Below are 111,997 nucleotides of genomic sequence, written 5' to 3' on the forward strand. Positions count from 1 at the left end.
CGTCCTGAGCTGTCCTCTCCCGAACGGCGCCCTCGCTGCTCTCGAGCAGTTGGGGGCGCCGTTTCGTGTGTCGGGGTGGGGTACCGACCGCCGGCGAGCCAAGAGGTGCCGCAAAGATGCTTCGGAAATCGAAGCGTCGCTGGCAGGAGGAAGAGCTTGGAAGACTCGAGCGGGCTCTGGCAGATCGTCCTCGGCTGGGTACCGACGATCGTGTGGGCGGGCGTCGTGGTGACGGCTCTGGTCCTGTTGCGGAAGCCGCTCCGCCAGCTCCTCCCCCGCCTCGAGAAGGTGAACGTGGCAGGTGTCGACGTCTCGTTCGTCGCGGACGATCTGGGCGCGGCGGCGAGGGCGAAGAAGGTCGACCTACCGCCGAACGCGATCAGGAATGTCGCCCGTCGAGCTGCCGACCACGCCGACCTCCTTCGCGGAGCACGAGTGGTCTGGCTCGAGCCATCCCTCGACAACATCGAGCCCGAGCTCGACACCTTCCTCTCGCTGGGCCTGGGAATCGTCGTGCTCGACGACGTCGACGAAGCGGTGAGCGCAGCCGGTGCCCGAACCGATGTGGTCATCAGCAACTGGGGTCAAGCTGAGCAGGGCTCATCCAATGCGGTGCGCCTCGCGCAGGGGCTTCGCGACAAGGGTCTCCGTCTGCCCGTCATCATCTACACGAGGGACATCGACGAGGACTACCAAGCGAAGCCTGCCGGCATCTTCGCGGAGACCACTCGTCCCGACCGGCTCCTCCACTTCGTGATCGACGCCCTCGAGCACTCAGCTCACGACCCATACCGTCAGCCCTGACTGTCTCGTAGGCTCAGCCCCGCCACGACCGCGGCGAGAGGAGATCGGGCCCCATGGGTGTGCTGGACGGCGTCAAGGTCATCGAGGTGGCCGGGATCGGCCCCGGGCCGTTCGCGGCGATGATGCTCGCCGACATGGGCGCCGACGTCCTGCGCGTCGACCGGCCGGCCGGGGGCCGCGGGCTCTCGATCGGCAACGCGAGCAAGGACGTGCTGGCGCGCGGGCGACGCTCGGTGGCGCTGGACCTCAAGTCGCCCGAGGGCCTGGAGGTCCTGCTCGACCTCGTCGAGGGTGCCGACGTGCTGCTCGAGGGCTACCGACCGGGCGTCGCCGAGCGCCTCGGCTTCGGCCCGGACGAGTGCCACGCCCGCAACGAGCGCCTCGTCTACGGCCGGATGACCGGCTGGGGCCAGGACGGGCCGAACGCGTCGCGGGCGGGGCACGACCTGACCTACCTGTCGACGGCCGGCGTCGTCGCGCACATGGAGGGCCCCGACGGCGCCCCGGCGATCCCGATCAACCTCGTCGGCGACTTCGGCGGCGGCGGGATGCTGCTCGTCGTCGGCGTGCTCGGGGCGCTGGTGGAGCGTGCGACGTCGGGGCGCGGCCAGGTCGTCGACGCCGCGATCGTCGACGGCGCAGCCCTGCAGATGGCGATGGTCTACGGCATGCGGGCGGGCGGGATGTGGCCCAACCCGCGCGGCCAGAACCTCCTCGACGGCGGCGCGCCGTTCTACGAGCACTACCGCTGCAGCGACGGCGGCTGGGTCGCGGTCGGGGCCATCGAGCCGCAGTTCTACGCCGAGCTGATGACGCACCTCGGGCTCGAGGGCGAGGACATCGCGAGCAACCAGTGGGACATGGCCCGCTGGCCGGAGTTCCACGGGCGGCTCGCGGAGGTGTTCGCCACCCGCACCCGCGACGAGTGGGCCGCCGACCTCGAGCCGACCGACGCCGTCGTCGCCGCCGTGCTCGACATCGACGAGGCGCAGGAGCACCCCCACAACCAGGCCCGCGGGCTGTTCATCGACGCGTTCGGCGTCCGCCAGCCCGCGCCCGCACCGCGCTTCGACCGCACGCCCAGCGCCACACCGTCCGCGCCCGCGGCACCGGGGCAGCACTCCGCCGAAGCCCTGGCCGACTGGGGCATCGCCCCGGACCGCGTCGCGAAACTGCAGGAGGCCGGAGTCGTCCACCAGGCCTAGGGTCTGACCGTCGACGGTGTGCGTGCGTCTCCGCGCTCCGACACGGGTAAGCGCACACGAGCGCGGAACGCAGAGGAGGGGCCCGTGATCCTGACCCCGGCCGGGGCGTGGCGTGCCGTCGACAACGTGCGCGCCCGTGTGCTCGAGGGGCCGCTCGCGGACCTGCGTCGCATGCCCCGCTCGGCCTTCGACACCGGTCCGGGCGACCCGGGCGCCGGCGGTGTGGGCCGGGCACTCGGCCTCGCCCGCTCCGGGTCGGTGAGCACGTACCGCTACGCCGTGCACCCCACCGCGCGGCTGCGGGGCTCGCCGGTCCTCCTGGTGTCCCCGCTCGGCGCGTGCGGCGTCGCCTTCGACCTGCGGCGCGGCAACAGCCTCGTCGAGCACCTCGTCGGCGAGGGCCGATCGGTGCACCAGGTCGACGACGAGGACCTCGTCGGGTACGGCGGCGCGATCTCCCCGGGCCCGGCCGACCTCGAGCGGTGGGTCGACGAGATCCTCCCGCACGTCGTGCGCACGGTCAGCCGCCACCACGACGGCGCCCCGGTGCACCTGGTCGGCTGGTCGATCGGCGGCCTGCACAGCGTGCTCAGCGCTGCCGGTCACCCCGACCTCCCGCTGGCCTCGGTCACGGCGATCGCGACGCCGTTCGCGCTGGACGAGGTGCCGGCCGTGGTCCGGGCGCAGCCGCTGGCGGTCGCCGCCGGCGGGCCGGTCCTGGCGACGCTGCAGACGCTCCTGGCGATCATGCCGCTGCCGAGGTTGATCAAGGCTCTGGGCCTCGGCTCGCTCGACGAGCTCCTCACCGCGCCGTTGACGATGATCGCGCGGCTCGACGACCGCGACTTCCTCGCGCAGCTCGAGGCGGTCGACGACCTGCGGGCGATCATCGGCGAGCAGGCCCGCTACGTCGGCAGCTACTTCCGCGCGATGGTCGACCCGGCCGACCTCGCCGTCGGCCGCGTCCCCGTCGGGCACCGGGTGATCGACCTGGCGAACCTGCAGCGACCCACGCTGCTCGTCGCCGGGGAGAACGACCGCGTCGTCCCGCCCCGCGCCGTCCGTACCGGCGCGCGTCGTCTCACCGGCGCGCCGACGCGTCTGACGACGGCTCCCGGCGGGCACCTGGGCGTCCTCGCCGGGCGGGCCGCCAAGCACACGACGTGGGCCCGGCTGTGTGCGTTCCTGGACCACCACGACGCCCCGGCCGTCGTCGAGGGCGGGAGCCCCGGGAGCCGACGTGTGCTGCGCCCCGCCCGGTCCTCGCCGCGGCGTGCCGTGGAGCCCAGCCGCCCGTCGGTGACCGAGCTCCCGCCGCCGGTCGACGAGGCCGACGTGGCCGGCGACGAGGACCGCGACGACGCGCCCGCGGCCAAGCCGGCGGCCGCCCGGCCGGCACGCAGGTCGTCGCGGCTGCCCGCCCCCAAGCGGGCCTCGCGCTCCACCCGGCGGCGCTAGAAAGGCCTGCTGGCGTGGGCGTCGTCTACTGTGACGACGTGGTCTCGTTGCGTGATGCCCGGCGCGACCGGGGGTGGTCGCAGACGACGGCAGTGGCCCGACTACGGGAGCTCGCGGAGCAGGGCGAGGTCGACGTGGCGAGCGCCGCCAGCCTCAAGACGCAGCTCTCGCGCTGGGAGAACGGCACCATCCCGGACGAGCCCTACCGGACGCTGCTCGCGGAGCTCTACGAGCGCGAGCTCGGCGAGCTGGGCATCGACGTCACGCCCCACTGGGAGCGCACCCACGAGATCCCGGACCTGCTCACCGAGATCCGCGACGAGCTGCGCACCCTGAACGCGCTGCTGCGCGGGCCCCGCGACGAGCCGACCCCGCACTAGGGGCGGCTCAGACCTCCGGCGAGCGGCCCACGAGCTGCAGGCGCGACGCGTCCGAGGAGTCGGAGGTGCGCGCCAGCACGACCCCCAGGGCCGCCACCGAGACCGTGCCGACGGCGGCGACCGCCTCGGCCGTCAGATCGAGGACGTCGGCCAGAGGGCGCAGCGGCGCCAGCAACATGTTCACGTAACCCCTACGGAGAGCGGACGGTCGAGGACCCGAGGAGGTCCACACGACGGTCCGCAGCGGCTCTGCCGGGGACTCTTCGGGACCACCCTCGCGAGTTCGTGCCCCCATCGTGCCAGTCGTTCGCGACGGCGAAACCCGCTGTCGCGGCAATTCACACGTCGGTCATACCGAACTGCGTCGATCGGTCGATCTCGTGCGCCGATCGGACCTGAACTTCCGACCACTGGGAGTGTCGATCTCCGCACGGGCCGTGCCGACGACTCCGGCCTACGGTGACGGGGTGCGCCTTCGCCAGCTCGGTACGAGCGACCTGCAGGTCTCGGAGATCTCCCTCGGTTCGTGGCTGACCTACTCCGGAGGTGTCGAGGCGGACGCGACCGCGGCGTGCACCCGCGCCGCGTTCGACGCCGGCATCACGTTCTTCGACACCGCCAACGTCTACGGGCGCGGCGCCGCGGAGGAGGCCTGGGGTCGGATCCTCGCCGACTACCGGCGCGAGGACTACGTGCTAGCCACCAAGGTCTACTTCCCGATGTCCGACACCGATCGCGGGCTCTCCCCCGCCCAGATCGCGAAGCAGATCGACGCCTCACTGGCGCGCCTGCGCACCGACCACGTCGACCTCTACCAGTGCCACCGCTTCGACGCGCAGACGCCGATCGAGGACACGATGGAGGCGCTGGCGGAGGTCGTCCGCGCCGGCAAGGCCCGCTACCTGGGCTTCAGCGAGTGGACCCCGGACCAGATCCGCGCGGGCCTCGAGGCGTGTCCGGACGACGTGACGCTGGTGTCCTCGCAGCCCCAGTACTCGATGCTCTGGCGCGCGCCGGAGGCCGAGGTGTTCGGGGTGACCGCGGAGCACGGCATCTCGAACATCGTCTGGTCGCCGATGGCGGAGGGCGTGCTCACCGGCAAGTACCGCCCGGGCGAGCCGGTGCCCGTCGACTCACGGGCCGCCAGCGACGAGATGAACGGCTTCATCAAGCAGAAGCTCACCGACCGGACGCTCGAGGCCGTGCAGCGCCTGGTGCCGATCGCCGAGGGCGCCGGGCTCTCGATGGCGGAGATGGCGCTGGCCTGGGTCCTGCGCCGGCCCGAGCTGGCGTCGGCGATCGTCGGGGCGTCGCGTCCCGAGCAGGTGCACGCCAACGCCGCCGCGGCCGGGATCGAGCTCAGCGCCGACACCCTGACCGCCATCGACGACGCGCTCGGCGACGTCCCCGTCACCGGCCAGCAGCTCGCCCCCGGCGCCTCGGCGGGGATCACGAGGCGCTGACGCGCACGTGAGGGATCCGGGTCGCCCCGGCGACCCGCATCCCTCACGTGGGCGGAGCCCCTCACCGCGGCAGACGTCGCCAGGCCCACCGGGGCAGCAGGCGCAGGGCCGTGAACAGCACGCGCAGGGAGCCCGGCACCCAGACGACGTCGCGGCCCGTGGTCAGGGCGTCGGCGGTCGCGTCGGCCACCTGGCCCGGGGTGGACGACAACGGCGCGGGGTCGATCCCGCTGTCGGCGGTCATACGCCCGATCACGAACCCGGGGCGCACGAGCGTGAGGTGCACGCCGCTGCCGTGCAGGGCGTCCGCGAGGCCCGAGGCGAAGCCGTCGAGCCCGGCCTTCGCCGAGCCGTAGACGTAGTTGGCGCGCCGCACCCGCACGCCGGCCACCGACGAGAACACGACGATCTCGCCGCGGCCCCGGGCGCGCATGCGCGCGGCGACCTCGGTGAGCACCGCGACCTGCGCGGTGTAGTCGGTGTGCACGACGGCCGCAGCGTGCGCGGCGTCCCGCTCGGCGCGGGCCTGGTCGCCCAGCACGCCGAAGGCCAGCACGACGGTGTCGGGCAGCCCGTGCTCCGCCTCGACCGCGTCGAGCACGGCGGCCTGCGCTCCGAGGTCGTCGGCGTCGAACTCCACGGTCGCGACCTCGGCGCCGGCGCTGCGCACCGCGGCGGTCTCGGCGGCCAGGTCGTCCGCGCGCCGTGCGGCGAGCACGACGGTGCCGGCGCGGCCGGAGGCGGCGAGACGGCAGGCGAGCGCCACCCCGATCTCGCTGCGGCCGCCGAGGACGAGCACGACCGGCGCGGGCGATTCAGCGATCCGATCAGCCATCGCGGCAGCGTAGGCAGCGCACCCTCGCCCTGCGGCGCCCGGCCCCGTAGCGTCCGCGAGGACGAGGGAGGGCAGACGCGGTGAGGATGTTGCACGCGATGGTCCCCCCGCACGCCCTCGACGACGTGCGGCGCGCCCTCGAGCGCCACGCCGTGCTCGGGATGACCATCTCGGAGGTGCGCGGCCCCACCTCGGGCGGCCGGCGTGCGATCCACCGGGGACAGGTCGTCGTCGACGAGTTCGCGCCCTGCCTGCGCATCGAGACGATCCTGCACGACGAGATCGTCGAGCGGGTGCTCGGCGAGGTCGCGGGCGCGGTGCACCCGGACGGGCGTCTGTGGGTGGTCCCGGTGGACCTCGTCACCCGCGTCCGCACCGGCGAACGCGGTGCCGACGCGGTGTAGCTCGGGTGTAGGCGCTGTGACCCAGCGTGCCCAATGCACACGACCGTCCGTCGCATCGGCCGGTCCACTGGGCGGTATCGGGTGTCGTCGGCGTGCGCCCAGCGGCGAGGATCGGCGCCATCTGATGGACGCCGCCACGGAGCGGGGTGGTGCGAGGGTGACTGTGTCGGAGATCCGCGGGCGACATCGCCGCGACGTCGCGTCCCTCGAGCACGCAGCCCTCTTCTACGAGGGCGACGAGCAGTTCGTGCGGGGCGTGGTCGGTCACGTCCGTGCCGGCCTCGAGGTCGACGACGCGGTGGTCGTGGCGCTGCCCGACGCCCACCTGTCCCTCGTCCACGACGCGCTGGGCGACGACGCGCAGGCCGTGGTCCTCCAGGACGTGCGACGCCTGGGCCTCAACCCGGCGCGCCTGGTCCCCGCGCTGCAGAAGTTCGTCGAGGACCGTCCGGGGCGCCGTGTCCGCGCGGTCGGTGAGGCGCTGTGGCCCGACCGTCCGGCCGACGAGCGCGCCGCCTACCTGCAGCACGATGCGCTGACCAACCTCGCGTTCGCCGACCGTCCGGTGTCCGTGCTCTGCCCGTACGACACACGGCTCCTCGACGCGGACGGCCTCAGCGACGTCCGTGCGGCGCACCCGCTCGTCGTCGAGGACGGGACGCCCGTGGCCAACGCGGGCTTCGGCGACCCCCTGGTGCTCGCCGAGGCCGTCCTCGGCGTGCTGCCCGACGGGCCCGAGGAGAGCGAGACCCTCGTGTTCCGGCCGCCGCACGGCCCGCGCGCCGTGCGCCGGGCCGTCGCCGAGCACGCCACGGAGGCCGGGATGACGCCCGACCGCGTCACCGACTTCTGCCTGGCGGTGCACGAGGTCGCCCTCAACACGGTGGTGCACACGAACGGATCGGGCATCCTCTCGCTCTGGCACACCGACGACCGGGTGGTCGCCGAGATCCAGGACTCGGGGTACGTCGACGACCCGCTCGTCGGGCGTCACCCGCCCGGCCCGTCGGACGGCCGCGGCTACGGGCTGTACCTCACCCATCACCTCTGCGACCTCGTCCGGCTGCACAGCACGCGCGACGGCGGGACGACGGTCCGGATGACGATGTACCTCGACGGGCCGCACCGCTAGCGTTCGCTCCCCCGATCCCTGGAGCGCGCCGTGGACCGTGCCCACCTGCAGGCCGCCGTGGAGGCCGAACGTCGTGCGCTGGCCGACGTCCTCGACACCCTCACCCCCGAGGAGTGGCGCTCGCCGTCGCTCTGCGCGGGATGGACCGTCCAGGACGTCGTCGCGCACATGACGCTCACCTCGCGGCTCACGCGCTTCCAGGCGGTCAAGGCGATGCTGGCCGCGCGGGGCGACATCAACCGGATGATCGACAGGTCGGCCCGCGGGCGGGCGGCGGAGTACTCCCCCGGCGAGCTCGCCGCCCAGTACCGGGAGACGATCTCCTCCGCGCAGCGTCCGCTGGGCACCCAGCCCGCGGACCCGCTCGTGGACGTCATGGTCCACGGTCAGGACATCACCCGGCCGCTCGGCCGCACGCTGGCGATGCCGCCCGAGCACGCGGCCCTCGCCCTCCACCACGTGTGCGCGTCGTCGTTCTACGGCGCCAAGAAGCGGCTCGAGGGTCTGCGCCTCGTCCCCACCGACATCGACGCGTCGTTCGGTGACGGGGACCGCGAGGTGCACGGCCCGGCCGGTGAGCTGCTCCTGGTGGCGACGGGCCGCTCCGCCGGGCTCGCGGCCCTCTCCGGCCCCGGCGTGGAGGACGTGGCGGCGCGCGTCGGCTGACCCTCACGCGGGCCCCGACGTCGGAAGCGGACCGGACATGTCCGCTCCTCCTGGTTTCCTGTCCCGGACCCGAGGAGGCGCCATGTTGTCCCGATTCCCGCTCAACCCGGTCCTGCCCGCCCAGGACGGCGACCGTGCCCGGGCCTTCTACCGGGACGTCCTGGGCCTCACGCTCGTGTCGGGGCCGCACGACGACCCGATGATGTTCACCGCCGCCGAGGGCACACGCGTCCTCGTCACCGAGATCCCGGACCGGACCCCGTCCGACCACGCCGTCGTCGCGTTCCTCGTCGACGGTCTCGACGAGATCGTCGAGGAGCTCCTGCGCCGGGGCGTCTCGTTCCGCGACCCCGGCGCCGAGCGCGGGTCCTTCGCCGGGCAGGCCGGCCGCGCCGAGGGGGTGATCACGGACTACGGGCCGGTGCGCAGCACGTGGTTCCACGACTCCGAGGGCAACGTCCTGGCGCTCAACGAGATCGTCGGCTGAGCCCTTGCCCGCGGGTGGATGCTGACCCCGTGGACGGTCGGCTGATGGGGTTCGTCGGGGTCTCCGACCTCGACGCCGCACAGGAGTTCTACGGCGGCGTCCTGGGGCTCGACCTGGTCGACGAGCGACCGTTCGCACTGGTCGCCGACGTCGGCGGGACGATGCTGCGGATCACCGCCGTGGACGTCCCCGCCGCCGCGCCCTACACGGTGCTCGGCTGGGCCGTCGACGACATCGCCGCCGCCGTGGACGAGCTCGCCGGGCGCGGGGTGATCTTCACCCGCTACGAGGGCATGGGCCAGGACGAGCGAGGCGTCTGGTCGGCGCCGGGCGGCACGAAGATCGCGTGGTTCCTCGACCCGGACGGCAACAACCTCTCGCTGGCCGAGCTCACGGTCTGAGAATGGAGAAAGCCCCTGACCGTTCGTGCTGGTCAGGGGCTCGGTGGCGGGTGAAGGATTCGAACCTTCGAAGCTTTCGCGACGGATTTACAGTCCGCTCCCATTGGCCGCTCGGGCAACCCGCCAGGGTGTGCCACCCCGCAGGATGACGTCGGCAAGAATACAGATGCCGGCTCGCCGTCGATGCAGGCGGCCCCCCGGTGCGCACGCCCGGCCGACACGTCAGGAGGACGACGATGGCCAACCCCTCGTTCGACGTCGTGAGCAAGGTCGACCGCCAGGAGGTCGACAACGCGCTCAACCAGGCGAGCAAGGAACTCTCACAGCGATTCGACTTCCGCGGCACCGGCGCCGACGTCTCCTGGGCCGGCGAGGAGGCGATCACCGTCAGCGCCGAGACCGAGGAGCGCTGCAACGCCGCGATCGACGTCTTCAAGGAGAAGCTGATCAAGCGCGGCATCTCGTTGAAGGCCTTCGACATCGGTGAGCCCGGACTCTCGGGCAAGGCCTACAAGGTCACCGGGACCCTGGTGCAGGGCATCAGCAAGGACAAGGGCAAGGAGATCTCGAAGGCCATCCGGGACGAGGGTCCCAAGGGCATCCAGGCCCAGATGCAGGACGATCAGCTCCGGGTGACGGGCAAGAAGAAGGACGACCTCCAGGCCGTCATCTCCCTGCTCAAGGAGCGCGACTTCGAGATCGCGCTGCAGTTCACCAACTACCGCTGATCCTCGGCGGCCAGCACCTGGGCGGCGAGGCGGGCGATCAACCCGTCCTCGGCGGGCTCGACACCGAAGTCCGCGCAGGAACGCAGCTCACGCTCGACCAGCTCGCCGAGGGCTCCGGGATACAGCCGACGCGCGCGTAGCGCGGCCGCGGTGAAGCGTGCGCTCTGCTCGAAGGCCAGGGCGTCAGCATCTCCCTCGAGGTGTGTCCGTGGCAGGACCGACGCCGTCGCCCGGGTGCCGTGCACGAGCGACGTCGCCCACGTGGGCACGGTCACCGTGTGCTCCGTGCGTCTGCTCCACGCCGGATCTCCGCTGCGAGCCGCGGGAGGAGCCTGTCCGCGGCGAGACGGAAGCCGAACTCCGCGAAGGCCCGGAGCTCCCGGTGCACGAGCTCGCCGAGCGCCCCCGGGTACACCGCCAGCGCCCGCTCCGCTGCCTCGAGGTACTGCCTCCGCTCGAACGATGTGAGCGCCTCGTCGCGGGCACCGCGCCTGCCGCTGTCGAGAAGTGCCGTCATCTCCATCTCGCCCCCCGGTAGCTGATCTGACCGGACGCATTGTCACGTCGAGTAGCCGACCGCGGTCAATGCTCCTCCAGCGTCCGAATGCGACGGGGCGGGAAGTACGTAGCGTGATGACTGTCGGGGCAGCGCGACCCGAGCCAGCTAGGCCCGGCGGTGGCGGCCGCCGGCCAGGGCGTGGCGGGCACCGACCGCGCCGGCGACGGCCGCGGAGCCGAGCAGGCCGTAGGTCAGCAGGTCCGGGACACCCGCCGGGGCGCTGCCGTCGCCGGCCTCCACGCCGCCGACGGGGTAGGCCGGCGTGCTGTCGTGGGTCTCCGGGGCGCTCTCGTGCTCGGTCACCGCGGCGGGCACGGTCTCCACGTCGTCGGCGTAGCCGAACGACTCGCAGGCGATGCCGTCGTCGTCGGCGTCGAGCCGCTCGGGGTCGCTGGGGTCGTCGTCGAGGACGGCCTGCGCCTCGGCCTGTGAGTCGAAGTCGGCGCAGTCGCGGTCGCGGGTGCTGGTCGAGCTCTCGTCGGACGTGTCCGCGGCGGTCCAGGTGGTCCCGGACGAGTGGCGCGTCGACGGGGCCGGGTCGGCCGGCGCGTCGTCGTCCAGGGAGACGTCGTTGATCACCGGACGGTGGGGCAGGGTCTCGCACGCCTCGCCGTCGTCGTCGCGGTCCAGGCCGTTCGGGTCGGCGGAGTTGCCGTCGAGAACCTCCTGCGCGTCCTCCTGGTACTGGAAGTCGCTGCAGTTCTTGTCCCCGGGCCCGGCCGCGAACGCGGCGCCCGCACCGGGGCCGACGGCCGCCAGCAGCGTCAGCCCGCCGAGGGCGGCGACGTGGAGGCGACGGGTCCGGCGAGCGGCGCGGTGAGCAGGCACGATGATTCCCCCGAGGATGATGTGGCTGAGTGATGATCTGGTTCGAGTGCGACCGCACTCACCGCCACTGTCGCCGGGGGCCTCGAGGACGTTAGGGGATTCCCGGACAACCACTCGTCAGGGTCGTTGCGGCCCGTCGCAGGCAACCGGGACGGCTCCCGCACGTCGGGCGACGGTGACGGCGTGGAGAGGGAGGACGGCATGGGCGAACGCGTGGTCGTCGTCGGTGGGGGGTTCGCCGGCGCGAGCGTGGCGCGGCGGCTGGAGAAGCTCGCGCCGTCCGCCGACGTCCGTCTCGTCTGCCCCGACGACTACATGCTCTACCTCCCGCTGCTGCCCCAGGTGGCGGCCGGCGTGCTGCCGCCGCGGGCCGCGGTGGTGTCGCTGTCACGGCGACTGAGGCGCACGATGCTGCTGCCCGGACGGGCGACGGGCGTCGACCTCGACGCGCGCCGGGTGCTCGTCCACAGCATCACCGGCCGCGACCACGTGCTCGCCTACGACCGGCTCGTGCTCGCGCCGGGCAGCGTCACGAAGGTCATGGAGATCCCGGGGCTGCGGGAGTACGGGCGGGGGTGCAAGACCCTGGCCGAGGCCACGTTCCTGCGCGACCACGTCCTGACCCAGCTCGAGGTCGCCAACGCCTCCACCGACCCCGACGAACGCGCGCGGCGCTGCCGCTTCGTCGTCGTGGGCGGGGGCTACGCGGGGGTCGAGACCGCGGCGAACATGCAGCTGATGACCACCGCCCTCGCACGGCGGTTCCCCCGTCTCGACCCGTCGCTCATGCAGTGGCACGTCGTGCAGCACCACGACGGGCTCCTGCCCGGCATGGGCAACCGTCTCGGCGACGACACCCGTCGGGTGCTCGAGGCCCGCGGGGTCCACGTCGATCTCGTCACGAGCCTGACCGCCGCGGACGACGAGTCCGTGACGCTCTCCGACGGACGCCGTCTCGCCACCTCGACCCTGATCTGGACCGCCGGCGTCGCGCCCAGCCCGCTCGTGGGGAACCTCGACGCCGCGACCGAGCACGGCCGGCTGGTCGTCGGGGCCGACCTCGCGGTGCCCGGCCGCCCGGAGGTGGTCGCGCTCGGCGATGCCGCGGCCGTCCCGGACCTCGCCACCGGCGGTGGCGCGACCTGCCCGCCCACCGCGCAGCACGCCACGCGCCAGGCGCCGGTGGCCGCGGAGAACGTGGCGGCGAGCCTCGCCGGACGACCGACCCGCGACTACCGCCACCGCGACCTCGGGCTCGTCGTCGACCTCGGCGGCAGCGACGCCGTCGCCAAGCCCCTGGGATTCGACCTCGCCGGTCTGCCGGCCGCGGCCGTGACCAGCGCGTACCACCTGTGGGCGCTCCGGTCTCCGGCCGCCGTCGCCCGCGTCGCCACCAACTGGGCGCTGCGGGCGGTGGAGGGTCAGAACCCCGTGCGGCTCGGCTTCCTCACCGGCCGCAGCGGGCGCCTCGGGGAGTTCGAGCACACCGACGACTACCTCGACCAGGCTCAGGTGCGCGCCGCGATCGCCGCCGTCCCGGGCTGAGCGAGGTCGCTGCGGGCGCCGGCGACGACGGGCTCGACGTCGAGTCCCAGTGCGCGCAGGAGCCGCGGCGCGTCCTCGGCGTCGTCCGCCAGGACACCGAGCAGGAGGTGCCGCACACCCACCGTCGGCTCGGCGGCCTCGTCGGCCAGCCGGATTGCCGTGGCGAGGGCGAACACGGCACCGGGGCGCCACGGCCGGTACCCGGGATCGCGGTAGCCGACGCCGGAGGCGGCGAGCCACGCGCGGGCCCGACCGAGGTCGAGGCCGTCGAGCAGCCCGCCGCCGTGGTCGCGTTCGTCGCGCGCGACGGCGAGCAGGAGGTGCGCGGTGCCGAGGCGGGTGTCGCCGCTGCGGGCCGCCTCCTGCTCGGCGCGGACGAAGACGCGGGTGGCCCGGGCGGTCTGGCGTGAGCTGAGGTCCATGGACCCACGGTGGCGGTGGCGTCGGCGGTGCGCCTCGGGGTCGGCCCCCGATCGACGTCGGGGTTCCTCACCACTCCTTGGCGTAGTAGTAGCTCGGTTCCGTCGCCCCGGGTTCGATGAAGGCGTAGCCGTGGGCGGCGTAGAAGCGCCGGGCGTCGGTGTCCTCGCCGTCGACGTTGACCTCGACGATCCGGCCGCCGCGATTCCTGGCGAGCGCCTCGACGGCCGACAGCAGCGCGTGCCCGATCCGCCGGCCGCGGAGATCGGGGCGCACGTAGAGCTCGTCGAGCAGGGCCACCGGGGCGTCGAACCAGACGTTGGGCCGGAACGACACGACGGCGAGCCCGTCGGGCGGGTCGCCGTGGAGCAGGGCGACGAGGTCGTCCCCGGCCAGCAGCGTCCGCAGCCGCCCGGCCAGGACGTCGGCGCCGGGGGTCGGGGTGTCGAACTCCGTGTTGAAGTCGTGGAGCAGGGCCCCGACCGCGGCAGCGTCCGCGACCCCGGCCCGCCGGACGTCAGCCACCGGAGCCGTAGCGGCGCGTGATGACCTCGAGGTGGTGGCCCGCGGGGTCGTCGAAGTAGAGGCCGCGGCCGCCGTCGTTCGTGTTGTACTGCCCGACCCAGCGCTGGTGCGGGTCGGCCCAGTAGGTGATGCCGCGGTGCTCCAGCCGGGCGTGGATCACGTCGAAGTCGTCCTCGCCGACGAGGAACGCGACGTGCTGGCCGGGGAAGTCGATCGGCGGGGCGGCGTAGTCGATCGTGAACGTCTCGTCGACGTCGACGGCGAGGAACGGCCCGCCTCGTAGGGATCGGGCAGGCCGAGGATGTCGGCGAGGAACTGGGCGGACTCGCGGGCGTCGTGCGCGGCGAGCGCGAGGTGGTCGATCCGAACAGCCATGGGGTGGGGACTCCAAGGCTCCGGCGCCTCCATCCGCCGGTCTGACACCGGCCCGGACGCGACGCTGGCGACGATCTCAGCGCTGATCCCTGCGACCCGTCAAGAGCCCGGCGAGCGGGTGGAATTCCTGACCCTATCGGCGTGCTGTATCGGATCGTCAGCGTCGCCCCCAGGCTGGCACGGGCCCGGCGACGAAGTGGAAATCCTGGCGTTGAGTGCAAGCGAGGCCGCAGGGCTTGCACTCGGAGAGTGCGGTCCCCCCGCTCAGCGCGCGGCGCGTGCCGCGTCGATCACCTCGCGGCTCGCGCCCAGGGCCTCGAGGTCCTCGGGGCGGCTGTGGCGCAGGAAGTGCTCGGCGCCGACCTTCACGAACAGCGCCCGGGCCGTGCCGGCCACCTCGCCGTCGAGCTCGCCGAGGTACGCGACGCCCGAGGTGTAGACCTTGCGCCCCGCGACGGCGTCGACCCGGCTGCGCAGCCACAGCGTCGTCCCGACCGGCACCGGGCGGCGGAAGTCGGTCTCCATCCGGGCCGTGACGGCGGCGCGCGTGACCTGCGTGTGCGCGGTGCCGAGGGCGTCGTCGAACGCGGTCATCAGCAGACCGCCGTGCAGCAGCCCCGGCCCGCCCTGGTGCTCGTCGAGGACGTCGAAGCGGCTGCGCACCGACACGCCGTCGTCCTCGACCCACGACGCGATCCGCAGGCTGCCCGGCACGTCGGCGCACCCTCGGCACTGGGAGTGGTGCTCGCGGGTGCGCTCCCCGGGAGCGGGTGCCTTGGGGTGCCGCTGCGGCGCCTCGGCGTCCTCGGGCGGTTCGATGGAGATCGGCACGCGCCGCACGTTACCGACGCGGACGGCTCCTCCGGCCGCGAGCCGCGTCACGCAGGAGCATGCTGGCCGCCATGGCCGATCCGGATGTCCGCATCGAGCGCCTCGACGGAGTCGCGCTCCTCACCGTGTCCGACCCGAAGCGCCGCAACGCCATGACGGGCGCGCTCTCCGAGCGGCTCGTCGCCGTGCTCGAGGAGGTCGGGGCCGACGAGGGCGTCGGCGCCGTGGTGATCACGGGGGACGACGACCCCAAGCCCGCCTTCTGCGCCGGCGGGGACCTCGACGAGCTGGCCGCGGCCGGCGAGGCGGGTCCCGACGCGCTGCAGCACATCTACGCCGGCTTCCTCGCGCTCGCGGAGTGCCCGCTGCCGACCTTCGCGGCCGTCGACGGGCCCGCGGTCGGCGCCGGGCTCAACCTCGCGCTCGCCGCCGACGTGCGCATCGCGGGCGAGACCGCCCGCTTCGAGCCCGGCTTCCTGCGCCTCGGCGTTCACCCCGGCGGCGGCATGACGTGGATGGCGCAGCGGATCGTCGGGCCGCAGGTGACGACGGCGATGCTGCTCGGCGGCGAGGGTCTCGACGCCGTCCGAGCCGCCGAGCTGGGCCTGGCGCTCCGGGTGGCGACCGGCGAGGGCGCCGACGGGCGGTCGGCGGCCGTCACGGACGCCCTGCGCATGGCGGCGATCGCGGCGGCGGCACCCCGCGAGCTCGTCGTCGCCACCAAGGCGAGCATCCGGGCGACCGGGCAGCTCGACCGGCACCGCGACGCCGTGGCCGTCGAGGTCGGTCCCCAGCTCGAGTCGCTGCGCTCGGACGGCTTCCGTGAGGGCCTCGCGCGGGTGCGGCAGGCGACCGGCAAGACATGACCCCGTGCCACCAGGGCGAACAGCCCCGGTGCGTGACCTGCCTTTTTCGGTCCAGCGTGTGACCCACGACCAGCCGCCGGACCGTGACGCGGCGGTGAGGTTAGCCTGGGTAGTCCGCTCTTGTCCGGGGGGACGAGATCGAGATCGAGGATGTCGAAAGGACGCGATCGCTCGATGAGCACTGACACCGACGTCGGGCCGGCCGGACGGGAGGTGCGCCAGACCCATCGGGTCGTCATCCGCTTCGCGGGCGACTCCGGTGACGGGATGCAGCTCACCGGCGACCGGTTCACCTCGGAGGCCGCGGCGTTCGGCAACGACCTCGCGACGCTGCCCAACTTCCCCGCCGAGATCCGTGCCCCTGCCGGCACGCTGCCCGGGGTGTCGAGCTTCCAGCTCCACTTCGCGGACTACGACATCCTGACGCCCGGCGACCGCCCCGACGTGCTGGTGGCGATGAACCCGGCGGCGCTCAAGGCGAACATCCGGGACCTCCCGCACGGCGGGATGCTCATCGTCAACACCGACGAGTTCACCAAGCGCAACCTCGCGAAGGTCGGCTACGAGTCGAACCCCCTCGAGGACGACTCGCTGGAGCCCTACACCACGCACAAGGTCGCGATGGCGACGCTGACGCGCGGTGCGCTCGAGCCGACGGGCATGAGCAAGAAGGACGCCGAGCGCGCGAAGAACATGTTCGCGCTCGGGCTGCTGTCCTGGATGTACCACCGCGGCACCGACGCCACCGAGCAGTTCCTGCGCGAGAAGTTCGCCAAGAAGCCCGACCTCGCCGAGGCCAACATCCTCGCGTTCCGGGCCGGCTGGAACTACGGCGAGACCACCGAGAGCTTCGCCGTGACCTTCGAGGTCGCCCCGGCGCGCCTCGCGGAGGGCACCTACCGCCAGATCACCGGGAACCTCGCGCTGGCCTACGGCGTCGTCGCCGCCGGTCTACAGGCGAAGCTGCCGGTGTTCCTGGGCACCTACCCGATCACGCCGGCCTCCGACGTCCTGCACGAGCTCTCCAAGCACAAGGGCATGGGCGTCACGACGTTCCAGGCCGAGGACGAGATCGCCGGCATCGGTGCCGCGCTCGGCGCGTCGTTCGGCGGCGCGCTGGGCGTCACGTCGACGTCCGGGCCGGGTGTGGCGCTCAAGTCCGAGACGATCGGGCTGGCGGTGGCCCTCGAGCTGCCGCTGCTGATCCTCGACGTGCAGCGCGGTGGCCCGTCGACCGGCCTGCCCACGAAGACCGAGCAGGCCGACCTGCTGCAGGCCATGTACGGGCGCAACGGCGAGGCCCCGGTGCCGATCATCGCGCCGCAGTCGCCCGCGGACTGCTTCGACGCCGCCCTCGACGCGGTGCGGATGGCGCTGACCTACCGCACGCCGGTGTTCCTGCTCTCCGACGGCTCGATCGCCAACGGCTCCGAGCCGTGGCGCGTGCCCGACGTCGACTCGTTGCCCGACCTGTCGACCACGTTCGCCACCGAGCCCAACGCGCCCGACGGGTCCGGCGAGTTCTGGCCCTACCTGCGCGACCCCGACACCCTGGCCCGCCCCTGGGCGATCCCGGGCACCGCGGGGCTCGAGCACCGCATCGGCGGCCTGGAGAAGGCCGACGGGCGGGGCACGATCTCCTACGACCCGGACAACCACGACCGCATGGTCCGGCTGCGCCAGGCGAAGATCGACGGCATCCCGGTGCCGGACCTCACCGTCCACGACCCCGACGGCGACGCCGAGGTCCTGGTCATCGGCTGGGGCTCGTCGTACGGCCCGATCGGCGCGGCCTGCCGCCGCGTGCGGGCCGCGGGCATGTCGGTGGCCCAGGCGCACCTGCGCCACCTCAACCCCATGCCCCGCAACCTCGGTGACGTGCTGCGCTCGTACCGCCGTGTCGTGGTGCCGGAGATGAACCTCGGCCAGCTCTCGATGCTGCTGCGCGCGAAGTTCCTCGTCGACGCGCACTCGTACACCAAGGTCGCCGGCCTGCCGTTCCAGGCCGAGGAGCTCGCCGGTGTGCTCACCGACGCCGTGAAGGGAGACCTGCCCGCATGACGGCTACCGACCTGCCACTGAGTAGTCCTTCTGGCTCTCTGGGTGGTCTGGACCTCGTCCCGACCACCGACGACACCCAGAAGGCCAAGGACTTCACCTCCGACCAGGAGGTGCGCTGGTGCCCGGGCTGCGGCGACTACGCCGTGCTCGCCTCGGTGCGCGGCTTCCTGCCCGAGCTCGGGCTCAAGCGCGAGAACATCGTGTTCGTCTCGGGCATCGGCTGCTCGTCGCGCTTCCCGTACTACCTCGACACCTACGGCATGCACTCGATCCACGGGCGCGCGCCGACGATCGCGACGGGCCTGGCCGTCACGCGCCCGGACCTCTCGGTGTGGGTCGTCACCGGCGACGGCGACGCGCTGTCGATCGGGGGCAACCACCTGATCCACGCGCTGCGTCGCAACATGAACATCACGATCCTGCTGTTCAACAACAGGATCTACGGCCTGACCAAGGGCCAGTACTCGCCGACCTCCGAGGTCGGCAAGGTCACCAAGTCCACGCCGATGGGCTCGGTCGACGCGCCGTTCAACCCGGTGTCGCTGGCGCTGGGCGCCGAGGCGACGTTCGTCGGGCGGGCGCTCGACTCCGACCGCAAGGGCCTCACCGAGGTGCTGCGCCAGGCCGCCGCCCACCGCGGCGCGTCGCTGGTCGAGATCTTCCAGGACTGCCCGATCTTCAACGACGGCTCGTTCGACGTCCTGCGCAAGGGCGACGACGTGGCCGAGCGGCTGATCAAGCTGGTCGACGGCGAGCCGATCCTCTTCGGCAACGACGGCGAGTACGGCGTGGTCCGGTCCGCCGCCGGCGGGCTCGAGGTGGCGAAGGTCGCCGACGTCGGCGAGGACGCGATCGTGGTGCACCGCGCCGGCGAGGAGGACCCGACGCAGTCCTTCGCGCTCTCGCGGCTCTCCGACCAGGACCTCACGCACACCGTCACCGGCATCTTCCGCAAGGTCGACCGCCCGACCTACGACGACGGCGCTCGCGCCCAGGTCGAGGCGGCGACGGAGCAGGCCGAGCAGCGGGGCGACAACCTCGAGGCCCTGCTGCGCGGCAAGGACACCTGGGCGGTCATGCCGGAGCCCGAGAACGAGCAGTAGCTTGGCTTCGCCTCGTGGGTGCTCGTCCGTGCCACGGCACGGACGAGCACCCACAGGACGACGTCCCCGGTGAGCCGCTCGGTCACCGACGAGCCCGGGACGGACACGGCGGCCGGCGCAGGACGCGGGTACGCCGCCGCGGTCGGCGCGTACGTGCTGTGGGGCCTCTCGCCCGCGTTCTGGCCGCTGCTCGCGCCCGCCGACGCGGTGGAGTCCGTCGCCCACCGCGTGGCGTGGACGTTCCTCGGCATGCTCCTGGTGATCACCGTCGCCCGGCGCTGGGTGGACCTGCGCGGGCTGTCCTGGCGCACGTGGGCCCTGATCACCGCGGGCTCGGTGCTGATCGCCGTCAACTGGGGCACCTACATCTGGTCGACGACGCACGGCCACGTCGTCGACGCCGCCCTGGGCTACTACGGGACGCCGCTGGTGTCGGTGCTGCTCGCGGTCCTCGTGCTGCGCGAGCGGCTGCGCCCCGTGCAGTGGCTCGCCATCGGGCTGGCCACGGCGGCCGTCGTGGTGCTGACCGTCGGCACCGGCCAGCTGCCGTGGATCACCCTGACACTCGCTGTCAGCTTCGGGCTGTACGGGCTGGTCAAGAAGCGGGTCCCGCTCGAGCCGATCCCGGGGCTGACCGCCGAGGGCTTCCTGCTCGGTCCGCTCGCGATCGTCTTCCTCGTCGGGCTCCAGATCACCGGCGCCGGCACGTTCACCGGGTTCGGCGCGGGCCATGCGCTGCTGCTCGTCGCCGCCGGGCCGGTGACGGCGATCCCGCTGCTGCTCTTCGCCGCCGGTGCCCGGCGCCTGCCCCTGGCCACCCTGGGCGTGCTGCAGTACATCAACCCGACCCTGCAGTTCCTGTGGGGCGTGGTCGTGGCCGGCGAGCCCATGCCGGTGTCCCGGTGGGTCGGCGTCGGTCTCGTCTGGGCGGCGTTGGTCATCTTCACGCTCGACGCCCTGCGCAGCCGTGAGCGAAGTTCCCGGCCATAGCCGGGAACTTCGCTCACGTGGGTCAGCCGGTGCGGGCGACGGTGTAGTCGAGGAGTGCGGCGAGGGCGCGGCGCGCGGGGCCGTCCGGGAGGGCGGCGAGCTCGGCCCGGGCGGCGTCGGCGCGGGCGTCGAGGGCCGCGCGGGCCTCGTGCAGGCCCGCCGAGCCGCGCAGCAGCTCCAGGGCCTCGTCGACCTCGTCGTCGGCCAGCTCCCGGCTCCCGACGCCCAGGGCCCGCAGGCGCGCCACCTCGGGACCGTCGCCGGCCAGTGTGTAGAGCACCGGCAGGGTCGCGACGCCCTCGCGCAGGTCGGTGCCCGGGGTCTTGCCCGAGTCCCCGGACGGTGAGGCGATGTCGATGATGTCGTCGGAGACCTGGAAGACCGTCCCGATGATCTCGCCGAAGCGCCGCATCGCGGTGACGTGCTCGTCCGGCGCACCCGCGAACATCGCCCCGAAGCGGCCCGAGGTGGCGATCAGCGAGCCGGTCTTCTCGGCCACGACCGCGAGGTAGTGCTCGATGGCGTCCTCGCCCTCGCGGGGCCCGCGGGTCTCGCGCATCTGGCCGGTCACCAGCTCGGCGAACGTCTCGGCGATGATCCGCACGGCGTCCGGCCCGAGCTGGGAGACCAGCCGGGAGGCGTGGGCGAACAGGTAGTCGCCGGTGAGGATCGCGACGGTGTTGTCCCACCGGGCGTTGGCGCTCTCGGCGCCGCGGCGCATCGTGGCCTCGTCCATGACGTCGTCGTGGTAGAGCGTCGCCAGGTGCACGAGCTCCACCGACGTCGCCGCCACCACGACGTCCTCGGAGGTGCCGCCGGCCAGCTGGGCGGCGAGCAGCGTGAGCAGGGGCCGGAAGCGCTTGCCGCCGGCCTCGATGAGGTGCAGCGACGTGTCGGTGACGAAGCGGTAGTCGCTGTGCACCTCGCGGCGCAGCAGCTCCTCGACCCGGTCGAGGCCGTCGCTGGTCGCGGCCGCGAGATCGGGATCCCCGATCGGCAGGCCGGCGACCTGGGTGAGTTGGGGGCCGGTCACGCGTCAGCCCAGGAAGGACAGGCCGTCGGCCCATCCGAGGACGGCGGTCGGCACGATGCCGAGCAGGAGGGTCACCACGACCCCCAGTGTGATCGCCACCGTCGTGAACGGGCCAGGCACGCTGACGGTCGGGCCGTCGGCGGCCGGCTCGGAGAAGTACATCAGCACGATCAGCCGCAGGTAGAAGAACGCGGCCACCGCGCTGACCACCAGGGCCACGATGACCAGCGGCGCCATGCCGTCGGCGAGGGCCGCGGCGAACACCGCGAACTTGGCCGTGAAGCCACTGGTCAGCGGGATCCCGGCCAGGGCCAGCATGAGGAACGTCACCGCCGCCGCGACCACCGGCGCGCGCTTCCCGAGGCCCGCCCACGCCGACAGGTGCGTCGCCTCGCCGTCGGGGCCGCGCACCAGCGACACCAGCCCGAACAGGGCGACGGTCGTGAAGCCGTAGGCGAGCAGGTAGAACAGCGTCGCCGAGAGCCCCTGCGGGGTGATCGCCATGGCGCCGAGCAGCAGGAAGCCGGCGTGCGCCACCGACGAGTAGGCGATCATGCGCTTGACGTCGGTCTGGGTCAGCCCGAGCACCGCGCCGATCACCATGGACGCGATCGCGACGACCCAGAGCACCCCGCGCCACTCCCACACCGTGGAGCCGAACGCGACGGTGAACACCCGCAGGATCGCGCCGAACGCGGCGACCTTCGTGCAGGCGGCCATGAAGGCGGTCACCGAGGTCGGCGCGCCCTGGTAGACGTCGGGCGTCCACGTGTGGAACGGACCGACCGAGGCCTTGAACAGCAGCCCGACCACCAGCAGCGCGAGCCCGCCGAACAGCAGCGAGTCGGGGCGCAGCGAGCCCGCGGCGGCCAGCGAGATGTCGGAGAGCTTCACCGAGTCCGCGTAGCCGTAGAGCAGCGCCAGCCCGTAGAGGAAGAACGCCGACGAGAACGCGCCGAGCAGGAAGTACTTGACCGCCGACTCCTGGCTCATCAGCCGCCGGCGTCGCGCCAGCCCGCAGAGCAGGTAGAGCGGCAGGCTCAGCACCTCGAGCGCGACGAACATCGTCAGCAGGTCGTCGGCGGCGCAGAAGACGAGCATCCCGCCCAGCGCGAAGAGCACGAGGGCGTAGATCTCGCTCTGGCTCTCGACGGGGGCCTGCCCACGACTCGACCGCCCGGGACGACCGCCGCCGCCGCCCGAGGACCGGGCCGACGACGAGCCGCCCGCGCGGGCGCCGACGGCGACCCGCTGCTCGGCAGCCTCGGCCTCCCCGAGCGCCACCGGGTCGGCGAGGAACGCCCCGCCGGGCTCCACGGAGCGGTCGGCGAGCAGCAGCACGCTGGGCACCGCGAGGGCCAGCAGCGTGCCCCAGAGGAACAGCGCGGGCCCGTCGACGGCCAGCGCGCCGGCGAGCGTCGACACCGGCGCCGCGCCGGACGTCGCGCGCACGATGACGGCGACGAGCGCCGCGGCCACCACGGTGAGCGTCAGGCCGAGCTGGGCGCGTCCGCGCACCCGCAGCGGTAGCAGCGCCTCGAGCAGCACCGACACGCACGCGCCGCCGAGCACGATCAGCACCGGCGCGAGCGCGCCGTAGTCGACCGACGGGAAGGCCTGCCCGGTCATCGCGCCACTCCGTTCGGGGTCACCGGGTCGGCGACGCCGACCTCGGCCATGGTCGCCGACACCGCCGGCTCGAGGACCTCGAGGACCGGACCGGGGAAGAAGCCGAGCACGAGGATCAGGGCGACGAGCGGGGTCAGCACGGCGACCTCGCCGCGGGTCAGGTCCCCGAAGCGCGCGGTGAGGTTGCGCGCCGAGGGGTCGTCGGCGTCAGGCTCCATCACCGCCGCGGACGCGGCCCCCGGACCGTCACCGACCACCGCCGAGCCGCGCAGCGGCCCCGTCATCACGCGTTGGAACACCCAGAGCATGTAGAGCGCGGCGAAGACGATGCCGACGGTCGCGATCACGCTGAACACGGGCTCGCGCGGGAACGCGCCCAGCAGCACCAGGAACTCGCTGATGAACGAGTTGGTCCCGGGCAGGGCGATCGTCGAGAGGCCGGCGATGAGGAACATGCCCGCCAGCAGCGGGGCGACCCGCCCGACCCCGCCGTACTCGGTCATCGAGGCCGTGCCGCCGCGGCGGATCAGCAGGCCGACGACCAGGAACAGCATCGCGGTCGAGATGCCGTGGTTGACCATGTAGAGCGCTGAGCCCGCGATCGACTGCGACGAGAACGCGAAGATGCCGAGCGCGATGAAGCCGAAGTGCGCGATCGAGGTGTAGGCCACGAAGCGCTTCATGTCGGTCTGCACCGCGGCGAGCAGCGAGCCGTAGACGACGCCGATGACGGCGAGCGTCAGCAACAGCGGGGCGAGCTCGCGGGACGCCGCCGGGAACAGCGGCAGGTTGTAGCGGAGGAACCCGAAGGTGCCGACCTTGTCCAGCAGGCCGAGCAGGATCACGCCGCCCGCGATCGGGGCCTCGGCACCGGCGTCGGGCAGCCAGGTGTGGAACGGCACCAGCGGCGCCTTGATCGCGAACGCGGCGAAGAACCCGAGGAACAGCGGGATCTGGGTGGAGAGCGGGAGCTGGGCGGCCATCCCCTGCAGGGCGGCCCAGTCGAACGTCCCCTGGCCCAGCCGGGTGTCGCTCGCGACGAACAGGCCGATGACCGAGGCGAGCATGATCAGCCCGCCGAGGAACGAGTACAGGAAGAACTTCACCGCGGCGTACTGGCGGCGCGGCCCGCCGAAGCGCCCGATGAGGAAGTACATCGGGATGAGCATCGCCTCGAACAGCACGTAGAACAGGAAGACGTCGGTCGCGGCGAACACGCCGACCAGGACGCCCTGGGTGGAGAGCATCAGCGCGGTGAAGCCCGCGCCGGTGCGGCCCGCGGGCAGCTTCTCGGACCACGCGAACCACAGCACGATCGGCACCAGCACCGCGAGCAGCGCGATCATCGTCAGCGCGATGCCGTCGAGACCGAGCGCGAAGCGCGTGCCGAACGCCGGGATCCACTCCGCCGACAGCTCGGCCTGGAAACGCGGCGTGCCGGGCCCGGTGCGGAACCCGGCCCACAGAACGACCACGAGCACGAGCGAGACCACCGAGAGCGCCAGGCCGAGGATCCTGGCGGCGCGGTCGAGGTCCTCCCGGCGGGCCATCGCGCCGACGACGGCGGCGCCGACCAGCGGCAGGAGCAGCAGGACCAGCAGGACGGCGCTCATCCGGGGAACCCGCCGACGGTGAGCAGGGCCGCGACGAGCACGACGGAGCCTCCCAGGATGGTCAGGGCGTAGGTGCGGACGAAGCCGGTCTGGCTGCGCCGCAGCCGCCCGGACGTGCCGCCCAGCAGGGCGGCGGTGCCGTTGACCGCGCCGTCGACGCCGCGGTTGTCGACGTAGACCAGCGCGCGGGAGAGCCAGATGCCCGGCCGGGCGATGAGGCTCTCGTTGATCGTGTTGGCGTAGAGGTCGGCCCGGGCCGCGCGCACCGGAAGGCTCACGCGCTGCGGGCGCTCGACCGGCACCGAGCGCCGGCCGACGAGCAGGTAGGCCGTGCCGGCGCCGACGAGCATCAGTGCGGTGGCGAGGTACGGGACCAGGCCGACGTAGAACACGGCCGGGACGTCGTACGGCTCGATCGTGGGGCCGATCGAGGCCTCCAGGTAGTGGGCCAGGCGCTCCCCGCCGACGAGGAACGCGCCGGCGCCGACCGAGCCGATCGCGAGCAGCACCATCGGCGCCGTCATCGAGGCCACCGACTCGTGGGGGTGGTAGTGCTCGGGCGGGTCCTCGAGGTCCGAGGCGTCGATGCGCCGCGGGTGCAGGTCCCGCCAGCGCTCCTCGCCGAAGAACGTCATGAGCATCAGGCGGGTCATGTAGAACGCCGTCAGCCCGGCCGCGAGCAGGGCCGCGACACCGAGGACCCAGCCGGCCACGGGGCCCGCGGTCAGGGCGGCCTCGATGATGAGGTCCTTCGTGTAGAAGCCCGACAGGAACGGGAAGCCGATCAGGGCCAGGTAGCCGAGGGTGAACGTCCAGAACGTCACCGGCATGTGGCGCCGGAGGCCGCCGTACCGGCGCATGTCGGTCTCGTCGGCCATCCCGTGCATCACCGAGCCGGCCCCGAGGAACAGGCCCGCCTTGAAGAAGCCGTGGGTGAGGAGGTGGGCCAGCGCCGCGGCGTAGCCGATCGGGCCGAGCCCGACCGCCAGCATCATGTAGCCGATCTGGCTCACCGTGGAGTAGGCGAGGACCTTCTTGATGTCGTCGTAGGCGCAGCCGATGATCGCGCCGATCACCAGCGTGATCGCGCCGACGATCGTCACGACGAGCTGGCCGACCGGCGCGAGGTCGTAGAGCGGGTTCGACCGCGCGATGAGGTACACGCCGGCGGTGACCATCGTCGCCGCGTGGATGAGGGCCGAGACCGGGGTCGGGCCCTCCATGGCGTCGGGCAGCCAGGCCTGCAGGGGGAACTGGCCGGACTTGCCGCACGCGCCGAGCAGCAGGAGCAGGGTGATCGCGGTCAGCGCACCCGGCGAGATCTCCCCGGCCCGGGCGAACACGTCGGCGAACTGGGTGGTGCCCAGCTCCAGGAACAGGATGAAGATCGCGATCGCGAGGCCGACGTCCCCGACGCGGTTCATGAGGAACGCCTTCTTCGCGGCGCTGCCCGCCGACCGGCGTCCCGTGTAGAAGCCGATGAGCAGGTAGGACGCGAGACCGACGCCCTCCCAGCCCAGGTAGAGGGTCACGAACCCGTTGCCGAGGACCAGCACGAGCATCGCCGCGATGAACAGGTTGAGCTGCGCGAAGAACTTCCGCCGGTTCGGGTCGTGGTCCATGTAGCCCACGGAGTAGATGTGGATCAGCGACCCGACACCGGTGATGAGCAGCGCGAACGTCAGCGACAGCGGATCGATGCGCAGGCCGAACTCGACGTTCAGGGCCCCGACCGCGATCCAGTCGTAGATCGGCAGGTCACGGACCCGCTCCTCCGCGGGCAGCGCCAGCGACCCGACGAAGAGCACCACGGCGAACAGGAACGACAGCACCACGGTGGCGACGCCGAGCAGATGACCCCACTTGTCGGTGCGCTTCCCGCCGATGAAGAGCACCAGGGCACCCAGCGCGGGCAGGGCGACCAGCACCCAGGCCGCCGAGGCCGCGCCGCCCTCGACCGGGACGACCGGCGGCAACGGGACGGCCGTCGTCAGGCTCGACACGACTCGAGTCCCCCTCAGTACTTCAGCAGGTTGGCGTCGTCGACCGAGGTCGTCCGGCGCGTACGGAAGATCGCCATGATGATCGAGAGCCCGACGACGACCTCCGCCGCGGCCACGACCATGACGAAGAAGGCCATGATCTGGCCGCCGAGCGACCCGTTGATGCGCGAGAACGTGACGAGCGTCAGGTTCACGGCGTTGAGCATGAGCTCGATGCACATGAACACGACGATCGCGTTGCGGCGCACGAGCACGCCGACCGCACCGATCGCGAACAGCAGCGCGGAGAGCAGCAGGTAGATCGTGGGGCTCATCGGGCCCCTCCCTCGTGGGTGCCCTCGTGCAGGCGGTCGTGGGTGCTCCCGGCGCCCGCCTCCGCGCCGTCGCCGTCACCGCCGCGCAGGGCCCGGGCGGAGACGTCGGTGGCCGGGCCGGTGTCGCTGCGGACGTCGGCGATGTCGGCGTCGAGACGCTCGCGCCGCGTGGACTCGATGATCTTCGAGAGCGAGGCCGGGGCCACCGAGCCGTCGGGCAGCAGCGCCGGGGTGGCGACGGAGTCGGCGGTCGCGAAGACGCCGGGGCCGGAGCGCGACCCGTACTTCTCCAGCGGACCGCGCAGACGCTCGACGACCCGCTCGCGCTGGCTCGCCTGCTTGCGACGCGCCTGGCCGGCGAACGTGTAGACCATCGCGCCGACCGCCGCGGTGATGAGCAGGGCCGAGGTCAGCTCGAAGGGCAGCAGGTAGTCGCGGAAGATGCTCGTCCCGAGCGCCTGCACGTTGCCGCGGGCCTCGGGGCCGTAGCCGGGGCCGAGCCCCACCGGACCGATCGTCGTCAGCGTCTCGGCGACGGCGGCGACGGTCAGGCCGCCGAGGCCGATGCCGAGGACGGCCGCCGCGAGCCGCTGCCCGCGCAGCACCTCGACGACGGAGTCGGACGCGTCGCGCCCGACCATCATCAGCACGAACACGAACAGCATCATGATCGCGCCGGTGTAGACGATGATCTGGGTGAAGCCCAGGAACGGCGCCTGCTGGACCATGTACAGGATCCCGAGCGACAGCATGGTCATCACCAGCCAGAGCGCCGAGTGCACGGCGTTCCGCGAGAAGATCATGCCGAGCCCGCCGGCCAGGGCCACCGGGCCGAGGATCCAGAACGCCACCGACTCGCCGGTGGTCATCTCCCCGCCGCCCGTCATCGGGGCGGCGCTCGCGAGGATCGCGCTCACCGCGACGCCTCGGGCGTCATCTGGATCTCCTCGCGCACCGCGTCCTGGACGTCGGGGCGGCGGGCCATCTCGGGACCCTGGACGTAGTAGTCCTGCTCGTTCTCGCCGAGGCGCATGGGGTGCGGCGGCTGCTCCATGCCCGGCAGCAGCGGGGCGAGCAGGCGGTCCTTGTCGTAGATCAGGTCCTGGCGGTCGTCGTCCGCGAGCTCGTACTCGTTCGTCATCGTCAGCGAGCGCGTCGGGCAGGCCTCGATGCACAGGCCGCAGCCGATGCAGCGCAGGTAGTTGATCTGGTAGATCGACCCGTAGCGCTCACCCGGCGAGTAGCGCTCCTCGTCGGTGTTGTCGCCGCCCTCGACGTAGATCGCGTCGGCCGGGCAGGCCCAGGCGCACAGCTCGCAGCCGACGCACTTCTCGAGGCCGTCCGGGTGCCGGTTGAGCTGGTGCCGTCCGTGGTAGCGCGGGGCGGTCACCTTCTTCACCCGCGGGTAGTCCTCGGTGACGACCTTGCGGAACATCGTCGAGAAGGTCACGCCGAATCCGGCGATCCCGTCGAACATGCCCATCAGCGGTCTCCCTCCTTCGCGCCGGCGGTCACGGTCTCGGCCTCCCGGTCGTCCCCGCGCGCGGCCGTCACCGCGCGGCGGCGCCGCTTCGGTGTCGGCGGCACGGCGAGGTCCAGGGGTGGCACGGGGTAGTCGGCGACGACCGGGGGCTCCGGGTCGTCGTCGGGCGGGGTCTGGTCGGGCAGCAGCAGGGCCGCACCGACGAGCAGCACCAGCGCGACGCCGCCGACGATGAGGATCTGGCCGGTGGTCAGCTCGACGCGCAGCACGCGCAGCGTGGCCACCAGCATCAGCCAGACCAGGCTGATCGGGATCAGCAGCTTCCAGCCCAGCGCCATGAACTGGTCGTAGCGCTGGCGGGGCAGCGTGCCGCGCAGCCAGACGTAGACGAACAGGAACGCCAGCGTCTTGCCGAGGAACCAGACGATCGGCAGCCAGCCCTCGTTCGCGGCGGGCCACAGCGACAGCGGCCACGGCGCCTGCCAGCCACCGAGGAACAGCGTCGTGGCCACCGCGGAGAGGGTGACCATGTTGACGTACTCGGCGAGGAAGAACAGGGCGAACTTCAGCGACGAGTACTCGGTGTGGAAGCCGCCGACCAGCTCGGACTCGGCCTCGGGGAGGTCGAACGGCGCGCGGTTCGTCTCGCCCACCATCGACACCGCGAAGATCACGAAACTGACGGGCAGCAGCCAGATGTACCAGCCGGTGGACTGCGCGGCGACGATGTCGGCGGTGGACAGCGAGCCCGCGTACAGCACGACCGCGATGATCGACAGGCCGAGCGCGAGCTCGTAGGAGATCACCTGGGCGGCGCTGCGCAGGCTGCCGAGCAGCGGGTACGGCGAGCCGGACGCCCAGCCGGCGAGCACGATGCCGTAGACGCCGATCGACGAGCAGGCCAGCACCACCAGGATGCCGACGGGCAGGTCGGTCAGCTGCAGCGCGGTCTGCTCGCCGAAGATCGAGACCTCGGGACCGATCGGGATGACCGCCCAGGCGGCGAAGGCCGGGATCACCGAGAGCACCGGGGCGATGAAGAAGACCGCCTTGTCCGCGAGGACCGGGCGGATGTCCTCCTTGAACGCCAGCTTCAGCCCGTCGGCCAGCGACTGGAGCAGGCCGAACGGGCCGTTCCAGTTCGGGCCGGGACGCTGCTGCATGCGGCCCACGACGCGGCGCTCGAACCAGATCATGAACAGCGTGATCACCATGAGCATCGCGAAGACCACGACGACCTTGATCAGCGTCAGCCAGAACGGGTCGTCCGCGAGCAGGGTCTGGGTGTACCCCGGCGGAGGAACAGGGTTCACGCCGCACTCCCGTCAGTGGTGCCGCCGGTGAGGCGGGCGGGCCCGCCGTGGGTGAGGCCGAGACCCGCCAGCGTGATGACCCCGCCGCCGGCCTGGGGCACCCGCGCGGGCGCCCAGACGACGTCGTCGGGGAGGTCGGCGAGCTCGACGGGCAGGTGCAGCGACCCGCGCGGGCCCTCGAGCCCGGCCACCGCGTCCTCGACCAGCCCGAGCCGCCGGGCCGTCACCGTCGAGATACGGATCTTCGGCGGGCGGGCCGTCCCGGCGAGCTCCGGCTCGTCGATCAGCAGCGCGCCGCCGTCGAGGAGCTGGCGCCAGGACGCCAGCCGCAGGCTCCCGTCCGTGCCGTCGACGTCACCCGACCCGTCCGGGCCACGCACCGGTCCGATCTCCGTCGGCCGGGCGGCACCGAGGTGCCCGAGCTCCGCGGCGGCGACCTCCGGGGTCTGCGTGAACAGGTCGACGTCCATCTCGACGGCGAGGGTGTCGAGCACGCGGCAGTCGGGCAGCGTGATCGCGGCCGTGCCCCCGACGCGGCCGGAGGAGCCGCCCGACGGGTCGATCGTGGTGGCGAAGCGGCGGTCGCGTCCCTCCCAGTTGCGGAAGGTGCCCGACTTGTTGACCACCGGGGCCACCGGGAGGACCACGTCGGCGTACCGCGTCACCTCGGACGCGACCTGCTCGAGGCTCACGACGACGTCGGCCTCGCGCAGCGCCGCGCGGGCGAGCACCGGGTCCGGGAGGTCGGTCAGCTCGACGCCGCCGACCACGAGCCCGGCGAGCTCGCCGGCGGCGGCGGCCCGCAGGATCGCGCCGCCGTCGCGACCCGGCGTCGCGGGCAGGGCGTTCTCGTCGGCGAGCCCCCAGCTCGACGCGAGCTGCGCGCGGGCGACGTCGTCGACGGGGCGTCCGCCGGGCAGCAGGGTCGGCAGCGCGCCGGCGTCCACCGCGCCGCGCTCGCCGGCCCGCCGCGGCACCCAGGCCACGCGGGCGCCGGTGCGGCCGACGAGGTCGGAGACGGCGGCGTAGAGCCCCGGCACCTCGGCGGCGCGCTCCCCCACCAGCACGACCGCGCCCGGCGTCGCGAGCGCGGCGGCCACGTCGTCGGGCAGCGTGGCCAGCGCCTCCGGCTCGCGGCCGGGGGCGGTGCGGACCAGCCGGCCGCCGGTCTTGACGACGGCCGGGCTCGACCACTGGCCGAGGTGGTGCACCGCCGTGCCCGTGCGGGCCGCCTTGCGCAGCCGCAGGAAGACGACGGGCGCCTCCTCCTCGACCTCGAGGGCCACGGTGAGGACGGCCGGCGCCGACTCGAGGTCGGCGTAGGTCACCCCGAGGCCGGTGCCGGCGACGTGCGCGGCGAGGAAGTCGAGCTCCTCGCCGGAGTGCGCGCGGGCGCGGGCGTCGATGTCGTTGGTCTGCAGCGCGGCGCGGGCGAACTTCGCGTAGGCGTACGCGTCCTCGATCGTCAGGCGGCCGCCGGGCAGCACGCCGACGCCGCGCTTGGGCTCGCCGGGCTCGCCGTCCGCGTCGAGCGGAGCGGGTCCCGTGCCGTCGCGCGCGGCGAGCAGGGCCGCCGCGGCCCGCTCGAGGGCGTCGGTCCACGACGTCTCGTGCAGCTCGCCGTCGTCGCCACGCACCAGCGGGCGCGTGATCCGGGTGGCCGACTGCGCGTAGCGGAACGCGAAGCGGGTCTTGTCGTCGATCCACTCCTCGTTGACGTCCGGGTCCTCGCCGGCGAGCACGCGGGTGACCGCGCCGCGGCGCCAGTCGCGGCGGACCGCTGCGCCCGAGGAGTCGTGCTCCGAGACGCCGGGCGTCGAGACGAGGTCGAACGGGCGCGAGCGGAAACGGTAGGACGCCGAGGTCAGCGCGCCGACCGGGCAGATCTGGATGGTGTTGCCGGAGAAGTAGGACTGGAAGTCCTCGCCCTCGCCGAAGGCGGTCTCCTCGGTGCCGATCTGCTGGTGCGCGCCGCGCTCGAGCAGCTCGATGAACTGGTCGCCGGCGATCTGGCGCGAGAACCGCGTGCAGCGCTGGCAGAGCACGCAGCGCTCGCGGTCGAGCAGCACCTCGTCGGAGATCGGCAGCGGCTTGGCGAACGTCCGCTTCTCCTCGACGAAGCGGGAGTCCGCGCGTCCCGAGGACATCGCCTGGTTCTGCAGGGGGCACTCGCCGCCCTTGTCGCAGATCGGGCAGTCCAGCGGATGGTTGATGAGCAGCAGCTCCATGACGCCCTGCTGCGCCTTGTCGGCCACCGCGGAGGTCATCTGGGTGTTGACGACCATGTCCTGGGCCACGGTCATCGTGCAGCTGGCCTGCGGCTTGGGCATCTTGCGACCGCCCATCTCCACCTCGACCAGGCACTGACGGCAGGCGCCGGCCGGGTCGAGCAGGGGGTGGTCGCAGAAGCGCGGGACGACGATCCCGAGCCGCTCGCAGGTGCGGATCAACAGCTCGCCCTGCGGGGCGTCGACCACGCGGTCGTCGATGGTCAGCCGGACGTGCCCGTGCGGGACCGGGGGCAGATCCTCCCGCTCGGAGGGCTTCTCCGGGGCCTTCTCGGACGCGGCGGTCATGCGCTGGCTCCGCTCAGCTCCACGATTCGGTCCACTTCCGGATGCCGCTGCTGCCCCGCGTTCAGGGCGCACAGGTCGACGAACTCCTGCCGGAAGTACTTGATGCCACTGGTGATCGGCGAGACCGCGCCGTCGCCGAGGGCGCAGAATGAGCGCCCGAGGATGTTGTCGCAGACGTCGAGCAGCGTGTCGATGTCGGCCTCGGTGCCCTCGCCGTCGACCATCCGGCGCAGGATGCCGGCGAGCCAGTAGCAGCCCTCCCGGCACGGCGTGCACTTGCCGCAGGACTCGTGCTCGTAGAACTCGGTCCACTTCATGACCGCCCACGGGACCGAGACGGTCTCGTTGAAGATCATGAGCGCTGTGGTGCCGAGCATCGACCCGGCCTCGGTGGCCCCCTCGAAGTCCAGCGGCACGTCGAGGTGCTCGTCGGTGAGCAGCGGCGTCGACGACCCGCCCGGTGTCCAGAACTTCAGCGGGATGCCGTCCTTCATGCCGCCCGCGAGGTCGAGGAGCTCGCGCAGGGTCGTGCCCAGCGGCGCCTCGTACTGCCCGGGCCGCTCGACGTGGCCGGACAGCGAGTAGATCTTCGGGCCGGGCGAGCGCTCGCGGCCCATCGTCCGGAACCAGTCCTTGCCGCCGTTGACGATCGACGGGACGGTCGCGATCGTCTCGACGTTGTTGACGACGGTGGGCGCGGCGTAGAGGCCCGCGGTCGCCGGGAACGGCGGCTTGAGCCGCGGCTGCCCGCGACGACCCTCGAGCGAGTCGAGCAGCGCCGTCTCCTCGCCGCAGATGTACGCCCCGGCGCCGGCGTGCACGACGATGTCGAGGTCGAAGCCGGAGCCGTGGATGTCCTTGCCGAGGTGACCGGCGTCGTAGGCCTCGCGCACCGCGGCGTGCAGACGCCGCAGGACGTGGACGACCTCGCCACGCACGTAGATCGCGCAGAAGTGCGCGCGGATCGCCCAGCTCGTGATGATGCAGCCCTCGATGAGCGAGTGCGGGTCCGCCATCATCAGCGGGACGTCCTTGCAGGTGCCCGGCTCGCCCTCGTCGGCGTTGATGACGAGGTACTTCGGCTTCGCCGCCGGGCCGGTGGGCGTCTCGCCCGGCTTGGCCTGCGGGATGAAGCTCCACTTCATGCCCGTCGGGAACCCGGCGCCGCCGCGTCCGCGCAGGCCGGAGTCCTTGACGAGCGCGACGAGGTCGTCGGGCGGGGTCGCCAGCGCGGTGCGCAGCGCCTCGTAGCCGCCGAGCTCGGTGTAGTTGCGCAGCGTCCAGGACTCGGGGCCGAGCCAGTGCTTGGTCAGGACCGGGGTGAGCGGGTCGGTCATGCGGAGCCTCCCTCGTCCGGCACGGGTGGCGCGGTCCAGCCGCGCTCCTCGGCGAGCCGGGCGCCGCGCAGGCTCTCCTCGGCCGCCGACGGACCGGCGACGGCGGCGAGACCGCCGACGGCCGGGTCGTCGAAGAACCCGGCGAGCAGCAGCTCGACCGAGCGGAAGTCGTTGAGCGGGGCGCCGCGGGTGGGGTGCGGCTTCTCGCCCCGCTGCAGCGCGTCGATGATCTCGACGGCCGACTCGACCGTCTGCTTGTCGAAGAACTCGTAGTCGACGGTGAGCACCGGGGCGAGGTCGCAGGCGGCCAGGCACTCGGCGTGCTCGATCGTCGCGGTGCCGTCGGCGCTGGTCTGCTCGTGCCCGATCCCGCCGAGGCGTTCCCGGACCGCGGCGTAGATGTCGTCGCCGCCCAGGGCCGCGCAGAGCGTGTTCGTGCAGACGCTCACGAGGTGACGGCCGACGGGCTCGCGCTTGTACATCGTGTAGAAGGTCGCGACCGCGGAGACCTCGGCGGTCGTGATCTCCAGGACCTCCGCGCAGAACGCGATGCCGGCGCGGGAGACGTGGCCCTCGACGTGCTGGACGAGGTGCAGCAGCGGCAGCAGGGCCGACCGCGGCTGCGGGTAGCGGGCGACGATCGCCGTTGCCCGGTCGCGCACCCCGTCGAACACCGTGGTGTCCACCGAGGCGCGCTCGGCGTGCTGCGCGGTGGTGCCGCCGGCCTCGTCGATCGCGTGCTCGGGCTCGACGGGCGGGGCCGCCGGCGCCTCGGGTCCGAGAGCGCGGCTCATCGGTCACAACCCCCCATCACGGGATCCAGCGAGGCCAGCGCGGCGATGACGTCCGAGACCATCCCGCCCTCCGACATCGCGGGTGCGGCCTGCAGGTTCACGAAGCTGGGGTCGCGCAGGTGCACGCGCAGCGGACGCGTGCCGCCGTCGGACACCAGGTGCGCGCCGAGCTCGCCGCGGGGCGACTCGATCGGCACGTAGGCCTGGCCCGGCGGCACCTTGAAGCCCTCGGTGACCAGCTTGAAGTGGTGGATCAGCGACTCCATCGACTGACCCATGATCTTGCGGACGTGGTCGAGGGAGTTGCCCATGCCGTCGGCACCGATCGACAGCTTGGCGGGCCACGCGATCTTGGCGTCCTCGACCATCACCGGGCCCGGCTCGAGCCGGTCGAGGGCCTGCTCGATGATCCGCAGCGACTGGCTCATCTCCTCGACCCGCAGCACGTAGCGGGCGAAGCTGTCGGCCGCGGTGTCGGTGGGGACCTCGAAGTCGTAGTGCTCGTACCCGAGGTACGGCTCGACCTCGCGGAGGTCCCAGGCCAGCCCCGCCGAGCGCAGGATCGGGCCGGTGACGCCGAGCGCGAGACATCCGTCGAGGGGCAGGTAGCCGACGCCCTCGAGGCGCTGGCGCCAGATGCGGTTGCCGGTGAGCAGCTTGTGGAAGCCGGGCAGCCGCTCGCGCATCACCTTGATGAACGACCGGATGCGCTCCTCGTGGCCCTCGGGCAGGTCCTGCACGACCCCGCCGGGGCGGATGAACGCGTGGTTCATGCGCAGGCCGGTGAGGAACTCGAGCAGGTGCAGGACCTCCTCGCGCTCCCGGAAGCCGTTGGTCATGCCGGTGAGCGCACCGAGCTCCATGCCGCCGGTGGCGAGCGCGACGAGGTGCGAGCCGATCCGGTTGATCTCCATGAGGAGCACGCGGATCGTCGCGGCGCGGTCGGGCACGTCGATGCCCAGCAGCCGCTCGGTGGACAGGCAGTAGGCGGTCTCGTTGAACAGCGGCGCGAGGTAGTCCGCCCGCGTCACGAAGGTGACGCCCTGGGTCCAGGTGCGGTACTCGCAGTTCTTCTCGATGCCGGTGTGCAGGTAGCCGATGACCAGGCGCGCGTCGGTGACGACCTCGCCCTGCAGCTCCAGCACGAGCCGCAGCACGCCGTGCGTCGACGGGTGCTGCGGACCCATGTTGATGACGATGCGCTCGTCGCCCGCGGTCTGGTCGATCATCTCGTCCCAGTCGCCACCGGTGACCGTGTAGACGGTGCCCTCGGTGGTCTCGCGGGAGGAGGCGGCGTACGGGTCCGTGGTGGTCACGTGTAGGCCCTCCGCTGGTCGGGCGGCGGGATCTCCGCGTCGTGGTACTCCACGGGGATGCCACCGAGCGGGTAGCTCTTGAGCTGCGGGTGACCGTTCCAGTCGTCCGGCATCAGGATCCGGGTCAGGCTCGGGTGGCCGTCGAAGACGATGCCGAACATGTCCCAGGTCTCGCGCTCGTGCCAGTCGGCGGTCGGGAAGACCTCGACGAGCGACGGGCAGTGCGCGTCGTCGAGCTCGAGGGCGATCTCGAGGCGCAGCCGGCGGCGGTAGGTCATCGACAGCAGCTGGACGACGACGTGCAGCTGCTGCGGCACGCCCTCGCCGTAGTCGACCCCGGAGACGCCGGAGCAGAACTCGAAGCGCAGCGCAGGGTCGTCGCGCAGCGTGCGGGCCAGCCGCACGAGGTGCTCGCGGTCGACGTACCAGGTCATCTCGCCGCGGTCGACGGTCACCTGGTGCACACAGGTGTCGAAGTCGGCGCCGCCGTCGTCGGCCAGCGCCGCGGTCGCCTCGTCGGCGACCTCGTCGAACCAGCCGCCGTAGGGCCGCTCGGCCGGGGCGGGCGCGTAGGCGGGCAGGCGGAGCCCGCCGAAGCCCGACGTGTCGCCGGAGCCGGCGATGCCGAACATGCCCTCGCGGGCCCGTCCGGCGACGGCGCCGGACACGTCGCGGCGGGCGATCTCCTGGGGGCCGAACGCGGCGGCACCCGCGGAGGAGGCGTTGGACGCGCCGGATGGGCCGCTCGCGCCCCCGGCACCGGTGCCCGGGGTCACGGGCCCGTCCTTCTCGTCACCAGACATGCTCCTCCTTCACCTCCCCGTGCTTGTCCCGCTTGGCGTACTTCACCGACGACGGCAGCAGCTCGAGCTTCTCGCCCTGCGCCTTGCGCTCGGCGGCGAGCTCGGCCCGGACGGGTCCGAGCGGCTCGGCCTGGATCTTCTGGTGCAGCTTGAGGATCGCGTCGATGAGCATCTCCGGCCGCGGCGGGCAGCCCGGCAGGTACATGTCGACGGGCACGACGTGGTCGACGCCCTGGACGACCGCGTAGTTGTTGAACATCCCGCCCGACGACGCGCAGACGCCCATGGCGAGCACCCAGCGGGGCTCGGCCATCTGGTCGTAGATCTGGCGCAGGACCGGGGCCATCTTGTTGGTGACGCGGCCCGCGACGATCATCAGGTCGGCCTGGCGGGGGCTCGGGCGGAAGACCTCCATGCCGAAGCGGCCGAGGTCGTAGCGCGGGGCGCCCGAGGTCATCATCTCGATCGCGCAGCAGGCCAGCCCGAAGGTGGCGGGCCACAGCGATGCCTTGCGGGTCCAGTTGACCAGGCTCTCGACGCTGGCCAGCACGATCCCGTTCGGGAGCTTCTCTTCCAGTCCCATGCTTCTAGCTCCAGTCCAGCCCGCCGCGGCGCCACACGTAGGCGTAGGCGAAGGCGACGGTGGCGACGAACAGCACGATCTCGACGAGACCGAACAACCCGAGCGCGTCGATGTTCACCGCGAACGGGTAGAGGAAGACCATCTCGATGTCGAAGAGGATGAAGAGCATCGCGGTGAGGTAGTAGGCCACCGGGATGCGGCCGCCGCCGGCGACCGGCTGCGGCGACGGCTCGATGCCGCACTCGTAGGCGTCGAGCTTCGCGCGGTTGTAGCGACGCGGTCCGATGAAGGGCGCGGCCGTGACCGAGAACAGCCCGAACCCGGCGGCGAGCACGAACATGACGACCAGCGGGACGTAGAGGTCCAGCATCGTCGCTCCTTCCTCCCCGTGCTGCGCGTCGGGAGTTCCGTGGTGGTGCGGCCCACGCGCGGGCCGTGCAGTGGATCACGGTCGGCGGGCGGGACCGACCCTAATGAGCCCGAACGGGCGAGACGCCGATGAGGGCGGCCTAACCCGGGTGAGCGGTCTGCGGCTCAGGCCGCGACGGAGCCCTCCTTCCGGGTGCTCGGCGACCCCGGCGGCGCGTCCCCGAGTGGCGGCACCATCCGCAGGACGAGGTCGAGCGCGCGGTCCCCCGCGTCGCCGTCCCGTCCGTCGGTGAGCCCGGTGAAGAGCCGGAGCGCGGCCTCCATGAGACGTCGCCTCGGCATCCCGAGGCGCAGGGCGTGGTGCATGAACCGCGGCCGGCCGAGCGCACTCGCCGCCCGGTTGCCGACGCGGTACCAGCTGCCGAGCTCGTGGCGGACCGCCGCCGGGTACGCGGCCAGCGCGATCTCCCGTCCGGGGCCCTCCGGCCGGGCGCTCGCCTGCACGACGCATTCGGCGGCGATGGCCGCGGACTGCAGCGCGTAGGCGATGCCCTCGCCGCTGAACGGGTTGACCATCCCGCCGGCGTCGCCGACGAGCACGAGGCCGTCGCGGTAGAGCGGGGTGCGGCTCATCCCCATCGGCAGCGCGGCGCCGCCGATCGCGCCGGTGGCGTTCTCCTCGCGCAGACCCCACTCGGCGGGCAGGCCCTCGACCCAGTGCCGGAGCAGGGCGCGGTAGTCCCGCTTGTCGTTCTTCCGCGTGGCGAGGACGCCGAGGCCGACGTTGGCGGTGCCGTCGCCCATCCCGAACACCCAGCCGTAGCCGCCGTGCAGGTCGGGGCCGACGCCCGGGCCGTCGTGCAGGCCGAGGTGCGTCTCGAGGTAGTCGTCGTCGTGGCGCGGGCTCGTGTAGTAGCGGCGCACCGCGACGCCGAGCGGGCGGTCGTCGCGCTTGCCGATCCCGAGGCTCAGCGCGGTGCGCGCGCCGACGCCGTCGCAGGCGACGACCAGCGGCGCGCGGTAGGAGACCGGCTCGCGCTCCGGGCCGCGGCGGGCGTCGACGCCGGTGACGCGACCTGTGCGCTCGTCGATTGTCGCGCCGGAGACCGAGACGCCCTCCTCGACGCGGGCCCCGGCGGCGCGGGCGTGGTCGGCGAGCATCTGGTCGAAGTCGCGCCGCGGGCGCACGAGGCCGTAGGCGGGGAAGGTGGCGAGCTCGGGCCAGTCGAGCTGGATGCTCGTGCCGCCGCCGATGACCCGCAGGCCGCGCTGGTGACGCCAGCCGGCCTCCTCGCGGGTGTCGACGCCGAGGTCGACGAGCTGCTTCACCCCGCGCGGGGTCACGCCGTCGCCGCAGACCTTCTCGCGGGGGAACGTCGCCTTCTCCAGGACGAGCACGTCGAGCCCGGCGCGCGCCAGGTACGTCGCGACCGTGGAGCCTGCGGGACCGGCACCCACGACGACGACATCGGCGTCGGCGTCGGGGCTGCGGCGCGCTCCGGTGGTGGCGGCGGACACGGCACGGGCTCCTTGTGAATCCGTTCACTAGCTCGGTACGGGGGAGTCTAGGGACCGTGTGGCGTGATCGCCCGCCGAGGGTGGTTTCGGATGAGCGGCCGCGGGTCAAGGCGAGGCGCGCGTGCGACGAAGCGGCTTTCCTGGCACTGGGTGCAAGCGAGGACGCAGGGCTTGCACCGGAGGTGCGATCAGGCGGGCTTTGTCGCCGTGTGCAGGGCGACGATGCCGCCGGAGAGGTTGCGCCAGGCCACCGAGCGCCAGCCGGCGGCGCCGATGCGGGCGGCGAGGGCGGGCTGGTCGGGCCAGGCGCGGATCGACTCGGCGAGGTAGACGTACGCGTCGGGGTTCGAGCTCACCGCGCGGGCGACGCGGGGCAGGCCCGCCATGAGGTAGTCGGTGTAGACGCGCCGGAACGGCGCGAAGGTGGGCCGGGAGAACTCGCAGACCACGAGCGTGCCGCCGGGGCGGGTGACGCGGGCGAACTCCGCGAGCGCGGCGTCGACGTCGACGGTGTTGCGCAGGCCGAAGGAGATGACCACCGCGTCGACCGAGGCTTCGGGCAGCGGGAGGTGCAGGGCGTCGGCGGCGACGAACGGCACCGGGCTGCGGCCGAGCTTGCCGACGAGCCGCGAGCGGCCGGTGCGCAGCATCCCCAGCGAGAAGTCGGTGGCGAGGCAGGTGGCCCCGGTGCGGGCGAGCTCGACGGTGGAGACCCCGGTGCCCGCGGCGACGTCGAGCACCGTGTCCCCCGGTCCGACCGCGAGGCAGGCGCGGGTGGCGCGGCGCCAGCGGACGTCCTGGGCGAACGAGAGCACGGTGTTGGTGAGGTCGTAGCGCGCGGCGACGCCGTCGAACATCCGGGCCACGGCGCCCGGGTCGCGGTCGAGCTCGGCGCGGGTGCCGCCCGGTTTCGGGCTCATCGGTGCCCCGCCCCCGCCATCTCGGGCTCGCCGTCCTCGCGCTCGCCGTCGCCGCGGTCCTCGTCGCGGACCGTCCACGCCTCGCGCGCGGCCACCGCCTCCTCCCGGCGCCGCCGGGCCCGGCCGAGTGCCCAGGCGCCGGGGGCGACGACGGCCCAGAGCACGAGCAGCCCGAGCGCGACGGGCACGAGACCCTCGGTCCACGTGCGCCCGGCGACGCGCACCAGCTCGGGGTCCGTGCGGTCGTACTCGACGCGCACGAGCTGGCCGGGCTCGAGCCCCCGCGGGTAGAAGACGCCGTCCTCCGGGGTGAGCACCGCACCCTCGGCGGTGGTGAAGCGGACGTAGACGTGGGGCCCGGAGCCGCCCTCGAGCACCTCGCCGACGGCCCGGCCGATCGAGGCGTCGATGTGGGCGTCGTTGCGCGCGGCCGCGACGAGCACCAGGCCGAGCAGGACGCTGACGACCAGTCCCGCGGCGACGACGATCTCCGGAGCCTTGCGGGCGGCGGGGCGCAGGAGCGCGACCGCGGCCTCGGCCGGCGGACGCGCCTTCGCGACGGCCCGCCGCGCCAGCTCGCGCAGCCCTGTCATTCGTCCGAGTCTAGGGACGCCCCGTCGGAGCCGGGCCCGCCCCTGCGACGGCTGCGCCCGACGGCCTCCCCGTTGCGGTGGGGCGGGCTCTCCTCCTGGTCGTCGGGGCCGGGGTCGGCCTCGTCCGGGCGGTCGGCCAGCTCGTCGACGTACAGCAGGTCGCGGCGCAGGCCGCCCTCACCGCGGTGGGCCAGGCGGCCGACGACGTGCGCGGTGACCGGGGCGGTCATGAGCTGGAACGCCCCGACGAGCACGAGCATCCAGACGTCCGGGCTGGTGCGCAGGTGCAGCGCGCCGCCGATGACGATGAGCAGCAGGCCCACCACCTGCGGCTTCGTGGCCGCGTGCATGCGGCTGAGCACGTCGGGCAGCGACAGCAGGCCGATCGAGGCGACGAACGTCAACAGGACGCCGAGCACGATCGCGACCGTGCCGATCGTGTCCAGCACGAGCTCCCAGGTGCTCATCGCCCGGTCCCCCGTCGCACGAACCGCGCCACGGTCGTCGAGCCGAGGAAGCCGACCAGGCTGATCGCGACCACCACGGGGACGAGCGACGAGTCGCCGGTCAGCGCCGCGTACGCCACGAGCCCACAGAGGAACTCGGCGACGAGGACGTCGAGCGCGACGAGGCGGTCGAGACCCGTCGGTCCCCGCAGCAGCCGCACGACGACGAGGACCGCGGAGAGCCCGAGCAGCACGAGGGAGACGACGAGGACGGCGTCGAGCAGGGCGGGCAGGGTGCTCATCGGCTCTCCTCGTCGACGTCGGGGCCCGCGGGGACGGTCGGCGCGGCCGGTCGACCGAGGGCCGCCACGATGTCGTGCTCCAGCCGGGCGACCTGCTCGCGGAAGTCCGCGACGGCCCGGGCGTCGCCCGCACCGAGGACGTGGGCGAAGATCGTCCGCTCCTCGGGCCGGGCCTCGATGACCACGCTGCCGGGCACGAGCGTGAGCGTCTCGGTCACCATCGCCATCACGAACTCCGACGACGACTCGAGCCGGACCGCGACCACCGAGCTGCGGATCGGCGGGCCGGTGACGGCCTGCAGCGACTGCCAGGCCACCTGCAGGCTCGACACGACGAGGTCGCCGACGAAGCGCGCGGCCGCGCCGAGCGCCGCCCCCGGCCGGATCCAGCCCCCGCCGGGTGCGGGCGGCAGCGGGAAGAGGACGAGCACGAGGAGCCCGACGGCCAGGCCGCCGAGCACGTTCGCCCACGAAAAGGTCCCCCAGAGCAGCACCCAGACGATCACGAGCCAGACGACCGGGACGGCACGGCGCAGGAGCCCACCGGTGTCGGGCGGGGTGCGGCGCCCCTCGCGTCCGTCCCGACCCTCCCGGCTCACCGCGCGACCCTGTCGTCGACGGTCTGGGCGAACACGGCCTGGATGTAGGGCGTGCGGGCGACGAGGTCGTCGGAGGCCTGGGCGGCCACCGCGTAGAGCGGGCCGGCCGCGACCGTCAGCGAGAGACCGAGCACGACGAGCGCGGCGGTCGCCGCGGTCATCACCCTCGGCAGGCTCGACGACACCGTGTCACCGGCGGCCCCGAGGAACCGGCCGGACAGCGCCGGGGTGCCGTCGGTCGGGGCCAGGCGCGCCACCGGCCAGTCGACCTCCGCGCCGGAGTTCGCGTCGGCGCGGGCGATCGTGCGGGCCGTGCCGGGGCGCACCTGCGTGAGCACCCCGCTGCGCGGCGTCGGGGCGCCGGGCAGCCCCCCGGTGGTCCGCTCGCGGTCGTCCGGCACGTCCTCCTCGCCCTCGTCGGCCTCCTCGTCCTCGTCCTGGTCGGGCTCCTCGGAGACCGGGATCTGGTCGGCGGGGCGCCAGAAGGCGAGCACCCACACCTTGGTGACGGCGTAGAGCGTCAGGAGGCTCGTGAGCACCGAGACCACCACGAGCGTCCAGGCCAGCACGGAGCCGTCGACGACACCGGCCTGCACCAGCCCGAGCTTGCCGACGAAACCCGACAGCGGCGGGATGCCGCCCAGGTTGACCGCGGGGATGAACCAGAGCAGGGCGAGCAGCGGCGACGCCTTCGCCAGCCCGCCGAGACGTGTCACCGACGTCGAGCCGCCGACGCCCTCGATGAGGCCGACCACGCAGAACAGCGTGGCCTGCACGGTGATGTGGTGGACGACGTAGAACACGGCGCCGGCCACGCCGAGCGGGGTCGCCAGCGCGATCCCGAAGATCATGTAGCCGATGTGGCTGACGAGGGTGAACGACAGGATCCGCTTGATGTCGGCCTGCGCGATCGCACCGAGCGCGCCGACGAGCATGGTCATCCCCGCCGCGACGAGCAGGACGGTCTGGGTGACCTCGGAGTCCGGGAACAGCAGCGTCTCGGTCCGGATGATCGAGTACACGCCGACCTTGGTGAGCAGGCCGGCGAACACCGCGGTGACCGGGGCGGCCGCGGTCGGGTAGCTGTCGGGCAGCCACGCCGACAGCGGGAAGACGGCGGCCTTGATGCCGAACGCCGTGAGCAGCACGAGGTGGATCGCCAGCGCCGTACCCGGCGGCACCTGCTCCATGCGCGTGGAGATCTGGGCGAGGTTCAGCGTGCCCACCGCGGCGTAGACCAGCGCGATGCCGACGAGGAAGACCAGCGACGACACCACGTTGACGACGACGTAGGTGATGCCGGCCCGCACCCGCGACCGGCTGCCCCCGAGCGTCAGGAGCACGTAGCTCGCCATCAGGAGGACCTCGAACCCCACGTAGAGGTTGAACAGGTCCCCCGAGAGGAAGGCGTTCGCGACGCCCGCGGCGAGCACCAGATAGGTCGGGTGGAAGATCGTGATCGGGGTGGCCTCGTCGCGGTCGTACACGCCCTGCCCGATGGCGTAGACGAGCACGGCGAGCGTCACCGACATCGACGTCAGCAGCATGAGCGCCGACAGCGGGTCGACGACGAGCGTGATGCCCAGGGGCACCGGCCACGAGCCGACCGTGATGACGACCGGGCCCGACTGCACGGCCGTCACCAGCAGCAGCGCGGCGATCACGACCACGACGGTGAGCACGGCGACGCTGATCGCGCGCTGCAGCATCGGGCGTCGCGAGAGCACGAGCGTCAGGCCGGCCCCGAGCAGCGGCAGCAGCACGGGCAGCGGGATCAGGGTCGCGAGCAGGGAGGAGCCCGGGTTCATCGCACGTCCTCCCCGGTGGCGCCGGCCGCCGCGCGGACCGGGTCGGGGCCCGTCTCGGTGTCCTCCGGGTCGGTGTCGCCGACGTTCTCGCAGCCCGTGGTGTCCAGCTCCTCCTCGTCCTCCTGCTCCCCGCGCGCCAGGCGGCGGCGCACCGAGCGGTCCTCGGTGTCCTCGGTGAGGTCGTCCTCGCGGTCGAGGGTCCAGGCGCGGTGGATGAGGGCGAGCAGGAACGCCGACACCCCGAGCGTGATGACGATGGCGGTGAGCACGAGCGCCTGGACCAGGGCGTCGCTCATCGTCTCCTCCGGCGCGCGGCCGACCAGCGGCGCTGCGCCCGTGGGACCCCCGGCCACGATGACGAGCACGTTGGTGGCGTTGCCGAGCACCAGGACGCCCAGCAGCACCCGGGTCAGGCTGCGCTCGAGGAGCAGGTAGACCCCGGCGGTGTAGAGCACGCCGACGAGCGCCAGCAGGACGATCGGCGAGCTCACGAGGGGACCTCCTCACGGGCCGACATCCGGCCCACCGCGACGGAACGCCGGCGGTCGAGCTCGGCGCCGAGGCTGCGCAGGATGTCGAGCACGAGCCCGATGACGATCAGGTAGACGCCCACGTCGAAGATCAGCGACGTCACGAACTTCACGTGGCCGAGCACCGGGACGTCGCCCTCGAGCACGGCGGTCTGCAGGACCTCGCCGCCGAGCAGCAGCGCGCCCAGCCCGGTGCCGCCGGCGAGCAGCAGCCCGAGCCCGAGCAGCACACCGGCCTCGACGGGGACGGCCTCGCCGAGCTCGTAGCGTCCGCCCGCGACGTAACGCACGACGAGCGCGAGACCGGCGACGAGCCCGCCCGCGAACCCGCCGCCGGGGGCGTTGTGGCCGGCGAAGAGGAAGTACAGCGAGACCACCATCATCGTCGGGAAGACCAGGCGGGTGATCACCTCGAGCAGCAGGACGCGGTCACCGTCACCGCGGCGGGCCGCCCGCAGCCAGCCACCGGCGCCCGTCGAGGGGGTGACCACGGGCTGCGGCTCCGACCGCGGCGGCGCCCCGGAGCGGCGGTGCAGGAAGACCAGGCTGGCGACGCCGGTGGCCGCGGCGACGATCACCGAGAGCTCGCCCATGGTGTCCCAGGCGCGGATGTCGACCAGCGTCACGTTGACGACGTTCGCGCCCGCGCCGAAGTCGTAGGCCTGCGCGGGGTACGCCGCCGACACCGGCGGGGCCTGCCGCGCGGCGAGCGCCACCGCCCCGAGCCCCGTCATGAGCAGCCCGACCGGCACGGCGACGAGCAGGCGCCGGATGCGCTGGCGGGACGTGTGCCGGTCGGCGATGTCGCGCGGGAGCGTGCGCAGCACGAGCACGATCACCACGAGCGTCGCCGTCTCCACCAGGGCCTGGGTGAGCGCGACGTCGGGCGCCCCGGCCAGGGCGAAGATCAGCGCGATCGAGTAGCCGAGCCCGCCGACCACGAGCACCGCGCCGAGGCGGCGGCGCACGCGCGTGGCGACGATCGCGCACGCGGCGCCGATCACGGCGGCGAGCACCTGGAACGGCGAGTCGGCGAGACGGTCGACGCGGACCTCGCCGAGGTCGGAGGACAGCAGCAGCACGAGCCCCGGCCCGAGCACGAGCACCGCGAAGACCGTGTTGAGGACCCAGGACAGCGAGCCGCGCTGGGTCATCACCGTGACGCGCAGCGAGGTGTTCTCCAGGGCGTGGATCACGCCGCGCCAGGCGATCTCGGCGCGCACGCCGGCCAGCGGGTGCCGCGCGGTCAGGCGGGCGCTCACCGACGGGAGGCCCACGACCGACCCGAGGGCGACGGCGAGCACCGAGAGCCCGAGCGCGACGCCGACCGAGGGGACCACGGCGAGCTCGAGCAGGGTCGGATACGTGGCCGGCAGCGTGTCCGCGTAGCCCTCGAGCAGCGGCGCGAGGCCCGCGACGCCGAGCCCCGCGACCAGGCCCCCGACCCCGAGCACGGCCGGCGACGCGACGAACACCGGACCCGGCGCCTGCCAGGTCACCGCGTCGACGCCGGGCTTGCGCCAGAACGCCCCCCACACGAACCGCATGCTGTAGCCGACGGTGAGCACCGAGCCGAGCACGACGAGCGCGAGCAGCGGCACCGCCGCCGGGCCGTAGGCGTCGTGGAGGAACGCCTCGAACGACGCCTCCTTGGTGACGAAGCCGAGCAGCGGCGGCAGGCCGGCCATCGAGGCCGCGGCGAGGATGCCCGCCGTCGCCAGCACCGGGGCGCGCCGCCCGAGCCCGGAGAGCTCACGCAGGTCACGGGTGCCGGCGCGGCGGTCGATCACGCCGACGACGAGGAACAGGCAGGCCTTGAACAGGGCGTGGCCGACCACGAGCCCGAGGGCGGCGAGCGCGCCGTCCCGGGAGCCGGCCCCGGCGAGCAGCAGCATGAACCCGAGCTGGGACACCGTGCCGTACGCGAGGACGAGCTTGAGGTCGTGCTGGCGCAGCGCCTGCACGCCGCCGAGCAGCATCGTGACGATCGCCAGCGTCGCGATCAGCGGACGCCACGGCTCGACGTCGGCGAGCCCGGGCGCGAGGCGCAGCACGAGGTAGACGCCGGCCTTCACCATCGCCGCGGCGTGCAGGTAGGCGCTGACCGGCGTCGGCGCGGCCATCGCCGAGGGCAGCCAGAAGTGGAACGGCACCAGCGCGGACTTGGTGATCGCCCCGACCAGCACGCACACGACCCCGGCGGTGACGGCCGCGGGGGTCGCGGCGGGGCCCGTGAAGTAGCTCACGAGCTCCGAGAGCGAGGTGGTGCCCGCCGCGGCGGACAGCACCACCAGGCCGACGAGCATCGTCAGGCCGCCCGCCGCGGTGACGACGAGCGCCTGCACCGCCGCCGCACGGCTCGCCCGCTTGTGCGAGTCGTGGCCGACGAGCAGGAAGGAGAAGACGGTCGTCAGCTCCCAGCACACGTAGAGCACGAAGACGTCGTCGGACCAGACGAGCGCGAGCATCGCGCCGGCGAAGGCGGTGAGCACCCCGGCGAACCGCCCGAGCCCGCGCGCGCCCTCCGAGAAGTAGCGCGTGCAGTACAGGAGCACGAGGGCCCCGATGCCGGTGACCAGCAGCGAGAAGGTGGCGGACAGCGCGTCGAGGCGCATCGCGATGTCGATGCCGAGGGTGGGGATCCACGGGATCTCCTGGGCGGGCGCGGCGCCCGCGAGCACCGCGGGCAGCTGCGCCAGGATCCAGACGAAGGCCGCGGCGGGGACCAGGGCCAGCACCGCGAACGCGCGCCGACCGAGCACCCGGACCAGGCCCGGTGCGGCCAGCGCCGCCACCGCGTGCGCTCCCACCAGCACCAGCACGCCTGCTGCACTCCCAACTGTCGTCCCGACCCGTGGCGGGGCGCATCATTCCGGATCCCCCGTGGTGGTCGCGTGCGGCGACGACGAGGTCACTCCCGCGAGGCCGCGCCGAGAGCGGTCAGTCGTCGGCGAGCGCCGCCCGCACCGCCGCGACCGTCTGCTCCCCGGTCGCCCGCCGTTCCGACCGGTCGATCGCCACCTCGACCACCCGCGTCCCGGGTCGCCCGGTGGGGGCCAGCGCCCCGCCCGGACCTGCCAGCTCGGCCGGGACCGCGTGGCGGTGCGGCACGCGATGGGCGGCGCAGAGCGCGGCGAGGTCCGTGCCGTGCGGGGCCCCGAAGACGCGCTCGAAGGCGGCGGCGAAGCGCGGGGCGCCCTGCTCGAGGGTGGCGAAGATCCCACCGCCGTCGTCGTTCGCCACCACGACGACGAGCTCCCCGCGCGGCTCCTCCGGCCCGACGAGCAGGCCGTTCGTGTCGTGCAGGAACGTCAGGTCGCCGAGCAGCGCGTAGGTCGGTCCGGGGTGCGCGAGCGCGACGCCCGCGGCCAGCGAGACCGCACCGTCGATGCCGGACACACCCCGCGCGGAGAGGACGGTGACGTCGGCGCGCGGGGTCGCCGCGAGCGCCACGTCCCGGATCGGCGCGGACGCGCCCACCACCAGGCACGCCCCGGACGGCAGGGCCGCCACCGTGGCCGCGGCCAGGGCGGGGCCGCTGCCCTCGACGACCGCGGAGTCGAGCACCTCGAGGGCCCGGTCGTCGGCCTCGGCCCAGGCGCGCGCGAAGTCCGCGTCGGGCTTCCAGTCGTCCGGGGGCGGGAGCGCGCCGACCGCCGTCACCGAACCGGCGACGTCGGTCCAGCCCGGCCGGGGGCGCCCGCCGGTCGGGGCCACCGAGGGGACCGCCACGACGGTGACGCACGGGTCGGCGAGCAGGCGCGACACGGCGCGGTGCAGCGTCGGGCGACCGAGGACGACGACCTGCTCGGGGCGCAGGTCCTCGCGCGTCCCGTCCAGCGCCGCGGGCAGCGCCCAGGTCCCGGCGGGCAGCGCGCGCCCGCCCGCCGGGTCCGACCACAGCGGCGACGTCGGCTCGGCGAGCACGGGCACGCCGTCGGGCAGGCGCGTCCCGGCGGGCACGACCTCCCCGCCGTGACCGGCGACGACGAGCGTCCGCGCGCCGGCGCGCAGCGCCAGGGGCGCGAGTGTGGAGGCGGGCGGCGCCGCGACGATGCCCGTCCAGGGAGCGCCCTCGGGCCGGCCCTCGAGCGCGGGGTCGGAGCTGGTCCGCGGATCGGCGGCGCCCTGCGGGTCGAGCAGCGGCTCGCGCAGCGGGACGTTGAGCTGGACGGGACCGGGGTCGCCGCCGCTCGTGCCCGCCGCCCGGTCGAGCGCCCGGGCCACGACCGCCCGCCAGGAGCGCGCCGCCCCGGGGCGGTCCTCCGCCAGCGGCATCACCACCGAGGCGCGGACCGCCTCGCCGTACATCCCGACCTGGTCGATCGTCTGGTTCGCGCCGCTGCCGACGAGCTCGACGGGCCGGTCGGCGCTGACCACCAGCAGGCCCACCCCGCTGCGCGAGGCCTCGAGCACGGCGGGGTGCAGGTTGGCCACCGCGGTGCCCGACGTGACGACCACCGGCACGATCCGGCCCGACACCGACCCGAGTCCCACCGCGAGGAACCCGGCGCCGCGCTCGTCGATGCGGACGTGGAGCCGGAGCCGACCGTCGCGGTCGGCGGCATACAGGGCGACGAGCAGCGGCGCGTTGCGCGACCCGGGGCACGCGACGGCGTCGGTGACCCCCGCCCGGACCCATTCGTCCACGACGACGTGGGCCTGCGCCGTCGAGGGAATCACCGAACCCACGGTAATGACGCGGAGGCCGTCGCACCCGATGGGCAGGGGGTGATCCCGGCCCCTGATCAGGTCCGCGGGGCGCGCGGTGGGCGAGAGACCACCGCGGACCGTGTCCTGAGGACACGGTCTGCCTGCTCGACCCCTCTCCCGGCGGCGATCAGCTCCGCGGACGCAGCAGGCGCAACGTCGCGTCCCGTCCGGTCGCCCGGGTGAACAGGTACTCGGCCCGCTCGTAGGACAACCGCGTGCGACCCGTGTCCGGGCACCGGTCCCCCGCAGCGGGGGTGCGGGCCGGGCCCGGGCGACGGTCGGCGAGGAAGACCGGCCCGCGGGTGCGCCCCACGAGCAGGACGTCGAGCAGGCGCGCGGTGCGGGCGCGCCAGGTGACGGCGCCGGCGCACCGGTCGTCCCGGTCCAGGTCGTCGACGTCGAGGGCGAGCACGGCGCGGACCGGCGCCCCGGACTCGTGCAGCAGCGACCACAGCGCGCGCTCGCGGACCGGCACCGCAGGGTCGTCGCAGAGCGCCACGACTCGCACGGGGTCCAGCGGTGCGGCCTGTGGGCGGTCGGGGGCGCGGCGCTCCAGGCCCTCGGCGAGGTCGGGGCGGTCGAGCCAGGCGGCGAACGACCGGACCGCGGCGCGGTGCCGGTTCCACGTCGCGGCGGCCGCCCCGCCCCAGGTGGTCACGAGCACGCGGGTGACCTCGTCGCCGGTGAGGGCGTCGAGCGGGGTGGTGCCGCCGAGCCCGCGCACCAGCCGGCGCAGGGTCTGGCCGTAGGCCCGGCGCGCGGGGGGCTCGAGACCGCCGAGGAACGCGGCGGCGCGGTCGTCGAGGGTCGGCGCGGTGGTCGTCCCGGCCGGGGCCGAGGCGCGGGCGTCGAGGTACGCGCGCTCGGCGTCGTTGCGGGTCAGGGCGGCCGCGCGGGCGTACTCCCGGCGCGCCTCGTCGTGGCGGCCCAGGCGGCCCAGCAGATCGGCGCGGACGCCCGGCAGCAGGTGGTAGTCGCGCAGCCGGGGGTCGTCGCGCAGGGCGTCGGCGAGCGCCAGCCCGGCCTCCGGTCCCCGGGCGCGGCCGACGGCGACGGCCCGGTTGAGCGCGACCACGGGCGTGGGCAGGAGCGCGGCGAGCCGGTCGTAGAGCGCGGCGATCGCGGTCCAGTCGGTGTCCTCGGGGCGCCGGGCCTGCGCGTGGCAGACCGCGATCGCGGCCTGCAGGACATAGATCCCGGGGGTCCCGCCGAGGTCGCGGGCGCGCAACATCGACGTGAAGCCGCGCCGCACGTGCACCGGGTCCCAGCGCCCGCGGTCCTGCTCGTGCAGCGGGATCGGCGCGCCCCCCGGGCCGGTGCGCGCCGCCGACCGCGAGGCCTGCAGCTCCATGAGCGCGACCAGGCCGTGCACCTCGGGCTCGGACGGCGCGAGCGCGGCGAGGCGGTGCCCGAGGCGCAGGGCCTGCCCGCAGAGGTCCGTGCGCACCAGCGCCTGGCCGGACGTGGCCGCGTAGCCCTCGTTGAACACGAGGTAGACCACCTCGAGCACCGACGACAGCCGCGCGGCGAGCTCGTCGCGCCCGGGCATCGCGAACTCGGCCCCGGCCTCGGCGAGCGTCCGCTTCGCGTCGGCGATCCGCCGGCTGATCGTGGCGTCGTCGGCGAGGAAGGCGCGGGCGATCTCGGCGACGTCCAACCCGCCGAGCAGGCGCAGGGTCAGCGCGAGGCGTCCCTCGGTGCGCAGCACGGGGTGGCACGACAGGAACATCAGGCGCAGGACGTCGGCCTCGTCGTCGCCCGCCTCGTCACCCGCGCCGGCGGGCTCGCCGTCGGACTCCCCGGCGTGGGCGATCTCGGCGTGGGCACGCTCGGCGCGGCCCTCGCGCCGCAGGTGGTCGACGGCGCGCCGCTTGGCGACGGCGGTGAGCCAGGCGCCCGGGTTGGCGGGGACGCCCTCGTCCGGCCACTGCTCCAGCGCGGCGACGAGGGCGTCCTGCGCGAGCTCCTCGGCCAGGCCGACGTCGTGGACCATCCGCGTGAGGGCGGCGACGATCCGGGCGGACTCGAGCTTCCAGACCGCGTCCACCCGGGCGTGCAGCCCGCCCTCACGCGCCGGGGTCACGGACCCATGACCCGGTGCAGGACGCTGGCGCCGTCACCGACGATCCGGCGGAAGCGCCGCGAGACCTCGAGCGCCTCCTCGTGGGAGGAGACCTCGACCAGGGCGAAGCCCAGGATCTCCTCCTTCGCCTCGACGAAGGGTCCGTCGGTCACGGTGATCTCGTCGCCGACCGAGGTGACCTTCACGCCGCCGGGCTCGAGGCCGCCGGTGGCGATGAGGATGCCGGCGGCGGTCATCTCCTCGATGAACGCGCCCATCTCGGCGAACAGGGCCTCGTCGGCCTGTCGGCTGTTCTGCCCGGTGGTCATCAGGTAGCGCATCGGGTGCTCCTCGATCTCCGTGGTGATCCGGTGGTGCGGGGTGCTGACGGCTCCACGTCGTCCGGGCCGATGCGACAGGGAACGGCGACGTTCCCTGTCCTATCAGGTCGGACGACGTGGTGGCGAGAGTCCGATCCGGCAGGTCCCCAGAGAGGCACCCGAGATGACCACGACCGCTGTCGCCCCCGCCGTCACCACCACCCCCACCACCAGCGCTGCCGTCACCCGCACCCGCCGACAGCTCGCCGCGCTGGCCGTCGGCTTCCCGCTCTGGGCCGCGGTGTCGGTCGCCCAGGCCGCCACCCGCGAGGGGTTCGACATCCTGCGCCACCCGCTGAGCCTGCTGTCCACCGGCGACCTCGGGTGGCTGCAGATCACCAACTTCGTCGTCGCCGGCGTCCTGGCCGTCGTCGGGGCGCGCGGACTCCGCACCGCCCTGCACGGCACCCCGGGCGGCGTCTGGGCGCCTCGGCTCGTGGCCGCCGCCGGGATCGGACTGGTCGCGGCCGGGTTCCTCGTCATGGATCCGGGGGCGAACTTCCCCGTCGGTGCGCCCGACGACCTGCCGCTCGTCTCCTGGCACGCCGTCGGCCACATGGTCGCCGGCACCGTCTGCTTCACCTCGCTCATCGCCGCCTGCTTCGTCCTGGCCCGCCACCTCACCCGCACCGGACGCCGGGGCCTCGCGATCGCCGGCCGCGTCGCGGGCCTCTCCCTGGCGCTCGGCTGGGGCTGGGCGATGGGCGGGGGTGCCGCCGGCACGCTGACCCTCGCGGTCGGTGCCATCGCCGCGATGCTCGCCGTCGCCGGGGTCGCCGCCCTGGCGCGGCGCGAGGTCTGATCACCCGCGGACGCCGAACCCCTCCGGTGTTCCGGAGGGGTTCGGCGCATGATCACCCACAGGAGCCCCTCGGCCCCCGTGCGTCTGCACCACGTACGCGCCGACGTCGTGGAGGCGCGCCGTACGGGTGGTGAAGCACTCGACCGGATGACAACCCATCGAGCGGATCTCCGCCGAATCGGACACCGCGGCCCGTGATCGCGCCGTTCACTGCACCGTGCGCACCGATACGACTCGACTCCAGCCCTCCGCGGAGCGGGTCGTCCGGGCGCGGCGGACGCGACGGACAGGCTTCGTCGTGGCCACCGGCGTCCTGACGACCGCCCTGTCGCTCGCGACCCTCGCCCCGGTGGCGAGCGCCGACCCGGGCGTTCCGCCGCCGACCGGCCCGCACACGCAGGCCGCCCCGAACGACGAGGGCCCGCAGCGCTGGGCGCCCCCGCTGGCCGGGACGTCGACCGGTGTCGCGATCACCGACGGCACCGCCCGCCTGAGCACCATGCGCGACGGCACCGAGACCGGCCCGGCCGCGCTGCGCGGCGCCGAGCGCCAGGGCCTGCTCGACCTCGGCGCCCACCAGTTCGCGACCCCGGTCAACCGGATCGACGCCCCGGTCACCGGCGACGTCCCGCCCGGGTCCCAGGTGGCGGTCGACGTGCGCGGGCAGGACGCCGACGGGCAGTGGAGCGAGTGGCTCCCCGCCGAGCCGGGCTCCCCCGCGGTGCTCCCGGAGCCCACGCGGACCGTGGCCGTGCGGCTCGCGATGCTCGCCCCGACCGGATCGGCCGGACCGGTGGTGCGCAGCCTCGAGGTCCTCGCCGACGAGGTGCCGACCGGCCCGCGCACGATCGCCCCGCGGGCCAGCTACCGGGTGTTCGCCACCCGCGAGGGTCTCGTCGGCGGCGTCACCGCCAACGGGCACCGGATCAGGCCGAACGACCAGTTCGCCGCGCTGCCCTCGCGCCGGGCGCTCTCCCCGAACGGGCGCGGCGACTACAGCGTGCGTGTCTGCGCCGCGGGCGGGCGCTGCGCGACCGTGCCGGTGTGGGACGTCGGGCCCTGGAACACCAAGGACGACTACTGGAACCCGTCGAACCAGCGCCAGCAGTGGAAGGACCTGCCGCAGGGCCGCCCGCAGGCCCAGGCCGCGTTCGAGAACAAGTACAACGGCGGGCGCGACGGCTTCGGCCGCCAGGTGAAGAACCCCGCGGGCATCGACCTCGCCGACGGCACCTTCTACGGCCTCGGCCTGCGCGACAACGCGTTCGTCACCGTCGACTACCTCTGGACCGCGAAGTCCGCAGCACTGGGACGGGCGGCCACCGCCGGCGCCGGTCCGGTCGTGGAACGCGCGACGCCGGACGCCGCGGCACCCGACGGCGGGGTGGTCGGCGACGGCGCCCAGGTCGAGGTCCAGTGCCAGGTCGCGGGCACCTCCGTCACCGGCACCCAGGGCACCAGCAACCTCTGGCTGCGCACTCGGCCGGAGCGCTACGTCCCGGCCGCGTGGATCCAGGGCGCGCCGCCGGTGCCGCCCTGCACCTAGCGCACGTCGGTAAAGTCGCCGGGCGTGGCGACCGTCGGCGAATGGGTGGAGGGCGCGCGTCCCCGCACGCTGCCCACGGCGATCGCCCCGGTGCTCGCGGGCTCCGGGGCGGCCGCGGGGGTCGCCGGGTTCGACCCGGTGGCCGCCGTGCTCGCGCTGGTCGTCTCGGTGTCCTTCGTGATCGGCGTGAACTTCGCCAACGACTACTCCGACGGCGTGCGCGGCACCGACGACGACCGCGTCGGCCCGCTGCGTCTCGTGGGCTCCGGGGTGGCGCAGCCGTACGTGGTCAAGCGCACCGCGATGCTCTGCCTGGGCCTCGGCGCCCTCGCCGGCGTCGTGCTGTCGCTCTACAGCGGGCACTGGTGGCTGATCGTCGTCGGCGCGGTGTGCCTGCTCGGCGCCTGGTTCTACACCGGGGGCTCGCGCCCGTACGGCTACCGCGGGCTGGGCGAGCTCGCGGTGTTCGTCTTCTTCGGACCGGTCGCGGTGCTCGGCACCGAGTTCGTGCAGACGGGCCGCGCGAGCGGCCTCGGGATCGGCGCGTCGGTGGGCGTCGGGCTGCTCGCCTGCGCGGTCCTCGTCGCCAACAACCTGCGCGACATCGGCTCCGACGTCGACACCGGCAAGCGCACCCTCGCCGTGGTGCTCGGCGACCGCGACACCCGCGTGCTCTACGCCGCGCTCGTCGTGGTCCCGCTCGGCATGACGCTCGTGCTCAGCCTGCGGGCGTGGGGGGCGCTCGCCGGTCTCCTGGCGCTGGTGCTGCTCGTGCCCGGGCTGCGGCGCGTGCTCGCCGGGTCGACCGGCCGCGACCTGATCCCCGTCCTGCGCGACACCGCGCTCGGGCTGCTGGTGTGGTCCGCCGCGACGGGGCTGGGCCTGGCCCTGACCTAGGCCCTGACCTAGGCCCTGACCTAGGCCCTGACCTAGGCCCTGACCTAGGACTCCTCTCCGGAGGCGTCGCCCCGGAGCTCGGCCCGCAGCTGCTCGCGCCGGGCCCGGCGCGACGCCGTCGCCGCGTCGACCTCGGCGGCGAGCCGGGCCCGCAGCCCGCGGAACAGGAACAGCGACAGCGGCAGGGCGACGACGATGGCGACCAGCAGCGACACGAGCAGCGGCAGGCCGACGAGCACGAGCACGCCCGCGATCACCGCGACGACGAGCAGGCGGGCGCCGACGTAGAGGGCGACCGCGAGCGCGACGCCGCCGGGCGTGCCGGTGGCGCCGGAGGGGCTGTCGGCGGTGTCGTCCCGGACGCCCTCGGCGGGCCCGGGAACGGGATTCGGCGAGGTCACGGCACCAGGGTAGGCGCGTGGCGAGGGCGCCGCGTCCGCAGCCGGTGGGCGCCGGAGTCGTCCGTTTCGCCCTTTGTGCTCTCTTTACCTGGATACAAGCGTTCGAGTACGTACGGGGTCCGGTGTCACGATTCGCCGCGTTGTGTCCGCTCCCGTCATTCGGCGGTCGGGCGGGCGCCCGTGGCGACAGGGAAGGTGGAGTGACATGACCATCACTCACGAGGCCGGCGAGCGACTGATGACCCCCGGCGAGGTCGCGGCGATGTTCCGCGTCGACCCGAAGACCGTCACACGCTGGGCGTCCGCGGGTCGCATCGGCTCCATCCGCACCCCGGGTGGCCACCGCCGCTTCCGCGAGTCCGAGGTCCGCACCCTGCTCGACGGCCTGACCAGCGAGGCGCACCGCTAGCCGACCCGTCACGACCGGCGGCCGGGCGGCCGCCGGTCGGCGGCGCCGCGACGGCACCGGTGGGGATCCGCTTCGTCCGACCTCACCGGGGCGCCCCGTGACACGGCTCCCGCTCGTCCCGGGCACCCGACCGTCACCCGACGTCCACCTCGCGCACGTCACGCGGACTTCCGGTCCGACCGGTAGCGTGGTGGATGCCCGGTCCGTGGACCATCCGCGGCCGGTGACGTCGAAGATGCTGGAGGCGTCCGAGTGATCCCGTTCCTCGTGGCCGTGCTTGTCCTGGTCGTCGTGGGGACGTTGCTGTGGAAGGTGATGGCCGCCCAGGCGGCCCAGGCCGGACACGACGGCGGTCCCGGCAGCATGGTCGAGGACGCACCGACCGGTCCCACCCGCCAGGCCTCTCCGCGTCGCCCGCAGCGCCCGGTCGCGCCGGACGACGACCCGGAGTTCCTGCGCTCGCTCGACGAGCGGATCCAGCGCCCCGAGCGCGAGGACCCGCCCTCCACCTAGAACACGACCTCCCGCGAGGGGCGTCCCGGTCCGCCGGGGCGCCCCTCGCGGCGTCTGTGGGGGTCCCTCTATCGGGGGATCATCGGGCGCCGCACCCGTGACCCGGCCCGGCCGAAGTCGTCGGCGACGGTCGCCGCGAGCTCGAGCAGCGCCGCCCGGGTGCGCGAGGAGAGCTTGTCCAGCTCGATCTCCGCGCCCTCCTCGAGGTGCGGGTCGAACGGCAGCCGCACGACGGCCCGGCAGCGCGCCGCGAAGTGGTCGGAGACGCGGTCGAGGTCGACGTTGCCCGACGACCGCCGCACGTAGTTGATGACGGCGACCGAGCGGGACACCAGGTCGCGGTAGCCGTGCGCGTCGAGCCAGTCGAGGGTGGCCGACGCGCTGCGCGCCCCGTCGATCGACGCCGACGAGACGATCAGCAGCGAGTCCGCGACGTCGAGGACGCCCTTCATCGCGGAGTGCATGAGTCCGGTGCCGCAGTCGGTGAGCACCACGTTGTAGAAGTGCTCGAGCAGCGTCACCGTGCGCCGGTAGTCGACCTCGCTGAACGCCTCGGACACCGCCGGATCCTGCTCGCTGGCGAGGACCTCCAGGCGGGACGGACCTTGCGAGGTGTAGGCACGGACATCGGAGTAGCGCCGCACGCGGTCGGCGTCGCGCAGCAGGTGGCGCACGGTCGCCGTGGTCTCGAGCGGGATCTTCTGGCTCAGCGTGCCGCGGTCCGGGTTCGCGTCCACGGCGATCACGCGGTCGCCGCGCAGGGACGCGAACGTCGACCCGAGCGTCGTCGTCATGGTGGTCTTGCCGACGCCGCCCTTGAGGCTCAGCATCGCGATCTTGTAGCAGCCGTGCAGCGGCTGGTTGACGCGCGCGATCAGCTCGCGGCGCGCGGCGTCCCCGGCGCTCTCCCCCGGGTTGACCAGGCCGCCGCTGCCGACGAACAGCGCGCGCCGCCAGCCCGTCTGCGGCGGGCGCTTGCTGGGCCGCAGGAGCTGCGCCGACGAGAGGTCGTAGCTCGCGGGACCGTTCGGGCCCTGGGGGGCGTGGGCGCCGCGGCCCGGCGTCGTGAAGCGGCCGGAGAGCGGTGTGCGCTCACCCGGCACGGGGCCGGCGGGCGGGAGGGCGGCGCTGCCGGGTGGCGCGGCGGCACCACCGCGCGGGTCGAACCCCGCGTGGCGGGGCTGGGGGGCGTCACCGCGGGCTGCCTCGGCCGTGTCGACCCGCCGCGTGGTCTCCGGGGAGTCCGCCGGGGCGGCCACGGCCGGCGGCTCGGCCGGGGTGCCGTTCGTCGCCGCGGTGTCCGACGACCCGCTCGGCGTCTCTCCCGAGGAGGTCGACGCCGGGGTCGTGGCCGAGGTCGACGTGGCGGACGACGCCGGCGGCGGCGGGGACGACGGGGGCGTCGCGGGCGACTCGTCGTCGTCCGTGGGTTCCATCTGGCGGCCCCTCCCTCGTCGCGTGGCGCGCCAGACCGTATCCCGTCGTGGAGATCCGAACGACCGGAACCGGTCAGCCGACCCCGGCGTACGAGTGCAGGCCCGTGACCACGAGGTTGACGAAGAACAGGTTGAACACCATCACCGCGAAGCCGACCACGTTGATCACCGCGGCGCGGCGGCCGCGCCAGCCTGCGGTGGACCGCGCGTGCAGGTAGCAGGCGTAGACGACCCAGGCGACGAGCGCGGTGGTCTCCTTGGGGTCCCAGCCCCAGTAGCGGCCCCAGGCGGCCTCGGCCCAGATCGCCCCGGTGATCACCGCGAACGTCCAGATCGGGAAGGCCAGCGCCGTGGCGCGGTAGGCGACGCGGTCGAGCACGTCGGCGCCCGGCAGCCGCGCGGCCCACGCCAGGCGGGTCGGGGTGTTCTCGTGCGCGGCCCGCAGGAGGTACAGGACGCTGCTGACACCGGCGAGCAGCAGGATGCCCGAGGCGATGACGGCGGCGGAGACGTGGATCGCGAGCCAGTACGAGCGCAGCGCGGGCACCACGGGCGCGGTCTGCGTGTAGAGCACCGTGCCGGCCAGGAACATCAGGATGATCACGGGCAGCAGCACGAAGACGCCGAGGCGGCGCAGCTCGGGGCGGCGGTAGAGCACGACCAGCCAGGCGCCCACCGCGACCAGGCAGATCGCGGCGGTGAACTCGTACATGTTGCCCCAGGGCACGCGCTGCGCGGCGAACCCGCGGACCACGAGCATCGCCAGGTGCAGCGCGAACCCGAGGACGGTGAGCGAGACGCCCATCCGCCCGAACCGTTCGGCGCGGGACCGGGGCGGCGCGGTGCCGGCCGGGGTGCCGCCCGGGGCGTCGGTCACGTCGGCGGTCCCCGTCGAGCCACCGCCCACGCCCACGCCGACGGGCTCCCGCGCGGACTCCTCGGCCCGCGCCGGACGCCGCAGGAGCGCGTGCTCGACGGCGTGCAGGATCATCGCCAGCACGTAGACGCCGAGCGCGGACTCGAAGAGCAGGTCGCCGAACTGGCCGAGCTGCGCGTCAACGACCATCGGGGTCCTCCCGGTCCTCCCCGCCGGCGTCCACCGACGGTTCCTGCGTCGCCTCGGGCGGCACGGACTCCTCGGGGACCGCCGGGTCGGGCATGGCGTGGTCGTCCTCCGCCTCGCCCCGCGCGCCCAGCGCGGCCGCGAGCCGCCCGAACTCCTCGCCGTAGCCCGCGCGGTCCGTGCGTGCCAGCCCGCCGAGCGTCACCACCGTACGACCACCTGTCGTAGGCGGCAGTGCGGGGGCCGCACGCACCCAGAAGCGGCGGCGGCGCACCGTCAGCGACAGCGTCAGGCCCCCGAGCAGCGCGATCGCCGTGATCAGCACCGCCGTCTGCCCCGGGTCGTGCGACACCTGCAGCGACACCCAGTTCTCGACGCCGTCGAAGCGGATGCGGGTGCCGTCGTCGAGCGTGATCTCGCCGCCGGGCTTGATGTTCTCCCGCGCCACGCGCACCAGCCGGCCCTGGTCGACCATGCCCTGGTCCACCGAGAAGATCGACTGCGCGCGGCCGGAGTCGAGCCCCAGGTCGCCGCGCAGCACGTCGACGGCGACCTCGGGGTTGTTCAGCGCCGGGAACACCGACGTGACGAGCCCGCCGCCGGACGAGGTCGGCGCGAACAGGCCGGTGATCGCGAGCTGCGAGCGACGGCGCTGCGCCTCGTCGGTGATCCCCGGCGGGTCGATCTTCGTCGCGCCCTCGGAGAGCAGCGTCGCCTGGTCGACGGGACGCCACTGCACGAGGCCGACGCGCTGCTGGCCGTCGGGGAAGGTCACCGTGAACCGGGGCGCGTAGCCGTGCCCGAGCAGGTAGACACGCTCGCCGTCGACGCGCAGCGGGTCGTTCACCGCGAGGTCGTGGGGCACCCAGGCGTCGGCGCCGCTCTGCACGGCCTCGCCGTCCTGGAAGCGGACGGCGGCGTCGAAGGAGTCGGGCTGCCCGTCGGGGCGGAACGTCGCGCGGAAGCCGTCGACGGTCAGGCAGAACGGGTCCAGCCCGGTGCCGTCGACCTGCAGGCCGGGTCGGAACGAGTCGTAGGCGTAGATCCCGGAGTTGCAGAACTCGCTGCCGTCGGCCATGACGATGACCTGGCCCTCGTAGCCCAGGATCTTGCCGATCGCGATGCCGCCGAGCAGGGCCACGAGGCTGAGGTGGAACACCAGGTTGCCGACCTCGCGCAGCGAGCCCTTCTCCGCCGAGATCGTGCGCACCCCGCCCGGCTCGGAGCGCACCACGGTGCGCCAGCCGCGCAGCCGCCGGCGGGCCGCCTCCACGACGGCGTCCGGGTCGTCGTCGGAGGTGCTCTCCGCGTGGTGGGGCAGGCGGGCGAGGTTGCGCGGCACGGCGACCGGCTCGACGCGCAGGCTCCGCGCGTGCTCGATCGACCGCGGGACCAGGCAGCCGATGAGCGAGATGAACAGCAGCAGGTAGACCGCCGAGAACCACGGCGTGGCGAAGACGTCGAAGAACCCGAGGTCGTCGAGCACCGGGCCGAGCGTCGGGTGCTGGGCGAGGTAGTCCTCGACGGCGTTCGGGCTCGGGGTGCGCTGGGGCAGCACGGCCCCGGGCAGCGCGGCCACCGCGAGCAGGAACAGCAGGATCAGCGCGGTGCGCATGCTGGTCAGGCCGCGCCAGGTGTTGCGGGCCAGCGCGAGCGCACGCCGGGCGCGGCTCGGACCGGACGGCGGCGGGCCGGCGTCCCCGGCGGGTGCCTTCGGCAGCGTGGTGGTCATCGCGTGGTGGTCATCGGGGAGGCCTACAGGGGAGTGGAGAAGCCGGCGATGGGACCGCGCAGCAGGGCGATGATCTCGGCCCAGAGGCCGGTGGCGAGCAGCAGGCCCACGACGATCATGCCGACGCCGCCGACGACCTGGATGCGCCGGCTGTGGTTCCGCAGCCACGCCTGCGCCCGCACCGCGCGCCCGGCACCGAGGGCGATGAGCACGAACGGCACGCCGAGCCCGACGCAGTAGGCGAGCAGCAGCACGACGCCCCGCACGCCGGCGCTGCCCGCGTCGGTGCCGCTGGCCAGGGCGACGACGCCGGCGAGCGTCGGCCCGAGGCACGGCGTCCAGCCCAGGCCGAACGTCGCGCCGAGCAGCGGTGCGCCGACCAGCCCGAGCTGCGGCACCCGGTGCGGCCGGGTGTCGCGCTGCAGCGCCGGGACCAGGCCGAGGAAGACCAGGCCCATCGCGACGGTGACGACGCCGCCGATCCGCTGCAGGAGGGCCTCGTTGGCCAGCAGCGCGTCGGCCAGCCAGACGACCGACCCGAGACCGACGACGAAGACGACGGTGAAGCCGAGCACGAACAGGCACGCCGCCCCGGCGACCCGCCAGCGGCGCAGCCGGCGCGGGGTCGCGGTGGCCACCGGGAGCTCGCCGGTGACCGCGGCGCGGCGCTCGGCGTCCTGGGCCTTCACCTCGTCCTCGGTCACCGCGGGCGCGTCGGCACCGACCAGACCGGCGAGGTAGGCCAGGTAGCCCGGCACCAGCGGCACGACGCACGGGGACGCGAAGCTGACCGCGCCGGCCGCCACGGAGAGCAGCACGGCGAGCAGGACGGGGCCGGACGTGGCCACCTCGGTCAGGTTCATGGCGACTCCAGGGTAGGACGCCCCGGTCAGGCGCGCGTGGGCACGGGGACCCATCTCCGACGATGTGTCGTAGATCGTGCCGTCGGAGCGGGACGCCGGGGCGCTCGCCCGAGCGGGATGCTTCGGAAACCGAAGCGTCGTAATTCGGTGGCGCCCCCGGCAGGGCCACTCCTACCGTTCCCGCCGTGGACATCGACTCCTGAGGCGCTCCGCGCCCCTCCCGCTGCCCCTCCCGCCGTCCGGCGCGGTGCGTCTCCGCACCCCGGGCGTGATCAGGCAGCCCCCACGGTCGATATCGATCTCCGTCGTGACCGTGACGGCCGGCTGATCTCCCGTCGCCGGCGGCGTCCGTCCGCACACTCCAGGAGGTCCCCCATGCGAAGCACCGTCCCGACGTCCCCGGCCGAGACGCCCCCGGCCAACCGCGCCGAACGACGGGCCGCCGCCCGCGGCCGGCAGGCCGGCGGGGGCACCACCCGCACGGCACCGCGCGCCACCGGCCCGCGCGAGCACACCAAGCCCGCGCACGCCCGCGCGGACTTCGCCGCCCGACGCAGCGGGTGACACGGCGGCCGACCAGGCGGCTGACGACCGGGCCGGACGGTCCGGTCGTCAGCCGTGGGCGCCGGGGTACTGCTGCTGGGGGTACTGCTGCTGGGGGTACGGCGGCGGGTACTGCGGCGGCGGGTACTGCTGCGCCGGGTACTGGGGCGTCACCCCCGCGGGCGGCAGCTGGGCGAGCTGCTCGGCCTGGGCCTTGTCGACGGTCATCGCGAAGCCGCAGGCGGTGCACTGCGTGCTGTACCGCACGCGGACGGGGAAGAGCGGGATGAAGAAGAGCGTGAACTTCGTGACCAGCTTCAGCACGGCGTTCGCCGCCGACCGGTGACAGTGGGCGCAGGTCAGCAGCACCATCGCGAGCTGCTGCACCGTGCGGCGCGTTCCAAAGATGATCACGTCGGCTCCTCGGCCTGGGGGTGCAGCGTCAGCTGGCGGGGGCGGGCTCGGCGGCGATGCGGTCGACCACGGGCTGCAGGTCCGAGGCCAGGACGGCGGTGAGGAACACCGCGGCCACACGGTGGGAGCGGTCGAGCACGATCGTCGACGGCACCGCGTTGCGCGGGTAGCCGCGCAGCACGAGCAGCGAGCGGCCCGGCGGGTCGAAGATCGACGGGTAGACGACGCCGCGGTCGCGGACGAAGTCGGCGGCGGCGTCGCGCTGGTCGCGGACGTCGATCCCGAGGAACTGCACCCCGCGGGGCGCGGACGCCTCGGCGACCTGGTCGAGGGCCGGTGCCTCCGCCCGGCAGGGCCCGCACCACGATCCCCACACGTTGAGCACCACGACCTGGCCGCGGTAGGCCTCGGTGGACAGCTCCCGCCCGGGCTCGAGCAGGCTCTCGCCGCCAAGGGCGGGCAGGACGCCCCGGGTCTCGGGCGGGTCGTAGGTGACGGTCGTGCGCCCCCCGGTGCCGCCGAACACGAACGCCCCGTCCGACGGCGACGACGAGCACCCCGCGAGCACGAGCAGGCCCGCGAGCACGAGCAGCAGGGCGCGCACTCAGGCGCCCGTCGCCGTCGGGTCGGAGACGCCGCCGGGCTCGGCGTAGGCGATGTCGACGAGGCTCTCGTCGTCGAAGACGAAGCTGGTCACCGACCCCAGGGAGCACTGCCGGTGCGACGGGTTGTGCCACAGGCGCTCGCCGGACAGGAAGCGGCGCAGGGTCCAGATGGGCAGCTGGTGCGACACGCAGACCGCCTCGTGCCCCGCGGCCAGGGCCCGCGCGCGGTGCGCGGCGCCGAGCATCCGGTGCGCGATCTCGAGGTACGGCTCGCCCCACGACGGCGTGAACGGGTTGCGCAGCAACGGCCAGTACTCCGGCCTGCGCAGCGCGCCGTCGCCGACCCCGACGTGCAGGCCCTCGAAGGCGTTGCCGGCCTCGATCAGCCGGTCCTCGGTGATCGGCTCCAGGCCCAGCTTCTCGGCGAGGGGCACCGCCGTCTCCTGCGCCCGCTGCATCGGGGAGACGAGCAGCGCGGTGACGTCGGCGCCGGCCAGGTGCTCGGCGGCCCGGCGCGCGTGCTCGCGGCCGGTGTCCGAGAGACCGTAGCCGGGCAGGCGGCCGTAGAGGATGCCGTCGGGGTTGTGGACCTCGCCGTGGCGGACCAGGTGGACCGTGGTGCGCAGGGGGCTCACGGTGCCGTCGCCGCGGCCGCCGCCCGCGCCGCGCCGGGCAGCGCGTCGGCGATCACCGAGAACGCGTCGTCGTCGAGCGCGGCGGAGATGAAGCAGGCCTCGAACACGCTGGGCGGCCAGTACACCCCGGCGTCGAGCAGGGCGTGGAAGAACGGCGGGAAGCGCCAGGTCTCGGCGGCCTTCATGTCGTCGAAGTTCCGGCCCGCCTCGTCGGCGAAGCGGACCGACACCAGCGAGCCCGCCCGCTGCATGGTGTGCACGACCCCGGCCGCGGAGAGCGCGTCGGTGACCAGGCCGTGCAGGCGGTCGGCGTTGGCGTCCAGCGCCGTGTAGACCTCGGGCGTCGCGTGGCGCAGCGTCGTGAGCCCGGCCGCGACCGCGACGGGGTTCCCGGCCAGCGTCCCGGCCTGGTAGACGGGGCCGGCGGGCGCGAGGTGGCCCATGACGTCGGCGCGGCCGCCGAACGCGGCGGCGGGCAGGCCGCCGGACATGACCTTGCCGAAGCAGTAGAGGTCGCCGGCGACGCCCTCGAGGCCGTACCACCCGGACGCCGAGACCCGGAAGCCGGTCATCACCTCGTCGATCACCAGCAGCGCGCCGTGGGCCTGGCAGAGCCGCTTGAGCCCGGCGTTGAAGCCGTCGTCGGGGGCGACCGCGCCCATGTTGCCCGCGGCCGCCTCGGTGATCACGCACGCGATCTCGCGCCCGCGCTCGGCGAAGACGGCGGCGACGGCGTCGAGGTCGTTGTAGGGCAGGACGACGGTGTCGGTCGCCTGGGCGCCGGTGACGCCCGGCGACGAGGGGAGCCCGAACGTCGCGACACCCGAGCCCGCCTCGGCGAGCAGCGCGTCGACGTGGCCGTGGTAGCAGCCGGCGAACTTGACCACCACGCTGCGCCCGGTGAACCCGCGGGCCAGCCGCACCGCGCTCATCGTCGCCTCGGTGCCGGAGTTGACCAGGCGCACCTGCTCGACCGGCTCGACGCGCCGCACGAGCTCCTCGGCGAGGTCGACCTCGCCGATCGTCGGCGTCCCGAACGACAGCCCGGCGGACGCGGCCTCGCGCACCGCCTCGACCACGGCGGGGTGCGCGTGGCCGAGGATCATGGGGCCCCAGGAGCTGACCAGGTCGACGTAGCGGTGGCCGTCGGCGTCGGTGAGCCAGGGTCCGGAGCCGGCCACCATGAACCGCGGGGTGCCGCCGACCGACCTGAACGCGCGGACCGGGGAGTTCACCCCGCCCGGCACCACCTGCTCGGCGCGCGCGAAGAGGTCCGCGCTGCGCCCGACGTCGGACGTCCCGGGGCTCGTCATCGCTGTGCGGGTCACGGCGCCCAGTCTCCCAGCCGCCGGGACCTCGGGCCCGTCAGGCCCGTCAGGCCGGGAGCGACTCCAGCGGCGGGGGCGCGAGCGCGGTGACCGCGCGGTCGACCGCCTCGCACGACGGGCCGGCCACCTCGATCGAGTAGGCGACCGCGTCCCAGCCCACGAAGGTCCGGCAGGGACCGCCGTCCTCGGTCTGCACCAGGGGGCCGAGGCGCCCCCCGCCCGGTGCGTTCCAGGCGGCCGCGCCGCCCGACTGCGCGCCGCGCGCGTTCGCCTCGGTACTCACGTCGCCCGCGGTGTTCCACCGCGTGTAGCTCACGGTGGTGCCCTCGGGCCCGGCGCAGCCGCGCACCTGCTCCGGCGTGACCCCGGACGTCCCCGCGGTGGGCGTGCCCGGGTTGCACCCGGGCCGGATCGCGCCGGGGAAGACCCGCTCGGGTGACCGCAGGTCCTCGGTGGTGGGCAGGCCGGTGGCGTTGAGGCTCGCGGTGACGTCGGCGCACCGGTCGTTGGTCACGTAGGCCTGCACCATCTGCGAGTGGCCGGTGTACGAGGCCACCGTCGTGCATTGCCCCTGGACGAGGGTCTGGTAGTACGGGCCCTGGGTGATGCCGTCGATCGTCCAGGTGCGGATGCCGTCGGTCGAGGGCGAGGTCTGGTACGACGCGACGCGCGTCTGGGCGTCCTGCGCGGTCGGCCAGTCGATGTAGGCGATGGCCGCGACCCCGCGCTGGCACTGCAGCACGTTCTGCGGCTGGACGCCCGTCGCCAGCTGGTAGGCGGTGCCGTCGCCCGCCAGGCACCCCGGCCGGGCGCTGTCGGGGAACGTCTGTGACAGCGGCGCGGCCTCCCCGAGCGCGAGCGTCGCCGGCGCGGTGCCGCCGCGGTCGAGGACGACGATCGCGGTGACGACGATCGCGGTGACGAGCACGACGGCCACCGCGACCAGGCCGATGACCAGGCCCCGACGGCGCGGCGTGCCCGTGGCGGCGTGCGGGCCGGACTGCCCGGGCGGGCCGGCGGGGGGTGTCGGAGACCAGGGACCCGCCGGAGGGGGACCGGAGGCATGGGGGCCGCTGTCCCAGCGGATGGCCGGGCCGCCCGCGGGCGCGTACGGGCCCTGCCCGTAGGGCGGGTGGGACGGCGGACCGGCGGGTCCGACCCAGGTCTCGCGGTGGTGCTCGGGGCCGCGCGGCGGGCCGACCGCCAGACCACCGGGTCCACCGGGCCCGGCGGGCGGGCCCTCCGGACGGCGACCGCCCGGCGGGTCGGGGACCGGGGCGGGGGCGCGTCCGTCGAGGGCGGCCCGGGCTGCCGCCGCGAACTCACCGGCGTCGCCGAAGCGCCCGCCCGGCCTCTTCGCGAGCCCCCGCAGGACGACGGCGTCGAGCGCCGGCGGCAGCCCCGGACGCCGCGCCGACGGCGGCTGGGGGTCGACGTTCAGGTGCTGGTGGAGCATCGCCGGCATGTCCCCGTCGAACGGGGGCCGCCCGACGAGGATCTCGTAGAGCACCACCGCCAGCGCGTAGACGTCGGCGCGCCTATCGACCGTCGCGCCCTCGAACTGCTCGGGCGCCATGTAGGCCAGCGTCCCCAGCGTGGTGCCCGCCTCGGTGAGCGCGCGCCCGCCCGTCGTGCCCTGGCCGAGCCGCACGATGCCGAAGTCGACGAGGTGCACGAAGTCCCGTCCGTGCGCCGTGGTCACCAGGACGTTGCCCGGCTTGACGTCGCGGTGGACGAGGTCGTGCGCGTGGGCGTCGTCGAGGGCGTCCGCGAGCTGCTCGACGAGGCCGACGGCGCGCACCGGGTCGAGCGGGCCCTCCTCGCGCAGCAGCCGGGCGAGGTCGCGTCCCTCGACGAGGCGCATGTCGAGGTAGAGGCGTCCGTCGATGACGCCGAAGTCGTGGATCGGGACCACGTGCGGCGAGGACAGGCGGGCCGCCGTGCGGCACTCGCGCTCGAACCGCTCGCGGATCTCCGGGTCGTCCGCGAGGTCCGGGGCCAGCCGTTTGAGGGCGACCTCGCGGTCGCGCCGCGTGTCGTACGCCCGGTGCACCTCGCCCATGCCGCCGCGCCCGAGACGGCCGGTCAGACGGTAGGGACCGAACATCTCCGCCGACCCGTCGGCGGGGCCCGTCGTCCCGGCGCCCGGTCCCGGCGAGCCCGTCATGTCGATCTCCCCCCAGGACGGCGGAGGGTGGTCGCCCGCGGCCCGGACGGGAGGATACGACGCAGATCACCCCGGAGGCGATCACGAACGGCGATCGGACCCCGGGGAGGTCGTGGCGTGGTCGGCGTCGTCCGCCTCGGCCGGGTGAGCGGTGGTCTCGTCCGGGACCGGAGCGTCGACGGGCGTCGGTGACACGGGTGCCGCCGGTGCCGCGTCGGCGGGTGCCCGGGCGGCCCGGAGCGCGGGCACCGCGACGAGCGCGGTGAGCACCGCCGCGACCCCGGCGACCGTGCCCGCGAGCAGGAGGCCGCCGACGAGGTGCAGCTGGCGGATCGGGGTGACGAGCAGGCCGCCGGTGGTCTCGCGGACGTCCACCCCGGCCACGAGCAGCACGACCGCCGCGACGGCGAGCACCACCGTCGCCACGGCGAGCAGGACGGCGCGTCTCACGACGACGCCCGCGCGCGCAGCAGGTCGCCGATCGCCTGCCGGAGCGCGTCGCCGTCGCGGGCCCAGGCGACCGCCCGGGTGCCGTCGCTCAGGCGCAGGACGACGGGCGTCAGCTTGCGGGGCACCACCGGCCCGTCGCCGAGGACCCGCAGGCCGTGGTGGTCCTCGTCGGCGGGACGCAGCGACGTCACCTGCGACATCGGCAGGCGGGTGCTGCCCTGGACCAGCGTCGACCGGGTCAGCTCCACCCGCAGGAAGCGCCGCCTGCTGCGGACGAGCACGAACGTGTAGAGGAACACGAGCAGGCCGACGCCGAGCCACAGCGTGACCGACGGCCCGCCGGGGGCGAGGCTCTCGAGCCCGATCCCGGCCGCCGCGAGCACCGGGCCGAACAGCAGCACCCAGGGCCGCGACCCGGTCTCGGCGTAGAGGACCGTCTCGTCGGTCGTGGCGGCGGGTGGGTCTGTCGCGGGCGGGTCGGGGGCGGTCACCGGAACCGGCCGAACCAGGCACGGGCCGCGGGCAGGTGGAGCAGCACCGCCCCGGCGACGAACGCGACGAACCACGCGCCGCCCACCCCGAGGAACGTGACCTGCACGAGGCCGACCGCGGCGAGGACCACGCCGACGGCGGTGAGGACGGTGCGCGCGCGCCGGGATCCGCGCCCGGCCCGGCGGGCCGCGACGATCGTGCCGACGCCGCCCGCCGCCAGCACCACCATGGCGGCGACCACCGCGGCCGGGCCGGTGCCGGGGTCGGCCGTGCCGAACGCGAGGCCCAGGCCGAACAGCAGGGCGGTGCCGATCATCAGCCCACCGAGCACGATCCACAGCACGACGGCGGCGGTGACCAGCCCGGGGCGTCCGGGCTCCTCCTCGGGCGGGGTGAGGTCCCGCTCCGCGTCGGACCGCGCGTGGTCGGTCACCGTCAACGGTCCAGCCAGGCGGCGGCCTCGGTGGCCCAGTACGTCAGGACGATGTCGGCGCCGGCGCGGCGGATGCCGGTGAGCGTCTCGACGATCGTGCGCTCGCGGTCGAGCCAGCCGCGCTCGACCGCGGCCGAGATCATCGCGTACTCCCCCGAGACCTGGTACGCGGCGACCGGGACGTCGGAGGAGTCGGCGACCCGGCGCAGGACGTCGAGGTAGGCCATGGCCGGCTTGACCATCACCATGTCGGCGCCCTCGTCGAGGTCGAGCGCCGCCTCGCGCGCCGCCTCGCGGGCGTTGGCCGGGTCCTGCTGGTAGGTGCGGCGGTCGCCCTGGAGCTGCGAGTCGACGGCCTCGCGGAACGGGCCGTAGAACGCGCTGGCGTACTTCGCGGAGTAGGCGAGGATCGCGGTGTCGCGGTGGCCCGCCTCGTCGAGCGCGGACCGGATGACGCCGACCTGGCCGTCCATCATCCCGCTGGGCGCGACGACGTGGGCGCCGGCGTCGGCCTGCGCGACGGCCATCTGCCCGTAGATCGGCAGCGTGGCGTCGTTGTCGACCCGACCCTCGTCGTCGAGCACGCCGCAGTGGCCGTGGTCGGTGAACTCGTCGAGGCAGGTGTCGGCCATGACCGGCACCGCGTCGCCGACCTCGGCCCGCACGTCGCGCAGCGCGACGTTGAGGATGCCCTCGGGGTTGGTGCCGCCGGACCCGACGGCGTCGCGCCGGGACGGAACGCCGAACAGCATGATCCCGCCGAGACCGGCCGCCGCCGCCTCGGCGGCCGCCTTGCGCAGCGAGTCACGGGTGTGCTGGACGACCCCGGGCATCGACGTGATCGGGCGCGGGGCGTCGAGACCCTCGGCGACGAACACCGGCAGCACGAGGTGCCGCGGGCGCACGTCGGTCTCGGCGACGAGGCGGCGCATCCCGGGGGTCGCCCGGAGACGGCGGGGACGGTCTGTGGGGAACATGCGGTTCGTCCTTCGGACCTGTGGGCGGTCGTCCGTGCCCCTGGCACGGACGACCACCCACGAGCGCGGAGCGCCAAGCTAGCGCTTGCGGGCCTTGGTCTTGCGGGGCGGGGGCAGGGCGCCCTCCGCCCGCAGCTTGTTGGCGTGCGACGCCAGCGCCTCGACCAGGGACGGCACGTCCGCGGTGTCGGGCTTCACGTCGACGCGCAGCCCGAACTCGACCGCGGTCTCCGCGGTCTTCGGGCCGATGCAGGCGACGATCGTGCGGGCGTGCGGCTTGCCGGCGATGCCGACGAGGTTCCGCACCGTCGACGACGAGGTGAAGCACACCGCGTCGAAGCCACCCGTCTTGATCGCCTCGCGGACCGGCGCGGGCGGCGGCGCGGCCCGGACGGTGCGGTACGCGGTGATGTCGTCGATCTCCCAGCCGCGCTGCTGCAGGCCCTCGGCCAGGGTCTCGGTGGCGATGTCGGCCCGCGGGAGCAGGACGCGGTCCACCGGGTCGAGGACGTCGTCGTGCGGCGGGAACACGTCGAGCAGGCCCTCGGAGGACTGCTCGGTCTCGTCGCCCGGCACCAGCTCGGGGTGCACGCCGAACGAGCGCACGACGTCGGCCGTCGCCTCGCCGACGCAGGCGATCCGGACGCCGGAGAACGCGCGGGCGTCGAGCCCGAACTCGCCGAACTTCTCCCACACGGCGCGCACCGCGTTGGCCGAGGTGAACACGACCCACTGGTAGCGCCCGTCGACCAGGCCCTTGACCGCGCGCTCCATCTGCGCCGGGCTCCGCGGGGGCTCCACCGCGATGGTGGGCACCTCCTCGGGCACCGCGCCGTGCACGCGCAGGCGGTCGCTCATCGCGCCCGCCTGGTCCTTGGTGCGGGGCACGAGCACGCGCCAGCCGTAGAGCGCGCGCGACTCCCACCAGGAGAGGGTGGCGCGGTCGGTGACGGCGTCGCCGAGGGTGACGACGAGCGGGCCCTCGAGCTCCGCGCCGTCGGCGGCGAGCTTGTCGAGGCTCGTCTCGACGGTGCGCTGCCGGGAGCCGGTGCCGCCCGCGGTGACGAGGGCGGGGGTGCCGGGCTTCCAGCCGTTCTCGACGAGGCGCGCCGACGCACCGGCGAGCTCGGCCGCGGTGGCCTGCAGGACCAGCGGGCCGGGGGCCACGGAGAGGGCGGCGTAGTCGACGGCCTCGCCCGCGGTGATGTCCACCGAGGTGTGGGCCGGGCCGAGGGCGACGCCCGCGTAGGTCGGCACCGCGGTGTCGGCGGGCATGCCCGGCACGACGTCGAACGGCACGCCGGCCGCCGCGACGGCGCGGACCTCGCTGACGATGTCGGGGCGCACGAGCGGGTCGCCGACGACCAGCCGCACGACGGAGGCGCCGCTGCGGGCCTCGCCGACGACGGTCTCCGCCAGCGTGGCGGGGTCGGCGGGCGCGGGTCCGCTCGTGGCGGCGGGATCGTCGGCGGCGAAGCCGGGCGCGACCACGGCGTCGGTGGCCGGTCCGCCGGCCGCCGGGTCGTCGGCGTGCCCGACCGGGCGGACCGTCGTCGTCGAGGGCAGCAGGCCGAGGACGTCCGCGGGCACGCCGCGATCGGCCACGACGAGTGTGGCCGCGGCGAGGGCGTCGCGGGCGCGCACGGTCAGAAGACCCGGGTCTCCGGGTCCACTGCCGACGAAGGCGACCCGGCCGGCGGTCGTCGAGGGTGCTGTCATGTCTTCCGATCCCATCGTGGTGTTCAGGAGGCGGGCGAGGGCCCCGAGGGCCCCGTCGGCTCCGCCCCGTCGGCGAGCAGTTCCTCGGCCAGTGCGCGGCCGATCTGCTCGGCGTCCTCGGTCTCTCCGGTCGCGGACCCGCGCACGAGTGCGCCGTCCGCCGTGGTGGCCACCGCACGCAGCGACAGCCGTTCGACGACGTGACCGTCGTCGTCGAGGTCCTCGACGACCTCGGCGAGCGCCCCGATCGGGGCGCTGCAGGGCGAACCCAGCGCGCCGAGCACGGCGCGCTCGGCGGCCACGGCCACCGCGACGCCCTCGTCGTGCAGGGTGGTGCGCAGCAGGTGCTCGAGCGCCGCGTCCTCCGAGCGGCACTCGCAGGCCAGCGCGCCCTGGGCGGGCGCGGGCAGCACCTGGAGGGGGTCGAGCACCTCGGTGACCTCGCCGACCCGCCCGAGGCGGGCCAGTCCGGCGCGGGCGAGCACGACCCCGTCGAGCTCGCCCCGGGTCACCTTGGCGATCCGGGTGTCGACGTTGCCACGGATCGGCACGAGCTCGAGGCCGAGCCCGAGCGCGCGGATCTGGGCGACCCGCCGCGGCGAGCCGGTGCCGATCACCGCGCCCGGCGGGAGCTCCCCGAGCACCATCCCGTCGCGGGCGACGAGGGCGTCACGCGGGTCCTCGCGCGCCGGCACGGCGGCGAGCGTCAGCCCCGGCACCCCGGCGGTCGGCAGGTCCTTGTACGAGTGCACGGCGAGGTCGATCTCGCCGGCGAGCAGGGCGTCGCGCAGCGCGGTGACGAACACGCCGACGCCGTCCATCGCGATCGGTGTGCCCGCCGCCTGGCTGCGGTCGCCGTCGGTGGAGATCGTGACGATCTCGACCGTGGCGCCGGCGTCGGTGAGCGCCGAGGCGATGATGTCGGTCTGGGTGCGCGCGAGCAGGCTCGCGCGCGTGCCGATGCGGATCGTGCGGGCGTCGGTGCCGGTCATGGGCGGCGCGTCCGTCGCGTCGGCGGTCATCGCCGCCCCCCGGGACCCCGGGTGTCGACGGCCAGCGCCTGGTCGACCTCGTCGCCGGGCTCGACGCTCGCGGTGTAGGTGCTCGCCTCGGTGGCGGCCAGCACCGCGGGCGTCTGCGGGTCGAGCTCGAACAGCTCGCGCAGCGCCTCGGCGTAGGTGTCGCCGCCCGGAGACTGCGCGAGGCGCTTGACCTGCACCGTCGGGGTGTGGAGCAGCTTGTCGACCACGCGGCGCACGGTCTGGGCGACCTCGGAGCGGGAGCGCTCGTCGAGGTCGGGCATGCGGCCGTCGAGGCGCAGGAGCTCGGCGTCGACGACCTCCGCGGCGCGCCGGCGCAGGGCGGTGACCGTCGGGGTGACCTCGGCGGTGCGCTGCGCGGCGAAGTAGGCCCGCACCTCTTCGGCGACGACGGTGCGCGCCTCCTCGACGGCGATCCCGGCGCTCGCCGAGCGAAGCCGCTCGCCGAGGGCGGCCAGGTCGACGACGGTGACGCCCTCGATCTCGGCGACGCGCGGGTCGACGTCGCGGGGCAGGCCCAGGTCGCAGACGACGAGCGGGGCGGCACCCGTGTCGCGGCCCGCCAGCCCGCGGCGCACGTCGTCCTCGCCGACCACGGTGCCGACGGCGCCGGTGCAGGCGACGACGAGGTCCGCGGCGGCGATCTCGGCGGCGAGTGCGTCGAGGCCGACGGCGCGGGCGGTGGCCCCCTCGGTGCGCAGGGCCACGGCGAGGCGCTCGGCGTTGGCCTCCGAGCGGTTGGCCAGCACGAGGTCGTCGACACCGCCGCGGCGCAGGTGCGCGGCCGTCAGGGCGCCCATCGACCCGGCGCCGACCACGAGTGCGCGACGCCCGGCCAGCCCGCCCAGGGCGGCCTCGGCGTCGGTGAGGGCCTCGGAGACCACCGAGGCGCCCGCCGCGTCGATCCCGGTCTCGGCGTGGGCGCGCTTGCCCACCCGCAGCGCCTGCTGGGCCAGCTCGTGCAGCACCCGGCCCGCCGAGCCGAGCTCGCGGGCGTCGGCGTACGAGGCGCGGAGCTGGCCGAGGATCTGCGCCTCGCCGACGACCATCGAGTCGAGGCCGGCGGCCACCGAGAACAGGTGCTCCACCGCCGAGCCGGCGTAGTGCACGTAGAGGTGGTCGGTGAGGTCGGAGACCTCGGCGTGCGCGTGGCGGGCCAGCACGTTCGAGACCTCGGTGAGGCCGCCGTGGAAGGTCTCGACCACCGCGTAGATCTCCACGCGGTTGCAGGTGGAGACCAGCATCGCCTCGGTGACGTGCTCGCCGGTGAGGAGCTCGTCGAGGACCTTGCGGGTGTCCTCGGGGGAGACGGCGACGCGCTCGAGCACCGGCACCTCGGCGGTGCGGTGCGAGACGCCGACCAGGAGCAGGCTCATCGGGAGAACACCTCTCGCGGGGTCGGTCGCGACGGGGCGGCGGGACCGGCCGCGGACACCGTGCCGTGCCGGCGGGCCACGTGGAACGACAGGACCTGCATCTCCACCGCCAGGTCGACCTTGCGCACCTCGACCCCGGCCGGCACCGAGAGCACGGTGGGCGCGAAGTTGAGGATGCTGCGCACGCCCGCGGACACGAGGTGGTCGCAGACGCGCTGGGCGGCCTCCGCCGGCGTGGCCACCACGCCGATGGTGACCCCGCGCGCGGCGCACACCGCGTCGATCGCGTCGGCGTGCTGCACCTCGACGCCGTCGATGACGGTGCCGACGAGCGCCGGGTCGACGTCGAAGAGGGCGGCGACCGGGAAGCCGCGCTGGGCGAACCCGCCGTAGCCGGCGAGCGCGTGCCCGAGGTTGCCGACCCCGACGAGCGCCACGGCGTGCGGGCTGTCCAGCCCGAGCGTCGCCTCGACCTCGGCGGTGAGGCGGGAGACGTCGTACCCGACGCCCCGGACACCGCAGGAGCCGATGAGGGAGAGGTCCTTGCGGAGCTTCGCGGAGTTCACCCCGGCCGCCGCGGCGAGCTCCTCGCTGGACACGGTGCCGCGGCCGTCGGCGAGCAGGGAGGTGAGGACGCGCAGGTAGACGGCCAGGCGGGCCACCGTCGCCTCGGGCACCGGGCGGGCGGCGGACTCCTCGCCACCGTCGGAGGCGTGGGCGAGGTCCACCCCGGGCGGTCGGCTCGAGGGCACCGCGCGCCGAGCGGGCCGGGTGCCGCGGTCGACCGTCACTTCCGGGCGCCTCCTGTCATGCCTGCATCACCACGCCGTCGCGGGGTTCCCGCACCCGCGGCCGTGCACCACGCGGACGTCCCTGGATCGGTTCCAGAACAACGCTAGCGCTCGTGAACGCACGCACAAAATCGCCGCGGGACCTCCGGCCGTGGGCTCGACCACCCTCCGCACCGGCGCGGACCCGCGCCGTGTCGTGACGACCGGCGGAGGTCTCCAGTCTGCCAGTCGGCGCGCCGCGACGCGCCGTCCACACCGGCCTGGAGCAGCGCGGGGCGGTACTCGGCCGTCCCCGTGCGCCGTCCGGCCCCGTTCGGGTCAGACCGTCAGGGCGTCCGGGCCGAGCGCTCCGGCGGTGGGGTCCGTGGGTGCGGTGGGCGGCCGTCCGAGCAGGAAGTCCGCCGTCGCGCCGTGCATCGCGGAGACGGGCGCGACGCCCGCCGCGAGGGCGACCGTCGACGTCTCGGTGGCGCGGCCGGCGATCGCGGTGATGGTGGCGGTGACGGTCGCGGTGACGTCCGCGGCGAGTCCCAGCAGGTCGACGGGGGCGACGGCGGCCACGAGGCGACCCCGCAGCGGGGGCTCGACGGTGAGGGGGTAGCCGTCGACCGGGGGCCGCCCGGCGTTCGTCAGCAGCCGGTTCCACGCCTCGGCGTGCGCCACGTGCTGGGCCGCGGCCCCGGACAGGAAGGCCGTCACCACCCCCGGGACGGACCCGTACCGACCCTGGCCCGCGCCGGTGCCCGCCTGGCCGAGGAGGTCGCCGGCGAGGCCGGAGAGCGCGGCCGCGACGGCCATGAGAGCCGCATCACCCTCGTACACGGGTGCCGGTGTGGTGGTCGTGGTGGTCGGCGGCGGCGGCGTGCCCGCCGGGGCGGGGGAACCGGGCGGCGCGGTGTTCGAGCAGGCGGCCAGCGCGGCCGCGCCCGAGAGCGCGCCGAGCCCGAGCAGGAAGCGGCGACGCGTCGTCCCGGGCCCGGTCATCGCAGGGCCCCCTCGGTGGCCGGCGACGCCTTCTCCGTGGGGAAGAGGACGTCGGGGAAGCCGACGGTGCCCGCCCCGGGCGGCAGCGCGACCAGGTCCGGGGGCACGGCGACCAGGTCGGCGCGCCCCGTGGAGAGCAGCGCGCCCAACGTCAGCAGCAGGGCCTTGCGTCGGGCGGAGGCCGTCGCGTGCCCCAGGACCGTGACCCGCACGTCGGGGGACGAGAGGTCGACGACGTCGGCGACGAGGGTCTGGGCGAGGACGTCCTCGAGGGTCAGCAGGAGACCGACGACGTCCCCGGGACCGCGCACCGTCGGCAGGGCCTGCTCCACCACCGCGGCGTACTTCGCGTTCGGCGAGGTCTGCGCCCCTCCCCCGGCGGTGCGGGTGGCCCGGGCGAGGTCGGTGCGGGCGCGGTCCAGCTCCTGCACCGCGGTGGCCAGGAGGGCGCGGACCGGTGCGAGCGCGGTGCCGCCGCCGGCGTAGGGCAGCCGCTGCAGGCGTGTGTAGGTGTCGGAGGTGAGCTCCACCAGCGACGAGGCGGTCTGCAGGATCGGCACGTCCGCGGGCGTCGGTGCCGTCATGGCACGTCCCCGCCCGTGAGGGCACGGACCAGGTCGTCCGGCTCGATCCGCCAGGACCCGATCTCGACGCCGTCGACGAGCGTGACGGGGATGCGGTCGCCGTACTCGGCGCGCCACTCGGGGTCGGTGTCCGCGGCGTCGACGTCGACGACGACGTGCTCCTCGCCGACCCGCGCGCCGATCTCCCGCACCACGCCCTCCATCCGGTCGCAGGTCCGGCAGTCCGCCCGCACGAGCACGACGATGCGGGTTGTCTCCACGTCCGGTCCCGCGTCCGATCCCACGTCCGGGTCCACGTCCGGGGAGGCGCCCGACCCGTCCGGGCGACCGCCCGCCGCACCGCCCACCGACACGGTCGCCCGCTCGTCGGACCGTTCGTCCGCCACCGGCTCGTCGCCTCCCTCCGGGGCCGCGTCCCTGCCCCGCCCGGCGGCAGTCTCCCACGGTGCCGTGACCTCCACGCGGAGCCCCACGACCACTCCGAACGGCCGCTCGTCGCACCGTTGCTGCAGGTCGGAGAGGGTCACCCCTCCCGTGGGCGCGCCGGTGTCAGGGGCCGTCGGGCCGCACGTATGCTCCCGCGGCGAGGCCTCCTCACCGGGGGAACCGGTCGGGAATCGTCGATCGAGGGAGAGGGCATGTCCGACGCTGCCGGTCGTCACGACCGGGCGCGCGCGCACGCTCTCGGGGCCCCCGGCCTCCCGTTCCCGCCCGGAGCAACGTGAGGCGCGCGGCACCCGATCCCGCCGACGAGCCCGGCGCCGGCCGCCCCCCGGCACGGGGCGACGCCCGGCGCGGCACCGGCGCACGCGGAGCCACCGGCACCGACACCCCGCCCGAGCCGGTGATCGGCACCCGCACCCACGGGAACACCAACGGCCACACCAACGGTCACGCCAACGGCCATGGCGGGCACCACGGGCACGGCACCCCGACGGCGGCACCAGCGGCACCGCCGACGGCTCCGTTCTACCCCGCGCAGCGCCGGCGCGAGGACACCTGGCCCCCGCCGGCGGGCGACGGCGCCCCGGCACCCCGGACCGGCTCCGGTCCCCTCCCGGGCCCGCCGCCTCCCCCGACCGCGCACCCGCCGACCGTGCACCCGCCGACTGGCCCTGCGCCGATCGCCGACCCGGGCGAGCCGACCACCGGCCTCCCGATCGCCGACCCCGGCGTCGCCGTGCCGGCCCTGCCGGCCGACGGGCCGCCCCCGCTCGCGGAGGACGGCTCGGAGACCGTGGACGCCGACGAGCTCCCCGACGACCTCCCCGAGGAGGGCGCCTCGGCCGAGGGCTGGGCGCTCGTGCGGGCCGCGCAGGACGGCGACACCGACGCCTTCGGTCAACTCTTCGACCGCTACCACGACACGGTCTTCCGGTTCGTGCTCTACCGCCTGGGCGACCGGCCCGCGGCCGAGGACCTCACCCAGGAGACGTTCGTCCGCGCCTTCCGCCGGATCACCTCGGTGAGCTACCAGGGCCGCGACATCGGTGCGTGGTTCGTCACCATCGCCCGCAACCTGGTGCTCGACCACGTGAAGTCCAGCCGCTACCGGCTCGAGTCCGCGACCGCCGAGGTCGCCGACGTCGCGCCCGGCAGCCTGCGCCCCGGTCCCGAGACCGAGGTGATCGCGGGCGCCACCCACGCCGAGCTGCTGAAATGCGTCGCCAAGCTGGGCGACGACCAGCAGGAGTGCATCGCGCTGCGCTTCCTCCAGGGCCTCTCCGTGGCCGAGACCGCGGACATCATGGGCCGCAACGAGGGGGCCGTGAAGGCGCTGCAGCACCGTGCGGTGCGTCGTCTCGCTCAACTGTTGCCCGAGGGTCTGCGGTGAGTCACGACGATGTAATTCGAACCGCACACCGCAAAGACGTAACCGGTCGCCCGTCCGGTCGTTTTGCCCATCGACGAGCACGGCGCGCACGCAACGTGACGCGCGGACGATGAGGACGGGCGGAATGTCGAGCGGGTACGACGGGGACGACGAGCTGTTCGCTCGCGTCTGGGCGCAGCGGGACGCGGCGGAGCGTCCGGCGCCCCCCGATCCCCGTCGGGAGCGCCCCCAGGAGCGCCCCCAGGAGCTCCTCGACCCCGAGCTCGCCCGCGTCCTCGACGTCGCCTCGGCCCTGCGCACCGCCGGTCGCGCGGCGCAGGGTCCCGACCCGGACGCCTCGGCACGCATGCGCGCCGCCGTGATGGCCGAGATCGGCGGCGGGACCGCCGACGGCGCGACCCGCGAGCGCACCCGCGTGCTGCGCTCCCCGGACCCCGGTCCGGCCGGTGGTCGGGGGGCCGGCCGGGCCGGTGCCACCACGCGGCGGGAGACCCGCGAGAGCCGCGGCGGGACGCGTCCCGCGGACCGGCGCCCCGCCGCCCGCGCGACGTCCCGGCGCTCGGGCGCCCGCCTGCTGTCGTCCTTCGTCACCGGCGCGTGCGCCGTGATGCTGCTCGGCGCCCTGACGGTGCTCCTGAGCCGCGGCGCGCTGCCCGGCGAGATGCTCTACGGCATCAAGCGCGCGTCGGAGAGCGCCGAGATCGGCCTCACCAGCGGCCAGGAGGCCAAGGGCCTCAAGCACCTCGACTTCGCCTCGACCCGCCTCGAGGAGGTCTCGGACCTCATCGAGCGCCAGGCCGCCACGGCCGCGGGCGCGGGACCGGTCGCCGCCGGCATCGGCCCCGACGAGGCCGCCCTCGTGCTGGACAACCTGCGGGCGTTCGACGAGCAGGCCCGCACCGGGTCGCGGCTGATCCTGCCGCTCGCCGCCCAGCCCACCGGCCCGTCGCCCGCCGAGCTGGGCGAGTGGGCCCGGTCCCAGTCGGCCCGTCTCGACACGCTGAGCCCCTCGCTGGACGGCGACGGGCGCACCGCCGCCGCCGGGTCGCAGCAGATGCTGCAGCGCATCGACCAGCGCGCCACCGCGTTCGGCGGGTCCGAGCGCTGCTCGACCGGTGACGCGGCCGACGACCTGGGCCCGCTGCCGACCGGCGACTGCGACGCCGGCTCCGCGTCGGACGACACGCAGACCACCACGACGGCGATCCCCGAGTCCACGACCACGAGCACGACGTCGAGCACCACGACGTCCAGCACGTCCTCCACGACGTCGTCGCGCAACGAGACGTCCAGCCGCGACGACGACTCGGACGACTCCGGCTCCTCGTCGGGCTCCCGCGAGCAGCAGACCTCGACCCCGGATCCCGTCCAGGTCCCCCTGCCCGTGCCGCTGCTGCCGCAGGTCGACGTGCCGCCGCTGCTGCCGGGTCTGCCCGGCCTCAGCCTGGGCTGACCGGCCTCGCCCGGCGCGACCGGTGGGCGGTCGGGCCCGTCTAGGGTGGAGAGCACCGCCGAGGACGCTCCCGTCCCACCCCGGCGGCCCGGTCCCGGGACGGCGACGACACGGGCGGCGACGACACGGGGAGGACCCGGCGGTGGGACGACGGCGCGAGCGCCGGATACAGGCGGAGCGCGACGCGGCGCGACGCGCCGGGGAGGCCTCCGCCGAGGCCGCGGTGCGGGACGCCGCCCTCGGCACGCCCACCGCGTCGGAGCTCCTCGAGGCGGTGCCGGACAGCGCAGGCCCCACCACGGACGCCGCCGGCGGGGTCGACGGTGCCCCCGACGGCGAGCTCTCGGGCGGGGGTCCGGCGGCCGCGGCCGCGTCGGCCGACGCCCCGGACATCCACCAGGTGCCGCCGTCGACACGCGTCCCGCCCGACCTCACGGCCGCCGCGTTCTTCGACGTCGACAACACCATGATGATGGGCGCGTCGATCTTCCACTTCGCCCGCGGCCTGGCCGCCCGGAACTTCTTCTCCGGCTCGGACATGCGCGGGTTCGTCTGGCAGCAGCTGAAGTTCCGGCTCGGCGGCGAGGGCTCGCCCGAGGACGTCCGCGCCCACCGCGAGCAGGCCCTGTCCTTCGTCGCCGGCCAGCCCGTCGCCGAGCTCGTCGAGCTCGGCGAGGAGATCTACGACGAGCTGATGGCCGACCGCATCTGGGAGGGCACCCGCGCCCTCGCCCAGATGCACCTCGACGCCGGCCAGCGGGTCTGGCTCGTCACCGCCACGCCCCTGGAGCTGGCGCGCATCATCGCGCGCCGCCTGGGCCTCACCGGCGCCCTGGGCACGGTCGCCGAGAGCGAGGACGGCGTCTTCACCGGCCGCCTCGTCGGCGAGCTGCTGCACGGCCCGGCCAAGGCGCACGCGGTGCGCGCCCTCGCGGCCCGCGAGGGGCTCGACCTGCGGCGCTGCGCGGCCTACTCCGACTCGGTCAACGACGCCCCCATGCTGTCCGTGGTGGGCACCGCGGTGGCCGTCAACCCGGACTCCGACCTGCGCCAGATGGCCCGGCGGCGGGGCTGGGAGATCCGCGACTTCCGGTCCGGGCGCAAGGTCGCCCGCATCGGCGTGCCCTCGGTGCTCGGCGCGGGCGCGGTGGCCGGCGCGGTGGTGGCCGGCGCCGCCTACCGCCGTCGCGTCAGCTGACCCGGCCCGCCCAGCCCCGGTCCGCCCAGCCCCGGTCCGCTCAGCCCAGGAAGGCGTTCCGCCGGCCCGCGAGCAGGCGGTAGAGGGTCTGCTGGATGTTCTCGCGCACCTGGTCGGTCAGGTTGAACACCAGCATCGGGTCGTCGGCCGCGCTCGGGTCGTAGGAGTCCGTGTGGATCGGCTCGCCGAACTCGATGTACCACTTCGACGGCAGCGGCACGAGGCCCAGCGGTCCCAGCAGCGGCCAGGTCGGCGTGATCGGGAAGTAGGGCACGCCGAGCAGGCGCGCGATCGGGCCGAGGTCGGCGATCTTCGGGTAGATCTCCTCGGCCCCGACGATCGAGCACGGGATGATCGGGACGCCGCAGCGCAGCGCGGCCGAGACGAAGCCGCCGCGCCCGAAGCGCTGCAGCTTGTAGCGGTCGGCGAAGTCCTTGCCGATGCCCTTGAACCCCTCGGGCCACACGCCGACGAGCTCGCCGGCCGACAGCAGGGCCTCGGCGTCGGCGTTGCAGGCGAGCGTGTGCCCGGCCTTGCGCGCCGCGGCACCGACGCCCGGGAGGCCGAAGACGAGGTCGGCCGCGAGCATCCGCAGATAGCGCGGCACGGGCAGGTCGTCGTGCGTCGCGACCGTCGTCATGAGCGCGTCGAGGGGCAACGTGCCCGAGTGGTTGGCCACGAGCAGCGCACCGCCGGAGGTCGGCACGTTCTCGGTGCCGATGGTCTCCACCCGGAACCACTTCTCGTAGAGCGGGCGCAGCAGCGGCATGACCACGTTCTCGGTCAGGTCGCGGTCGAACCCGAAGTCGTCGACCGCGTAGCGGCCCGTCAGCCGGCGCTGCAGGAACTCGCCGACCTCGGCCACCCGCGCCTCGAGCTCCGTCGGTCCCGACGGGGCCGGCAGCGCGGCCAGCTCGCCGCCGGTGGCGGGCTCGACGGCGTCCACGGCCTCCTCGGTGGGCCTACCGTCGCCGTCCAGCCCGCGCGCGGCCGCCGTGCGCTCGGTGAGGGATCCGATCCCCGGTCGGCTCGCCCGCCGCGGCGCGGGACGGGGTCGCGGACGACCTCCGTCCTGGCGCAACGGGATGACCCGGGCCTCGGGCATGACGTCTCCTCGCGGACGCTCGTGATCGGACAGCTGGTGGTCGGACAGCTCGTGGTCGGACAGGGTGTGGTGCGGGGTCACGAGCCCGTGGGCAGGGCGCGCGCGACGGCGACCGCCGCGTCCTGGGCCTGCCCGAGCCTCGACGGATCGATCCACGGGCGCAGCCCGCGCCCGGCCACGAAGTCGTCGAACGCCTGCACCGTCGTCCAGCGTGGCGTGAACCCGAACTCCGTGCGCAGCTTCGTGGTGTCCACCACGCGACCGAAGTTCAGCAGGCGCATCTGCTCGGGCGAGAAGTCGACCAACCGGGCGCGCCGGGTGAACCGCCCGACCAGCGGCACCGCGGGCTGCGGGATCGGCAGCGGGAACCGGCCCGCGCGGCGGATCGCCTGCGAGAGCATGAGCACCCCGGCGCCGCCGACGTTGAACACCCCGGGCAGGTCCTGCGCCGCGGCGCGCTCGAGCACCGCGACCGCGTCCTCCTCGTGCAGCAGCTGCACCCGGGCGTCGTATCCCAGGACGACCGGGACCACCGGCAGCGAGAAGTACCGGACGAACGACGTGTCGATCCGCGGGCCGATGAGATTGACGAACCGCAGCGTCGTCACCGGGATGTCCGGCCGGCGTCGAGAGAAGCTGCGGACGTAGCCCTCGATCTCGACCGCGTCCTTCGCGTAGCCCCCCGGCGGGATCGCCTTCGGCTCGGTGGTCTCGGTGAACGTCGCCGGGTCACGCTTGCTCGCGCCGTAGACCGCGCTGGTCGACTTCACCACCAGGCGCCGCACCGTGTCGGAACGCTGGCAGGCCGCGAGCAGCTGCATCGTCCCGATGACGTTCATCTCCATCATCATCGAGCGCCCCCCGGACTGCCCGGGATTGCCCGAGAGGGACGCGTGGACGACGGTGTCGACCTTCGCGGTGGAGATGACCTTGCCGATCAGCGGGTTCCGGATGTCGACGCGCACGAACTCCGCGCGGCCCATCCGTCGCCGCATCTCCCGCGACGGCGGCGTGGTGTCCACGCCGAGGACGCGCTCGATCGACGGGTCGGCCGCCAGACGCGCCGCCAGGTGGCCGCCGAGGAAGCGGCTCACCCCGGTGACGAGGACGACGGACGGCGCCTCGGGCATCAGCTGGGCATCTCCTGGGGTCGTGCGGCCGACGTCGGGCCCCTCGCGGGCCGGACGGGCCTACTTGCCGAGCTTGCGACGCTGCACGCGGGTCTTGCGGAGCAGCTTACGGTGCTTCTTCTTCGACATCCGCTTACGACGCTTCTTGATGACCGAACCCAATGGAGTACCTCTCGTGAGCAGGACGCGACCGACGGGTCGCGGACACACCACCGTACCGGCCGCCGCCGTGGCGGCCGGTGGGTGGAGGGCCGATGAACCGACGGCGGCGTCAGCCGGCGTCGAAGTACGAGCCCCGCAGGTACTCGTGGACCGCGTCCTCCGGCACACGGAAGCTGCGGCCCACGCGGACCGCGGGCAGCTCTCCGTTGTGCACCAGCCGGTACACGGTCATCTTCGACACCCTCATGGCCGCCGCCACCTCGGCGACGGTCAGGAACTGCACCCTCGCCAGGTTGTCGCCGTCGGTCCGTCGCGGGCCGGGGCCCGCGTTGTTCTGGGGCATGGGTCACACGCCTTCCCGTGGCACCGGCCGTGCCGCCGGGCTTCCCCTCCCGGCGGTTCGACACGCCGTGCCGTGCGCGTGAGAGTAGCGGGACGCGTGTGACGTCTGGTTCGTGACCACCCGACCGTGCGGCAGCCGCGCACCGAGGCGCGTCAAGCGTCCACGCCGACACGCCGGAGAACGATCCCGTCACGACGAACGGATCCCCGGCACCGCCCGGCGCGCTCAGCCGTCCTGGCGCCCGAGGGCCACGGAACGGTCACGAGCAGCGGCGACGGCGCGGGCGAGGGCGGTGCGCAGGCCCTCGGCCTCGAGCGTGCCGAGCGCGGCCGCGGTGGTGCCGCCCGGCGAGGTGACGGCCTCGCGCAGCAGGCCCGGGTGCGGGGCGACGCCCTCGCGGCCGTCGCTGCCCGCGGTCGTCAGCAGGCCCCCGGCGCCCTCGACGGTGGCGGTGACGAGCTCGGTGGCCGTCGCGCGCGGCATGCCGAGGGCCACCCCGGCGTCGATCATCGCCTCGGCGAGCAGGAAGACGTAGGCGGGCCCGGAGCCCGACAGTGCCGTCGCGAGGTCCTGCTGGGACTCGGGCACGCGGACCGTGCGGCCCACGGCGGCGAGCAGGCCCTCGGTCAGCGCGAGCTCCGCCTCCCCCGCGGCCGCGCCCGGCGAGAGCACGCACATGGCGCGGCCGACGAGCATCGGGGTGTTCGGCATGACCCGCACGACGGCGGTCTCCGCCGGCAGCCGCGCCTCCAGGCTCGCCGTCGGGATGCCCGCGGCGAGGGACACCACGGTCGGCCGGGCGTCGCCCCGGTCCGCGAGCACGTCGTGCACCTGGTCCAGCGCGGTCGGGACGTCGCCGGGCTTCACGGCCACCACCAGCACGTCGGCGCGCCGCGCGGCCTCCGCCGCGTCGACCGCGCCGATCCCGTACCGCTCGCCGAGCTCCGCGGCGCGCGCCGCCACCGCCTCGACGACCAGCAGCTCACCGGGGGCGCGGCCCGCGGCCACCAGCCCGCCCAGCAGCGCCTCGCCGATCTTCCCGCCACCCAGGACCGCGACCGTCTCCACGGCCCGATCCTCCCGCGACCTCAGACGCGCGAGCGCGGCAGGTCGGTGCCCAGGTGCAGCCGTGCGAACAGCAGCGACTCGGCCAGCATGTCGAGGCGCTCGTTGCGCGAGCGGGCGCGCCGGGTGCTGATCTCGACGACGACCGTGCCGTCGAACCCCGAGGAGCCGAGCCGGCGGCACACCTCGGCGCACGGCTGGGAGCCGCGCCCGGGCACCAGGTGCTCGTCACGCTCGACGCCCGTGCCGTCCGCGAGGTGCAGGTGCACGAGCCGCTCCCCCATGCGGTCGAGGAGGGCGAGCGCCTCGTCCCCGGCCGTCGCGGTGTGGGAGAGGTCGAGCGTGTAGTTGCGCGCGCCGGGCTTCGTCGGGTCGTGGCCGGGCGTGTAGCTCGACCACCGCAGCGGGCCGCGCCGCAGCGGGAACATGTTCTCCATCGCGATGCGCACGCCGTGGGCGCGCTCGAGCTCGTCGATCTGCCGGGGCAGGCCCAGCGCGTAACGGCGCTGCCAGCGGAAGGGCGGGTGCAGCACCACCGTCGGCGCCCCGAGGCTCGCGGCGAGCACGGCGCTGCGGCGCAGGCGCTCAGCCGGGTCCGGCGTCCAGACCCGCTGGGTGATCGCGAGGCAGGGGGCGTGCACCGCGAGCACGGGCATGCCGGTGCGCTCGGAGGCGCGGGACACCGCGGCGAGCCGCTGGCTGTCGGGGTCGGTCCACACCATGAGCTCGACGCCGTCGTAGCCGAGCTCGGCCGCGACCTCGAAGGCCGAGTCCATGGGCTCCGGGAACACCGAGGCGGTCGACAGCGCGACCGGCGGGCCCCCGCGGGGGGAGGGGTGGGACGCCACGGATCAGCGGCTCAGCAGCACGATCGCAGCCGGGGACACGGTGACCACGAGTCCCACGACGACGGCGAGCACCGTGGTCTGCAGGTCGTCGGAACGTCGCAGGGCCCGCACGCCGAACACCAGCCCGGTGGTCGCGGCGGCGGCGAGCACGAGCGCCACCACCGGCTGCTCCTGCCACAGGTAGGAGAAGACCGTCCACAGCACGGCGCCGAGCAGCGCGCCGAGCACGAGCTGGACGATCATCACTGCCCAGTCCTTGGCCGAGCTGGGGCGCTCCTCGGGCTCGTCGTCGTACTCGTCGTCCAGCTCGTCCCCGTCGTCGAGACGGGTGCGCTGCGGGGCGCGCCCGAGCCCGGCGGGGGCGTCGTCCGGCTCGTCGTCGAACCGGTCCTCGAACCGGTCGTCGTACTCGTCGTCCAGCTCGTCGTCATCGTCGTCGAGGTCGGGACGGGCCATCGGCGAGGCCGCCGTCGCCGGGCCGCCGCGGTCCTCCGCGGGGCCGGCGCCGCGCTGCGGGGACGCGGCCGGGGGCTGGGCGAGGGGCTGGGCACGCGGGGAGGCCGCCGTCGCGGGGCCGCCGTCCCCGACCCGGGCGGCCGGGACCCCGCCGGGTCCCGCCGGCATGCCCCGTGTGGGCTGGGATTCCGTGGGGTGGGCGGCGGTGGGCTGGGCGGCCGTGGGTTGGGCGCTCGGGGGCTGGCTCGTCATCGGCGGGCCCGCGAAGGCCTGGGTGCCGGTGGTCGGCGGGGCGGGACGGCCCGGGGGCGGGCCGGGCGGTGGTCCCTGACGGGGGCTCGGCGGGGGGCCCGGCGGAGGTCCGGACGGGCCGGCCGGCCACGGGTCGCGCCGGGGCTGCTGATACGCGCCGGGGCCGTGCCCGCGGGGGTCGTGGCCGGGAGCGCGGCTCCCGTCGTCGTACCCGCCGAGCTCGTAGCCGCCCGAGTCGTAGCCACCCGAGTCGTAGCGCCCGCCGTCGTACTGGCCGGTCTCGTACTGGCCGGTGTCGTACTGGCCCGTCCGGTACTGGCCGGTGTCGTACTGGCCCGTCCGCTGCGGGCCGCTGTCGTACTGGCCGGCGCCGTACGGGTTGCCGTCGTACCGACCGTTGTCGTACTGGCCGTTGCCGTACTGACCCTCGTCGTACCGGCCGCTGTCGTACCGGCCCGCGCCGTACTGGCCGCCGTCGTCCTGCCCGGTCTGGTGTCCGGGGGACTGGTACCCGCCGGTGTCGTAGCCGCCCGGCTCGTAGCTCCCGGTGTCGTAGCCCCCGGTGTCGTAGCCGCCCGAGTAGCCGCCCTGGTCGTACCCACCGGCGTAGCCGCCGGGCGCCTCCGGGGCGGAGCCGGCGGCCCCGTCGTCCTCGGGCTCGTTCGTGCGGCGACGCCGGGGCTGCTGGGACTCCGCGCTGTACGCGGCCAGGAGCTCGGCCACGCTGCGCTGGGTGCCCGGACGGGGCCCGTCGTCCCTGTTCACCCGACCTACCGTGCCTCGTGGAGGGTCGGTCGTCCAGTCGCGAGGGGCCCGCCGACCGACAGCACCCCACCGCCCGGCTGCACCTGGTCGAGACGCCCCAGGATGATCCCCTCGCGGAGTGCCCAGGGGCACACCTCGACCTCTTCGAGGCCCAGCGCGGTCATGGCCTCGTGGGCCACGATCGCGCCGGCGACGAGCTGGTGCGAGCGGCTGGCGCTCACGCCCTCGAGCTCGGCGAGGTCCGCGGAGCTCATCCGCGAGATGAACGCCACGACCTGGCGCAGGCCCGCCGCGGACAGCCGCCGGCGCACCCGGGGCCCGGCGCTGCGCGGGGCCGCGCCCGTGAGGCGGGCGAGCGAGCGGAAGGTCTTGGAGGTGACGACGGCGCGGTCCGGCGTGCCCTCGCCGAGCAGCGTGTTGGCGGCCGGGGCGAGCACCTCGTGGGCGTACTCGGTGATCGACTTGAGCTCGCGGCGCTGCGGGGGGTCCGTCGTGAACCAGTCGCGGGTCAGCCGGCCCGCGCCCAGCGGCACGGAGATCGCGTGCACCGGGGCCTCGTCGCGCCCCACCGCCATCTCCAGCGAGCCGCCGCCGATGTCGAGCACCAGGAGGTGGCCCGCGGACCAGCCCAGCCAGCGGCGGACGGCGAGGAACGTCAGCGACGCCTCGTCGGGCCCGGAGAGCACGTGCAGGTCGACCTCGGCCTCGATGCGGACCCGCTCCAGCACGGCGTTCGAGTTCGACGCGTCGCGCACCGCGGACGTCGCGAACGCCAGCAGGTCCTCGCAGCCCAGCTCGATCGCCTGGCGGCGGGCGTCGGCGACGGAGGCGACCAGCGCGTCCGCGCCCTCGTCCGCGAGCCGCCCGTCGCGGACGTGCTCGGCCAGCCGCAGCGCGGTCTTGGTGGAGTGGGTCGGCGTCGGGTGCCCGCCTCGTTGGGCATCGACCACCAGGAGATGGACGGTGTTCGAGCCGACGTCGAGCACACCGAGTCGCACGGCGGCGAGTCTAGCGGGGGCCCGAACAGCCGCGATCGTCAGGCGTCGAGCTTGTAGCCCAGTCCTCGCACGGTCACGAGGTGCCGCGGTGCGGCGGGCTCCGGCTCGAGCTTCGCCCGCAGCCGCTTGACGTGGACATCGAGGGTCTTGGTGTCGCCCACGTAGTCGGCGCCCCAGACGCGGTCGATGAGCTGGGCGCGCGTGAGCACCCGGCCGACGTTGCGCATGAGGTACTCGAGCAGGTCGAACTCCTTGAGCGGCAGCGGCACCTCGGTGCTCCCGCCGGGGCCGTCGACGGTGACCACGTGGCGGTCGACGTCCATCCGGATCGGGCCGGCCTCGAGGACCTGGCGCTCGGACCCGCCGGGCACGGCGCCCTCGCCGTCGGCGTCCTGGCCGCGGCGCAGGACGGCCCGGACGCGGGCGATCAGCTCGCGTGCCGAGTAGGGCTTGGTGACGTAGTCGTCGGCGCCGAGCTCCAGGCCCACCACCTTGTCGATCTCGGCGTCGCGCGCGGTCACCATGATCACCGGGACCGAGGAGCGCTGGCGCAGCGCCTTGCACACGTCGGTGCCGCTCATGCCCGGGAGCATGAGGTCGAGCAGGACGATGTCGGCGCCGTGGCGCTCGAAGTCGTCGAGCGCGGCGGCCCCCGTACCGGCCACCGAGGTCTCGAAGCCCTCCTTGCGCAGGAGGTAGGCGAGCGGGTCGGCGAACGACTCCTCGTCCTCGACGATGAGCACGCGGGTCATGGCGAACCTCCGGGCAGGGACGGGGCCGGGTCCGGTCCGGAGCCCGCCGGTGTGAGGGTGAGGTCGGCGTCGAGGCCGTCCGTCACCGTGTCGGCGTCCTCCGCGGCGGCGGCGGGCACCCGGAGCGTGAACGTGGAGCCCACGCCGGTCTGGCTCCAGAGCCGGACCTCGCCGCCGTGGTTGGCGGCGACGTGCTTGACGATCGCGAGGCCCAGCCCGGTGCCGCCGGTCGCGCGGGAGCGGGCGGGGTCGACGCGGAAGAAGCGCTCGAACACGCGCTGCTGGTGCTCGGGCGCGATCCCGATGCCGCGGTCGGTCACCGAGATCTCGATGCGGTCGCCCTGGCGGCGCCTGCGCACCGAGACCGGCGTGCCCTCCGGCGAGTAGGCGACGGCGTTCTCGAGCAGGTTCGCGAGCGCGGTGACGAGCAACGTGCGGTCGCCCGCCACCTCGAGCCCGCTCGGCGCGTCGAGCAGGAAGCGCCCGCGCGGGTCGGCGGCCCCGTCGTCGCCCCCCGCGGCGCTGGCCGCCTCGGCCGGCACCCGGACGCGGCGCAGGGCCTCGGTGAGCACCTCGTCGACGTCGACGCGCACCAGCTCGGGGAGCCGGTCGGCGCCCTGCAGCCGCGAGAGCGAGATGAGCTCGGTGACGAGCGCGCCGAGGCGGTGGGACTCGTTGAGGATGCGGGTGGCGAAGTGCGCGACCTCGTCGGGGTCGTCGGCGTCGAGCACGGCCTCCGCCAGCACCGCGAGCGCCCCGACCGGCGTCTTGAGCTCGTGGCCGACGTTGGCGACGAAGTCGCGGCGCACCGCCTCCAGCCGCACGGCCGCGGAGGTGTCGGTGGCGTCGACGACGACGAAGCCGTCCCCGAGCGACCGGACCTGGGCGACGATCGTCTGCGGCGTCGAGCCCGGGGCGAACGACCGGGGCGAGAGGTCGACCTCGCAGGGCTCCGCACCCGCGGCGACGCGTGCGGCCGCAGCGGCCAGCCGCGGGTCCGGGCGGGCGTCGACGACGGCCCCGAGGGCCTCGGCGCGCTCGTTGGAGAGCACGACGTCGCCGAAGCGGTTGACGACGGCGATGCCCGACTGCGAGCGGCGGACCAGACGGGCGAGGAGCTCGGCCACCGTCGGGCCCCTCGAGCGCTCCCGGCCCGTCTCGGTCTTCCGCCGCACGGCGGCGGCCCCGGCGACGGCTCCGAGCGCCGCGGCGAGGAGGGCCACGACGACGGTCACCAGCACGGGGACGGCCACGTTTCCCGATGGTAGGGCCGTTCGGGGCCTCCGCGTGCGTCCCGCGTGAGCTGTCCGACGTTCGAGCGAGCCAGGGTTGGCCTGCAGTTCAGGCGTTGTTCACGCTCGGGGCCTCAACGGCCCTGGTTCGCCACCGCGGCGATCGCGTCCTTCGCGGCCTCGGGGTCGAGATAGGTACCCCCCGGGTTGGTGGGCGTGAGGTCCCCGTCGTCCGCCTCCGCGAGGTCGTAGCGCAGCGGGATGCCGGTGGGGATGTTCAGCCCGGCGATGGTCTCGTCGTCGACGCCGTCGAGGTGCTTGACCACCGCGCGCAGCGAGTTGCCGTGCGCGGCGACGAGCACGGTGTGCCCGGCGCGCAGGTCCGGGACGACGGCCTCGGTCCAGTAGGGCAGCAGCCGCTCGAGGACATCCTTGAGGCACTCGGTGCGCGGCATCGCGTCGCCGAGGTCGGCGTAGCGCGGGTCGCCGGTCTGCGCGTACGGGTCGTCGGGGTCGATCGGTGGCGGCGGGGTGTCGTACGAGCGGCGCCAGATCTGGAACTGCTCCTCGCCGTACTCCTCCATCGTCTGCTTCTTGTCCTTGCCCTGGAGAGCGCCGTAGTGCCGCTCGTTCAGCCGCCAGTCACGGCGGACCGGGATCCAGCCGCGGTCGGCGACGTCGAGCGCGAGGTTCGCGGTGTTGATGGCGCGGCGCAGCAGCGACGTGTGCAGGACGTCGGGCAGCAGGCCCGCGTCGGCGAGCAGTTCGCCACCCCGGCGCGCCTCCTGCTCGCCCTTCGGCGAGAGCGCGACGTCCACCCAGCCGGTGAACAGGTTCTTCTCGTTCCAGTCGCTCTGGCCGTGGCGCAGCAGCACGAGCGTGCCGACGGTTCCCTCCGAGGTCATGTCCTGGGAGCCTGCCAGCGGTCCTCCGGGGACACCACGCCGCCGGGTGGTCTCGCGCGTGAGATCACCTCCCGACGGGTACCGCTGGCGGCATCGGCGGCAGGATGCGCCGACAACCGCCGACCCGGCGATGGCGGCCCCGCACACCACGCGGAGCGCGCCCGGGCCGGCGACGAACCGCGATGACACCGACCGACTTCAGGAGTGCGACGTGAACGACGACGACATGACCACCGGGCACGGTCCGGCCGACGGCGGAGCGGCCGGCAACGGCGGCGACGGCGGCGCGGACGGCGGCGCGGACGGCGGCGCCGGTCACGGCCCGGCCGACGGCGGAGCGGCCGGCCGCGGTGCCGACGGTGGCGCCGACGGTGGCGCCGACGGTGGGGCCGACGGCAGCGCCCACGGCCCGGCCGACGGCGGAGCGGCCGGCAACGGCGGCGACGGTGGCGCGGACGGCGGTGCCGACGGCGGCGCGGGCCACGGCCCGGCCGACGGCGGAGCGGCCGGCCGCGGTGCCGACGGTGGCGCGGACGGCGGTGCCGACGGTGGCGCCGACAGCGGTGCCCACGGGCCGGCCGACGGTGGCGCCCGCGGTGGCGGCTCCGACGGCGGTGCCGACGGCGGGGCCTGAGAGCGCATGACCACCACGGCCGATCCCTCGTCGGATCGCAGCCGGGACGCGGACGCCGGGCGGTCGCACGACCGCCCGGCGCTGCGGCGTCTCGTCGCGGGTGACCTCGACGACTTCGCCGGCGCCGCGTGGGGCCGCGAGGCGCGGCTCTCCCGCGCCGCCGACCTCGCGAAGCACGCCGACGGCGAGCACTCCGAGGCGTTCGGGGACCTGTTCGACCTGGGCGCCGTCGACGAGCTGCTGTCCCGGCGCGGACTGCGCACCCCGTTCCTCCGGATCGCGAAGCAGGGCACGGTCGTCGACTCGCGTCACTTCACCGGCGAGGGCGGGGTCGGCGCCGAGGTGTCCGACCAGGTGCAGGACGACCGCGTCGCCGCGCTGTTCGCCGACGGCCACACGGTCGTGCTCCAGGGCGTCCACCGCACCTGGGGTCCCGTGGCCGACCTCGTCACCGAGCTCGCCGCCGAACTCGGCCACCCCGCGCAGACCAACGCCTACATCACGCCCGCGTCGTCGCAGGGCTTCTCCGCCCACTACGACGTGCACGACGTCTTCGTCCTGCAGGTCGCAGGCACCAAGCGCTGGCACGTCCACGCCCCCGTGCACGCGGATCCGCTGCGCTCGCAGCCCTGGAACGACCGCGCGAACGCCGTGGCCGCCCGCGCCACCGAGGACCCGCTGATCGACGAGGTCCTCGAGCCGGGCGACGTGCTCTACCTCCCGCGCGGCTACCTGCACTCGGCCACCGCTCAGGGCGAGGTCAGCGCCCACCTGACCGTCGGCGTCCACGTGCTCACCCGTTGGGCGGTCGTGGACGCCCTGGTCAACGCGCTCACCGACGACCCGGCGCTGCGTGGCTCGCTCCCGCTCGGCATCGACGCCGCCGACCCCGAGGCGCTCGCGCCGCACGTCGAGGCCGTGGCCGCCCGCCTCGCCGAGACCCTCGCCGCGCCGGACCCCGCACGCGCCGAGAGCGTCGCCCGGCGTCTGCGCCGGCGCGTGTGGACGGGGAACCGCCCGGAGGCCGTCGCCCCGCTCGCCCAGGCCGCGGCGTCGACCTCGGCCGACGCGTCTACGGTCGTCCGTGTCCGGCGGGGCCTGCACCACCGGCTGCGGACCGGGTCCGACGGCGCCGTCCTGCTCGAGCTCGCCGACCGCACCGTCACGCTTCCGGCGGAGACGCACGCGGCCTGCGAGCGCCTGCTCGACGGGAACCCCGTCGCCGCCGGTGAGCTGCCCGGTGTCGACCCGGACGACGGCGCCGTGATCGTCCGCCGGCTGCTGCGCGAGGGCGTGCTGCGCCCGGCGTGACCATCGTCCGGGTGTCCACCACGGCCCGGTCCGGGTATGACGGGGAGATGAGCTCACGGGACTCCGACGCGTCGACGGGCTTCCGGTGCTCGGAGGCGGCCCGCGACCGCGACGATCCCTTCGTCGCGACCGCCCCGCCCGCGCGGTGCTGGCTGCTCGTGGAGCACCCGGGGCCGTGGGGGCGCGACGCGCTCGGCGACGCCGGCTACCCCGAGGACGTCCTCGACGCGATCGACGCGTTCTGCCGGGCCCGCGGGGCGCGGTTCCAGCTCATCCGCCGCTCCCGCAGCCGCGGGGAGCCGATGGCCGACCGCGGGCGCTTCGCGCTCGTCGACACCACGCCCGGCGCGGAGACGGTGCGCTGGGGCCGGGTCGCCTCGCCGCTCGAGCTGCCCGCCGCGCTGGCCGACGTCGAGGCCGTGACCGTCGAGTCGTCCGAGCCCGTCTACCTCGTCTGCGCCCACGGACGCCACGACGCGTGCTGCGCGATGCGGGGCCGCCCGGTGGCCGCGGAGCTCGCCGCGACGTACCCGGACCGCACCTGGGAGACCACGCACACCGGCGGCGACCGGTTCGCCGCCAACGTCGTCCTGCTCCCCCACGGCCTCATCCTGGGCCGGGTGCCCGCCACCGCGGCGGTGGCCGTCGTCGAGCGTTACGCCGCCGGCGAGGTCGACACCGTCTGGGTGCGCGGCCGCTCCGGTTTCTCCCCGCCCGCCCAGGCCGCCCAGCACCACGCGCGACTGGCGTTCGGTGAGTCCCGCGTGGACGCCCTGCGCGTGCTCGGCGCCGAGACGCGGGAGCAGGGCGTCGTCGAGGTGACGCTCGACGGCGGCCCCGGACGCGGGCCGGTGTCGGTGGTCGTGCGCGAGCGCTGGGTCGCCTCGCCCACGCCGCTCACGTGCTCGGCCGGGCGCGCCTCGTCGATGCGTGTCTTCGATCTCGTGGAGATGACCCCCGGCTCCGGATTGTCCGGGGGCTCCGAGGCCAGGGCGCTGGGGGCCGTGGCCGGGGGATGAACCTCGCCGGAACGGGCGTGGGGACTGGTTCAGGAGGAGGATCCAGGGGAACGTGGCGGCTGAACGTCACGAATCCCGGAACGGAGCAGGACCCATGATCCTCACCATCCTCGGCTGGATCGTCTTCGGACTGATCGTCGGCTTCATCGCCCGCGCCCTGGTCCCCGGCAAGGACAACATCGGCATCCTCATGACGATCGGTCTGGGCATCCTCGGCTCGGTCGTCGGCGGCCTGGTCTTCTCGCTGTTCAGTGGCCGGTTCGAGCTGACGAACCCGGTGGGCTGGATCGGGTCGGTCATCTTCGCGATCATCCTGCTGGTGATCTACAACAGGGTGACCGGGCGCAAGCGCGTCGGCCGCTAGGCCACCTGGCTCGGCCCGGCGTCCGCCGGGCCGGGCCGACCGACACGCCCCACCTCCGATCCCCCGGGAGACGACGATGCCGAGCCGTGACGCGACCACGCACTGGGAGGGCGGCCTCCAGGACGGCACCGGTCAGGTGAACCTGGACTCCTCCAACGCCGGCCAGTTCAACGTCTCGTTCCCCACCCGCGCCGAGGACCCCAACGGGCAGACCAGCCCCGAGGAGCTCATCGCCGCCGCGCACTCGTCGTGCCTGGCGATGAACCTCTCCGGTGTGCTCGGCGGCGAGGGCCTCACGGCGAACTCGATCGACGTGAGCGCCGAGGTCACCCTGTCGCCGGCCAAGGGCGGCGGCTTCGAGATCAGCGGGATCGCGGTCACGCTGCGCGCCGACGTCGACGGCCTCGACGAGGCGAAGTTCCGCGAGCTGGCCGAGACCGCCGAGAAGACCTGCCCGGTGTCCAAGGCCCTCGCCGGCACCACGATCACGCTCGACGCGGCGCTCGGGAGCTGAGACCGGGCTGTCGGGGGCCGCGTCTACCGTGACGCCGTGTCCGACCCCGGTCCATCGCTGACGTCTCCCGGTATCGTGGATGCCGACGGCGAGAACCGGAGGCTCCCATGGCCGACGCACCAGCCCGCCCCGCGCGGCAACGCATCGTCGAGCCCGGCGAGCCGGCGGGTGACCTCGCCACGCGTCTGCACCTCGACGATCCCGCGCTCCAGCGCCGCTACCGCGCCGATCTCGACCGTGTGCGCGACGCCGAGCTCCGCGCCGAGATCGACACCGAGGGCGTCCGCCTCCACTAGCCCGAGGCGCCGATGACCTGGCCGTTCCTCGCCTGGTCGCCGGACGACTCCGCGGGCGCGGTCTACGACGTCACCGTGCCCGGCACCTGGGACGAGCTCGTCGAGTTCTACGCCGGCGGCGCCGGCAGCCGCCCGCTCGAGCGCATCGTCGAGATCGCCCGGGGCCACGGGGTGCGCAGCGTCGTCGTCGAGCAGCGCTACCTCGATCCGGACTGGCGCAGCGAGCACGGCGCGTTCCACGGCCGCCTGTTCCGCCGCCACCCCTCGGTGTGCCACCGCTGGCACCTGTTCACCGACGACGTGCCCGCCGATCTCTCGGCGCTGCGGCCGGAGGCCTACCGCGGCTACGTCGTCCTGCGTCCCCTCCCGTCCACCCCGGTCGGGCGGACGATGATCGCGCCGCCCGCCGGCCTCGAGGGGGCGATCCGCTGCGAGGCCACCGAGCGCGTCTCGCTGTTCGGCACCCCGCTGTGGATCACGGCGATGCCGTTCCTCAGCCAGGACGCGGAGTACCTGCGCTGCGCGCACGCGACGCTCTGGATGGTGCTGCGCCACGCCCACCTCGCCCACGGCCTGGCGCGCCGGCTCACCGCCGAGGTGCACGACGCCGCGCTCGGCGGGGTGATCGTCGGCCGTCAGGTGCCCAGCGAGGGCCTGTCGGTGCAGCAGATGCTCTCGGGCGCCACGCGCCTCGGCCTGTCCCCCGGGCTCATGCACCTGCCCGCCACACCCGAGGAGGACGCCGCGGCCGACACCGTCGCGGAGCCCGCGGACGTCGTCCCCGGGGGCCGCGCCGACCCGCAGGCCGGGCGGCTCTCCCTGCGCGCGGTGCTGTGCCGGTACGTCAACAGCCAGCTCCCGCCGCTGGTCATCTCGTCGAGCCACGCCTGGGTGGTGGTCGCGTACCGGCGCGGCCCCGGCGACGACCGTCGCGTGACGCTGTGGCGCCACGACGACGCGCGCGGGCCGTACCTGGAGGTCGACGACCCCTTCGCCGAGCCCGAGGACGCCCACCGCCCCTGGCAGACCGCCATCCTCCCGCTGCTGCCCGCCATCTACGTGACGGCGGAGCGCGCCGAGGCGGCCGGGCGTCTGTGGTTCGCGGGCTACCTCCGCGGCGCCGAGGACGACGAGCCCGTGGCCCGCGCCGCCGCGGCGGGCGAGCTGACGTTCCGCACCTTCGTCGTGCGCAGCGACGAGTACCTCGAGGGCCTGTGGGCGCGCGGCGTCGACCCGGCGCTGGCCGATCTCTACCGGCTCGCGGCCCTGCCCGAGCACCTCTGGGTGGTCGAGGCCGTCGACCGCGCCGCCCGCCGCGAGGGCCGTCCCGACGTCGTCGGCGAGGCCCTGGTGGACGCGACGGCGTCGACCCACCACGAGCCGCTGCAGGAGGGCCTCGTCGCCCTGCACGGTGGCCGGCTGGCGCACCGGATCGGGCCCGACCACGGCACCCGTCGCGAGCTGCTGCTCACCGACCCGGGCCACTACCGCACGGGGCGTCCCGGGCGGCGCTGATCCTGGCCACGCCGATCCGACTCGTCGGCCTCCGGGAGCGTGCCCGCGATGGCTGGCCCGACGACGCTGATCGAGGCGTCGCCGCCCGACTCCTCCTCGGCCTCGCCCTCGTCGGCCACCGGGCCGAGCGTCAGGCGGATGCGGTGGGTGTCGGTGCGCTCCCGCTCGCCCCCACCGGACACCTCCCCCGAGAGCACGAACCACTTGGCCCCGACCGAGCCCTTCGCGTCCCGCCGGCGGCGCACCTCGACCGCCAACTCGATCTCGACCTCGCGCACCCCGAGCCCGTAGCCCTCGTCGCGACGCCCCCGCGCGGCGACGAGGTCGCGCCGCAACGCCAGCAGCACCTCGTCGAGACCCAGCCCCTCGTCCGTCGCGTCCCCCTGTTCGTCCACGCCCACGACCGTAGCGAGGCACCCCGACACCGGCCCTCGCCCTCGCTTGACAGGATCGCGTGGTACGGAATTAGGATCGACGTCATGGACCTCAGCGCGCGCCCCGTCGTCACCTCCGCCGAGTGGCACAAGGCCCGCGAGGAGATGCTCGTGCGCGAGAAGGAGGCCACCCGCGCTCAGGACGCGCTGGCCGCCGCCCGGCGGCGGATGCCGATGGAGGCGCTCGGGAAGGACTACGTCCTCGACGGCGCCGACGGGCCCGTCCGCCTCGTCGACGTGTTCGAGGGGCGCCGCCAGCTCATCGCCTACAAGTTCATGTGGACCGACCCGGAGAGCCCCTGCGAGGGCTGCTCGATGTTCGTCGACCAGTTCGGCCACACCGCCCACCTCAACGCCCGCGACGTCACGCGCGTGGTGATCAGCTCCGGCCCGCTCGCCGAGACGTTGCCCTACCGCGAGCGGATGGGCTGGACCGTGCCGTTCTACTCGGCGGCCGACAGTGAGCTCTTCGACGACCTCGGCCACGACAGCTCGTTCGCGCTCGACGTCTTCCTGCGCGACGGCGACGACGTCTACCGCACGTACATGATCGACGGCCGGGGCACCGAGAAGCTGGGCAGCGTCTGGTCGTTCCTGGACATCACGCCGTTCGGGCGCCAGGAGTCGTGGGAGGACTCCCCGCCCGGCACGCCGCAGGGCGACCCGTACGTCTGGTGGCGCCGCCACGACGAGTACGACACCGCGCCGACCGCGGCCGGATGCCACTGATTACCTGTCAGCGGGGTGCCCCTCTCGGCGTGCTCCATGAGATGCAGACACCCAGTGTCCGTATCGCTCCGTGGATCACCGGGGATCGCCGGGGATCAGTCGCCGTCGACCACCGGCAGCGGTGCGGTGTCGGCGCGCGGCTCCTCGTCGGTCCCGGGCCGGAAGAACGCGAGGAACGCGACGGCCACCGCCGCGAACACCAGACCGACCGCGAGGTAGACCAGCGCCGAGACCACGGTCGGGTCCCCGGCGACGGCGTGCGTGAGCCCCGCCTCCGCCGACCACGCCAGCACGAACCGCCGCGCGCGCCGCGCCCCGTCCCGCACCGCCACCAGCAGCGCGACCTGGGCCACGACGAGGACCACGACGAGCAGCAGCGACCCGCCGGACAGCAGCATCGCCGCCGCGACGCCCGCGCCGAGCGCGCACGCCCCGACGGTCGCGAGCACGGCGCGGGTCGGCACGGCCCTCACGGTACGGCGACGGACGGCGCAGGCCGGTTCCGCTCCCGCCGTGGATGGGCGACGATCATCTCCCGCCGAGCACCGAGCACCCGGAGGCACCGTGGCCGCCCAGCAGACGCCCGCGTCCGGGACACCGGCCATCTCCCTGCACGACTTCACCGACATCGACCACTCCGCGGAGTCCACCTACGTCGCCGCGCTCGAGGCCTTCGACCGGCTGCCGTTGCTCCGGGAGCTCAAGGCGCTGGCCATCGAGCGCACCGCGATCGGGCCGGGCCGCCGGGTTCTCGACGTCGGCTGTGGGTTCGGGCTCGAGACGCTCCGGCTGGCGCCGCTCGTGCAGCCCGGCGGGGCCGTCTCCGGGATCGACCTCTCCGCCGAGTTCATCGCCGAGGCCGTCCGCCGGGCCGAGGCCCAGGGCCTGCACCTCGACCTCACGACGGGCGATGCCCAGCACCTGCCCTTCCCCGACCACGCCTTCGACGTCACCCGGATCGAACGGGTCCTCATCTACCTCGACGACCCGGACCGCGCGCTCGCCGAGATGATCCGCGTGACCCGCCCCGGCGGCCGGATCGCGATCATCGCGCCGGACTTCGACACGAACACCCTCAACGTGCCGGACGCCGCGCTGGTCCGAGCGGTGCTCGCGCACGAGGCCGACACGTCCGTCGTCAACCCCCGCCTGGTGCGTGACCTGCGCGGGAAGCTCGAGGACCTGGGTCTCGAGGACGTGGAGCTCACCAGCCGCATGGTCGTCTTCTCCCCCGACCTCGGCGCGCGGTACTTCGGCAGCCTCGGCCCGGCCGCCGCACGGGCCGGCGTGATCGACGCCGCCGCCGGGCAGCGCTGGACGTCGACCGTCGCCGAGCTCCACCGCACCGGGCGCCTCTTCGGCGCGATCGGCTACTACCTCGTCACCGCCTCCGTGCCCGGGTGACCGACGCGTCGCCGAGCAGCGGCGCCTCGGCCACGACGTGCCAGGACCCGACGTCGAACGACCCGGCGAGCAGGTGGACGCGATCGACCTCGGCCGTGATCGGGAGGCTCGGCGCGAGCTGCTCCGCGGCGGCACGCAGCGCCGCGAGCGAGGAGTGGCGCCGGTACCCGACGGTCAGGTGCGGCACCGGCTCGTGCTCACCCCCGTACGGCGGGTGGGACGGAAAGGCGCGGGCGGCGCGCTCGGTGAGCGCCGCGAACGGGTCCGGCGGGTTCGGCGCGAGCCACACGTAGTCGTCGCCGAACCACCCGACGGCGTCGAGGCGGAACGAGAACGGCGCGACGTCCCGCACCGCGCGGCGCAGCGTCGCGACCGTGCCGTCGTCGACGGCCCGGGCGGGCACGAACGGGAACAGGACGGTCACGTGCGCGGGCACGCCCTGGGGTGCCGACGGGTCCAGCTCGTCGCGCAGCGCGCCGACGACGGGTTCGGCGGCCGGGACGAGGACCAGCACCGCGGTGTGCGTCGCCCGCGCACCGACCTGGACGCTCATCGTCGGGATCCTGCCCCAGTGCCGACCCCGCGCGGTCCGACCGGCTCAGCGCCGGCCCTCGTCGTCGTGCGGCCCCTCGGCGGCGCGGCGGAACCGTTGCGCCTCCCGTCGTTCGGCGTCGGCTCTGCGGCGCGTGACACGGACGTCCTCACCCGGCGTCGTGGCGCCGGCCTCGCGCGCGTGCGCCTCACGGGTGTCGGCGAGTCGGTCGTAGGTGGCGGCGAGGGCCTCGGCGGCGTCGGCGAGGCACAGGTAGGTCTTGCGGGTCGTCTCGACGGCGTTCCTGGCCCGTTCCACGAGGTCGGGGCACTCCACGGGGGGCCGGGCCACGACGCACAGTGCACGATCGATGACCACGTCTCCGTCGCAGACCTGGCGGGCCACGTCGTGCACCGAGACCCCGGTGGCGGCGGCGTGCGCCCGCAAGCCCTGGTGGGCCTCGGCGAGGTCCACGACGAGCGCCTCGGCCAGGACGGCCCGGGCGCGCAGCACCCGGACGTCGCGCCAATCCCGCGGGTTCAGGTCGCTGTCGGCCATCAGCTCTCATCGGCCCCGGCTCTCGCGCCCTGCGAGAGCGTCAGACGGTGGCGGTTGGGCCTGTGCCTCCGCCGACGAGTGTGGCCCGGCTCACCCGGTCGGTCCAGGCCGGGCGGTCGACGGCGCCTGCTCGCGGGCGCCCTCGCCTGGTGTCATCGGCGTACCTCCCTCGCCTCGGGGCGGGAGCCGGAGGTGTCGGCGTTGTCGAGGAGCCACTGCGCGACGGCGGTGAGCTTCAGGTTGGTGTCCTGGGAGGACTTCACCAGCATCTGGAAGGCGCCCTCGTCGTCGACCTTGAAGCGCTCGCGCAGCAGACCCTTGGCCTGCCCGATGAGGTCGCGGCTGTCGACCGCGCGCTGCAGGTGGACGGCGGTGTTCGCGCCGTAGAGCAGCACGGCGGCCTGGATGCCGAACAGTCCGGCCAGCGTCTGTGCTTCGTCGTCGAAGGCGTCGGGTTCGGCCGAGTAGAGGTTCAGCGCGGCCCGGACGCCGCCCTCGACCGAGAGCTGCGTCGACATCAACGCCCGGTAGCCGGCTTCGGCGGCGTAGGGCGAGAACCGTGGCCAGCGGTCGGCGTCGGCCCCGGCGAGGTCCTGGGCGACGACGGTCCCGGTCTCGGGTGGGTCCTCGATCGCCGTGATGCACGGGCCCTCGTGGAGCTCGCTCTGCTTCTCGTCGAGCTTGCGGATGCTCTCGCTGGTGGGGTGGCGGGTCTCGACGCGGCCGTGCTCGGTGATCGAGATGCTGCCCGCGTCCACCCCCGGGACGGTGCCCACCGCCGAGGCGACGACCTGCGCGAGGGTCTGCTCGAGGTCGCGAACGCCGCGCTCCTCGACCAACCCGTGCGCGGCGGTGCGCAGGGCGACGACGAGGTCCTCGGGATGCCGGGCGTCCATGGGTGTGCTCCCCCCGTGACACGAAACGCGGTGGGCACGAGGCGCAGGCGATCGAACGCGCTGTCGGGCAGAGCCGAAGCGACATGCGCGGCGATCTGCCCTCCCCACCCGGCGGCGGAGATCGGGGATGCACATGAAGCACGGGACTGAGGGAAACGCTGTGGAACAGATGCCCCGTGTCCGGATCACGGCCGTGCGGTCGACCTGCGTCACACCGTAGCGCCATCGCGCACCCGAGGTCCTGTTCGGTCGGCGCGCAGCTCGGAGGTGGCTGGTCGACTAGGAGTAGTCGGTGCCCGTGATGTGGTCGATGAGTTGCTCGGCGACGACGACCGGGTCCTTGGTGGTGTCGTCGAGGTGGGGTACCAGGAGGTCCTCGGCGTCCGGCAGCGCCAGGTCAAGACACCGGCTGAGGAGGCTCACGGCGAGCTGGTACCGGCCGGCGCGGGTCTCGTCGGCGCCGTAGAGCAGTTGGGTGGCCCGGCGGACGAACATCTCGGCCATCGCGGTGGCGGGGAGTCCGAGGGCGTGGGGGCGGGTGGCGTAGAGATCCAGTGCCGTCCGGTGGCCGCCCTGGCTGCGCAGCGTGGTCGAGTGCAGAGACCGGAACGGGGGGCTGATGCCGACCGCGTACTCGCCGGACTCGATCCCGAGGGTGAGGTCCTCGACGATGAGGACCGAGCCGTGGATGGGCTGGGCCGCGGCCTCGTCGAGCAGGGGGCCGGCACCGGTCTGGTTGTGCCACCGGTCGATCACGCCGATCTCGGGGTGGGTGACATGGGTGGACCGCACCTGGCCGTGGCCCGCGTAGGAGATGGCCGCGGCCTCCGCGGCGGGCACCGTGTTCCGGCAGACGGAGACCAGCGCGTCCAGCGCGTCGTAGCCGGACTCGAGCGGGCGGAAGGTGGAGCTCCGGAGATCCCGTAGCGACTCGAGCAGACCGAACGGGTCGGCGTCCTCGGGCTCCATCATCGGCGCCCTCGCTCGTCGCCCGGACGAGGGCGGGGCCTGGCCGGTGTGTGGCGCGCGGGCCGGGAGTGATCCTCAGTGATCATCGGCAGGTCGGTCGCGACGGTTCTGTCCCTGTTCGGCCTCGGCGACGACCCACGCGGCGACGTCCACCAGATCGATCGCCGAGCGCTGCGAGGAGGTCACCAACATCTGGAACGCCTCGTCACCTGTCACACCGTGTCGCTCGATCAGGATGCCGCGGGCCTGAGCGATGACGTCCCGGCTGTCGATGCCCGCCTGCAACGCCCGGGTCTGCTCGGCTCCGTAGAGCAGCAGGGCGGCCTGGGACCCGAACAACCCGGCGGTCACCTGCGCGTGCTCGTCGAACACGCGCGGCCGGGCCCCGTAGAGGTTCAGTGCCGCCTGCATCTCCGGCTCCTGGGACAGCTGGACACCCAGCATCGCGCGATAGCCCTGTTCGACGGCCTGTGGCGCGAACCGCGGCCACCGCTCCCCGTCCCCGTTCGACAGGTCGTCGACGACGACGAGCCCGTCGGCGGCGGGCTCCTCGATCGCGGTGATGCACGGACCTTCGTGCAGCTCGCTCTGCAGCCGGTCGAGCTTGGTCACTCCGCCGTTGCTCGGGGTCCGCGAGTCGACGCTTCCCCGGCTGACCATCGAGATGCCACCGGCGTCGGCGCCGGGGATCGTGTCGACCGCCGCCGTCACGACATTGCTGAGCAGCAGCTCCTGGTCGCGGAAGTTCCGCTGGTCCATCAGGTCCAGCGCCGCGGCTCGCAGGGCAGGCCCGATCTCGTCGGTGCGCTCGGGTTTCACGTCAGACGCCACCTGTCGGTGTTCGAGTGCTCGCAACACGTCGCCGAGCCCTCATGGGCCGGCAAGGCAGAGCCGAGGAAGACATGCGCCGTGCTCTCGAGGCCGATGGCGATACGTCACCGGGGAAGCACATGAAGGTCGGAGCTACCAGGTCTCCGCGAACTACTGCGGTACCTCGCGTCCTCACGGGGCGGCAACTGTGGTCGACCGCCATGGCAGAGGCTACCCGGCACACGGATCCCGACACCCGGCGACCGAGCGCAGGAGACCGGCGACCCCGGACCAGCGGCGGGCGACGAGGCTGGGCCACCCGTCGGCCGACCGACTCCCCGGGCTCGTCACCGGAGGAGTCAGAGGCCGCCGAGCTCGGGCGTCGCATGGTCCGAGGCGATGCTCGTCGTGAGCCATTGGGCGACCGCGGCGAGCTTCATGTTGGTCTCCTGCGACGAGCGCACGAGCATCTGGAACGCGGCGTCGTCGTCGATCTTGAAGCGTTCCATCAGGATGCCCTTGGCCTGCCCGATCAGGTCGCGGCTGTCGACGGCGCGCAGGAGGTTGGCCGCGGTGTCGCTGCCGTAGAGCAGCATGCTGGCCTGGACCCCGAAGAGCCCCGCCATCGTGCGGGACTCGTCGTCGAAGGCGTCGGGGGTGGCCGAGTACAGGTTCAGCGCGGCGCGCATGCGGCCGTCGGCCGAGAGCTGGGACGACATGAGAGCCCGGTAGCCGGCCTCGACCGCGCGCGGAGCGAACCGCGGCCACCGCTCGCCATCCGCACCGGCGAAGTCGCGAGCCACGACCAGCCCGCTGGGCGGCGGCTCTTCGAGGGCGGTGATGCACGGGCCCTCGTGCAGCTCACTCTGGACCTGGTCGAGCTTGCCGATCTCCGCGCTGGTGGGGTGTCGGGTCTCGACGCGTCCGTCCTGGGTCATCGAGATGCTGCCCGCGTCCACCCCTGGCACCGTCTGCACCGCCGAGACGACGATCTGGCGCAGCGTCTCCTCGAGGTCGCGGATGCTGCGCCGCCCGGCCAGTTCCCGGGCGACCTGGCGCAGGGCCACGACGAGCTGTTCGTTCTGCTCCGGCTGCATGGTGCCGTCCCCGTCTCCGTCGAGCGCGGAGGGCACGGGGCGCAGCACGTCAGGTGTGCTGGCCGGGCAGAGCCGAAGCGACATGCGCGGCGATCTCCCCTGCCCGCCGTGGTCGTGGGGGCCGGGGGAGGCACACATGAAGGACGAATCCGAACCGGGGCGCAGGAGGCCCCGTGTCCCGTGGGCGGCCGCGGGTTGACCGGTCGAGCACGCCCACGTTCACGGCGTAGGGAACACGTGCCCGGACCACCCGCCGCAGAAACACGCAGGGACGTCAGGTCGTGGCGGGCCTGGCCCGACGTCTGCCGGTTTCGGTGGTCAGCCAGCGTGCGACGTCGGTGAGCTTCATGTTCGTGTCCTGGGAGGACTTGACCAGCATGCGGAACGCGGCCTCGTCGTCGAGGGAGAAGCGTTCCATCAGGATGCCCTTGGCCTGCCCGATCAGGTCGCGGCTGTCCACGGCCCGTTGCAGGTGGTGCGCGGTGTCGGCGCCGTAGAGCAGCATCGCGGCCTGGATGCCGAACAGCCCCGCCAGAGTCTGGGCGTCCTGGTCGAACGCGTCCGCACCGGCCGAGTACAGGTTCAGCGCGGCCCGAGGACCCCCGTTGGCCGACAGCTGGGTCGACATCAGCGCCCGATAGCCGGCCCCGACCGCCTGCGGGGCGAACCGCGGCCAACGCTCGGCGTCGTCGCCGGCGAGGTCCCGCGCGATCACGATCCCGTCCTCGGGCGGGTCCTCGATCGCCGAGAGGCAGGGGCCTTCGTTCAGCTCGCTCTGGGTGCGGTCGAGCTTGCCGATCGCCTCGCTGCTGGGGTGGCGGGTCTCGACGCGCCCGTGATCGGTGATGGAGATGCTGCCCGCGTCCACCCCGGGGATGGTGGCCACGGCCGAGGTGACGATCTGCCCGAGCGTCTCCTCCAGGTCCTGGAGGCTGCGCCGGCCGGCCATGCTGCGGGCCGCGGCGCGCAACGCGGTGACGAGTTCGTCGTTCTGACGGGGATCCATGAGTGGTCCCACCTCTGAGATCGCGGCGGGGACGAGCGCGGCACCTCGATGGGTGCTGGTGTGCCAGGTAGAGCCAGGACGCCATGGGCTGCGTTCAGGACCACCCGGAGCGTTCGTGCCGAGACGAGCGCTCCGCGTCCGGTCAACGCCCGTCAGTTCGAACGCCGTGGCCCCCACTGTCCACCATCCGCACGCGCCCTGCCGACCGGGGGCAGATGGTCGGTCGTCGGGAGCGACGCTCGCCGACCGCCTGGTGACGAGGCGGCGTGGTGGCCGTCGAGGCTCGTCATCCGGCGCGCCATGGAGGCGGTCGAGGTGACGCCCTGGACCACGGCCAGGAGATTGTGGCTGGCTGCGGTGGTCGGGATGGACTCGAGACCGGTGGCACGCACGAGTGCGGCGAGGGCCTCGAGGTTCTTCGCCAGGTCCACGATCAGCTCGCTCTTGTCGCCGTCGCCGTGACCGAGCGAGCGACGTTCCGTGGCTTGACGGAGTGCGGCGGTCGCTTCGCGCAATGCACAGATGGCGTTCTCGGCGTCGTCGGCCACGGCGGCACTCCATGTCTCGGCGGGTGGGGCAATGCCTGTACCTGGACCCCGCCGATGTGGAGGCCGTCGACGTCAGTATGCCTGCGCTCGGCCCGGAGGCCCTGTCGTCGGTGCGGGTCATCGGTGGTGGGAATGGGAGGATCCTCGGCCGGTCGACGCCGTTTGACCTGGTCAGACGGTCACGACACATGCTCGCAGAATGTGCTCGACGCCGATCCGGATGGCGAGGTGCCGCGATGGCCCGTATGGTCCATCGCGACAGCACGGTTGACCTCCAGCCGGCGAAGAGACGGACAAGCGTGTCCGTACCCGCCCGACGGAGCCCGTGCGCTTGCCGATCGGCAATTCAGCTTCGGGACCGCATGGACCCCATCCTCGCCCGAGGTGACATGTCGATGACGAGAACGATGTCGAGTGGCGCGAACGATGTCCCGCACCTGGCGCAGGGCGACATCGAGCAATGGTGCACACCAGCCGCGACCTCTCTGGTCGGTGACGCCGGAAGCGCCTTGGCGATGGTGGTGTGGCAGCTGCTGGAGTGGGCGGACCGGCGGGCCAACGGCCAGGTCCGACGAGGACGACCGGGGCGCGGTGATCGCTGATGGCGGTCTCGCTGGCTGCCCACGACGGGCGCCTTCTGCGCTATGTCCTCGAGGATCTCCGCTATCCGGCTCGGTGGTGGGAGATCATGGCGGTGGCCGACCTCTACGGCCTCGCGGCCGCGAACCGGGCCGAACTCGCCCGACTCCCCCGACAGCTGTACGGGAGCATCGAGGCCGTGCTCGGCGCTCTGCCGGGAGCGGAGCGCCGCGGAGACCTCACCTCGCTGAGAGCAGGTCGGAGGCCCTAGGCGGAGGATCGCGGCGTCGTTCCGTCGTGGTTGCGTGGACCGCGCCGACCCTTGCCGACGACCTCGGTCAGGGGCCCACCGCGGGTTGGGACGAGGAGCGGAGCGCCGGCCGGCCGAGCACGATGAGCACGGCCCACAGCACACCGAGCACGGGGCCCAACGGCAGCGCGAAGCCCCACCAGAAGACGGCCGCTGCGGGCAGCAGCAGAAGAGCCAGGATGGCTCCGGCTCGGCGACCACGCCACACCATCGAACCCGCGACGATCTGGCCGACGCAGACCACCAGGAACAGGACGACGAGCGGGATCGTGGTGGGAATCCCGTACGCCTCGAACGGGCCCCCGCCGTAGGTGGGAAAGCCCAGCACGACCGGGACCCCGTGACCGGCCGACAGGCTCCGGATCGGGAAGACGCCGAAGACGCCGAAACCGAGGCCGTCGATGACCAGGGCCACGGCGGCCCCTCGAAGAGCCCAGTGGCGTCGCCCGACCGTTCGGGGACCTCGCGCAGGACCGCCACCGACCTGCGACGGCCCGGGGTCCATGCCGACATGGTCGACCCGAGCTTCGTCACCCGTCCATCGCTCTGGACGCACAGGACGATCAGGGGCGGGTGTCGGCGTGGGTGAGACCCCGCCCCGACCAGGAACCTACGTCGACGCCTGCTCGCGAGCGCGGAGATCCTTGCGCAGGATCTCAGACGATCTTGGCCTGCGCCGCTCTCACCTGCAGCAACGCGCTTCCACGGCGTCCGTGATCGCGATTCTGTTCCGTGGTGGTTCCGTGAACCGCGCCGTTCAGCCTCAACGATCGCCTGCCAGCACCGGCCGGCTGCGGACTCAGCCGCGGAGGGGAACCTCGGTGCCCGCGGGGCCACCGTACGAGTCGACTATCTTGTTCAGCTCGCTCTGGTAGTACAGCGACGCCAGCCCGAAGACGAAGCAGAGCAGCAGGCCGATACCTGCGCTGCAGGTCGGGCGCAGGCCGGCGGCCCGCTGGGCGTTGGCGATGCGGTTGCCGGTGTTGTAGAGCGACACCAGCGGAGCCACGATCGTCCAGCTCAGGAAGAGCAGCACCAGCATCGGTCCGGCGACCGGGACCACGCGGCGCCGGTCGAACTCGGCCATCTCGCGGTGAATCTTGTAGTACCAGACGTAGGTGTAGATACCGAGAGTGATCAGCGGCAGGCCGAGCCACACACCGACGGGGTTGCGACGCTTCATCGCCAGTCCGAGGTGCCCGGGCTGGGCGATTCCAGTGCTCGGGCGCTGGACCAGCTCAGCGCTGGCCGGCTTCGCCTGAGGCTGCCGGTAGTCCTGCGGGATGAAGAGTCGGTCCGTCACGTCGGACGAGCCCGGGATGTTCTGAGCCGGGCGACCGGAGCGCTGCGCCTGGACCTGCAAGGCCACCTGCGGCGAGGGCGTCGAGTGACGGCCGTCGGCCAGCGGACGCGGGCCAGACTCAGGCGCGACAGACATTCGTGGTTCCCCCGACGGGTCGGGCCGACTCGGCCGTTGCTCCGGCCTGTCCGGCCGCAGATGAACCACTTGTCGCCGTGTGGAGCCGCGTCGTTACCCGTCAACCGGATGAACCCTCCAGGCCACCAGGACGCCTCCCGTTGGACCGGCCTCGGGGTGTCTCCCTCGGCGGCGCTGCTCCGTCCGACCGCTCGGATGTGCCTGACCGCTTCCGAGCTTCGGGACCCTCAGTCCGAGGACTTGGCAGCCCCAACAAATCGCTACGCCCCTTTAGGGCAAGCGCTGAGCGGAGAGGATCGCCTGGGGCGCCTCGCCGCCCGGGTCGAGAATGGTCTGCGCCTGGACCTCGAAGCCGCCGTCGCCGAGCAAGGTCGCGACCTGGTCGGGCTGACGCCGGTAGACGCGGACGTTCATCGGGTGCCCGCCGTACCCCTCGGTCTTCAACCAAGAGTCCTCGCCGGCGTGGAAGAGCAGCTGCAATCGTCCGCCGGGCCGTACCGCGTCGTGGAAGCGGGAAAAGACCGCGGGCACCGCTTCATCGGGGACGTGGATCAAGGACTGCCACGCGAGCACGCCAGCAAGCGCCCCGTCGGCAAACTGCATGTCCGTCATCGAGCTGACCTCGAACCGCAGCGAGGGGTGGCACTTCCGAGCGATGTCGATCATGCGTGGCGAGAGATCGATGCCGAGGACATCAAGACCAAGAGCATCGAGACGCGCCGCAACATCGCCCGGCCCGCATCCAACGTCGGCGACCAGGCCACCACCGCACGCCTTGACCTGATCTGCGAACAAGGAGAGGGCCGACTTCAGGTAGGCGTGCCCGTCCAACGCACCGCGCACAAGCTCGGCGTAGCTCGCGGCAACCGTGTCGTACGACGATTCGGTGTCCGCCAGCCAGTCCTCGTTGCGCACGGTCCGCACCGTAATGCCGGTACCGACCTTCACCCCGATCGCAACACTGGCCCTCCCGATCCCTGTCAGACGAGCACCTTCGGGGTCTCTCCCTCGGCGGCGCGGGCTCTGCCCTGCCGGGGCGCTCGTGCGGGTGCAAGCGCCCCTGTCCTCGATGACCGGCGCGTGTGCCAGGTGGCGCTTGCGGCGGTGCGGGTGGTCTGGCAGCCCTCGGGCGCGTCGTCGTGGGTGAGGCCCCGTCCCGACCACCACTCCCCCACACCGGCAGTCACAGTCGTGGGCTCTCCTGAGGTCGGTGCCCTGGGTGAAGGGGCGGAGCGCCCTTCCCGCCGGAGGCTCGTCCTGCTCCCGGCTGTCACCGTGGTCCAGGTCGCCGCTGTCGTTGCCGTGGTGGGCGGCCCGGGGGCCGGCCGCGCGGCACGGGACGAAGTCAGGAGTGAGAGCGTGGCCGGCCCGGAAGGGCGGCCACCGCCGGCGCGCCAGCGCCGGCCCTCACCGTGGGTGGTGCCCGGTGAGCGGGCGGGTTCTCGGTAAAGGGGTAACAGCTCTTCGACCCGGACGCCGACGCCGCGAGGACCACGCCCCCAACCGCCGCGGCCCGGGGCGTGCTGGTGGTGCAGGCAAGGGCGCCGAGTCCGTCGAGAAGCAGCGCCAGGAGCGTTCCCAGGCCCGTCGCCGTGACCGCTGGACACGCCGCCGCCAACTCCGGCCGATCTCGTCGTTGAAGCGGGTGCAGCAGTGCGGCCACAAGATCGGCGGAACGGACGCTGGCCCGACGCTGGGGGTGATTACGAACAAGGACGGCACCCGCTCGGCGGCCTATGGCGGGCCAGATGTGGTCGACGTAAGCCACGGCCAGCTCGAGCACGGACCCGACGAGACGGACCTCCAGCGGCTTGCGAGCACCCACCTCCTGCCGCCACCGCGCCGCGACGAGGCGCTGGGCACTGAGGACCGGGCCGCCGTGTCGTGGCTGCGCCGTGCGTCCCGCCCGGCCACCGACCTCGCCGACTCCCTCGCCCTGGGCGCGCTCTTGCACGACCTCGGCACTGCGGCCGACGGCCGGGCCACCACCTCTTCCACGCACGACAAGCGCCGCGCGGTGCTGCACCGGGTGGCCGGCTACGCGATGGACACCGGCGTCCTGGCCGCCAACCCCGTCACGGGCCGGCGCACCGGGACAGCGCAGGTCACCGGGGGCGTCGACCCGCGGGTGGTCGTCAATCCTGCTCAAGCGCGTCAGCTTCTCGCGGCCGTCACCTACGTGTCGGGGCGTCGGCGTAGCGATCGTGAGCGGGGCTGGCAGCTTCGGGCGTTCTTCGCCTGCCTCTACTACGCCGGTCTACGTCCCGGTGAGGCCCAGCAGCTCCGCGACACCGACGCGAAGCTCCCGGCCGCCGGCTGGGGCGAGCTGGTCCTCTCCGGGTCGCTGACCGGCGTCTCGGGCGAGCACTACAACGACGGCCTGCGTGATCCCGACGCCCGACCGCTCAAGCGTCGCCGTCGTGAGGCCGTGCGCCGCGTGCCCGCTCCACCGGCGCTCGTCGCGATCCTGCGTGATCACCTCGACCACTACGGCGCCGCAGCCGACGGCCGACTGTTCCCTGCGCTGAGCGGCGGGCGGGTCCGCGAGTCGGTCTACACGCGCATCTGGAAGGAGGCCCGCGAGATCGGCCTCAGCCCCGCAGGCGGCCTCACCGCTGGCGGCCCGCCCGTACGACCTCCGGCACGCGGCGCTGTCCTCCTGGCTCAACGCCGGGGTGCCGCCCACCGAGGTCGCCGAGCGGGCCGGCCACTCGGTCAAGGTCCTGCTCTCGGTCTACGCCGCGTGCCTCGACGGCGAGCGCGACGCCTACAACGCCCGCATCCAAGATCTACTCGACGGAGAGGCTTGATCGACTATGCAAGATCCGTTCCGTGACTGTTCCGTGGATTTCGCCGCAGAACGACGCAGCACCCACAACACCTCACAACGGACATTCGTCGTTGTCGCAGGTCAGAGGCGTTGTGGCGCTGGTCAGCGACCCTAGGCGTTGGCCGCCTCGCGGGCGCGGAGATCCTTGCGCAGGATCTTCCCGGACGCCGACTTGGGGATCTGGTCGATGAACTCCACCACCCGCACCTTCTTGTGCGGGGCGATGCGCTCGGCCACGAAGCCCATGACGTCGTCGCCGGAGAGCTCGGCGCCCTGCTGGAGGACGACGAACGCCTTGGGGATCTCCTCGCCGTCGGCGTCCTTGACCCCGATGACCGCGGCGTCGGCGATCCCGTCGTTGGTCAGCAACAGCGCCTCGAGCTCGGCCGGCGGCACCTGGTAGCCCTTGTACTTGATCAGTTCCTTGACGCGGTCGACGATGTGGAAGACGCCTTCGTCGGTGACGGTGGCGACGTCGCCGGTGTGCAGGAAGCCGTCGGCGTCCAGGGTCTCTGCGGTGGCCTCGGGGTTGTTGAGGTACTCGCGCATCACGTTGGGACCGCGGACCCACAGCTCGCCGCGCGAGCCCTCCTCGCCCGTCTCGGGGTCGACGAGCTTGCACTCGATGTTGGGCAGCGCGACGCCGATCGAGTTGAGGTCCATGTCGGGACGGTCCTGCGGCATGGCGTGGCTGACGGGGCTGAGCTCGGTCATCCCGTAGCCCTGCAGCACGGTGCAGTTCAGGCGCTTCCCGACGGCGTGCCCGAGCTCGGCGTCGAGCGCGGCGGCGCCGGAGAACACGATGTCGACGCAGTCGATGTCGTACTGGTCGACCATCGGGTGCTTGGCCAGCGCGACGGCGATCGGCGGGGCGATGTAGACGCGGTCGACGCGGAACTCGGAGATGATCCGCAGGAACTCCGCGAGATCGAACTTGGGCATCGTCACGACGGTGGCCCGCACGTAGATGCCGTGGTTCATCATCACGGTCATGCCGTAGATGTGGAAGAACGGCAGCACCGCGAGGATCTTCGAGTCGGCACCGGTGCTCGCGTTGAGCACCTGGAACTGGACGAGGTTGGCCACGAGGTTGCGGTGGGTGAGCACCACGCCCTTCGCCCGCCCGGTGGTCCCCGAGGAGTAGGGCAGTGCGGCGACGTCGTCGCCGGTCACCGTCACCTGCGGGCGCTCGGCCGTGGTCGAGAGCAGGTCGGCGAGCCCGTTCTCGGGTCGCGGGGTGCCGGCGTCGTCCCGGGTGCCGTCGATGAGGACGGTCTCGGTGACGACGACGCCGTCCTGCTCCGTCGCGGCGCGGGCCCGGTCGAGGAACGCGGTGATGGTGACCAGCATCTTCGCGCCGGAGTCGCGCAGCTGGAAGGCGAGCTCGTCAGGGGTGTAGAGCGAGTTGACCGTGGTCACCGCGACGCCCGCCGCGAGCGCGCCGTGGAACACGACCGGGTAGTAGGCGTTGTTCGGCGCGAACAGGGCGATCACGTCGCCGCGGCCGAGGCCCCGCTCGCCGAGGGCGGCCGCGAAGCGGTCGATCGCTCCGGCGAGCTCGCCGAACGTCGTCTGCGCACCGGACGATCCGTCGATGATCGCCACGCGGGCGGCGTCGGCGTCACTCAGGTCGCCGAAAAGGAACTCGGGCAGACCCACGTCCGGGATGTCGACGTCGGCGTACGGGCTGCGGACGACCATGCGGGAACTCCTCGTCGAGCGCGGGACGGCAATGCGGAGGTAAACCTACCTGTCGGTACGGCCGATCGTCTGCCCTCTCGCATGATCTCTCTGTGATCAGGTGCGCGGATGACGGCCCCGATGGTCACCCGTTCGGCCGTACGGCGGCGTCTTGCCCCCCGTCTTGCGTGGTGGGACAGTGAGCGCGAGAAGCCGATTCGCCCCACGGTTCGGCCGAGGCGTGGCTCACGTGTGCCCGTTCGCCTGTGCGAGCGCTCCAGGACGCCCGCCGCCGGCGTCGGATGCCCCCCGTCCCACGCCGGCGGCGTGGCCCGGTGGCTCAGTCGCGGCCCTCCACCAGGTGCGCGAAGGCCGAGAGGTTCGCCAGCGACTCCCCCCGCGACTCCCGCCACGCCCACTCGCGGCGGATCGACGTGGCGAAGCCGAGCTCGAGCAGGGTGTTGAAGTCGCCGTCGGCGGCCTCCAGCACCTGCCCGAGGATGCGGTCGATCTCCTCGTCGATCACCGCGTGCCGCGCCACGCGCCCGACGAGGTGGATGTCGCCGGCCCGGTCGATCGTGTAGTGCACGCCGTAGAGCCGGGCGTTGCGCTGCAGGAGGAAGCGGTAGACCTCCTCGAGGTTCTCGTCCGCGTGCCGGCACACGAACGCCTCGACCAGCAGCGCGTGGGGCGTGAGCACCAGCCAGCAGTGCGTGGCGAGCT

General features: G+C 74.0%; 120 protein-coding genes and 1 tRNA gene (1 of these 121 only partly in view). 37 read left to right on the plus strand and 84 right to left on the minus strand.

The annotated features are described in order from the left end of the window. The first annotated feature begins 156 nt into the window (after positions 1-156). The 4 genes from PH191_RS09940 to PH191_RS09955 all read left to right on the plus strand — a co-directional run bounded on the left by PH191_RS09940 (position 157) and on the right by PH191_RS09955 (position 3,847). A complete protein-coding gene (locus PH191_RS09940; RefSeq protein WP_274194420.1) occupies positions 157-804 on the plus strand; it encodes a hypothetical protein in 648 nt (215 codons plus the stop codon). 53 nt (positions 805-857) lie between these two features. Then, positions 858-2,009: a CaiB/BaiF CoA transferase family protein gene (locus PH191_RS09945; RefSeq protein WP_274194421.1), complete on the plus strand. Its 1,152-nt coding sequence runs from the start codon at positions 858-860 to the stop codon at positions 2,007-2,009. Between the two features lie 84 nt (positions 2,010-2,093). Next, entirely contained in the window at positions 2,094-3,467 is a 1,374-nt protein-coding gene (locus PH191_RS09950) for an alpha/beta fold hydrolase (RefSeq protein ID WP_274194422.1), read from the plus strand. A 38-nt stretch (positions 3,468-3,505) separates the two neighbouring features. Beyond that, positions 3,506-3,847 (plus strand): helix-turn-helix domain-containing protein, encoded by a 342-nt coding sequence (locus PH191_RS09955; protein ID WP_274194423.1) that lies wholly within the window; start codon positions 3,506-3,508, stop codon positions 3,845-3,847. A 7-nt stretch (positions 3,848-3,854) separates the two neighbouring features. Here PH191_RS09955 and PH191_RS09960 read toward each other — a convergent pair whose 3' ends face one another. Next, a complete protein-coding gene (locus PH191_RS09960; protein ID WP_274194424.1) occupies positions 3,855-4,025 on the minus strand; it encodes a hypothetical protein in 171 nt (56 codons plus the stop codon). A gap of 289 nt (positions 4,026-4,314) precedes the next feature. On the opposite strand from PH191_RS09960, the gene PH191_RS09965 reads away from it, so the two are divergent. Continuing rightward, positions 4,315-5,310, plus strand: coding sequence for an aldo/keto reductase family protein (locus PH191_RS09965; RefSeq protein ID WP_274194425.1), 996 nt, complete (start codon positions 4,315-4,317; stop codon positions 5,308-5,310). Positions 5,311-5,371: 61 nt separating this feature from the next. Here the strand turns inward: PH191_RS09965 and PH191_RS09970 are convergent, their stop codons facing one another. Then, entirely contained in the window at positions 5,372-6,145 is a 774-nt protein-coding gene (locus PH191_RS09970; RefSeq protein ID WP_274194426.1) for a decaprenylphospho-beta-D-erythro-pentofuranosid-2-ulose 2-reductase, read from the minus strand. A gap of 98 nt (positions 6,146-6,243) precedes the next feature. Between PH191_RS09970 and PH191_RS09975 the strand changes: the two genes are divergently transcribed. From PH191_RS09975 to PH191_RS09995, 5 genes are all read left to right on the plus strand, one after another. After that, a complete protein-coding gene (locus PH191_RS09975; protein WP_274194427.1) occupies positions 6,244-6,549 on the plus strand; it encodes a P-II family nitrogen regulator in 306 nt (101 codons plus the stop codon). Positions 6,550-6,706: 157 nt separating this feature from the next. Beyond that, the gene (locus PH191_RS09980) at positions 6,707-7,681 is read left to right on the plus strand and encodes a sensor histidine kinase (RefSeq protein WP_274194428.1); all 975 of its coding nucleotides are present in this window, start codon (positions 6,707-6,709) and stop codon (positions 7,679-7,681) included. A 30-nt stretch (positions 7,682-7,711) separates the two neighbouring features. Further along, positions 7,712-8,347, plus strand: coding sequence for a maleylpyruvate isomerase family mycothiol-dependent enzyme (locus PH191_RS09985; RefSeq protein ID WP_274194429.1), 636 nt, complete (start codon positions 7,712-7,714; stop codon positions 8,345-8,347). Between the two features lie 82 nt (positions 8,348-8,429). After that, positions 8,430-8,834, plus strand: coding sequence for a VOC family protein (locus tag PH191_RS09990; protein WP_274194430.1), 405 nt, complete (start codon positions 8,430-8,432; stop codon positions 8,832-8,834). 29 nt (positions 8,835-8,863) lie between these two features. Further along, positions 8,864-9,235, plus strand: a complete 372-nt coding sequence (locus PH191_RS09995; RefSeq protein ID WP_274194431.1) for a VOC family protein — start codon at positions 8,864-8,866, stop codon at positions 9,233-9,235. Between the two features lie 44 nt (positions 9,236-9,279). Here PH191_RS09995 and PH191_RS10000 read toward each other — a convergent pair. Next, positions 9,280-9,360, minus strand: a tRNA-Tyr gene (locus PH191_RS10000). 111 nt (positions 9,361-9,471) lie between these two features. Between PH191_RS10000 and PH191_RS10005 the strand changes: the two genes are divergently transcribed. Beyond that, the gene (locus PH191_RS10005) at positions 9,472-9,963 is read left to right on the plus strand and encodes a YajQ family cyclic di-GMP-binding protein (RefSeq protein WP_274194432.1); all 492 of its coding nucleotides are present in this window, start codon (positions 9,472-9,474) and stop codon (positions 9,961-9,963) included. On the opposite strand, the gene PH191_RS10010 is transcribed toward PH191_RS10005, so the two are convergent. The 3 genes from PH191_RS10010 to PH191_RS10020 form a co-directional block, all read right to left on the minus strand. Beyond that, positions 9,954-10,238 carry a hypothetical protein gene (locus tag PH191_RS10010; protein ID WP_274194433.1) on the minus strand — a complete coding sequence of 95 codons (285 nt, stop codon included), beginning with the start codon at positions 10,236-10,238 and terminating at the stop codon, positions 9,954-9,956. The genes PH191_RS10005 and PH191_RS10010 overlap by 10 nt on opposite strands. Then, a complete protein-coding gene (locus tag PH191_RS10015; RefSeq protein ID WP_274194434.1) occupies positions 10,235-10,480 on the minus strand; it encodes a hypothetical protein in 246 nt (81 codons plus the stop codon). Before PH191_RS10015 ends, PH191_RS10010 begins: the two co-directional genes overlap by 4 nt. A 147-nt stretch (positions 10,481-10,627) precedes the next feature. Next, a complete protein-coding gene (locus PH191_RS10020; protein WP_274194435.1) occupies positions 10,628-11,350 on the minus strand; it encodes an excalibur calcium-binding domain-containing protein in 723 nt (240 codons plus the stop codon). 201 nt (positions 11,351-11,551) lie between these two features. Between PH191_RS10020 and PH191_RS10025 the strand changes: the two genes are divergently transcribed. After that, positions 11,552-12,895 carry an NAD(P)/FAD-dependent oxidoreductase gene (locus PH191_RS10025; RefSeq protein ID WP_274194436.1) on the plus strand — a complete coding sequence of 448 codons (1,344 nt, stop codon included), beginning with the start codon at positions 11,552-11,554 and terminating at the stop codon, positions 12,893-12,895. Here the strand turns inward: PH191_RS10025 and PH191_RS10030 are convergent. The 4 genes from PH191_RS10030 to PH191_RS10045 form a co-directional block, all read right to left on the minus strand. Continuing rightward, entirely contained in the window at positions 12,859-13,317 is a 459-nt protein-coding gene (locus tag PH191_RS10030; RefSeq protein ID WP_274194437.1) for a Clp protease N-terminal domain-containing protein, read from the minus strand. The two genes, PH191_RS10025 and PH191_RS10030, sit on opposite strands and share 37 nt — an antisense overlap. 67 nt (positions 13,318-13,384) lie before the next feature. After that, the gene (locus tag PH191_RS10035) at positions 13,385-13,840 is read right to left on the minus strand and encodes a GNAT family N-acetyltransferase (RefSeq protein ID WP_274194438.1); all 456 of its coding nucleotides are present in this window, start codon (positions 13,838-13,840) and stop codon (positions 13,385-13,387) included. Further along, positions 13,833-14,000, minus strand: a complete 168-nt coding sequence (locus tag PH191_RS10040; RefSeq protein ID WP_274194439.1) for a VOC family protein — start codon at positions 13,998-14,000, stop codon at positions 13,833-13,835. Before PH191_RS10040 ends, PH191_RS10035 begins: the two co-directional genes overlap by 8 nt. A gap of 479 nt (positions 14,001-14,479) precedes the next feature. Beyond that, a complete protein-coding gene (locus PH191_RS10045; protein WP_274194440.1) occupies positions 14,480-15,046 on the minus strand; it encodes a PaaI family thioesterase in 567 nt (188 codons plus the stop codon). Between the two features lie 71 nt (positions 15,047-15,117). Here PH191_RS10045 and PH191_RS10050 point away from each other — a divergent pair, with 71 nt between their 5' ends. From PH191_RS10050 to rarD, 4 genes are all read left to right on the plus strand, one after another. Further along, positions 15,118-15,912, plus strand: a complete 795-nt coding sequence (locus tag PH191_RS10050) for an enoyl-CoA hydratase-related protein (protein WP_274194441.1) — start codon at positions 15,118-15,120, stop codon at positions 15,910-15,912. Positions 15,913-16,086: 174 nt separating this feature from the next. After that, positions 16,087-17,973 carry a 2-oxoacid:acceptor oxidoreductase subunit alpha gene (locus tag PH191_RS10055; protein WP_274194442.1) on the plus strand — a complete coding sequence of 629 codons (1,887 nt, stop codon included), beginning with the start codon at positions 16,087-16,089 and terminating at the stop codon, positions 17,971-17,973. Further along, positions 17,970-19,076 (plus strand): 2-oxoacid:ferredoxin oxidoreductase subunit beta, encoded by a 1,107-nt coding sequence (locus tag PH191_RS10060; protein ID WP_274194443.1) that lies wholly within the window; start codon positions 17,970-17,972, stop codon positions 19,074-19,076. Before PH191_RS10055 ends, PH191_RS10060 begins: the two co-directional genes overlap by 4 nt. Positions 19,077-19,145: 69 nt before the next feature. Next, positions 19,146-20,066 carry an EamA family transporter RarD gene (gene rarD / locus PH191_RS10065; protein ID WP_274194444.1) on the plus strand — a complete coding sequence of 307 codons (921 nt, stop codon included), beginning with the start codon at positions 19,146-19,148 and terminating at the stop codon, positions 20,064-20,066. 22 nt (positions 20,067-20,088) lie between these two features. Here the strand turns inward: rarD and PH191_RS10070 are convergent, their stop codons facing one another. From PH191_RS10070 to PH191_RS10205, 27 genes are all read right to left on the minus strand, one after another. Continuing rightward, a complete protein-coding gene (locus PH191_RS10070) occupies positions 20,089-21,099 on the minus strand; it encodes a polyprenyl synthetase family protein (protein WP_420791774.1) in 1,011 nt (336 codons plus the stop codon). 3 nt (positions 21,100-21,102) lie between these two features. Then, complete coding sequence (gene nuoN / locus PH191_RS10075; protein ID WP_274194445.1) at positions 21,103-22,728, minus strand: NADH-quinone oxidoreductase subunit NuoN; 1,626 nt, start codon at positions 22,726-22,728, stop codon at positions 21,103-21,105. Beyond that, positions 22,725-24,341, minus strand: a complete 1,617-nt coding sequence (locus PH191_RS10080) for an NADH-quinone oxidoreductase subunit M (protein WP_274194446.1) — start codon at positions 24,339-24,341, stop codon at positions 22,725-22,727. The genes nuoN and PH191_RS10080 overlap by 4 nt, the downstream gene beginning before the upstream one ends. Next, positions 24,338-26,335 carry an NADH-quinone oxidoreductase subunit L gene (gene nuoL / locus PH191_RS10085; protein WP_274194713.1) on the minus strand — a complete coding sequence of 666 codons (1,998 nt, stop codon included), beginning with the start codon at positions 26,333-26,335 and terminating at the stop codon, positions 24,338-24,340. The genes PH191_RS10080 and nuoL overlap by 4 nt, the downstream gene beginning before the upstream one ends. A 23-nt stretch (positions 26,336-26,358) precedes the next feature. Then, positions 26,359-26,658: an NADH-quinone oxidoreductase subunit NuoK gene (gene nuoK, locus PH191_RS10090; protein WP_274190868.1), complete on the minus strand. Its 300-nt coding sequence runs from the start codon at positions 26,656-26,658 to the stop codon at positions 26,359-26,361. Beyond that, the gene (locus PH191_RS10095) at positions 26,655-27,527 is read right to left on the minus strand and encodes an NADH-quinone oxidoreductase subunit J (RefSeq protein ID WP_274194714.1); all 873 of its coding nucleotides are present in this window, start codon (positions 27,525-27,527) and stop codon (positions 26,655-26,657) included. The genes nuoK and PH191_RS10095 overlap by 4 nt, the downstream gene beginning before the upstream one ends. 44 nt (positions 27,528-27,571) lie before the next feature. Continuing rightward, on the minus strand, positions 27,572-28,141 hold the full coding sequence (nuoI, locus tag PH191_RS10100; protein ID WP_274194447.1) for an NADH-quinone oxidoreductase subunit NuoI: 570 nt from the start codon (positions 28,139-28,141) through the stop codon (positions 27,572-27,574). Continuing rightward, complete coding sequence (gene nuoH / locus PH191_RS10105) at positions 28,141-29,454, minus strand: NADH-quinone oxidoreductase subunit NuoH (protein WP_274194448.1); 1,314 nt, start codon at positions 29,452-29,454, stop codon at positions 28,141-28,143. Before nuoH ends, nuoI begins: the two co-directional genes overlap by 1 nt. After that, a complete protein-coding gene (locus PH191_RS10110) occupies positions 29,451-32,030 on the minus strand; it encodes an NADH-quinone oxidoreductase subunit G (RefSeq protein WP_274194449.1) in 2,580 nt (859 codons plus the stop codon). Before PH191_RS10110 ends, nuoH begins: the two co-directional genes overlap by 4 nt. Further along, positions 32,027-33,367, minus strand: coding sequence for an NADH-quinone oxidoreductase subunit NuoF (gene nuoF, locus PH191_RS10115; RefSeq protein WP_274194450.1), 1,341 nt, complete (start codon positions 33,365-33,367; stop codon positions 32,027-32,029). Before nuoF ends, PH191_RS10110 begins: the two co-directional genes overlap by 4 nt. Continuing rightward, positions 33,364-34,161 carry an NADH-quinone oxidoreductase subunit NuoE gene (nuoE, locus tag PH191_RS10120; protein WP_274194451.1) on the minus strand — a complete coding sequence of 266 codons (798 nt, stop codon included), beginning with the start codon at positions 34,159-34,161 and terminating at the stop codon, positions 33,364-33,366. The genes nuoF and nuoE overlap by 4 nt, the downstream gene beginning before the upstream one ends. Then, positions 34,158-35,477 carry an NADH-quinone oxidoreductase subunit D gene (locus PH191_RS10125; protein ID WP_274194452.1) on the minus strand — a complete coding sequence of 440 codons (1,320 nt, stop codon included), beginning with the start codon at positions 35,475-35,477 and terminating at the stop codon, positions 34,158-34,160. The genes nuoE and PH191_RS10125 overlap by 4 nt, the downstream gene beginning before the upstream one ends. Next, entirely contained in the window at positions 35,474-36,109 is a 636-nt protein-coding gene (locus tag PH191_RS10130) for an NADH-quinone oxidoreductase subunit C (RefSeq protein WP_420791791.1), read from the minus strand. The genes PH191_RS10125 and PH191_RS10130 overlap by 4 nt, the downstream gene beginning before the upstream one ends. A gap of 160 nt (positions 36,110-36,269) precedes the next feature. Next, on the minus strand, positions 36,270-36,863 hold the full coding sequence (locus tag PH191_RS10135) for a NuoB/complex I 20 kDa subunit family protein (protein WP_274190876.1): 594 nt from the start codon (positions 36,861-36,863) through the stop codon (positions 36,270-36,272). Positions 36,864-36,867: 4 nt separating this feature from the next. Beyond that, complete coding sequence (locus PH191_RS10140; RefSeq protein WP_274190877.1) at positions 36,868-37,233, minus strand: NADH-quinone oxidoreductase subunit A; 366 nt, start codon at positions 37,231-37,233, stop codon at positions 36,868-36,870. A 164-nt stretch (positions 37,234-37,397) separates the two neighbouring features. Then, positions 37,398-38,750, minus strand: coding sequence for a geranylgeranyl reductase family protein (locus tag PH191_RS10145; protein ID WP_274194454.1), 1,353 nt, complete (start codon positions 38,748-38,750; stop codon positions 37,398-37,400). Positions 38,751-38,938: 188 nt separating this feature from the next. Continuing rightward, positions 38,939-39,670, minus strand: a complete 732-nt coding sequence (locus PH191_RS10150) for a demethylmenaquinone methyltransferase (RefSeq protein ID WP_274194455.1) — start codon at positions 39,668-39,670, stop codon at positions 38,939-38,941. Then, on the minus strand, positions 39,667-40,263 hold the full coding sequence (locus tag PH191_RS10155; RefSeq protein WP_274194456.1) for a DUF3592 domain-containing protein: 597 nt from the start codon (positions 40,261-40,263) through the stop codon (positions 39,667-39,669). The genes PH191_RS10150 and PH191_RS10155 overlap by 4 nt, the downstream gene beginning before the upstream one ends. Next, positions 40,260-40,730 carry a monovalent cation/H(+) antiporter subunit G gene (gene mnhG / locus PH191_RS10160; RefSeq protein ID WP_274194457.1) on the minus strand — a complete coding sequence of 157 codons (471 nt, stop codon included), beginning with the start codon at positions 40,728-40,730 and terminating at the stop codon, positions 40,260-40,262. Before mnhG ends, PH191_RS10155 begins: the two co-directional genes overlap by 4 nt. Further along, a complete protein-coding gene (locus PH191_RS10165) occupies positions 40,727-41,011 on the minus strand; it encodes a monovalent cation/H+ antiporter complex subunit F (RefSeq protein WP_274194458.1) in 285 nt (94 codons plus the stop codon). Before PH191_RS10165 ends, mnhG begins: the two co-directional genes overlap by 4 nt. Next, on the minus strand, positions 41,008-41,610 hold the full coding sequence (locus PH191_RS10170) for a Na+/H+ antiporter subunit E (protein WP_274194459.1): 603 nt from the start codon (positions 41,608-41,610) through the stop codon (positions 41,008-41,010). Before PH191_RS10170 ends, PH191_RS10165 begins: the two co-directional genes overlap by 4 nt. Beyond that, positions 41,607-43,418, minus strand: a complete 1,812-nt coding sequence (locus tag PH191_RS10175) for a Na+/H+ antiporter subunit D (RefSeq protein ID WP_274194460.1) — start codon at positions 43,416-43,418, stop codon at positions 41,607-41,609. Before PH191_RS10175 ends, PH191_RS10170 begins: the two co-directional genes overlap by 4 nt. Continuing rightward, on the minus strand, positions 43,415-43,909 hold the full coding sequence (locus tag PH191_RS10180) for a Na(+)/H(+) antiporter subunit C (RefSeq protein WP_274194461.1): 495 nt from the start codon (positions 43,907-43,909) through the stop codon (positions 43,415-43,417). The genes PH191_RS10175 and PH191_RS10180 overlap by 4 nt, the downstream gene beginning before the upstream one ends. Further along, a complete protein-coding gene (locus tag PH191_RS10185; protein ID WP_274194462.1) occupies positions 43,906-46,770 on the minus strand; it encodes a Na+/H+ antiporter subunit A in 2,865 nt (954 codons plus the stop codon). Before PH191_RS10185 ends, PH191_RS10180 begins: the two co-directional genes overlap by 4 nt. Before the next feature lie 118 nt (positions 46,771-46,888). Continuing rightward, positions 46,889-48,631, minus strand: a complete 1,743-nt coding sequence (menD, locus tag PH191_RS10190; RefSeq protein ID WP_274194463.1) for a 2-succinyl-5-enolpyruvyl-6-hydroxy-3-cyclohexene-1-carboxylic-acid synthase — start codon at positions 48,629-48,631, stop codon at positions 46,889-46,891. Between the two features lie 157 nt (positions 48,632-48,788). Next, entirely contained in the window at positions 48,789-50,744 is a 1,956-nt protein-coding gene (locus PH191_RS29955; protein WP_337994056.1) for a DUF6596 domain-containing protein, read from the minus strand. Beyond that, positions 50,741-51,064 (minus strand): YciI family protein, encoded by a 324-nt coding sequence (locus PH191_RS10205; RefSeq protein WP_274194464.1) that lies wholly within the window; start codon positions 51,062-51,064, stop codon positions 50,741-50,743. Before PH191_RS10205 ends, PH191_RS29955 begins: the two co-directional genes overlap by 4 nt. A gap of 163 nt (positions 51,065-51,227) precedes the next feature. Here PH191_RS10205 and PH191_RS10210 point away from each other — a divergent pair, with 163 nt between their 5' ends. The 3 genes from PH191_RS10210 (at position 51,228) to PH191_RS10220 (ending at position 54,348) form a co-directional block, all read left to right on the plus strand. After that, positions 51,228-51,905 carry a DUF998 domain-containing protein gene (locus tag PH191_RS10210; protein ID WP_274194465.1) on the plus strand — a complete coding sequence of 226 codons (678 nt, stop codon included), beginning with the start codon at positions 51,228-51,230 and terminating at the stop codon, positions 51,903-51,905. 298 nt (positions 51,906-52,203) lie between these two features. Continuing rightward, on the plus strand, positions 52,204-53,451 hold the full coding sequence (locus tag PH191_RS10215) for a hypothetical protein (protein WP_274194466.1): 1,248 nt from the start codon (positions 52,204-52,206) through the stop codon (positions 53,449-53,451). 24 nt (positions 53,452-53,475) lie between these two features. Then, positions 53,476-54,348, plus strand: a complete 873-nt coding sequence (locus PH191_RS10220; protein ID WP_274194467.1) for a 1,4-dihydroxy-2-naphthoate polyprenyltransferase — start codon at positions 53,476-53,478, stop codon at positions 54,346-54,348. 44 nt (positions 54,349-54,392) lie between these two features. Here the strand turns inward: PH191_RS10220 and PH191_RS10225 are convergent, their stop codons facing one another. Further along, entirely contained in the window at positions 54,393-54,749 is a 357-nt protein-coding gene (locus PH191_RS10225) for a DUF4229 domain-containing protein (RefSeq protein WP_274194468.1), read from the minus strand. Between the two features lie 205 nt (positions 54,750-54,954). Between PH191_RS10225 and PH191_RS10230 the strand changes: the two genes are divergently transcribed. Then, positions 54,955-55,158, plus strand: a complete 204-nt coding sequence (locus tag PH191_RS10230; protein WP_274190891.1) for a BldC family transcriptional regulator — start codon at positions 54,955-54,957, stop codon at positions 55,156-55,158. A 252-nt stretch (positions 55,159-55,410) separates the two neighbouring features. After that, complete coding sequence (locus PH191_RS10235) at positions 55,411-55,671, plus strand: hypothetical protein (protein WP_274194469.1); 261 nt, start codon at positions 55,411-55,413, stop codon at positions 55,669-55,671. Positions 55,672-55,739: 68 nt separating this feature from the next. Here the strand turns inward: PH191_RS10235 and PH191_RS10240 are convergent, their stop codons facing one another. The 4 genes from PH191_RS10240 to PH191_RS10255 form a co-directional block, all read right to left on the minus strand. Continuing rightward, positions 55,740-57,107, minus strand: a complete 1,368-nt coding sequence (locus tag PH191_RS10240) for a MinD/ParA family ATP-binding protein (RefSeq protein ID WP_274194470.1) — start codon at positions 57,105-57,107, stop codon at positions 55,740-55,742. 73 nt (positions 57,108-57,180) lie between these two features. Next, on the minus strand, positions 57,181-58,173 hold the full coding sequence (gene ccsB, locus PH191_RS10245; protein ID WP_274194471.1) for a c-type cytochrome biogenesis protein CcsB: 993 nt from the start codon (positions 58,171-58,173) through the stop codon (positions 57,181-57,183). Further along, on the minus strand, positions 58,163-59,902 hold the full coding sequence (gene resB, locus PH191_RS10250) for a cytochrome c biogenesis protein ResB (RefSeq protein WP_274194472.1): 1,740 nt from the start codon (positions 59,900-59,902) through the stop codon (positions 58,163-58,165). Before resB ends, ccsB begins: the two co-directional genes overlap by 11 nt. Positions 59,903-59,925: 23 nt before the next feature. Continuing rightward, positions 59,926-60,765, minus strand: a complete 840-nt coding sequence (locus tag PH191_RS10255) for a cytochrome c biogenesis CcdA family protein (protein WP_274194473.1) — start codon at positions 60,763-60,765, stop codon at positions 59,926-59,928. Between the two features lie 375 nt (positions 60,766-61,140). Here PH191_RS10255 and PH191_RS10260 point away from each other — a divergent pair, with 375 nt between their 5' ends. Next, positions 61,141-61,329 carry a hypothetical protein gene (locus PH191_RS10260; protein ID WP_274194474.1) on the plus strand — a complete coding sequence of 63 codons (189 nt, stop codon included), beginning with the start codon at positions 61,141-61,143 and terminating at the stop codon, positions 61,327-61,329. Between the two features lie 48 nt (positions 61,330-61,377). Here PH191_RS10260 and PH191_RS10265 read toward each other — a convergent pair whose 3' ends face one another. The 16 genes from PH191_RS10265 to PH191_RS10340 all read right to left on the minus strand — a co-directional run bounded on the left by PH191_RS10265 (position 61,378) and on the right by PH191_RS10340 (position 75,563). Then, positions 61,378-61,722 carry a zinc ribbon domain-containing protein gene (locus PH191_RS10265; protein ID WP_274194475.1) on the minus strand — a complete coding sequence of 115 codons (345 nt, stop codon included), beginning with the start codon at positions 61,720-61,722 and terminating at the stop codon, positions 61,378-61,380. Between the two features lie 28 nt (positions 61,723-61,750). Next, on the minus strand, positions 61,751-62,326 hold the full coding sequence (locus tag PH191_RS10270; protein WP_274194476.1) for a TlpA family protein disulfide reductase: 576 nt from the start codon (positions 62,324-62,326) through the stop codon (positions 61,751-61,753). After that, the gene (locus PH191_RS10275; RefSeq protein WP_274194715.1) at positions 62,327-62,953 is read right to left on the minus strand and encodes a histidine phosphatase family protein; all 627 of its coding nucleotides are present in this window, start codon (positions 62,951-62,953) and stop codon (positions 62,327-62,329) included. A gap of 5 nt (positions 62,954-62,958) precedes the next feature. Next, positions 62,959-64,275 carry a glutamate-1-semialdehyde 2,1-aminomutase gene (gene hemL / locus PH191_RS10280; protein WP_274194716.1) on the minus strand — a complete coding sequence of 439 codons (1,317 nt, stop codon included), beginning with the start codon at positions 64,273-64,275 and terminating at the stop codon, positions 62,959-62,961. A gap of 61 nt (positions 64,276-64,336) precedes the next feature. Beyond that, positions 64,337-66,457 carry a serine/threonine-protein kinase gene (locus PH191_RS10285; protein ID WP_274194477.1) on the minus strand — a complete coding sequence of 707 codons (2,121 nt, stop codon included), beginning with the start codon at positions 66,455-66,457 and terminating at the stop codon, positions 64,337-64,339. A gap of 81 nt (positions 66,458-66,538) precedes the next feature. Then, the gene (locus PH191_RS10290; RefSeq protein WP_274194478.1) at positions 66,539-66,907 is read right to left on the minus strand and encodes a hypothetical protein; all 369 of its coding nucleotides are present in this window, start codon (positions 66,905-66,907) and stop codon (positions 66,539-66,541) included. After that, positions 66,904-67,398 (minus strand): hypothetical protein, encoded by a 495-nt coding sequence (locus PH191_RS10295; protein WP_274194479.1) that lies wholly within the window; start codon positions 67,396-67,398, stop codon positions 66,904-66,906. Before PH191_RS10295 ends, PH191_RS10290 begins: the two co-directional genes overlap by 4 nt. After that, positions 67,395-67,832 carry a hypothetical protein gene (locus PH191_RS10300; RefSeq protein WP_274194480.1) on the minus strand — a complete coding sequence of 146 codons (438 nt, stop codon included), beginning with the start codon at positions 67,830-67,832 and terminating at the stop codon, positions 67,395-67,397. The genes PH191_RS10295 and PH191_RS10300 overlap by 4 nt, the downstream gene beginning before the upstream one ends. Before the next feature lie 2 nt (positions 67,833-67,834). Beyond that, positions 67,835-68,809, minus strand: coding sequence for a porphobilinogen synthase (gene hemB / locus PH191_RS10305; protein ID WP_274194481.1), 975 nt, complete (start codon positions 68,807-68,809; stop codon positions 67,835-67,837). Positions 68,810-68,887: 78 nt separating this feature from the next. After that, on the minus strand, positions 68,888-70,528 hold the full coding sequence (locus tag PH191_RS10310) for a bifunctional uroporphyrinogen-III C-methyltransferase/uroporphyrinogen-III synthase (RefSeq protein WP_274194482.1): 1,641 nt from the start codon (positions 70,526-70,528) through the stop codon (positions 68,888-68,890). Positions 70,529-70,551: 23 nt separating this feature from the next. After that, complete coding sequence (hemC, locus tag PH191_RS10315) at positions 70,552-71,550, minus strand: hydroxymethylbilane synthase (RefSeq protein ID WP_274194483.1); 999 nt, start codon at positions 71,548-71,550, stop codon at positions 70,552-70,554. Beyond that, complete coding sequence (locus PH191_RS10320; protein WP_274194484.1) at positions 71,547-72,944, minus strand: glutamyl-tRNA reductase; 1,398 nt, start codon at positions 72,942-72,944, stop codon at positions 71,547-71,549. Before PH191_RS10320 ends, hemC begins: the two co-directional genes overlap by 4 nt. Continuing rightward, a complete protein-coding gene (locus tag PH191_RS10325) occupies positions 72,941-73,735 on the minus strand; it encodes a redox-sensing transcriptional repressor Rex (protein WP_420791775.1) in 795 nt (264 codons plus the stop codon). Before PH191_RS10325 ends, PH191_RS10320 begins: the two co-directional genes overlap by 4 nt. A 318-nt stretch (positions 73,736-74,053) precedes the next feature. After that, positions 74,054-74,719 (minus strand): ferritin-like domain-containing protein, encoded by a 666-nt coding sequence (locus PH191_RS10330; RefSeq protein ID WP_274194485.1) that lies wholly within the window; start codon positions 74,717-74,719, stop codon positions 74,054-74,056. Further along, a complete protein-coding gene (locus PH191_RS10335) occupies positions 74,716-75,303 on the minus strand; it encodes a hypothetical protein (RefSeq protein WP_274194486.1) in 588 nt (195 codons plus the stop codon). Before PH191_RS10335 ends, PH191_RS10330 begins: the two co-directional genes overlap by 4 nt. Further along, complete coding sequence (locus PH191_RS10340) at positions 75,300-75,563, minus strand: glutaredoxin family protein (protein ID WP_274194487.1); 264 nt, start codon at positions 75,561-75,563, stop codon at positions 75,300-75,302. The genes PH191_RS10335 and PH191_RS10340 overlap by 4 nt, the downstream gene beginning before the upstream one ends. Positions 75,564-76,540: 977 nt before the next feature. Between PH191_RS10340 and PH191_RS10345 the strand changes: the two genes are divergently transcribed. The 3 genes from PH191_RS10345 to PH191_RS10355 all read left to right on the plus strand — a co-directional run bounded on the left by PH191_RS10345 (position 76,541) and on the right by PH191_RS10355 (position 79,788). After that, entirely contained in the window at positions 76,541-77,137 is a 597-nt protein-coding gene (locus tag PH191_RS10345) for a sigma-70 family RNA polymerase sigma factor (RefSeq protein ID WP_420791792.1), read from the plus strand. Between the two features lie 124 nt (positions 77,138-77,261). After that, the gene (locus tag PH191_RS10350; protein WP_274194488.1) at positions 77,262-78,590 is read left to right on the plus strand and encodes a DUF5667 domain-containing protein; all 1,329 of its coding nucleotides are present in this window, start codon (positions 77,262-77,264) and stop codon (positions 78,588-78,590) included. Positions 78,591-78,732: 142 nt separating this feature from the next. Then, positions 78,733-79,788, plus strand: coding sequence for an HAD family hydrolase (locus PH191_RS10355; protein ID WP_274194489.1), 1,056 nt, complete (start codon positions 78,733-78,735; stop codon positions 79,786-79,788). Between the two features lie 40 nt (positions 79,789-79,828). On the opposite strand, the gene PH191_RS10360 is transcribed toward PH191_RS10355, so the two are convergent. The 11 genes from PH191_RS10360 to PH191_RS10410 form a co-directional block, all read right to left on the minus strand. Further along, the gene (locus PH191_RS10360; protein ID WP_274194490.1) at positions 79,829-80,893 is read right to left on the minus strand and encodes a lysophospholipid acyltransferase family protein; all 1,065 of its coding nucleotides are present in this window, start codon (positions 80,891-80,893) and stop codon (positions 79,829-79,831) included. Between the two features lie 77 nt (positions 80,894-80,970). After that, positions 80,971-82,023, minus strand: coding sequence for an NAD-dependent epimerase/dehydratase family protein (locus PH191_RS10365; protein ID WP_274190914.1), 1,053 nt, complete (start codon positions 82,021-82,023; stop codon positions 80,971-80,973). 60 nt (positions 82,024-82,083) lie between these two features. After that, the gene (locus PH191_RS10370) at positions 82,084-82,185 is read right to left on the minus strand and encodes a 30S ribosomal protein bS22 (RefSeq protein ID WP_010241351.1); all 102 of its coding nucleotides are present in this window, start codon (positions 82,183-82,185) and stop codon (positions 82,084-82,086) included. 109 nt (positions 82,186-82,294) lie between these two features. Then, entirely contained in the window at positions 82,295-82,528 is a 234-nt protein-coding gene (locus PH191_RS10375) for a helix-turn-helix domain-containing protein (protein WP_274190915.1), read from the minus strand. Positions 82,529-82,753: 225 nt separating this feature from the next. Further along, the gene (proC, locus tag PH191_RS10380) at positions 82,754-83,596 is read right to left on the minus strand and encodes a pyrroline-5-carboxylate reductase (RefSeq protein WP_274194491.1); all 843 of its coding nucleotides are present in this window, start codon (positions 83,594-83,596) and stop codon (positions 82,754-82,756) included. A 20-nt stretch (positions 83,597-83,616) separates the two neighbouring features. Continuing rightward, on the minus strand, positions 83,617-84,369 hold the full coding sequence (locus PH191_RS10385; protein ID WP_274194718.1) for a sugar phosphate isomerase/epimerase family protein: 753 nt from the start codon (positions 84,367-84,369) through the stop codon (positions 83,617-83,619). A 75-nt stretch (positions 84,370-84,444) separates the two neighbouring features. Continuing rightward, positions 84,445-85,914 (minus strand): hypothetical protein, encoded by a 1,470-nt coding sequence (locus tag PH191_RS10390; RefSeq protein WP_274194492.1) that lies wholly within the window; start codon positions 85,912-85,914, stop codon positions 84,445-84,447. 5 nt (positions 85,915-85,919) lie between these two features. Continuing rightward, complete coding sequence (locus PH191_RS10395) at positions 85,920-86,912, minus strand: Ppx/GppA phosphatase family protein (protein ID WP_274194493.1); 993 nt, start codon at positions 86,910-86,912, stop codon at positions 85,920-85,922. A gap of 38 nt (positions 86,913-86,950) precedes the next feature. After that, a complete protein-coding gene (locus PH191_RS10400; protein WP_274190920.1) occupies positions 86,951-87,664 on the minus strand; it encodes a response regulator transcription factor in 714 nt (237 codons plus the stop codon). Beyond that, positions 87,661-88,917, minus strand: coding sequence for a sensor histidine kinase (locus tag PH191_RS10405; RefSeq protein ID WP_420791776.1), 1,257 nt, complete (start codon positions 88,915-88,917; stop codon positions 87,661-87,663). The genes PH191_RS10400 and PH191_RS10405 overlap by 4 nt, the downstream gene beginning before the upstream one ends. Positions 88,918-89,030: 113 nt before the next feature. Beyond that, positions 89,031-89,801 (minus strand): phosphoglyceromutase, encoded by a 771-nt coding sequence (locus PH191_RS10410; protein ID WP_274194494.1) that lies wholly within the window; start codon positions 89,799-89,801, stop codon positions 89,031-89,033. A gap of 211 nt (positions 89,802-90,012) precedes the next feature. On the opposite strand from PH191_RS10410, the gene PH191_RS10415 reads away from it, so the two are divergent. From PH191_RS10415 to PH191_RS10445, 7 genes are all read left to right on the plus strand, one after another. Further along, complete coding sequence (locus PH191_RS10415) at positions 90,013-90,435, plus strand: hypothetical protein (protein WP_274194495.1); 423 nt, start codon at positions 90,013-90,015, stop codon at positions 90,433-90,435. A gap of 6 nt (positions 90,436-90,441) precedes the next feature. Further along, positions 90,442-91,746: a cupin domain-containing protein gene (locus tag PH191_RS10420; RefSeq protein WP_274194496.1), complete on the plus strand. Its 1,305-nt coding sequence runs from the start codon at positions 90,442-90,444 to the stop codon at positions 91,744-91,746. Between the two features lie 47 nt (positions 91,747-91,793). Then, positions 91,794-92,765, plus strand: coding sequence for a sucrase ferredoxin (locus PH191_RS10425; protein WP_274194497.1), 972 nt, complete (start codon positions 91,794-91,796; stop codon positions 92,763-92,765). Positions 92,766-92,859: 94 nt separating this feature from the next. After that, positions 92,860-93,129 carry a GlsB/YeaQ/YmgE family stress response membrane protein gene (locus PH191_RS10430; RefSeq protein WP_274194498.1) on the plus strand — a complete coding sequence of 90 codons (270 nt, stop codon included), beginning with the start codon at positions 92,860-92,862 and terminating at the stop codon, positions 93,127-93,129. Positions 93,130-93,205: 76 nt separating this feature from the next. Then, complete coding sequence (locus PH191_RS10435; protein WP_274194499.1) at positions 93,206-93,643, plus strand: OsmC family peroxiredoxin; 438 nt, start codon at positions 93,206-93,208, stop codon at positions 93,641-93,643. A 107-nt stretch (positions 93,644-93,750) separates the two neighbouring features. After that, positions 93,751-93,939 (plus strand): hypothetical protein, encoded by a 189-nt coding sequence (locus PH191_RS10440; protein ID WP_274194500.1) that lies wholly within the window; start codon positions 93,751-93,753, stop codon positions 93,937-93,939. 12 nt (positions 93,940-93,951) lie between these two features. Next, the gene (locus PH191_RS10445) at positions 93,952-95,454 is read left to right on the plus strand and encodes a hypothetical protein (protein ID WP_274194501.1); all 1,503 of its coding nucleotides are present in this window, start codon (positions 93,952-93,954) and stop codon (positions 95,452-95,454) included. On the opposite strand, the gene PH191_RS10450 is transcribed toward PH191_RS10445, so the two are convergent. After that, positions 95,424-95,849, minus strand: coding sequence for a trypco2 family protein (locus PH191_RS10450; RefSeq protein WP_274194502.1), 426 nt, complete (start codon positions 95,847-95,849; stop codon positions 95,424-95,426). The two genes, PH191_RS10445 and PH191_RS10450, sit on opposite strands and share 31 nt — an antisense overlap. 84 nt (positions 95,850-95,933) lie before the next feature. Here PH191_RS10450 and PH191_RS10455 point away from each other — a divergent pair, with 84 nt between their 5' ends. Then, entirely contained in the window at positions 95,934-96,617 is a 684-nt protein-coding gene (locus tag PH191_RS10455; RefSeq protein WP_274194503.1) for a DUF899 domain-containing protein, read from the plus strand. A 95-nt stretch (positions 96,618-96,712) separates the two neighbouring features. Here PH191_RS10455 and PH191_RS10460 read toward each other — a convergent pair whose 3' ends face one another. Then, complete coding sequence (locus PH191_RS10460; protein WP_274194504.1) at positions 96,713-97,081, minus strand: hypothetical protein; 369 nt, start codon at positions 97,079-97,081, stop codon at positions 96,713-96,715. A 100-nt stretch (positions 97,082-97,181) separates the two neighbouring features. Between PH191_RS10460 and PH191_RS10465 the strand changes: the two genes are divergently transcribed. Beyond that, entirely contained in the window at positions 97,182-98,021 is an 840-nt protein-coding gene (locus PH191_RS10465; RefSeq protein ID WP_274194505.1) for a methyltransferase domain-containing protein, read from the plus strand. Here the strand turns inward: PH191_RS10465 and PH191_RS10470 are convergent. The 8 genes from PH191_RS10470 to PH191_RS10505 form a co-directional block, all read right to left on the minus strand. Beyond that, positions 97,999-98,574, minus strand: a complete 576-nt coding sequence (locus PH191_RS10470; RefSeq protein ID WP_274194506.1) for a 2'-5' RNA ligase family protein — start codon at positions 98,572-98,574, stop codon at positions 97,999-98,001. The two genes, PH191_RS10465 and PH191_RS10470, sit on opposite strands and share 23 nt — an antisense overlap. Before the next feature lie 45 nt (positions 98,575-98,619). Continuing rightward, positions 98,620-99,111 carry a hypothetical protein gene (locus PH191_RS10475; protein ID WP_274194507.1) on the minus strand — a complete coding sequence of 164 codons (492 nt, stop codon included), beginning with the start codon at positions 99,109-99,111 and terminating at the stop codon, positions 98,620-98,622. A 152-nt stretch (positions 99,112-99,263) separates the two neighbouring features. Then, the gene (locus tag PH191_RS10480; RefSeq protein WP_274194508.1) at positions 99,264-100,007 is read right to left on the minus strand and encodes a GAF and ANTAR domain-containing protein; all 744 of its coding nucleotides are present in this window, start codon (positions 100,005-100,007) and stop codon (positions 99,264-99,266) included. 279 nt (positions 100,008-100,286) lie between these two features. After that, a complete protein-coding gene (locus tag PH191_RS10485; RefSeq protein WP_274194509.1) occupies positions 100,287-100,979 on the minus strand; it encodes a hypothetical protein in 693 nt (230 codons plus the stop codon). Positions 100,980-101,051: 72 nt separating this feature from the next. Beyond that, complete coding sequence (locus tag PH191_RS10490) at positions 101,052-101,834, minus strand: GAF and ANTAR domain-containing protein (RefSeq protein ID WP_274194510.1); 783 nt, start codon at positions 101,832-101,834, stop codon at positions 101,052-101,054. 311 nt (positions 101,835-102,145) lie between these two features. After that, positions 102,146-102,967 (minus strand): GAF and ANTAR domain-containing protein, encoded by an 822-nt coding sequence (locus tag PH191_RS10495; RefSeq protein ID WP_274194511.1) that lies wholly within the window; start codon positions 102,965-102,967, stop codon positions 102,146-102,148. Between the two features lie 190 nt (positions 102,968-103,157). Then, on the minus strand, positions 103,158-103,889 hold the full coding sequence (locus tag PH191_RS10500; protein ID WP_274194512.1) for a GAF and ANTAR domain-containing protein: 732 nt from the start codon (positions 103,887-103,889) through the stop codon (positions 103,158-103,160). A 152-nt stretch (positions 103,890-104,041) separates the two neighbouring features. Further along, on the minus strand, positions 104,042-104,437 hold the full coding sequence (locus PH191_RS10505; protein WP_274194513.1) for a hypothetical protein: 396 nt from the start codon (positions 104,435-104,437) through the stop codon (positions 104,042-104,044). Between the two features lie 362 nt (positions 104,438-104,799). On the opposite strand from PH191_RS10505, the gene PH191_RS10510 reads away from it, so the two are divergent. Both PH191_RS10510 and PH191_RS10515 read left to right on the plus strand, forming a co-directional pair. Next, the gene (locus PH191_RS10510) at positions 104,800-105,039 is read left to right on the plus strand and encodes a hypothetical protein (protein ID WP_274194514.1); all 240 of its coding nucleotides are present in this window, start codon (positions 104,800-104,802) and stop codon (positions 105,037-105,039) included. Then, on the plus strand, positions 105,039-105,287 hold the full coding sequence (locus PH191_RS10515) for a hypothetical protein (RefSeq protein WP_274194515.1): 249 nt from the start codon (positions 105,039-105,041) through the stop codon (positions 105,285-105,287). The genes PH191_RS10510 and PH191_RS10515 overlap by 1 nt, the downstream gene beginning before the upstream one ends. A 67-nt stretch (positions 105,288-105,354) precedes the next feature. On the opposite strand, the gene PH191_RS10520 is transcribed toward PH191_RS10515, so the two are convergent. From PH191_RS10520 to PH191_RS10530, 3 genes are all read right to left on the minus strand, one after another. After that, the gene (locus PH191_RS10520; RefSeq protein ID WP_274194516.1) at positions 105,355-105,741 is read right to left on the minus strand and encodes a hypothetical protein; all 387 of its coding nucleotides are present in this window, start codon (positions 105,739-105,741) and stop codon (positions 105,355-105,357) included. A 384-nt stretch (positions 105,742-106,125) separates the two neighbouring features. After that, a complete protein-coding gene (locus PH191_RS10525) occupies positions 106,126-106,629 on the minus strand; it encodes a DUF4234 domain-containing protein (protein WP_274194517.1) in 504 nt (167 codons plus the stop codon). A 405-nt stretch (positions 106,630-107,034) separates the two neighbouring features. Further along, positions 107,035-107,679 carry a class I SAM-dependent methyltransferase gene (locus PH191_RS10530; protein ID WP_274194518.1) on the minus strand — a complete coding sequence of 215 codons (645 nt, stop codon included), beginning with the start codon at positions 107,677-107,679 and terminating at the stop codon, positions 107,035-107,037. A 511-nt stretch (positions 107,680-108,190) separates the two neighbouring features. Here PH191_RS10530 and PH191_RS10535 point away from each other — a divergent pair. Then, positions 108,191-109,600 (plus strand): site-specific integrase, encoded by a 1,410-nt coding sequence (locus tag PH191_RS10535; protein ID WP_274194519.1) that lies wholly within the window; start codon positions 108,191-108,193, stop codon positions 109,598-109,600. A 105-nt stretch (positions 109,601-109,705) separates the two neighbouring features. Here PH191_RS10535 and PH191_RS10540 read toward each other — a convergent pair whose 3' ends face one another. Both PH191_RS10540 and PH191_RS10545 read right to left on the minus strand, forming a co-directional pair. Beyond that, positions 109,706-111,295 (minus strand): AMP-binding protein, encoded by a 1,590-nt coding sequence (locus tag PH191_RS10540; RefSeq protein ID WP_274194520.1) that lies wholly within the window; start codon positions 111,293-111,295, stop codon positions 109,706-109,708. Positions 111,296-111,614: 319 nt separating this feature from the next. Next, a protein-coding gene (locus tag PH191_RS10545) for a type III secretion system chaperone family protein (RefSeq protein ID WP_274194521.1) crosses the window boundary here: on the minus strand, positions 111,615-111,997 show its 3' portion. 121 nt of this gene lie beyond the right edge of the window; 383 of the gene's 504 nt are visible here — the last part of the coding sequence; its start codon lies off the right edge, out of view — the gene reads right to left on this strand; the stop codon is at positions 111,615-111,617.

This window comes from Actinomycetospora callitridis (assembly GCF_028737265.1).
Taxonomy (GTDB): domain Bacteria; phylum Actinomycetota; class Actinomycetes; order Mycobacteriales; family Pseudonocardiaceae; genus Actinomycetospora; species Actinomycetospora callitridis.

Bases quoted from the DNA above. Each gene is read 5' to 3' on its own strand.
- PH191_RS09945 (WP_274194421.1), top strand. From the start codon at position 858: ATGGGTGTGCTGGACGGCGTCAAGGTCATCGAGGTGGCCGGGATCGGC.
- PH191_RS09960 (WP_274194424.1), bottom strand. From the start codon at position 4,025: ATGTTGCTGGCGCCGCTGCGCCCTCTGGCCGACGTCCTCGATCTGACG.
- PH191_RS09970 (WP_274194426.1), bottom strand. From the start codon at position 6,145: ATGGCTGATCGGATCGCTGAATCGCCCGCGCCGGTCGTGCTCGTCCTC.
- PH191_RS09975 (WP_274194427.1), top strand. From the start codon at position 6,244: ATGGTCCCCCCGCACGCCCTCGACGACGTGCGGCGCGCCCTCGAGCGC.
- PH191_RS09990 (WP_274194430.1), top strand. From the start codon at position 8,430: ATGTTGTCCCGATTCCCGCTCAACCCGGTCCTGCCCGCCCAGGACGGC.
- PH191_RS10005 (WP_274194432.1), top strand. From the start codon at position 9,472: ATGGCCAACCCCTCGTTCGACGTCGTGAGCAAGGTCGACCGCCAGGAG.
- PH191_RS10015 (WP_274194434.1), bottom strand. From the start codon at position 10,480: ATGACGGCACTTCTCGACAGCGGCAGGCGCGGTGCCCGCGACGAGGCG.
- PH191_RS10025 (WP_274194436.1), top strand. From the start codon at position 11,552: ATGGGCGAACGCGTGGTCGTCGTCGGTGGGGGGTTCGCCGGCGCGAGC.
- PH191_RS10030 (WP_274194437.1), bottom strand. From the start codon at position 13,317: ATGGACCTCAGCTCACGCCAGACCGCCCGGGCCACCCGCGTCTTCGTC.
- PH191_RS10050 (WP_274194441.1), top strand. From the start codon at position 15,118: ATGGCCGATCCGGATGTCCGCATCGAGCGCCTCGACGGAGTCGCGCTC.
- PH191_RS10055 (WP_274194442.1), top strand. From the start codon at position 16,087: ATGAGCACTGACACCGACGTCGGGCCGGCCGGACGGGAGGTGCGCCAG.
- PH191_RS10060 (WP_274194443.1), top strand. From the start codon at position 17,970: ATGACGGCTACCGACCTGCCACTGAGTAGTCCTTCTGGCTCTCTGGGT.
- nuoN (WP_274194445.1), bottom strand. From the start codon at position 22,728: ATGACCGGGCAGGCCTTCCCGTCGGTCGACTACGGCGCGCTCGCGCCG.
- PH191_RS10080 (WP_274194446.1), bottom strand. From the start codon at position 24,341: ATGAGCGCCGTCCTGCTGGTCCTGCTGCTCCTGCCGCTGGTCGGCGCC.
- nuoK (WP_274190868.1), bottom strand. From the start codon at position 26,658: ATGAGCCCCACGATCTACCTGCTGCTCTCCGCGCTGCTGTTCGCGATC.
- PH191_RS10095 (WP_274194714.1), bottom strand. From the start codon at position 27,527: ATGACCACCGGCGAGTCGGTGGCGTTCTGGATCCTCGGCCCGGTGGCC.
- nuoI (WP_274194447.1), bottom strand. From the start codon at position 28,141: ATGGGCATGTTCGACGGGATCGCCGGATTCGGCGTGACCTTCTCGACG.
- PH191_RS10110 (WP_274194449.1), bottom strand. From the start codon at position 32,030: ATGACCGCCGCGTCCGAGAAGGCCCCGGAGAAGCCCTCCGAGCGGGAG.
- nuoF (WP_274194450.1), bottom strand. From the start codon at position 33,367: ATGACCGACCCGCTCACCCCGGTCCTGACCAAGCACTGGCTCGGCCCC.
- nuoE (WP_274194451.1), bottom strand. From the start codon at position 34,161: ATGAGCCGCGCTCTCGGACCCGAGGCGCCGGCGGCCCCGCCCGTCGAG.
- PH191_RS10130 (WP_420791791.1), bottom strand. From the start codon at position 36,109: ATGTTCGGCATCGCCGGCTCCGGCGACACGTCGGGCTTCGGCGGGCTC.
- PH191_RS10135 (WP_274190876.1), bottom strand. From the start codon at position 36,863: ATGGGACTGGAAGAGAAGCTCCCGAACGGGATCGTGCTGGCCAGCGTC.
- PH191_RS10140 (WP_274190877.1), bottom strand. From the start codon at position 37,233: ATGCTGGACCTCTACGTCCCGCTGGTCGTCATGTTCGTGCTCGCCGCC.
- PH191_RS10150 (WP_274194455.1), bottom strand. From the start codon at position 39,670: ATGAGCCCGAAACCGGGCGGCACCCGCGCCGAGCTCGACCGCGACCCG.
- PH191_RS10155 (WP_274194456.1), bottom strand. From the start codon at position 40,263: ATGACAGGGCTGCGCGAGCTGGCGCGGCGGGCCGTCGCGAAGGCGCGT.
- mnhG (WP_274194457.1), bottom strand. From the start codon at position 40,730: ATGAGCACCTGGGAGCTCGTGCTGGACACGATCGGCACGGTCGCGATC.
- PH191_RS10165 (WP_274194458.1), bottom strand. From the start codon at position 41,011: ATGAGCACCCTGCCCGCCCTGCTCGACGCCGTCCTCGTCGTCTCCCTC.
- PH191_RS10175 (WP_274194460.1), bottom strand. From the start codon at position 43,418: ATGAACCCGGGCTCCTCCCTGCTCGCGACCCTGATCCCGCTGCCCGTG.
- PH191_RS10205 (WP_274194464.1), bottom strand. From the start codon at position 51,064: ATGCGCTACCTGATGACCACCGGGCAGAACAGCCGACAGGCCGACGAG.
- PH191_RS10210 (WP_274194465.1), top strand. From the start codon at position 51,228: ATGACCACGACCGCTGTCGCCCCCGCCGTCACCACCACCCCCACCACC.
- PH191_RS10230 (WP_274190891.1), top strand. From the start codon at position 54,955: ATGACCATCACTCACGAGGCCGGCGAGCGACTGATGACCCCCGGCGAG.
- PH191_RS10240 (WP_274194470.1), bottom strand. From the start codon at position 57,107: ATGGAACCCACGGACGACGACGAGTCGCCCGCGACGCCCCCGTCGTCC.
- ccsB (WP_274194471.1), bottom strand. From the start codon at position 58,173: ATGGTCGTTGACGCGCAGCTCGGCCAGTTCGGCGACCTGCTCTTCGAG.
- resB (WP_274194472.1), bottom strand. From the start codon at position 59,902: ATGACCACCACGCTGCCGAAGGCACCCGCCGGGGACGCCGGCCCGCCG.
- PH191_RS10255 (WP_274194473.1), bottom strand. From the start codon at position 60,765: ATGAACCTGACCGAGGTGGCCACGTCCGGCCCCGTCCTGCTCGCCGTG.
- PH191_RS10260 (WP_274194474.1), top strand. From the start codon at position 61,141: ATGCGAAGCACCGTCCCGACGTCCCCGGCCGAGACGCCCCCGGCCAAC.
- hemL (WP_274194716.1), bottom strand. From the start codon at position 64,275: ATGACGAGCCCCGGGACGTCCGACGTCGGGCGCAGCGCGGACCTCTTC.
- PH191_RS10285 (WP_274194477.1), bottom strand. From the start codon at position 66,457: ATGACGGGCTCGCCGGGACCGGGCGCCGGGACGACGGGCCCCGCCGAC.
- hemB (WP_274194481.1), bottom strand. From the start codon at position 68,809: ATGTTCCCCACAGACCGTCCCCGCCGTCTCCGGGCGACCCCCGGGATG.
- PH191_RS10310 (WP_274194482.1), bottom strand. From the start codon at position 70,528: ATGACAGCACCCTCGACGACCGCCGGCCGGGTCGCCTTCGTCGGCAGT.
- hemC (WP_274194483.1), bottom strand. From the start codon at position 71,550: ATGACCGCCGACGCGACGGACGCGCCGCCCATGACCGGCACCGACGCC.
- PH191_RS10320 (WP_274194484.1), bottom strand. From the start codon at position 72,944: ATGAGCCTGCTCCTGGTCGGCGTCTCGCACCGCACCGCCGAGGTGCCG.
- PH191_RS10330 (WP_274194485.1), bottom strand. From the start codon at position 74,719: ATGACCGGGCCCGGGACGACGCGTCGCCGCTTCCTGCTCGGGCTCGGC.
- PH191_RS10335 (WP_274194486.1), bottom strand. From the start codon at position 75,303: ATGACGGCACCGACGCCCGCGGACGTGCCGATCCTGCAGACCGCCTCG.
- PH191_RS10350 (WP_274194488.1), top strand. From the start codon at position 77,262: ATGTCGAGCGGGTACGACGGGGACGACGAGCTGTTCGCTCGCGTCTGG.
- PH191_RS10360 (WP_274194490.1), bottom strand. From the start codon at position 80,893: ATGCCCGAGGCCCGGGTCATCCCGTTGCGCCAGGACGGAGGTCGTCCG.
- PH191_RS10365 (WP_274190914.1), bottom strand. From the start codon at position 82,023: ATGCCCGAGGCGCCGTCCGTCGTCCTCGTCACCGGGGTGAGCCGCTTC.
- PH191_RS10375 (WP_274190915.1), bottom strand. From the start codon at position 82,528: ATGCCCCAGAACAACGCGGGCCCCGGCCCGCGACGGACCGACGGCGAC.
- PH191_RS10385 (WP_274194718.1), bottom strand. From the start codon at position 84,369: ATGGACTCGGCCTTCGAGGTCGCGGCCGAGCTCGGCTACGACGGCGTC.
- PH191_RS10400 (WP_274190920.1), bottom strand. From the start codon at position 87,664: ATGACCCGCGTGCTCATCGTCGAGGACGAGGAGTCGTTCGCCGACCCG.
- PH191_RS10410 (WP_274194494.1), bottom strand. From the start codon at position 89,801: ATGACCTCGGAGGGAACCGTCGGCACGCTCGTGCTGCTGCGCCACGGC.
- PH191_RS10420 (WP_274194496.1), top strand. From the start codon at position 90,442: ATGACCACCACGGCCGATCCCTCGTCGGATCGCAGCCGGGACGCGGAC.
- PH191_RS10425 (WP_274194497.1), top strand. From the start codon at position 91,794: ATGAGCTCACGGGACTCCGACGCGTCGACGGGCTTCCGGTGCTCGGAG.
- PH191_RS10430 (WP_274194498.1), top strand. From the start codon at position 92,860: ATGATCCTCACCATCCTCGGCTGGATCGTCTTCGGACTGATCGTCGGC.
- PH191_RS10435 (WP_274194499.1), top strand. From the start codon at position 93,206: ATGCCGAGCCGTGACGCGACCACGCACTGGGAGGGCGGCCTCCAGGAC.
- PH191_RS10440 (WP_274194500.1), top strand. From the start codon at position 93,751: ATGGCCGACGCACCAGCCCGCCCCGCGCGGCAACGCATCGTCGAGCCC.
- PH191_RS10445 (WP_274194501.1), top strand. From the start codon at position 93,952: ATGACCTGGCCGTTCCTCGCCTGGTCGCCGGACGACTCCGCGGGCGCG.
- PH191_RS10455 (WP_274194503.1), top strand. From the start codon at position 95,934: ATGGACCTCAGCGCGCGCCCCGTCGTCACCTCCGCCGAGTGGCACAAG.
- PH191_RS10470 (WP_274194506.1), bottom strand. From the start codon at position 98,574: ATGAGCGTCCAGGTCGGTGCGCGGGCGACGCACACCGCGGTGCTGGTC.
- PH191_RS10475 (WP_274194507.1), bottom strand. From the start codon at position 99,111: ATGGCCGACAGCGACCTGAACCCGCGGGATTGGCGCGACGTCCGGGTG.
- PH191_RS10480 (WP_274194508.1), bottom strand. From the start codon at position 100,007: ATGGACGCCCGGCATCCCGAGGACCTCGTCGTCGCCCTGCGCACCGCC.
- PH191_RS10485 (WP_274194509.1), bottom strand. From the start codon at position 100,979: ATGATGGAGCCCGAGGACGCCGACCCGTTCGGTCTGCTCGAGTCGCTA.
- PH191_RS10495 (WP_274194511.1), bottom strand. From the start codon at position 102,967: ATGTCGCTTCGGCTCTGCCCGGCCAGCACACCTGACGTGCTGCGCCCC.
- PH191_RS10500 (WP_274194512.1), bottom strand. From the start codon at position 103,889: ATGGATCCCCGTCAGAACGACGAACTCGTCACCGCGTTGCGCGCCGCG.
- PH191_RS10510 (WP_274194514.1), top strand. From the start codon at position 104,800: ATGGACCCCATCCTCGCCCGAGGTGACATGTCGATGACGAGAACGATG.
- PH191_RS10515 (WP_274194515.1), top strand. From the start codon at position 105,039: ATGGCGGTCTCGCTGGCTGCCCACGACGGGCGCCTTCTGCGCTATGTC.
- PH191_RS10540 (WP_274194520.1), bottom strand. From the start codon at position 111,295: ATGGTCGTCCGCAGCCCGTACGCCGACGTCGACATCCCGGACGTGGGT.